This is a genomic window from Ruminococcus sp., assembly GCF_017549005.1.
Taxonomy (GTDB): Bacteria; Bacillota; Clostridia; order Oscillospirales; family Ruminococcaceae; genus Ruminococcus.
The window spans coordinates 1-115,343 of sequence record NZ_JAFYYT010000038.1; the positions used below are offsets into that span (position 1 = coordinate 1).

General features: G+C 46.3%; 97 protein-coding genes, 1 pseudogene and 1 riboswitch (1 of these 99 running past the window's edge). Of the genes and pseudogenes, 64 read left to right on the forward strand and 34 right to left on the reverse strand.

Features of this window, described 5'->3' with window-relative positions; translation table 11 throughout:
• Positions 1 to 915, reverse strand: a 915-nt coding sequence (locus IKW96_RS09385) for a glycoside hydrolase family 11 protein (RefSeq protein ID WP_296573652.1), incomplete at its 3' end; no start/stop codon positions are given.
• Between the two features lie 444 nt (positions 916 to 1,359).
• Here IKW96_RS09385 and IKW96_RS09390 point away from each other — a divergent pair.
• From IKW96_RS09390 to IKW96_RS09400, 3 genes are all read left to right on the forward strand, one after another.
• Positions 1,360 to 4,644 carry a carbohydrate-binding domain-containing protein gene (locus tag IKW96_RS09390; RefSeq protein WP_296573655.1) on the forward strand — a complete coding sequence of 1,095 codons (3,285 nt, stop codon included), beginning with the start codon at positions 1,360 to 1,362 and terminating at the stop codon, positions 4,642 to 4,644.
• A 390-nt stretch (positions 4,645 to 5,034) separates the two neighbouring features.
• Positions 5,035 to 6,633, forward strand: coding sequence for a hypothetical protein (locus tag IKW96_RS09395; RefSeq protein ID WP_296573657.1), 1,599 nt, complete (start codon positions 5,035 to 5,037; stop codon positions 6,631 to 6,633).
• Positions 6,634 to 6,809: 176 nt separating this feature from the next.
• The gene (locus IKW96_RS09400) at positions 6,810 to 7,451 is read left to right on the forward strand and encodes a sortase (protein WP_296573660.1); all 642 of its coding nucleotides are present in this window, start codon (positions 6,810 to 6,812) and stop codon (positions 7,449 to 7,451) included.
• Positions 7,452 to 7,489: 38 nt separating this feature from the next.
• On the opposite strand, the gene IKW96_RS09405 is transcribed toward IKW96_RS09400, so the two are convergent.
• The 3 genes from IKW96_RS09405 to lepB (IKW96_RS09415) are packed head-to-tail and all read right to left on the reverse strand — an operon-like array spanning position 7,490 to position 9,955.
• On the reverse strand, positions 7,490 to 8,557 hold the full coding sequence (locus tag IKW96_RS09405; RefSeq protein ID WP_296573663.1) for a Cna B-type domain-containing protein: 1,068 nt from the start codon (positions 8,555 to 8,557) through the stop codon (positions 7,490 to 7,492).
• Between the two features lie 4 nt (positions 8,558 to 8,561).
• The gene (locus IKW96_RS09410) at positions 8,562 to 9,395 is read right to left on the reverse strand and encodes a class C sortase (protein ID WP_296573668.1); all 834 of its coding nucleotides are present in this window, start codon (positions 9,393 to 9,395) and stop codon (positions 8,562 to 8,564) included.
• Complete coding sequence (gene lepB, locus IKW96_RS09415; RefSeq protein ID WP_296573671.1) at positions 9,392 to 9,955, reverse strand: signal peptidase I; 564 nt, start codon at positions 9,953 to 9,955, stop codon at positions 9,392 to 9,394. The genes IKW96_RS09410 and lepB (IKW96_RS09415) overlap by 4 nt, the downstream gene beginning before the upstream one ends.
• 503 nt (positions 9,956 to 10,458) lie before the next feature.
• On the opposite strand from lepB (IKW96_RS09415), the gene IKW96_RS09420 reads away from it, so the two are divergent.
• From IKW96_RS09420 to IKW96_RS09440, 5 genes are all read left to right on the forward strand, one after another.
• The gene (locus tag IKW96_RS09420) at positions 10,459 to 10,821 is read left to right on the forward strand and encodes a hypothetical protein (RefSeq protein WP_296573673.1); all 363 of its coding nucleotides are present in this window, start codon (positions 10,459 to 10,461) and stop codon (positions 10,819 to 10,821) included.
• Positions 10,822 to 10,827: 6 nt separating this feature from the next.
• The gene (gene lepB / locus IKW96_RS09425; RefSeq protein ID WP_296573675.1) at positions 10,828 to 11,400 is read left to right on the forward strand and encodes a signal peptidase I; all 573 of its coding nucleotides are present in this window, start codon (positions 10,828 to 10,830) and stop codon (positions 11,398 to 11,400) included.
• 26 nt (positions 11,401 to 11,426) lie between these two features.
• Positions 11,427 to 16,169, forward strand: coding sequence for a fibro-slime domain-containing protein (locus IKW96_RS09430; RefSeq protein ID WP_296573678.1), 4,743 nt, complete (start codon positions 11,427 to 11,429; stop codon positions 16,167 to 16,169).
• A gap of 69 nt (positions 16,170 to 16,238) precedes the next feature.
• Positions 16,239 to 18,026: an isopeptide-forming domain-containing fimbrial protein gene (locus IKW96_RS09435; protein ID WP_296573681.1), complete on the forward strand. Its 1,788-nt coding sequence runs from the start codon at positions 16,239 to 16,241 to the stop codon at positions 18,024 to 18,026.
• 92 nt (positions 18,027 to 18,118) lie between these two features.
• Positions 18,119 to 18,931 carry a class C sortase gene (locus IKW96_RS09440; protein ID WP_296573684.1) on the forward strand — a complete coding sequence of 271 codons (813 nt, stop codon included), beginning with the start codon at positions 18,119 to 18,121 and terminating at the stop codon, positions 18,929 to 18,931.
• A 320-nt stretch (positions 18,932 to 19,251) separates the two neighbouring features.
• Here IKW96_RS09440 and IKW96_RS09445 read toward each other — a convergent pair whose 3' ends face one another.
• Positions 19,252 to 22,518, reverse strand: coding sequence for a hypothetical protein (locus IKW96_RS09445; RefSeq protein ID WP_296573686.1), 3,267 nt, complete (start codon positions 22,516 to 22,518; stop codon positions 19,252 to 19,254).
• Between the two features lie 868 nt (positions 22,519 to 23,386).
• Here IKW96_RS09445 and IKW96_RS09450 point away from each other — a divergent pair.
• Positions 23,387 to 24,850 (forward strand): recombinase family protein, encoded by a 1,464-nt coding sequence (locus IKW96_RS09450; protein ID WP_296573689.1) that lies wholly within the window; start codon positions 23,387 to 23,389, stop codon positions 24,848 to 24,850.
• Between the two features lie 139 nt (positions 24,851 to 24,989).
• Here the strand turns inward: IKW96_RS09450 and IKW96_RS09455 are convergent, their stop codons facing one another.
• From IKW96_RS09455 to IKW96_RS14835, 3 genes are all read right to left on the reverse strand, one after another.
• Positions 24,990 to 26,426, reverse strand: a complete 1,437-nt coding sequence (locus IKW96_RS09455; RefSeq protein WP_296573692.1) for a recombinase family protein — start codon at positions 26,424 to 26,426, stop codon at positions 24,990 to 24,992.
• Positions 26,427 to 26,499: 73 nt separating this feature from the next.
• Positions 26,500 to 26,754, reverse strand: coding sequence for a hypothetical protein (locus IKW96_RS09460; protein ID WP_296573696.1), 255 nt, complete (start codon positions 26,752 to 26,754; stop codon positions 26,500 to 26,502).
• 14 nt (positions 26,755 to 26,768) lie between these two features.
• Positions 26,769 to 26,888: a helix-turn-helix domain-containing protein gene (locus tag IKW96_RS14835; RefSeq protein ID WP_367112955.1), complete on the reverse strand. Its 120-nt coding sequence runs from the start codon at positions 26,886 to 26,888 to the stop codon at positions 26,769 to 26,771.
• 180 nt (positions 26,889 to 27,068) lie between these two features.
• Between IKW96_RS14835 and IKW96_RS09465 the strand changes: the two genes are divergently transcribed.
• The 4 genes from IKW96_RS09465 (at position 27,069) to IKW96_RS09480 (ending at position 31,152) form a co-directional block, all read left to right on the forward strand.
• Positions 27,069 to 27,266, forward strand: coding sequence for a hypothetical protein (locus IKW96_RS09465; protein ID WP_296573699.1), 198 nt, complete (start codon positions 27,069 to 27,071; stop codon positions 27,264 to 27,266).
• 233 nt (positions 27,267 to 27,499) lie between these two features.
• Positions 27,500 to 29,572, forward strand: coding sequence for a hypothetical protein (locus tag IKW96_RS09470; protein WP_296573702.1), 2,073 nt, complete (start codon positions 27,500 to 27,502; stop codon positions 29,570 to 29,572).
• 18 nt (positions 29,573 to 29,590) lie between these two features.
• Positions 29,591 to 29,815, forward strand: coding sequence for a dockerin type I repeat-containing protein (locus IKW96_RS09475; RefSeq protein ID WP_367112956.1), 225 nt, complete (start codon positions 29,591 to 29,593; stop codon positions 29,813 to 29,815).
• A gap of 800 nt (positions 29,816 to 30,615) precedes the next feature.
• The gene (locus tag IKW96_RS09480) at positions 30,616 to 31,152 is read left to right on the forward strand and encodes a manganese catalase family protein (protein ID WP_296573705.1); all 537 of its coding nucleotides are present in this window, start codon (positions 30,616 to 30,618) and stop codon (positions 31,150 to 31,152) included.
• Between the two features lie 112 nt (positions 31,153 to 31,264).
• Here IKW96_RS09480 and IKW96_RS09485 read toward each other — a convergent pair whose 3' ends face one another.
• The 4 genes from IKW96_RS09485 to IKW96_RS09500 all read right to left on the reverse strand — a co-directional run bounded on the left by IKW96_RS09485 (position 31,265) and on the right by IKW96_RS09500 (position 34,406).
• Positions 31,265 to 31,771, reverse strand: coding sequence for a hypothetical protein (locus IKW96_RS09485; protein ID WP_296573708.1), 507 nt, complete (start codon positions 31,769 to 31,771; stop codon positions 31,265 to 31,267).
• Between the two features lie 19 nt (positions 31,772 to 31,790).
• Positions 31,791 to 32,900 (reverse strand): GTP-binding protein, encoded by a 1,110-nt coding sequence (locus tag IKW96_RS09490; RefSeq protein WP_296573714.1) that lies wholly within the window; start codon positions 32,898 to 32,900, stop codon positions 31,791 to 31,793.
• 8 nt (positions 32,901 to 32,908) lie between these two features.
• Complete coding sequence (locus IKW96_RS09495) at positions 32,909 to 33,955, reverse strand: metal ABC transporter substrate-binding protein (RefSeq protein ID WP_296573717.1); 1,047 nt, start codon at positions 33,953 to 33,955, stop codon at positions 32,909 to 32,911.
• Between the two features lie 148 nt (positions 33,956 to 34,103).
• Positions 34,104 to 34,406: a hypothetical protein gene (locus tag IKW96_RS09500; RefSeq protein ID WP_296573722.1), complete on the reverse strand. Its 303-nt coding sequence runs from the start codon at positions 34,404 to 34,406 to the stop codon at positions 34,104 to 34,106.
• Between the two features lie 216 nt (positions 34,407 to 34,622).
• Between IKW96_RS09500 and IKW96_RS09505 the strand changes: the two genes are divergently transcribed.
• The 40 genes and pseudogenes from IKW96_RS09505 (at position 34,623) to IKW96_RS09700 (ending at position 76,579) form a co-directional block, all read left to right on the forward strand.
• The gene (locus tag IKW96_RS09505; protein WP_296573725.1) at positions 34,623 to 36,005 is read left to right on the forward strand and encodes a TrkH family potassium uptake protein; all 1,383 of its coding nucleotides are present in this window, start codon (positions 34,623 to 34,625) and stop codon (positions 36,003 to 36,005) included.
• A gap of 24 nt (positions 36,006 to 36,029) precedes the next feature.
• On the forward strand, positions 36,030 to 36,668 hold the full coding sequence (locus IKW96_RS09510) for a TrkA family potassium uptake protein (protein ID WP_296573728.1): 639 nt from the start codon (positions 36,030 to 36,032) through the stop codon (positions 36,666 to 36,668).
• A gap of 56 nt (positions 36,669 to 36,724) precedes the next feature.
• Entirely contained in the window at positions 36,725 to 37,642 is a 918-nt protein-coding gene (locus IKW96_RS09515; RefSeq protein ID WP_296573731.1) for a CorA family divalent cation transporter, read from the forward strand.
• 234 nt (positions 37,643 to 37,876) lie between these two features.
• A complete protein-coding gene (locus IKW96_RS09520) occupies positions 37,877 to 38,884 on the forward strand; it encodes a hypothetical protein (protein ID WP_296573734.1) in 1,008 nt (335 codons plus the stop codon).
• Between the two features lie 128 nt (positions 38,885 to 39,012).
• Positions 39,013 to 39,477, forward strand: a complete 465-nt coding sequence (locus tag IKW96_RS09525) for a VanZ family protein (RefSeq protein ID WP_296573736.1) — start codon at positions 39,013 to 39,015, stop codon at positions 39,475 to 39,477.
• Between the two features lie 526 nt (positions 39,478 to 40,003).
• Positions 40,004 to 40,858, forward strand: coding sequence for a leucine-rich repeat domain-containing protein (locus tag IKW96_RS09530; RefSeq protein ID WP_296573738.1), 855 nt, complete (start codon positions 40,004 to 40,006; stop codon positions 40,856 to 40,858).
• A 220-nt stretch (positions 40,859 to 41,078) separates the two neighbouring features.
• On the forward strand, positions 41,079 to 43,100 hold the full coding sequence (locus IKW96_RS09535; protein ID WP_296573741.1) for a glycosyl hydrolase: 2,022 nt from the start codon (positions 41,079 to 41,081) through the stop codon (positions 43,098 to 43,100).
• 47 nt (positions 43,101 to 43,147) lie between these two features.
• Positions 43,148 to 45,898, forward strand: a complete 2,751-nt coding sequence (locus IKW96_RS09540; protein ID WP_296573743.1) for a glycoside hydrolase family 9 protein — start codon at positions 43,148 to 43,150, stop codon at positions 45,896 to 45,898.
• Between the two features lie 200 nt (positions 45,899 to 46,098).
• Positions 46,099 to 48,045, forward strand: a complete 1,947-nt coding sequence (locus IKW96_RS09545; RefSeq protein ID WP_296573746.1) for a BspA family leucine-rich repeat surface protein — start codon at positions 46,099 to 46,101, stop codon at positions 48,043 to 48,045.
• Positions 48,046 to 48,231: 186 nt separating this feature from the next.
• Positions 48,232 to 48,594 (forward strand): hypothetical protein, encoded by a 363-nt coding sequence (locus IKW96_RS09550; RefSeq protein ID WP_296573748.1) that lies wholly within the window; start codon positions 48,232 to 48,234, stop codon positions 48,592 to 48,594.
• Positions 48,595 to 48,650: 56 nt separating this feature from the next.
• Positions 48,651 to 49,313 (forward strand): stage II sporulation protein R, encoded by a 663-nt coding sequence (locus tag IKW96_RS09555; protein WP_296573751.1) that lies wholly within the window; start codon positions 48,651 to 48,653, stop codon positions 49,311 to 49,313.
• Positions 49,314 to 49,516: 203 nt separating this feature from the next.
• Positions 49,517 to 50,041 carry a translation initiation factor IF-3 gene (infC, locus tag IKW96_RS09560; RefSeq protein WP_295085117.1) on the forward strand — a complete coding sequence of 175 codons (525 nt, stop codon included), beginning with the start codon at positions 49,517 to 49,519 and terminating at the stop codon, positions 50,039 to 50,041.
• A 13-nt stretch (positions 50,042 to 50,054) separates the two neighbouring features.
• Positions 50,055 to 50,258, forward strand: a complete 204-nt coding sequence (gene rpmI / locus IKW96_RS09565) for a 50S ribosomal protein L35 (RefSeq protein ID WP_019678115.1) — start codon at positions 50,055 to 50,057, stop codon at positions 50,256 to 50,258.
• A gap of 70 nt (positions 50,259 to 50,328) precedes the next feature.
• A complete protein-coding gene (gene rplT, locus IKW96_RS09570; RefSeq protein ID WP_294753896.1) occupies positions 50,329 to 50,682 on the forward strand; it encodes a 50S ribosomal protein L20 in 354 nt (117 codons plus the stop codon).
• 126 nt (positions 50,683 to 50,808) lie between these two features.
• A complete protein-coding gene (locus tag IKW96_RS09575) occupies positions 50,809 to 51,597 on the forward strand; it encodes an RNA methyltransferase (RefSeq protein WP_296573754.1) in 789 nt (262 codons plus the stop codon).
• Between the two features lie 54 nt (positions 51,598 to 51,651).
• Positions 51,652 to 52,863, forward strand: a complete 1,212-nt coding sequence (gene dprA / locus IKW96_RS09580; protein WP_296573759.1) for a DNA-processing protein DprA — start codon at positions 51,652 to 51,654, stop codon at positions 52,861 to 52,863.
• Between the two features lie 12 nt (positions 52,864 to 52,875).
• Positions 52,876 to 54,957 carry a type I DNA topoisomerase gene (gene topA, locus IKW96_RS09585; RefSeq protein ID WP_296573761.1) on the forward strand — a complete coding sequence of 694 codons (2,082 nt, stop codon included), beginning with the start codon at positions 52,876 to 52,878 and terminating at the stop codon, positions 54,955 to 54,957.
• Complete coding sequence (gene trmFO, locus IKW96_RS09590; protein WP_296573763.1) at positions 54,954 to 56,282, forward strand: methylenetetrahydrofolate--tRNA-(uracil(54)-C(5))-methyltransferase (FADH(2)-oxidizing) TrmFO; 1,329 nt, start codon at positions 54,954 to 54,956, stop codon at positions 56,280 to 56,282. The genes topA and trmFO overlap by 4 nt, the downstream gene beginning before the upstream one ends.
• Complete coding sequence (plsX, locus tag IKW96_RS09595) at positions 56,260 to 57,267, forward strand: phosphate acyltransferase PlsX (protein ID WP_296573766.1); 1,008 nt, start codon at positions 56,260 to 56,262, stop codon at positions 57,265 to 57,267. Before trmFO ends, plsX begins: the two co-directional genes overlap by 23 nt.
• Positions 57,268 to 57,271: 4 nt before the next feature.
• Complete coding sequence (gene rnc, locus IKW96_RS09600) at positions 57,272 to 57,961, forward strand: ribonuclease III (protein WP_296573769.1); 690 nt, start codon at positions 57,272 to 57,274, stop codon at positions 57,959 to 57,961.
• Complete coding sequence (locus IKW96_RS09605) at positions 57,948 to 58,943, forward strand: elongator complex protein 3 (RefSeq protein WP_296573772.1); 996 nt, start codon at positions 57,948 to 57,950, stop codon at positions 58,941 to 58,943. The genes rnc and IKW96_RS09605 overlap by 14 nt, the downstream gene beginning before the upstream one ends.
• Before the next feature lie 4 nt (positions 58,944 to 58,947).
• Positions 58,948 to 62,520: a chromosome segregation protein SMC gene (gene smc, locus IKW96_RS09610; RefSeq protein ID WP_296573775.1), complete on the forward strand. Its 3,573-nt coding sequence runs from the start codon at positions 58,948 to 58,950 to the stop codon at positions 62,518 to 62,520.
• 64 nt (positions 62,521 to 62,584) lie between these two features.
• Positions 62,585 to 63,484, forward strand: a pseudogene (gene ftsY / locus IKW96_RS09615) (signal recognition particle-docking protein FtsY); the annotation flags it as partial.
• A gap of 439 nt (positions 63,485 to 63,923) precedes the next feature.
• Positions 63,924 to 64,505 carry an RdgB/HAM1 family non-canonical purine NTP pyrophosphatase gene (gene rdgB / locus IKW96_RS09620; RefSeq protein WP_296573778.1) on the forward strand — a complete coding sequence of 194 codons (582 nt, stop codon included), beginning with the start codon at positions 63,924 to 63,926 and terminating at the stop codon, positions 64,503 to 64,505.
• Position 64,506: 1 nt separating this feature from the next.
• Positions 64,507 to 64,809, forward strand: a complete 303-nt coding sequence (yhbY, locus tag IKW96_RS09625) for a ribosome assembly RNA-binding protein YhbY (RefSeq protein ID WP_296573781.1) — start codon at positions 64,507 to 64,509, stop codon at positions 64,807 to 64,809.
• Between the two features lie 23 nt (positions 64,810 to 64,832).
• Positions 64,833 to 65,528: an NAD(P)H-dependent oxidoreductase gene (locus IKW96_RS09630; protein WP_296573782.1), complete on the forward strand. Its 696-nt coding sequence runs from the start codon at positions 64,833 to 64,835 to the stop codon at positions 65,526 to 65,528.
• A 13-nt stretch (positions 65,529 to 65,541) separates the two neighbouring features.
• Positions 65,542 to 66,735, forward strand: a complete 1,194-nt coding sequence (locus tag IKW96_RS09635) for a nicotinate-nucleotide adenylyltransferase (RefSeq protein ID WP_296573784.1) — start codon at positions 65,542 to 65,544, stop codon at positions 66,733 to 66,735.
• A gap of 24 nt (positions 66,736 to 66,759) precedes the next feature.
• Positions 66,760 to 68,241, forward strand: coding sequence for an LCP family protein (locus IKW96_RS09640; protein ID WP_296573787.1), 1,482 nt, complete (start codon positions 66,760 to 66,762; stop codon positions 68,239 to 68,241).
• A gap of 3 nt (positions 68,242 to 68,244) precedes the next feature.
• Positions 68,245 to 68,604 (forward strand): ribosome silencing factor, encoded by a 360-nt coding sequence (gene rsfS / locus IKW96_RS09645; RefSeq protein ID WP_072298969.1) that lies wholly within the window; start codon positions 68,245 to 68,247, stop codon positions 68,602 to 68,604.
• 3 nt (positions 68,605 to 68,607) lie between these two features.
• Entirely contained in the window at positions 68,608 to 68,958 is a 351-nt protein-coding gene (locus tag IKW96_RS09650) for a hypothetical protein (RefSeq protein WP_296573790.1), read from the forward strand.
• Between the two features lie 18 nt (positions 68,959 to 68,976).
• Entirely contained in the window at positions 68,977 to 71,409 is a 2,433-nt protein-coding gene (gene leuS, locus IKW96_RS09655) for a leucine--tRNA ligase (RefSeq protein WP_296573793.1), read from the forward strand.
• A 192-nt stretch (positions 71,410 to 71,601) separates the two neighbouring features.
• The gene (rpsU, locus tag IKW96_RS09660) at positions 71,602 to 71,775 is read left to right on the forward strand and encodes a 30S ribosomal protein S21 (protein WP_009984057.1); all 174 of its coding nucleotides are present in this window, start codon (positions 71,602 to 71,604) and stop codon (positions 71,773 to 71,775) included.
• Between the two features lie 78 nt (positions 71,776 to 71,853).
• Positions 71,854 to 72,381: a YqeG family HAD IIIA-type phosphatase gene (locus IKW96_RS09665; protein ID WP_296573797.1), complete on the forward strand. Its 528-nt coding sequence runs from the start codon at positions 71,854 to 71,856 to the stop codon at positions 72,379 to 72,381.
• Positions 72,382 to 72,383: 2 nt separating this feature from the next.
• Positions 72,384 to 72,815 carry a type II 3-dehydroquinate dehydratase gene (gene aroQ, locus IKW96_RS09670; protein ID WP_296573799.1) on the forward strand — a complete coding sequence of 144 codons (432 nt, stop codon included), beginning with the start codon at positions 72,384 to 72,386 and terminating at the stop codon, positions 72,813 to 72,815.
• 10 nt (positions 72,816 to 72,825) lie between these two features.
• Positions 72,826 to 73,890: an aminopeptidase P family protein gene (locus tag IKW96_RS09675; protein WP_296573802.1), complete on the forward strand. Its 1,065-nt coding sequence runs from the start codon at positions 72,826 to 72,828 to the stop codon at positions 73,888 to 73,890.
• 86 nt (positions 73,891 to 73,976) lie between these two features.
• A complete protein-coding gene (gene efp, locus IKW96_RS09680; RefSeq protein ID WP_296573804.1) occupies positions 73,977 to 74,534 on the forward strand; it encodes an elongation factor P in 558 nt (185 codons plus the stop codon).
• Positions 74,535 to 74,573: 39 nt separating this feature from the next.
• A complete protein-coding gene (locus tag IKW96_RS09685) occupies positions 74,574 to 75,050 on the forward strand; it encodes a CD1247 N-terminal domain-containing protein (RefSeq protein WP_296573807.1) in 477 nt (158 codons plus the stop codon).
• Between the two features lie 110 nt (positions 75,051 to 75,160).
• Positions 75,161 to 75,649, forward strand: coding sequence for a sigma-70 family RNA polymerase sigma factor (locus IKW96_RS09690; RefSeq protein WP_296573809.1), 489 nt, complete (start codon positions 75,161 to 75,163; stop codon positions 75,647 to 75,649).
• Positions 75,646 to 76,305, forward strand: a complete 660-nt coding sequence (locus IKW96_RS09695) for a zf-HC2 domain-containing protein (RefSeq protein WP_296573812.1) — start codon at positions 75,646 to 75,648, stop codon at positions 76,303 to 76,305. Before IKW96_RS09690 ends, IKW96_RS09695 begins: the two co-directional genes overlap by 4 nt.
• On the forward strand, positions 76,298 to 76,579 hold the full coding sequence (locus IKW96_RS09700) for a hypothetical protein (RefSeq protein ID WP_296573815.1): 282 nt from the start codon (positions 76,298 to 76,300) through the stop codon (positions 76,577 to 76,579). Before IKW96_RS09695 ends, IKW96_RS09700 begins: the two co-directional genes overlap by 8 nt.
• A 34-nt stretch (positions 76,580 to 76,613) precedes the next feature.
• Here the strand turns inward: IKW96_RS09700 and IKW96_RS09705 are convergent, their stop codons facing one another.
• The 17 genes from IKW96_RS09705 to IKW96_RS09785 form a co-directional block, all read right to left on the reverse strand.
• Positions 76,614 to 77,183, reverse strand: coding sequence for an ANTAR domain-containing response regulator (locus tag IKW96_RS09705; RefSeq protein ID WP_296573817.1), 570 nt, complete (start codon positions 77,181 to 77,183; stop codon positions 76,614 to 76,616).
• A gap of 8 nt (positions 77,184 to 77,191) precedes the next feature.
• On the reverse strand, positions 77,192 to 78,487 hold the full coding sequence (locus IKW96_RS09710; protein ID WP_296573820.1) for a glutamine synthetase family protein: 1,296 nt from the start codon (positions 78,485 to 78,487) through the stop codon (positions 77,192 to 77,194).
• A gap of 176 nt (positions 78,488 to 78,663) precedes the next feature.
• Positions 78,664 to 79,200, reverse strand: a complete 537-nt coding sequence (gene dcd / locus IKW96_RS09715) for a dCTP deaminase (RefSeq protein WP_296573823.1) — start codon at positions 79,198 to 79,200, stop codon at positions 78,664 to 78,666.
• A gap of 45 nt (positions 79,201 to 79,245) precedes the next feature.
• On the reverse strand, positions 79,246 to 79,626 hold the full coding sequence (locus tag IKW96_RS09720) for a hypothetical protein (RefSeq protein WP_296573826.1): 381 nt from the start codon (positions 79,624 to 79,626) through the stop codon (positions 79,246 to 79,248).
• 76 nt (positions 79,627 to 79,702) lie between these two features.
• Positions 79,703 to 80,128, reverse strand: a complete 426-nt coding sequence (locus IKW96_RS09725; RefSeq protein ID WP_296573829.1) for an SMI1/KNR4 family protein — start codon at positions 80,126 to 80,128, stop codon at positions 79,703 to 79,705.
• 1 nt (position 80,129) lies between these two features.
• Complete coding sequence (gene ychF, locus IKW96_RS09730) at positions 80,130 to 81,224, reverse strand: redox-regulated ATPase YchF (protein WP_296573832.1); 1,095 nt, start codon at positions 81,222 to 81,224, stop codon at positions 80,130 to 80,132.
• Positions 81,225 to 81,380: 156 nt separating this feature from the next.
• Positions 81,381 to 84,119, reverse strand: coding sequence for a GGDEF domain-containing protein (locus tag IKW96_RS09735; protein ID WP_296573835.1), 2,739 nt, complete (start codon positions 84,117 to 84,119; stop codon positions 81,381 to 81,383).
• A gap of 269 nt (positions 84,120 to 84,388) precedes the next feature.
• Entirely contained in the window at positions 84,389 to 85,522 is a 1,134-nt protein-coding gene (gene rpoD, locus IKW96_RS09740) for an RNA polymerase sigma factor RpoD (RefSeq protein ID WP_296573838.1), read from the reverse strand.
• Complete coding sequence (dnaG, locus tag IKW96_RS09745; protein WP_296573843.1) at positions 85,482 to 87,218, reverse strand: DNA primase; 1,737 nt, start codon at positions 87,216 to 87,218, stop codon at positions 85,482 to 85,484. The genes rpoD and dnaG overlap by 41 nt, the downstream gene beginning before the upstream one ends.
• Positions 87,219 to 87,227: 9 nt before the next feature.
• On the reverse strand, positions 87,228 to 88,223 hold the full coding sequence (locus tag IKW96_RS09750) for a deoxyguanosinetriphosphate triphosphohydrolase (RefSeq protein WP_296573845.1): 996 nt from the start codon (positions 88,221 to 88,223) through the stop codon (positions 87,228 to 87,230).
• Between the two features lie 95 nt (positions 88,224 to 88,318).
• Entirely contained in the window at positions 88,319 to 88,960 is a 642-nt protein-coding gene (locus IKW96_RS09755) for a YigZ family protein (protein WP_296573848.1), read from the reverse strand.
• A gap of 51 nt (positions 88,961 to 89,011) precedes the next feature.
• The gene (gene rpmE / locus IKW96_RS09760) at positions 89,012 to 89,215 is read right to left on the reverse strand and encodes a 50S ribosomal protein L31 (RefSeq protein WP_019678077.1); all 204 of its coding nucleotides are present in this window, start codon (positions 89,213 to 89,215) and stop codon (positions 89,012 to 89,014) included.
• 135 nt (positions 89,216 to 89,350) lie between these two features.
• A complete protein-coding gene (locus tag IKW96_RS09765; RefSeq protein WP_296573851.1) occupies positions 89,351 to 91,048 on the reverse strand; it encodes a DUF6311 domain-containing protein in 1,698 nt (565 codons plus the stop codon).
• Positions 91,023 to 91,493 carry a pyridoxamine 5'-phosphate oxidase family protein gene (locus tag IKW96_RS09770; protein ID WP_296573854.1) on the reverse strand — a complete coding sequence of 157 codons (471 nt, stop codon included), beginning with the start codon at positions 91,491 to 91,493 and terminating at the stop codon, positions 91,023 to 91,025. The genes IKW96_RS09765 and IKW96_RS09770 overlap by 26 nt, the downstream gene beginning before the upstream one ends.
• A 54-nt stretch (positions 91,494 to 91,547) precedes the next feature.
• Positions 91,548 to 93,263, reverse strand: coding sequence for a phospho-sugar mutase (locus IKW96_RS09775; RefSeq protein WP_296573856.1), 1,716 nt, complete (start codon positions 93,261 to 93,263; stop codon positions 91,548 to 91,550).
• 318 nt (positions 93,264 to 93,581) lie between these two features.
• Positions 93,582 to 94,664 carry an ATP-dependent 6-phosphofructokinase gene (locus IKW96_RS09780; RefSeq protein ID WP_296573859.1) on the reverse strand — a complete coding sequence of 361 codons (1,083 nt, stop codon included), beginning with the start codon at positions 94,662 to 94,664 and terminating at the stop codon, positions 93,582 to 93,584.
• Positions 94,665 to 94,694: 30 nt separating this feature from the next.
• Positions 94,695 to 96,977 (reverse strand): bifunctional diguanylate cyclase/phosphodiesterase, encoded by a 2,283-nt coding sequence (locus IKW96_RS09785; protein ID WP_296573861.1) that lies wholly within the window; start codon positions 96,975 to 96,977, stop codon positions 94,695 to 94,697.
• 313 nt (positions 96,978 to 97,290) lie between these two features.
• Between IKW96_RS09785 and IKW96_RS09790 the strand changes: the two genes are divergently transcribed.
• The 4 genes from IKW96_RS09790 (at position 97,291) to IKW96_RS09805 (ending at position 101,613) form a co-directional block, all read left to right on the forward strand.
• On the forward strand, positions 97,291 to 97,968 hold the full coding sequence (locus tag IKW96_RS09790; RefSeq protein ID WP_296573865.1) for a response regulator transcription factor: 678 nt from the start codon (positions 97,291 to 97,293) through the stop codon (positions 97,966 to 97,968).
• On the forward strand, positions 97,955 to 99,400 hold the full coding sequence (locus IKW96_RS09795; protein WP_296573869.1) for a HAMP domain-containing sensor histidine kinase: 1,446 nt from the start codon (positions 97,955 to 97,957) through the stop codon (positions 99,398 to 99,400). The genes IKW96_RS09790 and IKW96_RS09795 overlap by 14 nt, the downstream gene beginning before the upstream one ends.
• Before the next feature lie 434 nt (positions 99,401 to 99,834).
• Positions 99,835 to 99,940, forward strand: a riboswitch (SAM riboswitch).
• Positions 99,941 to 100,002: 62 nt separating this feature from the next.
• Positions 100,003 to 101,187 (forward strand): methionine adenosyltransferase, encoded by a 1,185-nt coding sequence (gene metK / locus IKW96_RS09800; RefSeq protein ID WP_296573872.1) that lies wholly within the window; start codon positions 100,003 to 100,005, stop codon positions 101,185 to 101,187.
• A gap of 3 nt (positions 101,188 to 101,190) precedes the next feature.
• Positions 101,191 to 101,613, forward strand: coding sequence for a hypothetical protein (locus tag IKW96_RS09805; protein WP_296573875.1), 423 nt, complete (start codon positions 101,191 to 101,193; stop codon positions 101,611 to 101,613).
• A 42-nt stretch (positions 101,614 to 101,655) separates the two neighbouring features.
• Here the strand turns inward: IKW96_RS09805 and IKW96_RS09810 are convergent, their stop codons facing one another.
• The 3 genes from IKW96_RS09810 to IKW96_RS09820 are packed head-to-tail and all read right to left on the reverse strand — an operon-like array spanning position 101,656 to position 103,300.
• A complete protein-coding gene (locus IKW96_RS09810; protein ID WP_296573877.1) occupies positions 101,656 to 102,363 on the reverse strand; it encodes a JAB domain-containing protein in 708 nt (235 codons plus the stop codon).
• Between the two features lie 3 nt (positions 102,364 to 102,366).
• Positions 102,367 to 103,050 (reverse strand): JAB domain-containing protein, encoded by a 684-nt coding sequence (locus tag IKW96_RS09815; RefSeq protein ID WP_296573880.1) that lies wholly within the window; start codon positions 103,048 to 103,050, stop codon positions 102,367 to 102,369.
• 22 nt (positions 103,051 to 103,072) lie between these two features.
• Positions 103,073 to 103,300, reverse strand: coding sequence for a helix-turn-helix transcriptional regulator (locus IKW96_RS09820; RefSeq protein ID WP_296573885.1), 228 nt, complete (start codon positions 103,298 to 103,300; stop codon positions 103,073 to 103,075).
• A gap of 330 nt (positions 103,301 to 103,630) precedes the next feature.
• On the opposite strand from IKW96_RS09820, the gene IKW96_RS09825 reads away from it, so the two are divergent.
• Positions 103,631 to 106,765 carry a GDSL-type esterase/lipase family protein gene (locus tag IKW96_RS09825; protein WP_296573888.1) on the forward strand — a complete coding sequence of 1,045 codons (3,135 nt, stop codon included), beginning with the start codon at positions 103,631 to 103,633 and terminating at the stop codon, positions 106,763 to 106,765.
• A gap of 85 nt (positions 106,766 to 106,850) precedes the next feature.
• Here IKW96_RS09825 and IKW96_RS09830 read toward each other — a convergent pair whose 3' ends face one another.
• Both IKW96_RS09830 and IKW96_RS09835 read right to left on the reverse strand, forming a co-directional pair.
• Positions 106,851 to 107,321, reverse strand: a complete 471-nt coding sequence (locus IKW96_RS09830; protein WP_294750612.1) for a peptidylprolyl isomerase — start codon at positions 107,319 to 107,321, stop codon at positions 106,851 to 106,853.
• An 18-nt stretch (positions 107,322 to 107,339) separates the two neighbouring features.
• The gene (locus IKW96_RS09835; RefSeq protein ID WP_296573891.1) at positions 107,340 to 107,861 is read right to left on the reverse strand and encodes a hypothetical protein; all 522 of its coding nucleotides are present in this window, start codon (positions 107,859 to 107,861) and stop codon (positions 107,340 to 107,342) included.
• Positions 107,862 to 108,004: 143 nt separating this feature from the next.
• Here IKW96_RS09835 and IKW96_RS09840 point away from each other — a divergent pair, with 143 nt between their 5' ends.
• The 6 genes from IKW96_RS09840 to cysK all read left to right on the forward strand — a co-directional run.
• Positions 108,005 to 108,697 (forward strand): carboxypeptidase regulatory-like domain-containing protein, encoded by a 693-nt coding sequence (locus tag IKW96_RS09840; protein ID WP_296573894.1) that lies wholly within the window; start codon positions 108,005 to 108,007, stop codon positions 108,695 to 108,697.
• Between the two features lie 3 nt (positions 108,698 to 108,700).
• A complete protein-coding gene (locus IKW96_RS09845) occupies positions 108,701 to 110,092 on the forward strand; it encodes a peptidoglycan-binding protein (RefSeq protein WP_296573897.1) in 1,392 nt (463 codons plus the stop codon).
• A 64-nt stretch (positions 110,093 to 110,156) separates the two neighbouring features.
• Positions 110,157 to 110,663, forward strand: a complete 507-nt coding sequence (locus IKW96_RS09850) for a peptidoglycan-binding protein (protein ID WP_296573900.1) — start codon at positions 110,157 to 110,159, stop codon at positions 110,661 to 110,663.
• 331 nt (positions 110,664 to 110,994) lie between these two features.
• Positions 110,995 to 112,635: a glutamate--tRNA ligase family protein gene (locus IKW96_RS09855; protein ID WP_296573903.1), complete on the forward strand. Its 1,641-nt coding sequence runs from the start codon at positions 110,995 to 110,997 to the stop codon at positions 112,633 to 112,635.
• 95 nt (positions 112,636 to 112,730) lie between these two features.
• On the forward strand, positions 112,731 to 114,740 hold the full coding sequence (locus IKW96_RS09860) for a class I tRNA ligase family protein (protein ID WP_296573906.1): 2,010 nt from the start codon (positions 112,731 to 112,733) through the stop codon (positions 114,738 to 114,740).
• Between the two features lie 141 nt (positions 114,741 to 114,881).
• On the forward strand, positions 114,882 to 115,343 hold the 5' end (the start) of the coding sequence (cysK, locus tag IKW96_RS09865) for a cysteine synthase A (protein ID WP_296573908.1). 468 nt of this gene lie beyond the right edge of the window; only the first 462 of its 930 coding nucleotides appear in the window; it begins with the start codon at positions 114,882 to 114,884; its stop codon lies beyond the right edge, outside the window.

Genomic DNA, 115,343 nt, shown 5'->3' on the forward strand with positions numbered 1-115,343 from the left:
CATATCGAAGCCGCCTGCGCCGCCTTGACCGCCAAACTGACTCATATCGAAGCCGCCTGCGCCGCCCTGACCGCCAAACTGACTCATATCGAAGCCGCCTGCGCCGCCTTGACCGCCAAACTGACTCATATCGAAGCCGCCTGCGCCGCCCTGACCGCCGCCGGTCTGCTGACCCATCTGGTCGTCAGTTGCATTTGTGGTAACAGTAACACTCTTAACATTTGCTGAACCGTTTGATCTGTATCCCTCGATATTAAGGGATACTTCATAGAGAGTACCTGACATATCGAGTCCTGCCTGTGACCATGCGTCGAAGTGCTTGGATACGTCAATGGTGCCCTTCATGTAGTTGGTCTGATTGTTTGCCGAACCGCTTGTAGTTCTTATGCTCCAATACTGTGGAAAAGTAGATGTACCGTCGAGAGAGGGCTGATTGTAGCGCATTGTTTTGGCAATTTCATAGGTATTTCCGTTGAGGGTAACGTTACCTTTCCTCTCACCGTCGTTTCCGGGTGGTCTCCAGTCGCCCCAGCCTTCAACGATGTAATACTCCATGAGAGGGTTTCTTGTCCAGCCGTATACGCACATATAGGAGTTCCCGCGAGGGGTGTACTCTACGTCGTAAGTGAGGACGATGTTTCCGAAAGCCTTGTAGTTCTTTTTCTGACTGTCGAAATTCTTACCCATACGAGCCAGGAAGTTTTCAATATTGCTCCATGAACAGGTGAATGATCCTGCACCGGGGTTCATTGAAGCCTGCCCCTGACCGTTCTGGTTCCACATCTCATAGTCGTATCCGCCGACATTTCCGCGTGTCTGCTGATCGGCTGCAGAAGCGACAAACGGGATGCTTGATGCGACCATCAACGCTGAAACGGTGCCGCTGATGATCTTTTTGATTTTGGACGTTTTCACTAAAATCACTCCTTTGTTTTTGTCTGCAAAACTCATTGCAGCATTTTATTAAGAACGAATTTTAGTAGTCCCCCATAAATTAATAATATATCTGTCTATGCATATTCTATAGCATTTTACAGAACGATATCAAGTACATTCTTGCTATAAAAACATATGTGACTGGGCGTTTTTTGCTTTATATTATAATAATTAGCAGTTAAAGTGAAAAATCGAACATAATATTTGAAGGAGTATTTCTTTGCTCATGCTGTCAGTTTTTATTTTTATGGAGCCATAAAAAGCTTTCACTTATATTTCACAAGATGATAACGTTGTATTTATATCATTCACAATGTTTTTCAGCGCCAATTCAGTTTTGCAATGTATAATGAAAATGTAGAAAAAAAGCACATGAGGTGCATTATATTCAATTGGGGGATATAAAAAAGGAGAATGATAATTATGAAAAACCACGGCTTCAAAAAAATCTTTGCAGGACTTTCTGCTGTATGTCTTGCAGCTTCTTCACTTCCGGTCATCAGCTTTGCCGCGGAGAATGAAGTCTCTGCAATTGTCGGCGACGCAAACTGCGATGGCGGAGTTGATATGTCTGACGCAGTAATGATAATGCAGGCTCTTTCAAACCCTAACAAGTACGGCAGAGGCGGCACTGATAAGAACGCCATAACTGAGCAGGGTTGGAAAAATGCTGACTGCAACGGCGCAAACGACGGTGTTTCCAACAATGACGCACTTGCTATCCAGATGTACCTTCTTGGCAAGGGCGAACTCAGCAGCGGCAGGACCGATGATCCACAGCAGCCTGTTGCTGACGCAACAAAGATACACCTCAGGAACACATCTATCGAGGTTGAAGGTGAAAATGCAACAGTTTACGGTACGACCGTTACTATCACACATTCGGGCGAGTTCTACATCGACGGAACTCTTGACGACGGTCAGATAAACGTCAATATTCCCGACGAGACTGCCGATCCCGAAACTGTAAAGATTTTCCTTAACGGAGTAAATATCACAGGCAGGAGTGCTCCTGCTATTCTTGTCACAAATGCAGAGAATACCTCTGTCAATATAGTTGATGACACTGAGAACACTGTCACTGACGGTGATACAGCTTATGCAGGCGATTTTGCCAAGGCAGCCGTGATCGAAGCCAAGGATGACATGACCATAAAAGGCGGCGAAAAGGGTAACGGAATCCTCAATATCACAGCCAATACTCAGGACGCTGTTTCGTGTAACAACGACATCAAGATAAACGGCGGTACTATCAGTATCACAACAAGTAATTCCGAGACAAAGACCGACGGTATAAAGGCTAAGAAGTCTGTAACAATAAAGAGCGGTACTCTTGATATAGACGCTGCAGGCGACGGTATCAGGTCCACAAAGGACGCTGTTGCAGTTTCGGGCGGTATTACCCGAATAAAGGCAGGCAATGACGCTGTTCAGGCTGAGACATCTATCGACATCAGCGACGGCATACTCGTTGCAGGCGGCGACAGAGGTCTTACAGCAGTAACAGGCATCAATATCACAGGCGGTACTGTGATTGCTACTGCTACCGATAATCAGGCTGATGAAAAGCTTATGAGCGGTACTACACAGACCTCAGCTCTCCTCAACTGTATCGACGACGCTTCAAACGAGAAGGACGGCACATGGAAGAAGGACAACTCCATAGTCACAGGCAGTCTCGATGTGAAGTACACCAAGAAGTTCAAGTACGTTCTTATCAGCGACAAGTCCATAAACGGAGCAAAATCATGCAGCTTCAAGAACCTTTCCACAGGTGCGGCTGTAACTCATACCGACGGCAAGCAGACGCAGTTCCAGCTCAGTCTTGTAACGGTATTCGATAATGTTGATCCATCGGGCGCAGGCAGCGGAACGGCAGTTGAGCCTGTTACACCTTCCGACGGACTCACAATAATCCTTTCTGACTCGGGAATGATTACCAATGCGGCTTCGGAGGCGAAAGTCGAGAATAATGTCTGTACTATTTCCAAGCCCGGTATTTTCACAGTAACAGGTGAAATGACAGGCGGACAGATCGTTGTTGATGTTGACAAGACCGCATATCCGGACGGCGTCGTTGAGCTTGATCTCAGCGGAATGAGCCTTACGAATACCGAAACTTCGCCTATATACGTAGCTTCTATTGCGGACGAGGTCGTTATTGCTGCAAAGAACGGCACTGAAAATACGATCTCTGACGGTACGAACTACACGAATGCAGATAATGATACGGGAGCTATTTACTCTAAGGACGATATCAAGTTCAAGGGCAAGGGCAAGCTAACCGTAAACGGCAATGCTGCTGACGCTATCGTGGGCAAGGATGATATAAAAATATATAACGGCACACTGGTGGTAAACGCTGCTGACGACGGTATCCGCGGAAAGGACAGCGTTACCATTGGCAATACATCATCTGACGGCACAGAGACAGACTACTCATCGCTCTCTGTTACTGTAAAGACCAAAGCAGGCGACGGTATCAAGGCTACATCTACAGATGTTTCATCAACTGCAAAGCAGCTTGGACTTGTGACCATCAACGGCGGTACTGTTAATATTGATTCCTATGCAGACGGCATCTCCGCCGAGCAGTATTTCGTTATGAACGGCGGCGACCTGACTGTCAAGACCTATGAGGGCAGCTCCTTTACAGGAAGCGGTGCAGCTGCCGGCGGTCAGCAGGGAGGACAGCAGGGCGGCTTCGGCGGCAGACCGGGCGGCGGAGGCGGTTTCGGCGGCTTCGGTATGGACGGAAACTCCAACAAGACCGATATCTCGGCAAAGGGTATAAAGGCTGTAGGTCTTTATGACGAGGCAGGCACAACATGGCAGAGTGCAGGAGATATAGATATCAACGGCGGTAAAATTACTATTGATTCTTCCGATGATTGTATACACTGCGGCGGCAGCATGAATCTCACAGGCGGCGAGCTTAAACTTTCCTCTGCTGACGACGGCGCACACGCAGACCATGACCTTACTATCGGCACGAAGAACAGCGGAAAATACGACGATATCGTTGTATATGTTGAAAAGTGCTATGAGGGTATCGAAGCTCAGAAGATCTACCAGAACAGCGGTTCTGTCATCGTTAACTCAACTGACGACGGCTTCAATGCAGCAGGCGGCAGCGACGGTTCGGGCATGGGTAATCCGGGTATGCCCTGGGGACAAGGCGGCGGTGGTTTCGGAGGCGGCGGCTTCGGCGGCGGTAATTCCGCAAACTACCTTATGCAGTTCAACGGCGGTTTTGCTATAGTAAATGCTGCGAACGGCGACCATGACGGTTATGATTCCAACGGTAATATCGAGATAAACGGCGGATATATCGTATCAAACGGCAACGAGCCCTTTGACTGCGGCGACGGCGGCAGCACTATCACCGTAAAGGGCGGAACATGGGTATCCAACTGTCCTTCCGGCGGCATGAGCATGGGCGGCAGTGAGATGACAGCTTCCGTAACGGCTTCGTCCAGTGTCAGCGCTAATACAAGGCTTTCACTTGTTGGCAGCGACGGAAAGGTCATAGTTTCGTTTATAGTTGACAAGGCAGTCAGCCAGCTCAAGGCAGGAGGCACAAATACATCCGGAGCTTCCTTCTATACAGGCGGAACTCTCAGCGGTTCGACCTACTTCCAGCAGCTTGACCAGACGCAGCTTGCTGCATATGGCGGTACGCTGACAGGCGGAACTTCCGTTAAGTGATAATAATTGCGGTCAATGTAAATATAAAACAGCCATAGGGAAGCTTACGCTTCTCTATGGCTGTTTTTTGCTTGTTATTATCATTTTACTGTGCTGCAGTCATTTGTCACAAAGGAAATGACAAATGTCATTCTGATAGTGACAAATGACATCTTATAAAGTTCGCATGATTGTGATAATATATGATCATACCAAACATAACAGGTTCAGACCCGAAGGCGCCCGGGCAAGCCAATTAAGAATACCCTTATGATTTTTCTTATTTGTTTCATTTCCTTTATATGAAAAACACTGACAGAAGCATTCATGCTATAGCAAACACTATCAGGTGTACACAGAACAATACCAACCCAAAACTTATTTATTTCTTTTTAGAAAAGGAGGATCATTATGACAAACAATGAACAGGCTTATACAGTCGGCTGCCCGAATCCCTACAGTGTTGCGGAAACAGTTGCGGGCAAAAGCATTAACTGGACAACCAAGAAGGACGTAATCGATACAATGGCTGAATGCTTCGGAATAACAAAGGAAGGCTACATTAGCAGTGATTCGCCTCTGCAGTCACCATATGACGGCGTGGATGCGAATGGCAATGCCTGCTGTCTTTCCGAAGAAGAAGCAGAAAAGCGTCTGACAGCATTCCTTGAAAAGTACGCAAGACCCGAAAAGAGAAGAACTACAAAGCTGAACGCTCCGATGACAGCTGCCAGAACAGCAACTGCGAAGAAGCCCGATTCATCGACTTCACAGGAACTTACACAGGCTGAAAAGCGCAAGCGTGCAGTCAGCGTCCTGCTGATGAAAAAAGCGGCAGGAATACCAAAGGCAACATTAGCTAAAGCTGCAAAGTCACTAAACAAAGTTGATAAAAATGACGGTCCTCATACACCTTCGGGAATGCAATGGCGTGATAAGGGTTATTTTTTCAATGAGATAGCTATGTGGAGCGATGTTTGCCAGAACAGTATCGGCGACTGCTATTTTCTTGCGGCGCTCTGCTCGGTAGCATATGTCAATCCGTTCTATATACAGAATAAGACTGCAATGCGATATATAAGTTCAGGCAGGAACACAGGCTCCAAGCAACCTAACACACCATGGCATTCTATCGATTTCTACGTTCCGGGTTCAGGCGCTGAATCAACAGCGTCATGGAGCGATAAGAAAAAGAGTATCCAGCATATCGTTGTTTCGGAAGAAGTTCTCGTCAATACTTCAACAGGCTTTAATTACGGTGCCTGCGGTGCTAAGGAAAAAGATATCAGAACGTATGGAAAGCGTATCACAGGAACAAAGGAAAGCTGGGATTCCTGTTGGGCAGCCGTATACGAAAAGGCATATGCCAAGTTCCTTGAAAGGACTTCAACTGATCGCCCTAATATGTTCTCAGGTACAAAGACAGATGACAAAAATGGTATTGTTTCCGGACTTATCAGAAGCGGCAGTCCCGAAGATGCATTAAAGGAGATCATGCATACAGAACTTGTAACCACAAAAACGCTTTCCAAAATGACTATAAATGAAATATGGAATATCGCACTTGCCGCAAATAAGCATCCAACGTGCTGTTCCATCTATTCAAATACTGTGAAGGACAGCAAAGGCAAAGAGATCATACGAGCAAAAGCGGGAGACAAAAATTATTATGAAAATACATTGGGATTGTCTGTAAATCATGCGTATTCGATACTTGGCGTAATGGATTATGACAAAAAGAGATATATTGTTATTCGCAATCCTCATGGCATAAACCTGCCGGATCTCAAAAAAAATCCCAATGTTTACCATAAAAACTGGGGATACAGCTTTATCAATCATGAAGATAACGAGTTCCATAACGACTGGTTATCAGTTTACAGATGTGTCAGCGGAACCGATGATCCCCTGACATCGGGCGGACTTTTCCTGCTGGAGGTAAACGAATTCAAGCGCGTATTCGATAGTATTGTATATTATACAGGTTCATCTTTTGAAAACTATCTCTGATATCATAACCGGAGAGAGGTTTATACTTATATTAAATATTCAGATCCCTCCGATCAGAATTGGGGGGATCTAAATATTGGAAGACAAGATAAACAATACACTATATTATATTGACAACAGCACGCAATAGTGATATAATCTGCTTGTAAAACAATAAATGTGTCAGGAAAAACATAATGAAAGCAATAAAAAGGATATTTATACTGAGCGGCTCGGTTCTGCTTCTTGCGGCAATTTCGCTTTGCATATACAATATATTGCAGGACAGAACTGCAAACAAACGCTCTCAGGAGGTCTTATCGGAGCTTAAACAGCTTATTCCCGAGACCTCCGCCAACAGTAACATGAGCACAGGCAATCCTGCCGATGACATATATGCTCCTTATGAGCAGGAAGCTTCATCGGCAAATACAAAACCTGAACCTATAGCTCTGAACGGGCAGAAATACTGCGGAGTCATCTCGCTCCCTACACTTGATATCGAGCTCCCCGTATGTGACAGCTGCAACTATGATGACCTGAATATTTCCCCTTGTCGTTTCAGCGGAAGCGCTTCCGGAAACGATCTTATCATCGCAGCTCATAATTTCAGCAGCCATTTCGGACATATCGGTGATCTCAGCGCAGGAGACGATATAATATTCACCGATTCGGGCGGAAAAGTCTATAATTATCATGTGGAGGAGATAAGAGCTATCGACGGCTCTGATTCTGAGGGAATGATAAGCGGAAAAAGCACCGACTGGGATATCACTCTTTTCACCTGTAACCTCAGCGGACAGGCAAGGGTCGCAGTCAGAGGCTGCAAAACGCAATAAAACATCTTCAGTAACGTAATACTGAAGATGTTTTTTTGTTATTCCTTATCTTCTTTTTTGCTTTTTATGAGCGAGCCCAGCGAGATGAGCAGTATCCCTCCTGCGCCGAGGGGGAGTACAGGCCACCACAGCTGTCCCGTTTGTACCAGCGGCGGAAGTTTTACCGTAGTGACAGGCGGTTTTGTGACGGCTGTAATTGTTGTTGCAGTTGCAGTAGTAGATGTTTTCGTAGTCTGTCCGATATCAGTTGAAGTTGAAGTCACAGTTGTCGTGCCTGTTGAAACTGTGGTCGTTGCAGGCGTCGTATCTTTCTGCTTGTAGCTGTTTTTTATGAGATACTGAGTGCTGTTGAAGTCGATTATTACATCATAATCAACGGGGATATCACGCTCGACAACGTGCCAGTCGTTTATCGGTTCGAGGTCTTTCCACTGGTGGATCCAGTTGTTTTCCTCATTCAGTACAACCGTATCGTAAAGCTCCTCATTCCGGAAGAGGTCAACGGTAACGTATGTGGGGTGTGCTATGCTTTCGGGAGTATCATTTATCCAGACCTTTTTAACGGTGTACGAACCGACGCTGCCGCCAAGGGTTGCATATGAGAACTTGGGATATACGTCGTAGCTGAACGAAACGTCGGTATCATCAGCTTCAAGGAGCAGGGAGGAGGGAACATAGTAGGTATTTCCAACCCTGAGGATACGTCCCACAGCAAGGTAGATACCGCTGCTTAGTCCGCTGAACCTGAGTTTGCCGTTTTTGTCGGTCTCACCTTTTCCGATGGGAGCCAATCCGTCCGCAACCGCATAGCTTTCAAGAGTTTTTGACTTCTGAGCAACATTTTCCTCTGTAATTTCATTGAAATCAATGGGGTACGAAGCGAAATCCCCCGAAAGAGCAAAGCCGCTGTCAGTACGAACTCCTACCCTGTAAAGCTTCCATTTCATGCCTGTCAGGATAGTGCTGTCCTTTCGGCAGATAAGGGTTATGGAACGGTTGTTTTCAGTATCGCATATGCCCGAAAAAGGCATGAGCATAAGAATAACAAGAAATACTGAAAAAACACACGAAGAAAATCCAAGGAGCTTTTTACGCGTTTTTAGCATGACATCACCTCTTTTTGCGGTCTTTTATCCTGCCGGATATTATCCAGTAGAGTATCAGAAGTATGATAACAGGAATGACTATGAACGGGAGCACTTTTATTTCGTCCACAGGCACGGCGTCTGCCGTGACCTTTACTGTGTGGGGCTGCTCGCTCTCTATCCTGTGTGCTCTTACAAGGAGCCTGTGAGTATTTATCCCGTAAGGAGTGCAGGTCATCAGAGTAACGCAGTCCATATCGGGTATCGGTGCGAGTTTGTCCATTTCATGGGGAAGCACCGTATTTATTTCATCGACCTCATATTCCAGCACCTCGTCAAGGACAGTGATACTGAAAGTATCGTTTTCCGTGAGTTTGTCGATATCAGTAAACAGCTTTGCGGACGGAAGTCCCCGATGTGCGGATATTACCGAATGGCGTCCCTTTCCGCCGATCGGCAGAGCTGTTCCTTCGATGTGTCCCACAGCAATATTGAGCACCTCGGGGCTGGTTCCGTGATATATGGGAAGATACGCATTTATCTTGGGGATATCTATATATCCCATTATTCCCGTACCTGTAATATCAAGAGCCTGTTCGTAGCCCTTTATCTTTTTATAGTCGCTGAGAGGAGCGGAAAGTGCCGCAAGCTCGTTGTTGTACTTCTCAGCTCTTTCAAGGAGCATATCCTTGACCGAATTGTCCATATCGCTTACAGTCTGATCGTAAACAGCGATAGCTCTCGACTGCTTGCCCGAGTTCCACCAGTTGCTGAACGAGGGATAGAGCATTATGCACAGACCTATTGCAAAGACGGCAAAAAGTGCGATATTGATAAGCAAACTGCGCCTGTTCTTCATTTTATCTTACCCATTGAGCCAAAAGGCGTTACTGCGAAATATACTTTTCCGATGATGTTTTCTTCCGCCACACAGCCAACAGCTGTTGAACGGCTGTCCACGGAGATTTCTCTTTCATCGCCCATAACGAAGTATCTGCTGTCGGGAACTGTAAACGGAAACGAAATATCACATTCGCCCAGGGATTTTTTGCTTATATACGGTTCATCCAGCTTTTTCCCGTTAAGCTCAACACTTCCGTCGCCGCTAATATCTATAATGTCGTCTGAGACTGCGACAACTCGTTTTATAAGCACCTTTTTGTTGTGGTAGAAAGCGATAATGTCGCCTTTTTTTATGTCCGTAGACTTATTGCAGAGGACTGTCTGTCCCTTCGACAGTGTCGGCTCCATGCCGCTGCCCGTTACTCTGAAAACGGGAAAAATGAAGTTGCAGACAAGTACGATAACAGCTGCGGCAGTAACAATGGAACATATCGTGCTGAAAAGAGCTTTTGCAAAGGCGTTTCTGAGGCTTTTCGGCTCCGTATTCTGTTCGGTAGTATTTTTTTCATCCATCATCTGACACAGCCTTTCAATTTTACATTTGGTAATATTACTGCGAGTTAATACATTTTTTTATTTCTTGTTACATAAAGAGATCGGAATAATTTAAATCAATGCACAGTTCTATGTATATATTATACTTTCAAAGCTTTGGGCAAGTCAATCAAAAATTGTGAACAAACTTTGCAAAGTGCCTAATTTCGGCATTGATAACAATGCGAAAGATTTTATTTGGGCAAATCGCCAAATCGTTTCAAAATTAATAACAAAGGATTAACGAGATGTTAATGCCACTCCTGATAGTATAATATTGTAAAGTTGTTCATTCTGTATAAAAAGTGTGCCTGTTTCCTGTAGTTAAAGCACACAAAGGAGTTTGTGAATATTGGTGCTTTATGACAAAAAACGTTTATCACTTGTTAATAAAATATAAATTCTATTGACTATTTATTATAACGAATGGTATAATATAACTACATAGAATTCTTATATAACTTAGCTTTCAATGGAGTAAAAACATGACTGATAAAGAGTTTAAACACCTGAAAAGGAACGATCTGATATATATAATATATGAATATCAAAAAAAACAGGAGGAGCTCACTAAGGAGATCGAAGAGCTCCGACAAAAGCTCAGCGATAAGGAGCTGAAAATAAGCAATGCAGGCTCTCTTGCAGAGGTTGCTGCAAGACTCAGCGGGCTTTTTGAAGCAGCGCAGAAAACAGCAGACGATTATATGTCGCAGCTTGAGTTTGCAGCTTCCGCTGAAGCTGAGAAAAAAGCAGAGGAAATCATAAAAAAAGCGGAAAAACGGGCTGAAGAGATCATTTCTGAAGCCGAAAAGAAAGCTTCCGCTGTAAATACTATCGAAAAAGGATAATGGATTATGTCAGTAAGAAGAAAAGCTCCCGAAACTATGCCTTCGGTCGGACAGGTCGAAGCGGAGCTTAAAAATATCAATTACAGGAAAAAGTTCAGAAGCACCTTGTTCAGCACAGTTTCCGTGCTTATTGTTGTGGCTGCTGTGGCAGTACTGGTATCTACGCTGTTCTTCCCGGTCGTTCAGGTTGCAGGAAGCAGTATGGAGCCTACTTTAAAAGAAGGAGATATACTCGTACTTGTAAAGTCGGACAAGGTGACATACGGAGAGATGTGCTGCGTTTCATGGCAGAATAAGTCGCTGCTGAAGCGCGTTATCGGTCTTTCAGGGGACATAATAGATATGGACGCCGACGGAAACGTCTTTGTCAACGGAGAGCTCCTCAACGAGCCTTATGTCGAGGAAAAGGAGCTCGGAAGATGTGAAATAGAATTTCCTTACCAGGTGCCCGAAGATAAGATCTTTATACTCGGCGATCAGCGCGAAAGCTCTGTGGACAGCAGAAGTTCGGCGATAGGCTGCGTAGGGAAAGACCAGATAGTAGGAAGGGTGCTTTTTAAGGTCTGGTCAAAGAAATAATCGCGGAAAGGGGAACGGTGAAATAGATGAAAAACTATTTCGACAGTTTTTATGAGATAATTCATAAAAACAGTGTTAAGCGACGGCGTATGGTTTCGCTGCTGCTTGTATTGTCAGTATTTGTTTCATCGGGAGTCCTCTGGGAGCTCCGCGATACGGTAATCACTATGGTGAACGAACCGCTGTGCGGCTTAGAAGAGCATGAGCATACTGATGAATGCTACGAATACAGGCTTGTTTGCGGACTTGAGGAAAACGAGGAGCATACTCATACGGACGAGTGCTGGGAGAAAGTCCTTGTTTGCGGGGATGACGAGCATTTGCACACAATGCTTTGTTATGACGAAAATGAGGAGATGTTCGAGATCAGCAATGATCCGGAAAGCGAATTCGACGACGAATATTATGCAATCAGCAATGTTCCTTCGAGAAAAGTTTATGACCAAGCTGAGGAAGATATATTTACTGATTTACCTATGCTTGCACTTGACAACGAGATAAGGCCATTGGATAACGATACAGGTGAGAGGAGAATCGAGGATAGTGATAATCCGACGCCTATCCAGACCATAGACAACATTGCAGAAGGTATCAAATTTACGCTGTTTGATTATGGCAACAGCGAACTTGAAGGTCCTGCAAATAATTATAATCTAAGTACTAAGAATGACTCAAATGGAAATCCGGTATCCGACCATTACAACATAATATATAACGGAATCAATACAGACAGAAATTATAATGACGATATTCTGTTTTTTGCTTATGGTACTCCGCCTCCGCATGGTGAAGCAACGGGTAATTACCTAGATGATAATGGAAATCAGATACCTACTTATCGTCCTGGTACTCACGATAAGAACTATTACTCAGGCGATTACAATATTGATTCATATCAATCAGGCAACAGACCAATTCAGAAGATAGTAAAAAATAAGCTTGGAGATGACGGCTATCCTGTAATGAATAATAATGCTGCCCACAGTCTCGATTATCTTTTCAAGCCAAATTATCTTGATGCTGCCGACTACAAGACAACCTATACTGATGTCAATCACTTTCTGAAAGAAGTAACACAAAACGGTGTTAGACACCTTGTTTATGACAGTAACGAGAATTATGCATATTTTGACACAGATTCCCACAATTTTACCATATATAACGGAACATATCATATCATAAACGATGATCATCACAGAAAAAACGATGAAAACCTGATAAAAGATAATCCTGTAACATACCCTTCAGATAACGGATATGAAATGGGAATAGGTTTTTTCCCGTTCAATGAGTATGATACAAGAAAAAGAGATCCTAACTGGGACGGAAATCGTTTTTATCAGGCGAATGCAGAAACCTACGGTAGTGGATTCAATCACCATTTCGGAATGACAATGGAAACTAAATTCATTAATACACCTACTAATAATCAACCTATAGTTTTCAGATACAGCGGTGATGATGATATGTGGGTATTCGTTGACGGTGTTCTTGTTCTTGATATCGGCGGTATCCATGAACCTGCTGAAGGTCTTATCGATTTTACTAACGGTTATGTCTGGGTGCAGGATAATGCACCTGAAAACACAGAAAGTAAATCAAAGGCTGAGTTGATCGATACGTATAAGGTCTTTGCAAGCTTTGATTCTTCGATACTTCCTAAAGGCTGGAATGAAGCAGGAAATAAATGGATAGTGAAACCTATCAGTGATTTCTTTAATGCTGCTGGGGAAACATGGAACTCAGGAAATGGTGCGCTCCATGATATCAAAATGTTTTATCTTGAGCGAGGCGGATGTTACTCAAACCTTGCAATCGATATGAACCTTCCAACACTTAAATCTCTGACAGTTACCAAAGAGGTCGATTATCAGGATCACCTTGTAAAAGGACTTTACGAGGATTACAGATATCGCTTCCAGGTATGGGAAAAGGTTAGAATAGGTGATACCGACCAGTATGAATGGGTGCAGCCAAGTGATTTCGATAATCACGGAGAGTTTACTCTGAAAGAGGGCGAAAGAAAGACTTTTGAACACCTTGATCAGAACAGAGTATTCAAGGTAGTTGAAGTCGGAGTCGTTCCATCTGAAAATGCTTCGGCTATACCGCTTGACCCAAATACTTTCTCTGAGGTCACTATTAAAACTGTCAAAAATCCAAATCCTGCCGCCGGATCAACGCCTATCATCAACGGCAGTGTGTCAAGTACAGAAGAAGCGTTGAGCGAGGTCCAGAGTTATACATTCAACAATCAGATCAAACAAGAAACTACGGATATTTCCATAAAAAAGACATGGGATCCGCAATTGGCTGACAATGATCCATTAAATAACTTCACATTAAAGTATAAGATATTGCGTACAGATACTGTAAATGGTGAAGTTAAGCAAGTTGCACTTTGGGTTCCTGATCCGAATGATCCTACAAAAGAGATAAAAAGCCGTAACTTCTCACTTACTCCAGCTGAATGGAGCAACGGCAAAACAATAACGGGACTTCTTGAACAGTATGGTAATCATTATTATACTTACCGCATAGAAGAGATCAATGTACCTGCCGGTTATAAGGCTTCATACAGCGTTGATGATAACAATAATTTTGTAATAAAAAACACAAACTTAAGCAAAACAGATATTTATGTCGAGAAGAAGTGGGAAAACTGCACCGATGCAGGCATGAAAGTCAAGGTCAGGCTCACAAGATCAATGATTGGCTATACAGAAAGCACTAAAACAAGTCTTACAGTCAACATCCTTGATGAAGGCGGAAATCATATAAAAACATATGATACAAATGGAGTATATGCAGGCGGAAGCGCAGAATTAACATATACCCTTCCCGAAGGTGTGGAAATTTACCACGGTGACATTAAGTATCCACAAAAACAGATCGGAAGCGGTACACCAATTCCAATTTCAAATCAGAACGGTCTCGATGACCAACTTTTTGTAAAGTTTGAAGAAGATGAAGGAATACTTGTTGTTCAGAATCTTGCTGATGAAGCTAATACCGTAACATTTAAGGTCACATCTGATAATGCAAAGGACAGCTTGCTTCTTCTTCACCACTCTTTCACGAGAGGTACAAACGGTTGGGTAACCAATACGCTTTCTCCTACATATGAAGTTTTAGATAATGACGGTCATGTAGTTGAGGTTAAAACTAAAGTAACACCAAGCAGTAATTCTGATTATGCCAAAGGCGACGGATTGATCGTTCAGGGCAGAACAAATGCATGGAACGGCGCAAAATTAATGCTTGACCCTGCAAAGTTCAAAGCTAACAAGACCTATACATTCAGTGTATATATACTAAGTCCACAAGATGACGTTTATAAAATGACATTCAATAATGGTCTTGGTGATGATGAACCTCTAAAACTATTAGGCAGCACCGCACAGTCATTGCCTATTTCTTCAGAAGACGGATGGACTCAGCTTACGGGTACAATTAAATTGACGGATAAAATTGACCCATACAATATGTATCTATTGATTGAAACTTTGCCTCAAAATAATGATTATACAGCTTCTGTGCTCAGAGGTGGAACTTATTTCCGTATGGATGAATTTACTGCAATTGAAGGAGAGCGAACTGTTACTGTCTCACCGCAAACGACAAGCAGTCAGGGCGGTGTTGTTACAATAAGCGGAGCGACTACAGTAAGTACTTCAACAAACAATATACAGGTATATTATACTAATTTCAGTGAAGGCATGGATAATTGGTCATTGAATGATTATGATATGGAGCATAATCCAGCCAATGCAACGCGGCTTCAAGATAAAGATAATAATTTTTACTATATTAGAGTAGCAGAAAGAAATGCAACAAACGATGGCATAAAAATGAGCGTTCCTTTTCTTCAAAAAGGTCATACTTACAGATTTGAAGCCAAAGTACAGGGTGATGGTCAAAACAGTTCAGAAGATATTAAACTATCTATAGACTTGCAAGGCGGTAGTAATAATGATGAAAGATTTAGACCGATAGGTGCTACTAATATTGCTCATGATGGGGAGAATTACTGGGTTCAGAATACCTTTTCAAGTAATTTTACTATTCCTGATTATGCTGATACTTCAAAAATGTATATTTATTTTGAGACTCCATATGCGGAGCAAGGAGGGCAAAATGGAAACTTTAGAGTAAATGAGGTTCGGATTACAGATATTACAACTATTACAACTACGTCAATAACTCCTGTTTCAGGTAATAAAGACGGCTACAAAATAGAAAACGGTCAATACGTATCAAACTTCAGCAATTACGCCGTCAATCTTGAAAACAATTCCGTAACACAGCCAATAAACATTGCAGATACAGGATACGAACCTGATAACAGCTTTACTGCAAGAGAAGTAATTCTTAAAGCAGACAATTCATGGAAGTATCATTGGCAGAATTATGATTCAACTTTATCAAATTATATGCCTACAGAAGATGCCAATACCCTGTATAAATATCATATAGAAGAGATAAGTTTGATTGATTCCGAAAATCATGAGTATTTAATAAGCGAAAATTCTACGACTCATGATTTAATGAGCAGTGATGGGAATTATCTCGTGACCTACAGCGGAAATGATATTGCGAATAACACATCAAACACCCCGATACTTGTGACAAACAAGTACATATGGTACACGCTTCCCACGACGGGAGGACAAGGCACAACGAGTATATACATACTCGGAAGTATATTGACAGCAATTGGATTATTCAGCGGATCCGCCTTGTACAGGCGTAAAAGGAGGCGAGTGTGAAATGGCTTCCTGATAACTGAAAAGGCGGATATAAACGAAAACAAATTATGGAAAACGGAGGTAAATTATATGAAAACTAATAAAAGAACATTAGCTATACTGACAGCAGGTCTGTTAGCAGTAACACCCATGGCGATGACTGGAATGACGGCGTTTGCGGCGACTATAACCGTAAATAAAGTAACAGGCGATAGCGTTACACACGTATACAAGGCATATCCTATTATAACAGGAACGATATCTGGAGACAAGCTTACAGCGATGGTTTGGGCTACTGGATTGGACAAAAATGTGTTGGCAACTGCATTAACTGCTTTTGATACTGCTCATAGTACATCAAAGTTTACAAGTTTTAATGCTTCTACCACATCTCCTGAACAATTTGCAACGATGCTTGAAGGTTTGACGGATGCTCAAAAAGAGGATTTGGCTAAAGTGTTTAATACAGCCAATATATTTACTGGCGCAGGCACAGCATTAGATGGTTCCGGTTCAGCTTATACAGCTACAGGTCTTGATGACGGTTGGTATGTTATTAAGGATGAGACAGCATCTTTAACAGGCAGTGCAAGAAGTGCAAATATTCTTGAGGTAAGAGGAGATACGCCTGCGATCACACCTAAATTCTCTCTTCCAACGCTTGAAAAGAAGATAGTCGATTCAACTGGTGCTAATCCACAAGATGCCAATACAGCTGCTATCGGTGATGTTGTATATTATAAAATCAGTACTGAAGTGCCAGATATGACAGGCTATAACAAGTATTTCTTTATTGTAAGTGATACATTATCTTCAGGCTTGACATATAATATAAATTCATTGGTGGTAAAATATGGTACAGGAGCAGGTACAGCATTTAATGAAGATACTGATGGACCAATAGAAAATGCCGATACAGGTGATTATTATTTAGATATTTCCGGCGGAACTATTAGGGTAGTATTTGAGGATTTTCGTAATAATATGGCTTTAAAGAGTATTGCTGCAGGAACTCCTATAACTATTACATATAACGCCACACTTAATTCACAGGCAAATACTTCACCTACTGTTGGTAATCCAAATACAGCCAAACTGATATACTCCAATGACCCTAATGTTACATATACTGGAACACCCGGAACGACTCCCGATGAGCCCGCATCTGGTGAACCTAAGGGAGAAACGCCCGAGGATAAGGTAAATACATATACCACTGCTATCAAGATCAAAAAGGTAGATCAGGACGGTCAGCCATTAAAAGGGGCGACATTCAAGCTTACAGGTGCTAACCTAAAAAAGGTTGAAACCGTATCGGGAGCAACATTCACAGAAGATAATACCAACGGAACATACTGGAAATTAAGTAATGGCTCTTATACTACAACAGATCCTACAACATTAACTAATGAACAAAAGGCGCTGTATGATAGCTTGACAACTAAATATACGAAGACTCCAGTTGCAGCATTAGAGCAGACAGCTGCAATAGCCGGAACAGATACTGTTGTAAGTGTAAGCGCAACAGTTGATGATTCAGGTATCCTTACATTTACAGGTCTTAACGCAGGGGATTATACTCTTGAGGAAACAGGCGTTCCTACAGGTTACAACAAGGCTGATGAAATTTCATTTACTATCGGTACATCAGCAATAAATGAATATTCAGTAATATGGACAAATTCAAACTCTACAGCATTTTCTGCTATGGACGCTGATAATATGTTCCCAACAACCATAACTAACAGAAAAGGTTCTATTCTCCCCACAACAGGTGGCATAGGCACAAAGCTGTTCTACATCATAGGTGGAATGCTCGTAGCTGGTTCCGTAGTTCTTCTAGTTACAAAGAAGAGAATGGGCACTAAGGAAGACTGAGCAGTTCAATAAAAACAAAGCAAATATCTGAACTTATAGTGCAGCGGTGGTAGTTCCACCGCTGCACTGCAATTTAATTCAAGGAGCTTTTGATGAAGCGTATCATTATAAAGTCACTGCCTTTTGCAGCACTGTTTACAGGAATATTCCTTCTCTTGTATCCGACGGTGAGCGAGCATATTAACGCTATGCACCAGTCTAAAGCAATACAGGCTTACAACGAGATATCGGACTCGATCAGCAGTGAGGAACACGATAAAATACTGGAAGCGGCAAACGAGTACAACAGAAGGATAGCTTCCGCAGAGAATCCGATCATAGCTCCCGAAAAGGTAAGAGGGTATTATCAGACTCTTGATATTACTGGAACAGGCATAATGGGATATCTGACTATCGAAAAAATAAAGGTGGAGCTTCCGATATATCACAGTGTAGACGATAATGTCCTGCAGATCGCCGTGGGACATCTTCCGGGTTCGAGTCTGCCTGTAGGCGGAAAAGGTACTCATTCTGTTATGTCGGGACACCGCGGACTTCCCAGTGCAAGGCTTTTTACCGACCTTGACAAAATGGAACCGGGGGATATCTTTTACATTACGGTCATGTCAGATATTCTCACATATCAGGTAGATCAGGTAAAAACTGTAAAGCCTTATGAGATAGAGAATCTGACGGTCGATCCGGACAAGGATTACTGCACGCTTTTTACCTGTACACCTTATGGTATAAATTCTCACAGACTGCTTGTCAGGGGAGAAAGGATAGAGACAAAAGAAGAATACAAGGTTTATGTTGCAAACGATGTATTTATCGTATCTCCGCTTATTGTGGCTCCGATAATAGCTGCTCCAGTGCTTTTTGCGCTTTTGATACTGGTTATGATAAAAGGTAAAAAGGATAGCTAACGACATTGTTTGAATTTTTCATTATCGATCATCAAGATAAAAAAAGAGCTGCTATGATAAGCAGCTCTTTTAAAAGATATTTCTTCACAGAAAGTCATAAGGCTGCATGGAATAACCATGCAGCCTTAATTCACTTTTAAGCATTTTCCTCTTCATCAACTTTTGCGGGAGAAGTAGTGATAACATCCTCAGCGTCAAAACGGATTACTTCCATTTCTGCTTCAACATACTTTCTCATATTCATTGCACCTCCTTGATTAAACAGTTTTAACTGCATAATATTATATGTAATTCAACAAAAAATAATTTGTGAATTATTATCAGTTTAATTCACTAACCTTTGCTGACTTAGCGTCTGAATAGAATGTCATAGTCTGACCGTCCTTGGTAACTGTTACGTAAGCCATTGCCCAGATAGTCTGATCGTTAACGGGAGTAATATTAAGAGCCTTTGTATTTGTTGCTACAGTTGCAGGCTTCTTTGTTCCATCAGCGATGAGAATATCCTTTGCATTGTCAGCAGTGATACTTTCTGTGTTTTCCTTAATGAAAATGATACCCGATTCACTTGCTGTATATTCCTCAGGAACAACAGGGGTAGAGATAAATCTTGCCTTGCCGTTGTTTAAAACAGGATCTGATAATGTGATGCCAACGCCTGCGTCGCGCATTGCAAGTTCGCTTACAACTGCAGATTTCGGCTCTGAATACTTAACGACATCCTGACCGTTTACATCGATGATAACATAAGCGACAGCCCATATTGTATGGTCATTTACCGGAGAAATATTAAGTGCCTTGGTATTGGTTGCTACAGTTGCAGGTTTTTTGGTACCGCGTGCAATGAGCTCGTTCTTAGCATTTTCTGAGCTTATATTTTCTGTATTTTCCTTGATGAAGATTATACCTGATTCCTTAGCGGTACAACCTTCGGGAATAACGGGAGTTGAAATGAATCTTGCCTTGCCTGCGTTGAATACCGCGTCACTGAGATCAGCTCTTATGTTTTCGTCAGCTGCAACAAGCTCACTTACCTTAGCAGACTTCGGTTCGGTATAGAGTGTTGTCTGGACACCGTTGACATTAACAGTCACATAAGCCATAGCCCATATTGTCTGGTCGTTTACCGGAGAAATATTAAGAGCCTTGACATTGGTTGCTACAGTTGCCGCCTTCTTTGTACCGTGTACTATAAGCTCGCTCTTAGCATTTCCTGCGGTGATATTGTCTGTATTTTCTTTGAGGAAGATTATGCCTGATTCCTCAGCAGTACAACCTTCGGGGATAACAGGAGTAGAAATAAATCTTGCCTTTCCGTTGTAAAGAACAGGATCTGAAATAGTTATAGCATTATCGAGAACGAGGCTTGTTACTGTCCAGTCTGTGCTTGTATAGCCTGAATAATTGCCTGCACCTACTATTTCAATCTTATAAACGCCGGGGAGCTTTGTCCTTATGTTGTCTGCAACGTAGAAATCATACAGATAGTTGCCGTCTTCATCGCGTACATTTTTATCCTCAGTGCCGCAAACAAGCTCCTTGCCTGTAGTCTTATCGAAAACAGTTATTTCATCGGGAGATGTCCAGTCGTTACTGTCAGTGAGGACAGTCGGGTTATTATCGAGAGTGATCTCTATATCAGGTGAATTGAGTGATTTTGCATTAATGGTGAAATATGCATAATTGCATTTTTCTTCACCGTTGTTGCACCATAATTCAGCTTTGTATGAACCGACATCCGAAGGAGCTTCGGCTAATTCTGTGTCATTATCATCAAAATACTTTATAATGTACTTTTCGTTCTCTTCAAAACCGTCTGTATTGACCTCAAACATATTGGTGATAGGCTTTCCGTCGTAAACCTTGCTGCTCTCAAGTACATCAATATAGCCTTTTCCGTTGACGATCGACCAGTCCGCAGTCGTAAGACCTGTATAATTGTTCTGGCCATTTATTTGCAGTGTATAATTTCCTTTTGAGCGTCTCTTTACATCTCCGCCGAACTCATAATCATTGTTTGACAGACTGCGTTCTGTTGTATTGTCAAATATTTCATTTACAACAGGCGTATGGAACTCACCATCATATATGAACTGATTTTTGTCCATGCGTATCTCTACATCGGAGATATCTCTTGGCTTCACCACAAATAATGGGGAATCCTCGGCAATGTCAAAGTTGTAATTTGGGTCACTGTTATTCTCATATATGTAGTATGCATATTCGCCTGCATCAGAATCATGCTGACAGCTCGGTGTAAGATAGAACTGGAAATTATTATTGATATCTGCTGCAAGAACTCCAGTGTTGTCGTTTTCGGTTTCAATGGTATATTCGATTTCCTGAGGATTTTCCTCATAATATATCTTTGACTGATTTGGTTTTGGAGTTACAGCTACTTTACGCTTAGTGATCGTACAGGAAGTAACTATTTCTATTGGCGCTTCCAGTGTGGAATTTGTGATTTTAAGTTTTCCTGTTATATCATTGCCTGCATTGACATCAGCATTTTCATCATCAGGTATAAACTCTTTTGTGGTATCTGGAGAATTGAGTATACCGGAAATAAGTTCTTTTCTTTCATTGTCAATGTTTTCATCAATCGTGAATTTGAAATCATCTGCAGTTGGCAAATTACCGTCAAATGTGTGGAATCTTTCAAAAAAGCCGGAACCCATTAAAAGTTCACTAAAATTATTCTCATTAATGTTTTCGCCCGTGATATTTATAGCACGACCGATAGAAGAATCCTTGAGCTTTAAGGTGTATTTGAAAGCGTATGTTTTTCCGCTGTATTTAACGTTCTTGCCATCAACAATAAGTTCTGCCTTTTCACTGCACGGAACCTCATTGTATTTATCAAAAAACTTCAAACGGCAATTGGAATAAATAGTACACTCATTTTGCAATACTTCATTCTTTTTGAACCAATATGTAAACATAGGATTATCATTATCAGAAAGAGGTTTTGTTAATGTGGCTTCACCTCCGTTGGCCACAACAAAATCATCTTCTGCAATACCCTCAACGGTAAGCAATGACGGAAGTGCGTTCTTGCCCTTCTCAAAGAATTTTATATATGCCGTGTCAAGTCCGTATGAGAATTCTTCGTCCTTGCTATACTCAGCTTTAACACGATATGTACCTTCTGTCAGTTCAACTATTCCGTCAGAGCCGTCTCCTTGACTTGTGACATACAACTCATAGTCGTCATTTCCATCATCGGGAACATTGTCGATTCCTATGCTTAAAGTATCATAAGTCTGATCAGACGAAACAAAGTAATTAATGTACATTGTCTTGCCTTCCGGAACTGTTACATTCCACAGACCTACGGCTGTCTTGCCATTAAAATCATTTCCACGCATATTTGTCTTGTATGAGCCATTTATAACTGATGAAGATGAAAATTTGAAACTCGCGTTGGAATCATTAAATTCTACGGTACAGCTGCCTACATCAGGGTCATCTGCACCATGTGCAATAAGAATTCCTGCGTTTGCAGGCAGTGAATAAGCCGCTACTGTGAGAACTGAGAGCACACCCGCCGCAGCTCTTTTCAATGAATTGTTCCTCTTTGTTTCCATTTTCCTTATTCCTCCTGTTAAGAAAAAATTTAGTCTCCTGTCAGATGAGCGCTAAACTCCACATTATAGAACACCCAACGTCACAGATATAAAAAGCGTACCAATAGGCAGAACTCACCTGTCAGTACGCTTTACAACAATATTAACCTGTAAGGGGGCAGAATTATATAATGCATATTATCTGCTGATTCTTTACAAACAAACAAATTACACATTGCTTTCATTTGAAAGTAATCCCCCTTTTTGCAATTTCCTTTGCAAATAAAACTTGTTGTTATTATAACACAGAAATTACTCATTGTCATGTGAGATGTTTTGAAATTCACATTTTTTTAATAATTATTGTTGAACAAAACAAGTATCAACAAATTGTTTTGTGCATCTGTACAGTATTCGAATGTAAATCACAGCTTTATTATACAAAATATAATTTTTATGCAAGATATTACAAATGATAATGTAATATTATTAAACCTATTTATGCGCTCTGGCTGTAAATATTTGCATTGTTGCATCTCGCATTAACCTGTTATATATATCAAAGCTTGAATTTCCTGGAAATTATGTCATTATTTGAAGCAAATAAAGTGTAATATTCTTGCATCAGATTGCCAATGGCATATAATTCTAGAGCTTTCACGCTTTTTGTGTGTCGTTCTAATGGGATTATACCAATTAGTCGGTATCATTATGTTTTATGGGCTGTCTTCAGACATTTACTGTTGATTTCATGTTGGGACTACGAACGCATGGAACGAAATAATACAAAACTTCGAAAAATCACATTGATCGGAACAGTCCGCTACAACTCTATCCAAATGTACTATACTTGCATTATAGGCAGTATACTGACATGAGGAGGATAACTATGAAGGAATACTGTATGTACCTGAGAAAATCGAGAGCAGATGTTGAAGCTGAAGCTCGCGGGGAAGGGGAGACGCTTTCCCGTCATCAGAATATGCTCATAGAGCTTGCCCAAAAGCAGGAACTCAACATAGTTAAGATATACAAGGAGATAGTCAGCGGAGACAGTATAGCTGCCCGTCCGCAGATGCAGGCTTTGCTTGCTGATGTCAATGAGGGGAAATATGCAGGGGTTCTTGTTGTTGAGATAGAGCGTCTTGCACGCGGCGATACCATAGATCAGGGAATAGTTGCCCAGGCGTTTTGCGAGTCCTCAACGAAGATAGTAACTCCAACAAAGACATATGATCCTGACAATGAGTTTGACGAGGAATACTTTGAGTTCTCGCTGTTCATGAGCAGGCGTGAATACAAGACTATCAAGCGCCGCATGCAGGCAGGGAGACTTGCTTCTGTCAAGGAGGGAAACTACATAAGCACTGCCGCTCCTTACGGATACCGCAAGATCAATCCCGGGCCGAAAGTGCATACCCTTGAGATCGTTCCGGAGGAAGCCGTGATAATCAGACTGATATACAGGCTGTATCTCGACGGACATGGTGCAAAGTTCATTGCAAACGAACTGAACCGCATGGGTATCAGTCCGAAGAAAAGCATTTTCTGGGAGCCGCCGAGCATCAGGAAGATACTTGCGAATCCGCTGTATTGCGGAATGGTGGGCTGGAAAACGAAGTCAAACGGCGATACTCTCTATAGAGGGCTTCATGAACCGATAATCAGCGAGGAGGTTTTCAGCTCCGTTCAACAGAAAAAGCGTACCAATCCCGCTGCTCAGCTGCACCCGAATGACAAGCTGCTTAATTACTATCACAATATCCTGTATTGCAAAAACTGCGGACATCAGCTGAAACGCCGTTTTATTGCAAGCAGCGGTAATGAACATATGCTTTGCGTTTACAGGGAGTGCAGGGGTAAAGTAGTCAGCTCAGCGACTGAAGCTGTTGATGAAGTTGTTATTTCAGCTTTTCGTTATCGTATCAAGCAGTTTGAAAAGCTCAGATGCAGCGGCGTAACGGAGTCAAAGGGAGAACCTGACAAAAAAGCTCCGCTTGCAGCGGAGCTTGAAAAGGCAAAGCGTCAGCTTTTAAGGTTGTACGATCTGCTTGAACAGGAGGTCTACGATACGAATACGTTCCTTGAACGCTCCAGAATGGTCAATGACAGGATCATATTGCTTGAAGCGGCTATCAATGAAATAGACAGCGAGCAGAAGCTTCCGAAGCTGCTGCCAGATAAGGCTGTAAGAAAGCTGCAATATGTCATTGACAAATTCGCAGACTCGTCACCCGAAGAAAAAAACAGGCTGCTGCACACGGCCGTAAGAAAGATATACTATACTAAAACTGAGAGAATGTGCAAAAACAAGCCGGATTCAGACCTTGCTCTTAGTGTGGATTTCTTATAGGGTATATGTACAACATGGATACTGTAATAAATTACAGTATCCTGTAAATATAAAAAATCCCGATCCCAGGCTCGCAAAGATAATAATTTCACAGCTTGGAGGTCAAAGCAACAAAAAGATATAGTTTGAAGATAAAAAATTAAAGCGGCGGTAAATAGGCAATTCTGATATCCATATTCTTTCTGTCAAAGGTGATGTGCGATATTATTTCACGCAGCATTACATTCTTGTCGTTCTCTGACGTTGTGCCTGACGTGATCTTTTCCATAACACTGGTTGATTTTCTTTTGAAACTTTCAAATATCTCATCCTGACTCGGTTGCGGAACAGCAGTTTCAAGCTCGGAAATACGTTTTTGAATACGGGTTTTGTTCATCTTGTATTCCTCTAATGTATCAATACCTGCTTCAAATGCTTCTTTTACACGTTCAAGCTTTTTGTATTCCTTTTCAAGAAGAACAGCATTTATATTATCTGTTTGAGCAGGATTTTTTCGTGGAGCAACGAAAGAAATATCAAAATTATCAATATCAGCCTTTATTTTATTGATAACAGCTTCATTCATTTTAGCGATCGTAATACTGTGAGATACTTTACACTGACCTCTTGCGTATTTATGACATTGAAGGGAAGTTCCCCTTACTGCCTGCACAAGAGTTGAGCCGCATGATGAACATCGGCATAATCCTCTCAGCATAAAATCTGCAGGTTTCTGCTGTGCGTGGCGTACATATTTTTTCTTTTGTTCTTTCAGACGCTCATTTGCCATTTTAAACAGTTCTTCGCTGATAATAGGTTCATGTTGTCCGTCAACGATAACGGTGTCCTCGGATTGATGAAAACGGTCAGAACTGTCACGTCCGTTTGGATTTCGGCGGAGCTTTCCGAGGTATGTCGGATTAGTCAGAATATACTCTATTGTTCTGTTTTCAAAGAGATTTCCCTTTGTAGAGCGTATGCCCATATCATTGAGTTTCATTGCAATTTTACGTATCCCTGCACCGGAAACAAATTCCTCAAAAATCATTTTGACTATGGTCGCGTTTTTTTCATTCGGTACGAATATGCCATTTCCCATTTTGTACCCGAATGGCGGCTGCGAAACAACTCCTCCGCGGGAAAATTTTTCGTTCATTCCACGCTTAACTTCCTCTGCGAGGTTTATGGAATAGTATTCGTCCATTGCTTCAAGGAGCGCTTCTATGAGGATAGAGGTTTTATCTTCTCCGATCTGTTCGGAAATAGAAATTACATCTATTCCGCATTGCTTACGGAGCATGGATTTGTAAACGATACTGTCCTCACGGTTACGGGCAAAACGTGAGAATTTCCAGACAAGTATCATGTCAAATGGCTTTGGCTTTGTTTTGGCAAGTGCTATCATTTTCATGAATGCAGGACGCTTTTCAGCTTTACGGCCACTTATTCCCTCATCAATAAAAATGAATTCGTCACTGATATGTATGTTGTTATTTTGAGCGTATTCCTTGATTTTCTTTATCTGGCTGTCGGGTGAGTATTCGAGCTGATCATCTGTTGAAACCCGAATATATGCGGCAGCTGTTTTTATTGGCATAAAACTTCCTCCTATCTTTTAAAATCAGAATTTTATTTGAGAAACAGTAAATCATACGTGAAATTAAGATGAATTATTCTTCGCCTTTTCTGAGCTTTTTAGGAACGTATTTCCTGTTTTTTTCTTTGGACTCCCAGTAAGCATCCTGGATACACTTCATTATATTATCACGGTCTGCATCGGTGAGCTCGCCACCTGAGAAAAGAGCAGAAACTTCTCTTATAATTCTTTCTGCATTTTGGCGGCCTTTTGTACCGCCTTTTTCGTGAGCTTCATTTATAAAAATATCATCATCAGAAATAAGATAGTCGGGAGTTGTATCAAGCACCTTGCATAGTTTGTTTACAACGTCCTGATTTTTGGGAAAAGGTTCTTTCCCTCGTAATTCTGAACTGTACGGAGCGTAACTCCTACAGCTTCTGCAAGTTCGGTTTGCGTAAGACCTTTTTCATATTCTGTCAAGAGGAAAGGGGCGTGATTTTATTCATAAGGCTCAATCTTTTATCTGATTCTACGTTAATAAGAGATTGGGCGATATTGATATTAATGCTTGTTTATGGACATAACCGACAAAAGCAGAAAGGAGGTCAATAGCATATTGAACAAGCACTTCGACATAGATTTTTTATGCGAGGTGATTCCATGGCAAGAAAGTTAACGGCGCTGCCTTCTGTTGTTATTATGCCTGATGGGAGCGAAAAGGAACTGGATTCATTTTCTACGGAAGAACGTGAGAAATGGGGGATCAAAATGTGTCAGAGAATTGGCAGGGCAATAAGCGAGTATTATGCCGACGATATTGAAGGATGGAACAAATTTGCAAGGAATATGGCATCATAATTTAAAGAGGGGCTATACTGTTTGTGCGGTATAGCCATCTATTTTATAAGTGGATAAGTGTATGAATGGACAGATCACAGATTATTTTTAAGTTATTATAAGTGGTGAAATAGAAATATATTTAAACGAATATACAACTATTCTTGATAAATAATTGACAATTGATATGTTTTGCTATATAATTTTAATATAAGGATGAAAAATTCTTATACATGATATTAGGAGTATTATTTATGCTATTCAAAAAAATGCTTGCAGTATTATCTGCAATCGCTGTTATAGGAACCTGTTCCGTATATAACAGCAGTTCATTTACAGCGTCTGCCGAAAATGAAATTGTTTCAGATGCTGAGTCCGAGACCTGTTCGATAGTTGTTTCGATGTCATCTTTGTCAGATCCGATACCTGAAGACGCACATATAAAAGCACGGCTTGTAAGGGTAGGTGAAGAAGAAGTCGATATTGACGAATGGGAGATATCACAAGATGGGGTAAAGGAACTGAAAGGGCTTGAATACAGCGAGGAATTTAGCTATAAAATAATTATTGATGATTTGCCTGAGAATTATTCTTTGCCTGAATCAACAACGGTCATGCTGAATAAAAAAGGCGATACTGACAATATAATTTTCAGCGGCAGGGGGAAAGAGCGTGCTGATCATGAAGAATATGGTATGTATGATTGTATCGGAGTAGAAGTGCCTATTTTCTTCTATGGCGATAATATCGTGTTTATTAGCAGGTTTTTTGAAGGCGGTATTCAAGAGAAGTATATCATTGATGAAAATGGTGCAAGGTATTGTGGTATTGGCGGAATCGAGCTTCCTGACGGTCATTATACAGCTTATGTTACACTTCGCAGCGATTATAGATTTGTTCAGCCTTTTTCAGAAGCAGCCGCATCTATCATTGATTTTCATGGAGAACATGACAGGCGAATAAATATGGATTACTTTGACAGGGATTTTTCAAAGGGATTTGAGTTCGATGTTGTAAACGGAGAAACCGATACACTCCTGGATTTTTATGTTGAGCCAATACCTAATAAAGAAAATGCTTGCTCTGCTGATATATCTGTTGTAGACAGTGAAACAGGCGAAGCTATAGATGGTATCAAATTTCAGCTTACCAATGAAAGACTATTTAAAGAAGGTTATATAAACTGGAATAGTTCCGATTCTAATCCGAAGGAGTTCGATAAATTAGTATGTCTGAATAAACCATACGTGGTTTCCCCTATAAGTACTTCCGAATTTTATTATATTCCTACGGAAACTTTCTCGTTTTCATCTTTGGGCCAGCATAAGAACATCGTTATAAAAGCAAAACGCAAAAATAACACAAATGTGTCAAAGATTGTGCTTCCTGATGAATCTCCTGTACCGATAGATGATATGCATTGTGCTGTTACAGTTGGAGTAATGGACAATGACAGTAAACCTGCAGAAGGTGTAACAGCAACTATATACAAAAAGGTGGGGAACCAGAAGACAACCATTTTGATCTGGAATGCAGAAGAAGAACCCGTGAAAACTCTCAATGACATAGAATATGATGAGGATGCAAAATATTATGTTGCTATAAGCGGAGAATCGGATGATTATTACAGATATTCGGATATGCAGCTTGCCTTTAGTAAAGGTGGCAGTGTGGACAAGGTTGTACAGGTAATATTTCCAACATCTATGAAAAGCGTAAATTTACAGTTCTCATCTCACAATGCATGGAGCGGTGGAGTTACGTCAAAAAGCAATAGCGGATTGTCAGGCATCAAAGTTACTGATATGCAGGGATACAGATATCCTTGCACAATGAACTGCATCAGTCTACCAGACGGAGACTATGTCTTAAAGCCATATCTCAGCTCGAATTACAGGATAGTACAGCCGAATACTGAAATGGAGTGCGTACTTGTGTATTCAGATCCAAGCCTTAAAGGTTATTTTGAAAAAAATACTGAATACTATAACAAAGGAGTCAAATTTACAGTTAAGGACGGTGAATGCAATGATGTTCTGAAATTCTATGCTGAGGATGTTCCGAATTACAGAAATTCCTGTTCAGCAGATATCAGAGTCGTTGATGAAAAAACGGAAGAAAATGTTGAAGGCGTGACTGTTGTTATGAATTCATCATATAATCCCGGAAATATCAGATGGAATACTACTGATTCACCTGTGATGCATTTTGACTATCTGAGATTTCTTAATGAAGATTACAGTTTTGAATTAATAGGTATCCCGGAGGGCTATACATATAAATCTGAAGAGGCGAAGTTTTCTTTTGAAAAATATGGTGAACATTAGGACTTTGTAATAAAGCTCATTAAAACAACAGAAAAAGGCGATGCAAACTGTGATGGTAGTATAGACATGGCAGACGCTGTACTTATTATGCAGGCTCTTGCAAATCCTAATAAATACGGTATAGGCGGTACAGCTGAGCATCATCTTACTGAACAGGGCAAAGCTAACGCCGATATGGACGGCGACGGCCTCACAGTAGGCGACGCTCAGAAGATACAGATGAAACTTCTTGGAATTGAATGATATAAAATCCTCGCTGAAGCAGCCTGTAGAGATGCAGGCTGCTTTTTATGTAGCAATAAGAAAATGAATTGTATTCCACTCAGTGGGGAAATACATTTTGCCTCGCAGAGCGCACATACCATGTAAGTGGTATATAAGTGCGCTCTTGGTTCTCAAGAGAGGATAGAGATACTGGCGAGTTATAAAACAAGCAGTTCCTATGAAGAAAGAAATGTTTATTTGGGTTGTCGAAGAAGTACCGAGAAAAGTATAATTTCTATTGGTACTACAGAAAAATCTCAGATGAACTTGAAAAATGCTGTGTATGCTGTGTATGGTGTGTATTTGCCGATTCTGTGTTGGATATTTTACACACCAATACACAGAGCTTACACAGCAACGGAACAGCAGCCGTGTGAAAAAGCTACGCGATATATAGCCGTTTACACAGCATACACAGCAAACACACCGATTTTGAAATCCATTTAGAAATGATAAGCGGAGAAAGATATTTTTCAGATGAAAGTATCCACTGCGATATAGAGAAAAACTGAAAAAGTTTTCGGCTCATTTGGAGCGCTTGGGAGAATAGCAAGCATCGCCAGTGTCAGTATACTTTGGCATTTCCCTCAAAAGCTGTAGTTGCTTTTTCAGAGGGAGCAAGCATATCAAGTGTCGTTACACTTTCGATTTTCTGAAAAAATCGTAACTGAGATATTCCCAAACCTTTTTTGTTTGATAGAGTTGAAATCCAAGCGCAAATGTGATAAAATCATAGAAAAGATATAGTTTCTGCGTGATCGGCAAAAAACTATATCTTTTTGGTTTATAGAGGTCCGGACGGTGAGCTTGCTGCATCGCTGCGCTATCTTAATCAGCGTTATGCAATGCCGTATGGCGAAGTGAAAGGACTTCTCACTGACATCGGAACAGAGGAACTGGCGCACTTAGAGATGATATCGGCGATACTTTATCAGCTTACAAAGAACCTTTCGATAGAGGAAATAAAGAAAAGCGGCTTTGACACCTATTTTGTGGACCATACTACTGGAATTTATCCTGTAGCCGCTTCTGGTACGCCATTTACTGCAACGTATTTCCAGTCTAAGGGTGATATTATCACAGACCTCAGCGAGGATATGGCTGCCGAGCAGAAAGCCCGTACCACATATGATAATATCCTGAGACTTGCTGACGATCCCGACGTCAGAGACCCTATACGTTTTCTGCGCGAGCGTGAGATAGTTCACTATCAGCGTTTCGGAGAAGCTCTTCGTATCGCACAGGATAAACTTGACTCAAAGAATTTCTATGCCTGCAATCCGTCATTTGACAAAAACTGCGGCTTGAAGAAATAATAATTTAGGCTCCCCGAATGGGGAGCCGTTTTTGTGATAGAAGTTTAGTACATTATTATCGTAAACATTTTCGTATTGAGATTGATTGTTACAGCTTTATGTTCGGCATAAGTCAAAGGCCTTGATCAACCTGCATCTCAGCATTAAGCAGCTGACAATAAGTTATACCGTTTTCTACGTAAGAATTGAATTCGCCTGTAACCGTTATCTCTGTATTAAGAGCGGGATAATCGTCAGGATATTTATGCTCGCCTGTAAGAACGAATTCTATACCTTGTGAACAGCAGGCGGAAGCGTCACTTATCAGTACTGCAAAGAACTCTCTGCCGTCGTTCTCCTTGAAGTATGAAAACGCCCCTTTGACTTTGACTTTTTTGCCCAGGTAGTTATCACCGTAATTGATCATATCGTATACCTGTGCATATACCATATTTGAATTCATCTGAGTCATATCAATATCTATATTTTCGGAACTGTTTTCAGAAGCAGAATTTGTACCTGAAACAGCTGACGGTGACTGATTATCATAGTTGTCGTTACCTGCTGTTGAAGTGCTGCCGCAGCCTGAAAGGAGAAAGGCTGCTGCTGACAAAACTGAGACCAATCTGATTATTTTCATAATATACCTCCGATGATATTTACGCAGTTGCAAGGCAGGCATTGAGTTTAGCGAGAATATCTGCCTTTTTATATCCTTTTCCAATGAATACGAGCTGATTGATTCGGTCGCCGTATATATCGTCCCAGTCATCTTTCAGATCGGGATAATTCTCAAACATTGTGTCGAGCTCCTCCTGCGGACAGGCGGCGAGCCATTCGTTAAGCTCCGTGACGCTTGCGTTTCTGCCTGCCTGTTCAAAAAGCTGTATATGCACATCATCATCAGAAAACCACACATAGCCTTTTGTACGGATAAGCTCTGACGGGTACCCGTCCACAAAATCCATGAACTTTTCACGGTCAAACGGGCGTGTTCCCTCATAAACAAAGGAAGTTATGCCATATTCGTCCATGCAGGCTTCCTTGTCTGTAGGTTCGTTCGTATTGAGAGCTCGCTGAACCGAAGATGACGCAAGCACGGCATGATAATCGAAATCCTTGCCGTGAAGTATCTTTCCGGTATCAACTTCGCTGTTGATACATGGGATTATCTCAGCTTCGGACTGTATATCCCGTATAGCCTCGGTCACTTCCGTTATCTGTTCTCTGCTTAGAAGATCGGTTTTATTCAGGATAACAAGGTTGCAGAATTCGATCTGATCTATAATAAGATTGATGATATCTCCTTCCTCGGTATCATTCTCCATTGAAAGCTCACGGAGAAATTCACGGTATATACGGTCGGCGTCCACAACAGATACAACGGAGCTCAGATAAACGTTTGTGTCAGGATTATCCTCTGTATAGACAACGAATGAAGCGGCAATATTTGAGGGTTCACTTATTCCCGATGCTTCCACGAAAACTGCTTCGATACCGGGCAGCTTGGAAATACGTTCTATCTCAGCGATAAACTCATCACGGAGAGAGCAGCAGATACAGCCGTTCTGCAATTCTACCATTTCGACAGAAGCGATACGGTCACGGTTCTTGTTCAGGAGGGCGGCGTCTATGTTGACGCTGCCCATATCATTAACGATCAGAGCGATTTTTCGCTGTTCCTGTTTCAGAAGATTCTGCATAAGAGTAGTTTTGCCCGAACCAAGATAGCCTGTAATAAGTATTACGGGTATTTTTTTATCTGACATAGCGCACCTCACTTGAGAGTACTGCTGAGAACATCATAATTCTTCTGCATAAGCGAAATATAGCTTGCACCGTTCTTAATATCATTCTTTGATACTGACTGAAGCGAATTGAGTTCTGCTATTTTAACATTCTTTTTGCCGGAATTTGTGATGATCGAATTTGCGATATCCTTATTTGAATTTTCAAGTGTGAAAACAGTGTCGCAGTCAAGTTCCTTTATTTTGTCGGAAAGGAATTTTACAGTTTCAAAGCTTGCTTCCGATTCAGCGGAGCAGCCGATAAATGCAGCGTAATAATCAAGGCCGTAATCATCAACAAAGTAACGGAACGGGAATCTGTCGCCGAAAACAAGAGCCTTTACGGAAGAACTGCCGATCAGTGTTTCGAAGCTGTTGTCAAGGACGCTTAATTCGGAAATATAGCTGTCAAGGTTTGCCTTGTAATCAGCTGCGTTTTCAGCGTCGATAGATTCAATATTCTTTTCGATCTCAGTACAAAGGAGCTTTGCGTTTTTCAGCGAGAGCCATACGTGTTCGTCGTACTCGGCTTCCTCACCTTCATCTTCACTTTCTTCTTCCTCTTCACTCTGCATACCTTCCTTGAGTTCCTCGACCTTTGCAGCGTCACCAAGGATTTCCATAAGATTTATGACCTTCATATTTTGGCTGGAAGAACTTGAAACAGCGTTATCCGCCCACTTGTCGGACTCGCCGCCGACATATACAAAGAGATCGCAGTCCGATATCTTCATCATATCATTTACGGTAGGCTGATAGCTGTGGAGATCCACGCCGCTGTCAAGAAGATATGAGACCTCGATATGGTCAGTGTGTGTACCGAGTATCTCCTTGACCCAGTCATACTCCGGGAAGATGGTGCAGACAATGCTTAATGAATCCGTATCTGATCCGGTATTTGCCGGGACATTGTTTTCGCTTTCGTAAGCAGAAGGATTTACGCTCCCAGAAGAATTATCTTCTGAACCGCAGCCTGTCATACCTGTAAATGCCATTGCACATGCAAGAGCGCATATGCTTATTTTTTTCTTTATCATAAAAATGAACCTCCGAATAAATATATTGGCAGCATAACTGAACAGGTGTATTTCAGCTGAAATACACCCTGATTTTTCAAAAAGGCATAGTTATCCCCTTAAGATGTGTCTGAGGATAACTGTCCGTACAGAAAAATACTGTCAATATTTAATTCAGAAGCTCTACTTTAAGGGATATAAGGGTCGTATGATAAGATTTGCAGCTTGTGAGGAGGTTTAGAACTGCACAGACTGTGAACATTGTAAAGGAAAGATGAACACCGCCCATAACAGATGTTCCGAGTGTGTTAAGAATTTTATGACACTCGGCAAGTTCTGTACAAACAGAACATTCCTCGCTTGTGCAGACATGATTTGAATGCAGGATAATAAAACATGATGAACTGAAAATGACAAGACTGAATATTATAAGGACTATCCATGAAAAGAATTTTTTTCTGCTGGTTGTCATTTTTTTCACCTCAACTTATTGTTTTTGCGATCATCAGAAATGAAAATGATAATCATTATCAATTTATTATTATATTGAGATAAAGTACTTTTGTCAATATTCGGGTATAATATTCTACATCTTCAACAAAATGATTGTTGCAGCTGATTATGTTTTTGACTATGGCAGACTGCACCTTATAATATCGTATTGCAATATCATCGGAATAGTGCTATAATGAAGTGTATTTATTTGATTATTACTTGTTGGAGAATATGTATGAAAAAAGATAAAACACAGAACGGGATACATAACCGAAATTCATTCCGCGTTATAAGTCTTGGCTTTTTGATACTGGTACTGAGCGGAGCGCTTCTGCTCATGCTCCCCATATCATCACGGGACAGGAGCGTTACGCCGTTTAAGGACACATTGTTCACAGCTATATCGGCTTCATGCGTTACAGGCCTTGTAGTACGTGATACAGCTACACACTGGTCGCTTTTCGGGCAGGCTGTCATTCTTGCACTTATTCAGACAGGCGGTATGGGCGTCATTACAATAGGACTTATGATAACAAGATTGTCAGGCAAAAAAGTGGGACTATGGTTCCGCGGAATGATGCAGGATTCCATATCTGCCCCGAATGTGGGAGGAATACTTCAGCTTACAAAGTTCATTCTGAAAATGACCGCGGCTATAGAGCTTACGGGGGCTGCGCTCCTTTATCCCGTATTCTTCCGCGAATTCGGTGCAGTAAAGGGAATATGGTACTCGGTCTTTCACTCTGTTTCGGCATTCTGTAATGCAGGCTTCGACCTTATGGGCGTAAGGGAGAAATTCTCATCACTGACGACCTTGGGCAGCAACGTTTACGCCAATACTGTAATTATGCTGCTTATTATTATTGGCGGTATAGGTTTTCTCACTTGGGACGACATTGTGCAGTATAGGCTTCATTTCAGGAAATACCGCCTTCAGACAAAGATCGTACTTGTTACATCGGGGCTGCTTATAATCCTTCCAGCCATATTTTTCTTTTTCGCAGAATATGCAAATGAACCCATCAAGGAACGTATCCTTCATTCACTTTTCCAGTCGGTTACGGCAAGAACAGCAGGCTTCAACACATCTGATTTTTCTGAAATGAGCGAGCACGCCGCAATGGTAATGACTGTGCTCATGCTTATAGGAGGATGTTCGGGTTCTACGGCAGGCGGTATGAAAACATCGACGGTTGCAGTGCTTTTCCTTGCTGCACTGAGCGTGTTCCGCCGAAAGAATGATGTCGAGTGCTTTAAGCGGCGTATTCCAGAGGATACTATACGAACAGCAGGAGCGATATTGTTTATGTACTTAACGCTTTTCCTGTCAACGGGAATAGCAATTTCCATGATAGAGTCGCTGCCGCTGACAAGCTGTCTGTTTGAAACAGGCTCTGCACTTGGAACAGCTGGATTGACGCTTGGGATAACCACATCGCTTTCGTTGTCCTCTCATATCATACTCATGCTTCTGATGTTTGCAGGAAGAGTCGGAGGACTGACGCTGATATATGCTGCATTTTCCTCAAACAGCGAAGTTTCAAGACTTCCGCAGGAAAAAATAACAGTCGGATAATAAACGTTAAAAGGAGAAATAACTATGAAATCAGTTTTAATAATAGGCGCAGGTCAGTTCGGTATACATATAGCAAGACGCATGGCAGAGCTTCGATGTGAGACAATGGTGGTAGACAGCGAGGAAGAGCGTATCAACGCGATACTTCCGCTTGCAACCAACGCTCAGATAGGCGACAGTACAAATGCGGATTTCATGCGTTCGCTTGGTATACCCGACTATGACGTATGTATCGTTACTATAAGCGACAGCTTTCAGGACTCGCTTGAGACTACGGCTCTGCTCAAGGAACTCGGAGCACGCAAGGTTATATCCCGTGCCCAGAATGACGTTCAGGAGAAGTTCCTTCTCCGCAACGGAGCAGATGAAACAGTTTATCCCGAAAAACAAACGGCCATACGTCTTGCGACAAAAGCGGCTTCTGACGACATACTTGATGTGTTCCAGCTTGACCACGATATCAATATCTATGAGGTACGTGTGCCTAAGGCATGGAGCGGAAAAACCATAGCTGAACTTGATGTACGCAAAAAGCATCATTTAAATATCATAGCTGTCCGCAAATCCAATCAGCTTGTTGTGCCAATGCCGGATATGGAACTTTCGATCGATGACGCAATACTTCTTCTTGGAAATGTGAAGGATATACAAAAGGCATTCTGACGTAATATACAACAGAATAAAGCGATCGCAGATATTTCTGCAGCAGGAGCATAAATATGTATTACTATATAAAAAATACGCTTGAAAAAGCAAAAAAACTTGATCTCAAAGGAAAGAACGGAAAATTCGTTGCAGTTCTGACATCATTGGAATGGCTCGAAAACAGGGACAAATTCGATATGGGCATCGAAATGGACATCGATCTTTCTATTGTTCATTCCACAAAGGCAGAGGTGAATTACGACTCTCTGACGGGGACTTTTTCTATCCCTGACAGGAAGAACATCTCGGCTCCAAACATAAATTTTGCCTTTGCTCTTGATGAAAAAGGCATTGTTTTTATTGATGACAGCGGCTTTGTTAATGATACCATCAACAATATCATAAGCACCAAGCGCTGGGCAGTTCCAAGCCTTGAACGCTTTATTTTTGATTTTCTCGAGCAGATAGTGTCGCGTGATCAGCTGTTCCTTGAACGGGTCGATAAGGAACTCGATACCATAGAGTCAAATATCCTCGACGGCGAAATAAATGATCCGTCTCAGCTCGTCAGCCGGATTAGAAGCGATCTTCGTGACCTTCGCGTCCACTATGAGCAGCTCCTTGACCTTAGTCAGGAGCTTGAAGAAAATGAGAACAACTTTTTCAATAAAGAGAATACACGCTATTTCCGTTTGTTCAGTCAGCGTGTTTCCAGACTACATGATCTGACGACTTCACTTCGTGAATTCTCCATACAGATACGCGATCTTTACCAGTCTCAGCTTGACATCAAGCAGAATCGTATAATGGCTATGCTTACGGTCATAACTACTATTTTTATGCCGCTGACTCTGATCGCAGGCTGGTACGGTATGAACTTCAAGTATATGCCCGAACTGGAGTACAAAGCCGCATATCCCATTGTTATTGCGGTCAGCATAGTTATTGTTATTGTAAGTCTTATATTCTTCAAAAAGAAAAAATGGCTGTAAACTGGAAACAAATGGGAAGAGTACGACGCAAATAGAACATTTTTTGCAGCCTGCCAAGAGATCTGCTCCGGTAAAAATGATATTAACATGCAGCAGAGGATATTATATGCTCCGGAACGCTGAAAACCAGTTATATTGATGGAAAAAAGGCGTAAAATATGGTGAATTTACATATTGACAAGGGATTAATAATGATATATAATATTAAAAATCACTTTTATAGGGGGGATTTTTATGCCACATTCATCGGGGGGCGGTTCGCACGGCGGCGGATCTCACGGCGGCGGACATGGGGGTTCGCACGGAGGTTCCGGAAGCAGCGGACCGAGAATAAGCAGATCTCGCTTCAGCGGTTCAAGGAGATACGTTACGTACCATAACGGAGAGCCGCGCTACTTTTACGCGAGCAAGAATTTCAACCCGAAATTCGATCCAAAGCGACTGCTTATAGGTATATTCTATATACCGTTTCTGATATTTATTTTTCTGTCGTTCAAGAGCATTATTCCAATAGTTCCGAAGAATTACAACCACAATATCGTTATTACGGACGACGCTGATGTTATCGCGGACGAGTGGGAGCTTAGGGAAAGTCTTGACAGATTTATGGAAAAGACAGGAGTTACTCCGTCGGTCGTCACTGTCTACGACGATATGTGGGCAGGAAAAACTCTTGAAGAATATGCATACGACAGGTATCTGAGTGAATTTAACGACGAAATGCACTGGCTCATAGTGTACTCAAAGCCGAAGATCTATACATCAACGGGCTATGTGGACTGGAAGTGGGAAGGAATGCAGGGCGACGATACCGATCCTGTATTAAAAGAGCGTGAGACCCAGAAGTTCAACAGCTATCTTCAGAGGCTTCTTGAGGACGACACCAAGAACGTTGGAACTTCCATAGCTGAATCTTTTGATTATATAACGAATAGCTTTTCACGTTTCCCTAATCTTTCCGCACTGGTAATGCCGCTTTTTATGCTGGGATTCATACTTTTCCATGCGTATTTCATGCTGGGACTCAATGAGCTGAAATACAGAAAAGCCGTTCCTGCGCCTGAAGAGGGAATAGACGATCCCATTGACGGAGCTTACGGCGGATACGAGATCAAGGACAAGATAGCGGATATTGCTTCTTCAAAAAGTGAGAAAATGTGTCCTTACTGCGGAGGATATTTCTCGTCGAATCTTACAAGATGTCCTCACTGCAATGCGAGGTCGTCGGACGATTATCAATAATTAATAAGCGGATGAGCACTTTTTCGGGCTTATCCGCTTTTTATCTTTAATAAATTTATTTATCTCATATGCGGCTTGCATTTTGAGTAATTATGTGATATCATTACATTATGAAAGGAAATACGTTTATGAAGATAAATATTACCAGACAAAAGACAGGAAAAATAATAGTTGTTTTGTGCTGGCTGCTTATGCCAATATATCTTTTCTTTGTTATCAAGCTGACTTTAAAGGGAAGGCATTCCGCGTACAGGGTGATGGTTATACAGCCGTTTTGGGAATACAGAAAGCTGTATTCATCGACGAGAAAATATTACTGGGTCAAACAGATATTCAATAATATAATCATGCTTCTGCCCTGGGGCTTAATGCTGTCGTTTATTACTGAAAAGGTTCGCAGCGTAAAACGTATGATCATCGCAGGTCTGAGCTTATCGGTTTGCATAGAGATGACTCAGCTTGTAACAAGAAGAGGCATTTTTGAGCTTGACGATCTCTTTAATAATACGCTGGGAGCTCTTTTAGGCTTTGGTGTATATCTTTTGGTCGAAAAGTTCATATTGTCGCATATGCCGGTGGAAAAAAAGGAATAGGACTCATATCGCCGCAGCTCCTGTACAGGAGCTGCGGCTTTGTCTGATAGATAGATTTTCATAGCCCGTTGTATTAGTCTGAAACTGGTTTACAAACAGTATAATATGTGGCTCTGCAATATCATCAAAACGTATAATCGGAAGCTGCATTGCTTGTGTAAATATACGAAATTGCGTTGAAAGCACATATTTTGTATTGACATACAGATAGTAATATGCTATACTATAAACATAGAAGGGGAGGTTCATAAGACCTCAAAAAAAGAGAAATAAGTTATTGAGAATGAACATGGACCAAAGGGGGTTGGATGAGCAGCCGACACATTGCGTGTCGGCTGCTTCGTGTAATGTTATAGTGAGAAATATCCGCAAAAAGTATGGCTTTTCGCCTGCGTTTGCGGATATTTTTTGTATTACGCAGTACGATAAAGCTGAAACTGCATGGTACGGAACGGGAAATGCAGTAAAAAACAGCTGTATATTTGCCGTTTCAGCTGATATACTTGTAATGAAGGAGGCAGCTGAAATGGTAAATTTTTTTCTTATGAACGGGGCGGCTTTCAGCGGTGAAAGCAATGGGCTGCTGTTTTCGGTAGTAAATGGCGAGGCAACTGTTACAGGCTGTACGGGAGAGCCTGAGAGAGTTGTTATTCCCGATTTTTTCGGCTGTTACCCCGTTACTGAGCTTCGTGACAACGCATTCTGTAATTGTGACTCACTGACTGAGATAATTATCTCGCAGAACGTCCGAAAGATAGGGCATCACTGCTTTTATGCCTGTTCGGCTCTTGAAAGGGCTGAGCTTCCCGCGGAGCTCGGAGAAATAGGCGCAGGCTGCTTCTGCGGCTGTACTGACCTTGAAGCCATAGAACTCCCCGAAACGCTGAGATCCCTTCCCGAGTCATGCTTCCGCGCTTGTCTGAGCCTTGAGGAGCTTGATCTGCCGGGCGGACTGGAAAGCATCGGGGAACTGTGCTTTTCTGACTGCGAAAATATGAAAAGTATGGATGTCGGCGGAAATATCAGGAGCATAGGCAGCGGAGCCTTTTTTATGTGCCGCAATCTCAGCAGTATCCGTGTACCGTCTTCCTGTGAAGTGATAGGCACGCAGGCTCTTGGCTATGACTGCAATGGCAACGAACTGATCAAAAATGAGAAATTGGTGATAATCGGCGAGAAGGGCTCTGCTGCACAGAAGTATGCCCGTGAGAACGGTTTTGACTTTTCTGTGCAGGGTGAAGCTGCCGAGGCTTTTGCCGCCGTGACTTCCGAGAGGAAAAGCTTATCGTACGATCAGGGATTTCTGCTTTCGGGAGCTGTTGTGCTTGCGGCTTTTTCAGCTGTTGTCATTCGGTGTTTTATTTTACATAAGCGGAGATGAAATGATAAAATAATTGAGCAAACGAACCCTCTGAACTGACCGTATATTGCACTTTAAAAAAAATCTGCCATTTTGAGTAATGTTTTGAGAAAGCTCTTGCATTTTCAGGAAAAATGTGCTATGATATTTGTGTAGGTATGCGTTAAGTCCGATAATTAAGGTAGGCACTTAAATTATCGGGTTAATATAATTTAATATTATACGATCTGGAGGGATCATATTGAAGAAAGAGATGAAAAAGCGGTCTGCAAGCACTGTGGCGGCTGCTTTTATCGCTGCAACAGCGATGAGTATTCCCTCTGCGCCGAAAGCTCCCGAATCTGCTTCTGCAGCTGACAGCGTTCTCAGGTATGAGTTTGAGGACGGCAAGACAAGCGGCGGAAAGATTCACGCAAACGGAGCTTCTGACGTGAAGATGGAAGATTTTCCTGAGGATACCGACCTTAGCGGCTTCTCGGGAAAAGGTTTTGCGTACCTCGATCAGAAGGGCACTACTCTCAGCATCGAAGCGGACGTTCCCGAAGAAGGGCTCTATGAGATGACGATCTGCTACTGCGAGCCAAGTGATCCGCGCAAAAAGGTCCAGTATCTCAATGTAAACGGAGTTAACCAGGGAGAGCTGACCTGTCCCTACACAAACAAGTTTGCCGAGACCTCAGGCGGCGTGGTCAATCTTAAAAAAGGCAAAAATACCATTGAGCTCAAGGCTTACTGGGGCTACACCTTTTTCGATTACCTCACACTGAAGCCTGCCCCGGAGAAACTCAAAAATCTGTCGCCCACAAGGGAGCTTTCAAATCCAAAGGCTTCCGAAACGACCAGAAGACTCTACAGCTACCTCTGCGACGTGTACGGAAAGCACGTTATCTCAGGCCAGCAGGAGTATTGCGGCGACCATAACTATAACCTGTGGAACAGTCCCGACGTCTTTATCAAGGACAACGAGGCTGAGTTTGAATACATAAAGGAAAAGACAGGCAAGCAGCCTGCTATCAGAGGTATTGACTTCCTCGCCTACAATACCTCGTCTGAATGGCGCGACCATGCTCCCGAGCGTGTTATCGAATGGGTGAACAAATATCATGGCATCGCCACTGTTTCATGGCACTGGAACGTGCCCTGCGAGGAGGGAAGTTCCGAGATCGCATTCTATGTTGAGTCGGCAAATCCCAAGTTCACAACTTTCAGCATATCAAAGGCTCTCGAGGTGGGCACATGGGAAAACAAGGTCATAATGGCTGATATCGAGCTTATCGCAGGCGAGCTCAAAAAGCTCAGAGACGCTGATGTGCCTGTGCTGTGGAGACCTCTCCACGAAGCCGAGGGCGCATGGTTCTGGTGGGGAGCTGAGGGCGCAGAGCCCTGTAAGAAGCTCTACCGTCTGCTGTATGACCAGCTCACCAATGTGTACGGGCTCGATAACCTCATATGGATATGGACGGGCTCTGCTTCGCCCGAAGCTGCCGACTGGTATCCCGGCGACGATGTCGTTGATATCATAGGCTGCGACAAGTACAACTGCATGGACGGACTTCCGAATCTCAGCTCCATATCGTCCACTTTCTACAGTCTCGTGCAGAGCACGGACGGTCAGAAGATGGTAACGATGTCAGAGAACGATTCCATACCGTCCCTTGAGAACCTTGTCAACGACAAGGCAGCATGGCTCTACTTCTGCCCGTGGTATATGACTTACCTGACGAGCGAGCAGAACAATCCCGTGGACAACCTTATCGAGATATACAACAGCGATTACTGTATAACTCTCGACGAGCTGCCCGACATAAGGAGCTATCCCATAAACGGAGGCGGAGATGTCACCGTTACGGTAACGACTGCAAAGCCTGTAACGACGACTTCCACCACTGCCACCACCGCGAAGCCTTCAACTGCGGCTTCGACTTCGTCCGCAGCTACTGCGGCGACTTCCGCAACTACGGCAAAAACTGCTGTAACAACGACTACCACCGTTACAAAGCCCGCCGGAACGACTTCTGCCGCTTCGGAACACTACAGGAAGGGCGACGCCAATTGCGACGGAACTGTTGATATGTCCGACGCAGTACTGATAATGCAGGCACTGGCAAATCCTGACAAATACGGCGTCAATGGCTCTGATTCACACCATATCACAGAACAGGGCCAGTCAAACGGCGACGTTGATACGAGCAGTAAAGGTCTTACTTCAAATGACGCTCTCGAGATACAGAAGTATCTCCTCGGTCTCTTGAAGTGGGAATAATAAATCATTTGCATTCATTGAATCACATCATTAAAAGGGAGGAAAATATGATGGATCACAAAAAGTTTACCGCAGCAGTGATGAGTATCGTTACCGCTGCAAGTTCACTCAGCTTCTGCGCTACATCTGCGATCGCGGCTGACGACGAGGCTGAGCAGCAGTTCTGTGCGCCTATCAGCGAAGTAGTCAAGGACTCGGGTCTTGATATCGACTATGCCCGTGCTCTCCAGTATTCGCTCTACTTCTATGACGCAAATATGTGCGGCGATACTGCTGAAAGGGACAGCCGCCTTTCATGGCGCGGCGACTGCCATACCTATGACGCGCACGTTCCTATGATCCCATGGGACAAGCAGACAAACAAGACAAGCAAGGGCGGTACAAACCTTTCCGAGGCTTTCATGGAGAAGTACAAGGACGTCCTCGATCCTGACGGCGACGGTACCATCGACGTTGCAGGCGGCTTCCACGACGCAGGCGACCACGTTGAGTTCGGTATGCCCGAGAACTATTCGGCTGCTACTCTCGGCTGGGATTACTATGAATTCCGCGACGTATTCAAGAAGCTCGGTCAGGATGACCATATGGAGACTATTCTCCGCCACTTCAACGATTACCTTATGAAGTGTACTTTCCTTGATGACAGCGGCAAGGTAGTTGCTCACTGTTATCAGGTCGGCGACGGTAATATCGACCACGCTATCTGGAACAGCCCTGAGGTCGATACCATGCCCCGTCCTGCATTCTTCCTCACAGCTGACAAGCCGCAGATCGATTATGCTGTATCAGCTTGTGCAGCTCTGGCTATCAACTACCTCAACTTCAAGGACACCGATGCGGAGTATGCAGAAAAGTCACTGAAATATGCAAAGGCTCTCTGGGACTTCACGAATGACGCTATCGAAAACATAGGCGACTCACTCAAGCTCCTTTCTGATAACGCAGACGGTCCGGGTGCATTCTATGGCTCGACAAAGTGGGAAGACGACTACTGCTGGGCTACTGCATGGATGTACCTTGCAACAGGCGATGAGAAGGCGTTTGATTATGCTGTAAAGATATTCGATTACTATGCTCCTTCCGGCTGGTGCTACTGCTGGAACGATATGTGGAGCGGCGCAGGCGTTATGTGGGCTGCTATCAACCAGCAGAACCCCGACCTCGACCTCGTTCAGAAGATCAGAGACGCACAGGGCAAGAACCAGTACGTATTCGACGATTTCTGGGACGATGACTGCGTAGGCAAGTGCCTCAAGACATGGAAGCAGCTCGAGACAAAGGGCGGCTTTGCTTACCTCAACCAGTGGGGAAGCTGCCGTTACAACACCGCTATGCAGATGATCTGCCTCGTTTACGACAAGTACAAGAACAACGGCGAGCCGAGCGAGTGGAGCGAGTGGGCTAAGAAGCAGATGAACTACGTTCTCGGTCAGAACGATGTTACTTATAAGGAAAACTCAAAGCAGACCGTTCTCGCAGGCAGAAACGGCACACACGGTCCGAGAGCATTCATTGTTGGTTATAACGATACAGCTGTAAAGAATCCTCACCACCGTGCAGCTTCGGGACTTCTCATGGCAGAAGACGCTCGTGAGCAGAAGCACATACTCTGGGGCGCTCTCGCAGGCGGTCCTGACGGAAGCGACGGACACAGCGACAGCACAAACGACTGGGTAGAGAACGAGGTAACTATCGACTATAACGCTTGTCTCCCCGGCGCAGCAGCTGGTCTCTATGCACTTTACGGCACACCTGAAATGGCTGTAACTCCCGACTTCCCGCCTGAGGACGAGAAGAGAGTTTACGGCAGCGCTAACGGCGAAGGCGGCGGAAGCGGCTACTGGGTAGAAGCTGTCGGCGTTGATAAGCCTCTCAGCGACGGTGCAGGCACAACACAGATCTCCTTCAAGGTTCTCACAGGCGAAAGCAAGCCTTCAAAGAATATTTCTGTACGCTATTTCTTCAATATCAAGGAGCTCGCTAAGGGCATCGACGGACTCGGCGAAGTTCGTGAGCTCTACGACCAGGCATACACCGAAGACGGCGAGGGCGCAAACGGCGTTCTCACAGGTCCTTTCAAGTACGACAAGGCAGCTGATACATACTACGTTGAGATCACATGGGATGGCTACGTTATTGCCAACTCAGGCAAGAAGTACCAGTTCGACCTCGGTATGTACTACGGCGACGTATGGGATCCTACAAATGACTGGAGCTATGACGGCCTTAAAATAGGCAAGACAGAGGACTTCTTCGCTGTTGACGATCCGCCGGAGACTCGTACAGACCACATCTGTATCTACGACAACGGCGTTCTTGTCGGCGGTATCGAGCCTGACGGAACAGTTCCCGAGGAGAAGCCCAAGGAGACTACAACAACAAAGCCCAAGGCTACAACTACCACAACAACTACTTCAAAGACAACTACTACTTCAAAGGCAACAACAACTTCCACAACGACTAAGGAGAGCAAGACAACTACAACGACCGCAACAACAACTGCTCCCAAGGTTACAACAACTACTGCCAAGTCTGAAAATGAATCGGACAAGACACAGGGTGCAGTAACACTTGCAGGCGACGCAAACTGCGACAAGACAGTTGATATGGCTGACGCAGTACTTATCATGCAGGCTCTTGCTAACCCGAACAAGTACGGAGTTGGCGGTACAGACAGCCGCGCTCTCACAGAGCAGGGCAAGCTCAACGCTGATGTTGACGCAAGCTCAAAGGGACTTACCTCCAACGACGCGCTCAAGATACAGCAGTATCTCCTCGGAATCGTTAAGGCGTTATAATAAAATCGCATAATCTCACAGCTGCCGCTCAGAAAATGGGCGGCAGTTGCTTTTTGCGCGGTATGAATTAAAAAAAGCAATATTTGACTTGACTTTGTCCGCGGCTTATGTTAAAATTTATTCGTTTGCTGAATACTTGTTGTAAAAAGCGATTAGTATTATACGGCTAATAATTTCAATACGGAGTTGGAGATGTTAGAATGAAAAACAGAACGTTCAAAAAAATGGCAGCCGCTGTAATGGCTGTTGCCCTGATAGGCAGCGGAATATCAGCCCCCGCTGCGGATAAAGCATTATTCGGCAGTGTTTTGACTGCAAATGCGGACGAACTTGACGAAATCATAAAAGAAAAAATATTTTATGATGAGGAGAGTCATACGCTAACACTAATAGGTCTTTCAAGTTATGATGACTGGAGTGCGTATAAGAAAAAAGTTAAAAGTGTTCAATTTAGAAATAAAGTTTACCATATTGTAACTCAAAATGTATCTTTCCCTGTAGATAGTTGTGGATTGTTTTCTGGATACAATTGGTTATACACTTTAGATGTTAGTTCAGCTGATACAAGCAGAGTTAAAGATATGTCACTGCTTTTTAATGGGCTTTCATACCTTGATACTCTTGATGTAAGTAATTTTGATACAAGCAACGTTACCAATATGGATAGAATGTTTGCTGAGTGTAGGGGGCTTGAAAATCTTGATGTTAGTTCTTTTAACACAAGTAAGGTTACTAATATGAACCAAATGTTCAGTAATTGCCAAAAGCTCAAGTCACTTGATCTTTCTAATTTTGATACACTAAATGTTACAGATATGTTTGGAATGTTTGAGATGTTCTTTGGCTGTGAAAGTCTTGAAAAACTTGATATTAGTAATTTTGATACAAGCAATGTTACTAATATGTGTGGTATGTTTAACGGACTTTACAATCTTGAATCGCTTGATGTTAGCAAGTTCGATACAAGTAACGTTACAATAATGGCTCGTATGTTTCAGGGATGTAGAAAAATTAAAGAATTGGATGTAAGTAATTTCAATACAAGTAATGTTACGGATATGAATTCAATGTTTGCTGGATGCCAAAATCTCAAATCTCTTGATTTACGTAATTTCAATACAAGTAATGTTACAAAAATGGATGGAATGTTTTTTGGCGATTCAAGCCTTGAATCACTTGATGTAAGTAGTTTTGATACAAGCAACGTAGTATGGATGTCACAGCTGTTTAATCGTTGTTCTTCTCTTAAAGCACTTGATTTGAGCAACTTTGATACGACATCTGTATTATATATTGGGGATATGCTCAAAGATTGTCCAAAACTTGAACCTGATATCAGTACAATTGTCGGCAAAAGCGTTACTCTTGACGGAACAATCGGTGCTAATTTCTTCATTGAACCATGCAAAAATCTTGCAAAGGTTGTTCTCAGCGGTCCTAACGGCGATATAACATATACTGATTTTTCAAAAGTTGCACAGGAGAACGGAACATATAAATTCACATATCCAATTAATGCGACTCAGGCAAATGAAAAGGTCACATTAAAGACATATGACGAAGATGGGCGTCAGCTTATTGTGTGCAAAGCAAGGTATGAGCTTAGCAATCATTCACAGGGCGAAGGCAGCGTACAGGGCTATATTGATGATATCAAAAAGGAAAAGGTATATAAAGAAGACCCTGTAACCACTATTATGGTAAACACCCTCGAAAACTACTGCAAGGCTGCCGAAAACTACTTCAAGGGCACAAAAAACACAGTAAATAAGGTCTCGGAGCAGTTTGCCGTTATCCTTGACAACTATGCACCGACTATCGCAAGCGGCACCGATATCAAGCTTTCTCTTATCCTTGACTCTGAGACTGCTGTAAGGATCTATACAAACGGCTCGGGCGTAAAGATTGACGGACAGGCAGTTACACCATACATGAGCAAGTACGGAAAGTGCTATGAAATTGCAAATATCCCCGCACATCAGCTTATAAATACACACACTCTGACCGTTGACGGCATGGAGTATACATTCAGCCCCATGTCCTATGTTTACCGCGTTATGAACAGCGAAAGCACTGATAAGCTCAGGGAAGCTGCATGGGCAGTATTCCTGTACGCAACTGCTGCTGACGAATACAACAAAAAGTAAAAGTGAGGTAATAACATGAAAAAAGAGTATATTGCTCCCGAAATGGAGATAATCAAGTTCGATTCGGAGGACGTTATCACAGAGAGCCTCTTATCCAGCGATATCGAGCTTCAGCCCAAGTAACGATGTAATGGCAGCCTTCGGGCTGCCATTGTTCGGATATAATTATATTTTCGGAGTTTTATCATGAAAAGAATCATACCTGTTATTTTATTTGCAGCTCTTGCGCTTTGCGGCTGCAAAGACGAGAACGGAAGTACCACGGAGAGCGGTACTGCTCCGGCTGCGACTGCTGCTGCAACGACGGTGAGCACAACTGCTGCTTCTTCGGCGACAACTGCGGTTTCAACAGTTACCGCGACGACTACTTCGACTGTAAGTACTGAAACCACAGCTGCTATCAGTCCCGAGGAAAGCAAGCTCATAGAAGAAGGCATAATCCCACCTGAGGCTGAGGAGATCCATGCAGCGGAGGAGATAACGCAGGCAACTCTGCCTGTTTCCGATGATGACAAGCCCATAGAGCTGCCGATGATACCCATAAGATAAGGAACTGCTGTATAAAGCTGCCATAAGCTGTCAATGATAGCCCTGAGGTGATATTTATGAAAAAGCCCACGGGAGCTGTCATGGCGGCAGGGCTAATACTTGCCATACTTATTTCAAATATGGGGAGCTTTATCAGCGACGGTCGGAGTCTTGATGAGCTTCGGAGCAGCGTTCTGCGGCTGCATATCCTTGCTGACTCGGACAGTGCAAGAGACCAGCAGCTCAAGCTGAAAGTGAGGGACGAGCTTCTGAGGAGTGGCCTTTTCAACGGAGCTGCCGACCTTTCGGAGGCAGAGGCGATAGCCGCTGAGAGCCTCGGAGATATAGAGCGTACTGCGGAGCGTGTACTGCGTGAGAACGGCTGCGGAGACAAGGTAACGGCGGAGCTAGCGGACGTTGAATTTGACGAGCGGATTTACGGCGATATTACAATGCCTGCTGGACGTTACAGAGCTCTCCGCATAAAAATAGGCAGAGCCGGGGGACATAACTGGTGGTGCGTGATGTATCCGCCGCTTTGTCTGCCTGCCGCCTGTGAAGCTGAGGACGGCGGCATAGACGATGACAAGGACGAAGAGGAAAAGCATTTCGACGCTAAGGAACTCGATATACTTAAACATCCGAAAAAGTATAGGGTGAGATTTGCAATTTGGGATAAAATGTGCAGTTTCTTTAAAGACGATACTGTGCAAAATGACAAAAATAAAGAAGTGCCTTGACAATTATCGGAAATGAGTATATAATTATTGAGTAAACAAAGCAGAACTATGCGTTCTCACCGTCGGGCTATGCTGAAACGGTCAATATGTAATGAACTGTCAGTGCTGTTCTTGCGGCAGCTGTGATATATTCAATGTGTATTGGTGAGTGCGGATATTTTCTGCACTCATTTTTGTTTTTAAATTATTTTGCTTGGAGGTGCTTGACTATTAGCAAACAGGAACTGCAGATCAACGAAGAGATAAGAGACAAGGAAGTACTCGTAATTGACGCTGACGGTAAAAAGCTCGGCGTTTTATCCGCCAAAGAGGCTCAGCAGATAGCCTTCGACCAGGATCTGGATCTCGTTAAGATCGCTCCGCAGGCGACACCGCCCGTATGCCGCGTTATGGACTACGGAAAGTATTGCTTCGAGCAGGCTAAGCGTGAAAAGGAAGCAAGAAAAAATCAGAAGGTAGTTTCTATCAAGGAGATCAGAATGTTCTCCACAATAGACACTCATGACTTTGAAACGAAGGTAAATCAGGCTGTCAAATTTTTACAGGGCGGCGATAAGCTCAAGGTCTCGGTAAGATTCCGCAAAAGAGCTATTGCACATCCCGAACTTGGAAGCGAGCTGCTTGATCGCTTCAAGGAAGCAGTTTCTGAGGCAGGCACTGTGGATAAGCCGGCTAAAATGGAGGGACGCAGCATAGTAATGTTCGTTTCGCCAAAGGCCGCTAAGTAAGGAGGATCATATAATGGCAAAGGTAAAGGTTAAAACTCACTCGGGCGCTAAGAAGCGTTTTAAGATTACAGGAAGCGGTAAGGTAAAGTACCAGCACACCAACAAGAGACACAGACTTACTCAGAAGGATACAAAGCGCAAGAGAATTGCTCGTAATGCCGGTGTTGCTGACTGCACAAATGCACCTACTATCAAGAAGCTCGTTCCTTATATGTAATCTGAAGCGGAAATATAGTTCCGTACAGTAAGTGCGATTCCCGTAATTTTAATTTTGGAGGTAAAAGACTATGGCACGTATTAAAGGTGCAATGATGACCCGTAAGAGAAGAAACAAGACTTTAAAGCTTGCTAAGGGCTACTGGGGCGCTAAGAGCAAGCACTTCAAGATGGCTAAGCAGGCCGTAATGAAGTCAGGCAACTATGCATACATCGGAAGAAAGCAGAAGAAGAGACAGTTCAGACAGCTCTGGATCACAAGAATCTCAGCTGCTGCAAAGCTCAACGGCATGAACTACTCAACATTCATGAACGGCTGCAAGAAGGCTGGTATCTCTCTCAACAGAAAGATGCTCTCCGAGATCGCTATCACAGACGCAGCTGGTTTCACAGCAATTGCTGACAAGGCAAAGGCTGCTCTTTAATTCAGATAATAAACACGCTTCTTATTAATTTAAGAGCGTGTTTTTGTTAATTCGTTGGTTCATAATGCGTAATTTGCAGGATATCTGCGATTACGCATTACGAATAATACAGGCGGTGTTGTGCTATTGGAAAACATCATCACTTCAAAAGATAATCCCACAGTCAAGCTGTATCAGAGGCTTTCTTCATCGAAAAAAGAACGGCTTCAGTACGGCTTATTCGTGTTGGAGGGGCAGAGAATAGTAGAGGACGCTCTTCGCGAGGAAAGCGGCATAACTCAGCTCATACTCACGCAGAAAGCGCAGGAGCGCTTCGGCGAAGAGCTTTTACAGGCTGATTTGAGGAGTACAAAAACTATTGTCATTTCAAATGAGCTTGGTAACAGGATTGCTTCAACGGACACTACTCAGGGCGTATTTGCCATGTGCCGCATACCTGTGCAGCGCAGAGTGCGCGATATAGTCAAAAGCGGCGGCAAGTACCTTGTGCTGTTCGGTTTGCAGGACCCGGGAAATGTCGGCATGATGATAAGAACTGCCGACGCTCTTGGTATCGACGGAGTTGTTCTCTCGGGGAGCTGCGATCTGTACAGCCCGAAAGTGATACGTTCTACTATGGGCTCTGTATTCAGGATGAAGATAGCCATCGAAAACGACGCCGACGCGCTTTTTTCGGAGCTTGATGATGTCGGAGCCGTTACTTCGGCGGCAGTAATAGACAAGGACGCGGTACTCGTAACGGATTGCGGCTTTGAGGGGACTCAGGCTGTATTCATAGGCAATGAGGGCAACGGACTACCGCACGATATCGCACACCGCTGTACAAGGCGGATAATAATACCCATGCATGGGAATATCAACTCTCTCAACGCGGCAATGGCCGCAGGTATCCTCATGTGGGAGCTCAGTAAATAATTATGGCTTTTCTGCACTGTATGCGGAAAGAATGTGAAATAAGGGGGCTTGACTGTGGACGAGACAAAATACTGGCTGTGGCTGAATATGGTATTCGGCACCGGCAATCACCGTATATGGGAGGTCATGAGCTTTTACCGCAATGCTGAGAAAGCTTATGTCTCGCTTACCTCGGACAGTCCGGCGGTGAGCCTCAATGAAAATGAAAACAAGAACGTTTTCGGAGTTCCGCTGCATAATGCAGAGGCTTTTCTTGAAAACTGCAGAAAGCGCGGAATAGGCGTGATATGCTACAGCTCACAGGAGTACCCTGCACAGCTCAGACATATCTATAATCCTCCCTCCGTTTTGTATTACAAAGGCAATATCTCATGCCTTCAGACCGACATAACCGTTACCGCTGTGGGTACGCGGAAGGCTGATAACTACAGCCTCAGGGCTGCAAAGGAGGTATGCTCGGAGCTTTCTGCCAGGGGAGCCGTTATAGTCAGCGGCTTTGCAGTCGGCATAGACCTCGCGTGCAGTATGGCTGCCGCGGAGATAGGCAGACCGACAGCTTGTGTTATGGGCTGCGGAGTAGATGTGGACTATCCGAAGCAGAATTTTGCTTACAGGGATACGATACTGGCTGCAGGAGGAGTGTTTATATCGGAATTTCCGCCGGGTACCCAGCCGTATGCTCCGAATTTCCCTAAAAGGAACAGGATACTTGCGGCTCTTGGAAAAGCGGCGGTGGTATTTCAGGCAGGCGCAAAGAGCGGTTCGGTGATAACCGCAAATCTTGCCGCAGGACAGGGCAGAGACGTGCTTTGCCTGCCGCCTGCGGATATATTCAGCGGCGAGTATGCAGGCAATATAAAGCTGCTGCGTGACGGTGCGTTGCCTATGTATGACGCTTCCGACGTAATGGAATGTATTACGGAAAGAAAGGAGCAGTTATCGGTAAGGTATACCGCAAAGGCTGCTTCTTCGGCAGGTAATGACGATGATCTGTCTGCCGCTGACTATATGACGTATGAATCGGATAATATACCTGTGAGACAGGAGCGGACTGCTACGGAGCAGAAACGCACCGAGCTTCCCGACGACCTGTCAGAACAGCAGAAGCGTATAGCCGAAGCTCTTGGAAACGGGGCGCTCCACGCAGACGAGCTGGCTCAGGGCCTCGGGCTCGACCCGTCGGAGCTTATGACCGAGCTCACAGAACTCGAAATATTCGGCGTTGTCCGTTCGCTTCCGGGCAAAATGTTTGAACTTATAAAGTAAGGGGAAAATCCAATGTCAGATTTAGTTATAGTAGAGTCGCCTGCAAAGGCAAAAACTATTCAGAAATATCTTGGTGCAGGCTACGAGGTCATTGCTTCAATGGGGCATGTCCGCGACCTGCCCAAGTCAAAAATGGGCGTTGACAAGGATAACGATTTCAAGCCGCAGTACACCGATATGAAGGGCAAGGAGGACGTTATCAAGGAGCTCAAAAAGCGCGCAAAGAAGTGCGACAAGGTTTACCTCGCAACCGACCCTGATCGTGAGGGAGAGGCTATATCATGGCATATAGCGCAGATGCTGAAGCTCGACATGAACGACAACAACCGCGTTGCTTTCAACGAGATCACCAAAACAGGCGTTAAAAACGGTATGAGCAATCCCCACAAGATAGATGTTGACCTTGTAAATGCTCAGCAGGCAAGGCGTATCCTTGACAGGCTTGTGGGCTATGAGCTCAGTCCGTTCCTGTGGAAAAAGGTTAAAAGAGGTCTCTCGGCAGGACGAGTACAGTCTGTAGCTGTCCGCCTTGTAGTTGACCGTGAAAACGAGATAAGAGCTTTCGTTCCCAAGGAGTACTGGTCTATCGACGCAAAGTTCACGGCACCTTCGTCGAGAAAGGTATTTGACGCCGCTCTCGTAGCGGTTGACGGCGAGAAGCTTGAAATAGCAAATCAGGCAGAATCTGACGATCTGCTCAGAAGACTTGAAAACGCTGAGTATACAGTAACCTCGGTAAAGAAGCGCGTTACCAAGAAGCAGCCTGCGCCTCCGTTCATAACTTCGACTCTCCAGCAGGAAGCCTCCCGTAAACTCAGCTTCAGTGCAAAGCGCACCATGAAGGCTGCACAGGAGCTTTACGAAGGTGTCGATGTACAGGGAGTAGGCGCTGTGGGTCTTATCACATACATGAGAACCGACAGCCTGCGTATATCCGACGAGGCAAAGAAGGCTGCCGCTGATTATATCGGAACTGTTTACGGCAGAGATTATCTGCCTCCCGAGCCGAGAAGCTTCAAGACAAAGAGCAACGCTCAGGACGCTCACGAAGCTATCCGTCCCTCTACTCCCGAGCTTACTCCCGAAAGAGTAAAGTCCAGTCTCAGCGCCGATCAGTATAAGCTTTACAAGCTCATATGGGAGCGCTTCATCGCAAGTCAGATGGCGAACGCCCTCCTCGACACAGTTTCCGCAGATATAGAAGCGAACGGCTGTACATTCAGAGCTTCGGGCTATTCCGTAAAGTTTGACGGCTTCATGGCGCTGTATGTCGAGTCCACAGACTCTGAGGACGGTACGAAGAAAATGCTGCCCGAGCTCAAGGCTGACGACAAGCTCAAGCTCAAGTCGATTTCGGGCAACCAGCACTTTACACAGCCACCTCCGCGATATACGGAAGCTTCGCTCATAAAGGCGCTGGAAGAAAACGGCATAGGCAGACCAAGTACCTACGCTCCAACAATTACAACTATCACGGCACGACGCTATGTCGAGCACGAGGGAAAGGCTCTCAAGCCCACAAATCTCGGCGAGGTCATCACGGAGCTGATGAAGGATCACTTCAAGAAGATAGTCGACGCCAAGTTCACAGCCGAAATGGAAAACAACCTCGATGAGGTCGAGCACGGCGAAAAGAACTGGGTAAGCACTCTCCGCGAGTTCTACGACGACTTCTCAAAGACCCTGAAACAGGCGGAAGAAGCTATGGACGGCAAGCGCGTGAAGGTACCCGACGAGGAGACCGACGTGGTATGCGAGCTCTGCGGAAGGAATATGGTCATAAAGTACAGCAAGTACGGAAAATTCCTTGCCTGTCCCGGATTCCCCGAGTGCAAGAACACCAAGAAGATAGTTACCGAGGCGGACGGAAGCTGTCCGCGCTGCGGAAAGAAAATGCTGCTGAAAAAGTCAAAGAAGGGCAGGAGCTTCTACGGCTGTGAGGGATTCCCCGATTGCAGCTTCATGACATGGAACGTTCCGACTCCCGAGCTGTGTCCTCAGTGCGGCAAGACCCTCTTTATGAAGGGCGGAAAATCAGGAAAGCTCGTCTGTGAGACAGAGGGCTGCGGCTATGAAAGAGAGCTGAAGAAATGAGCGTATGCGTAAACGTTATCGGCGCAGGACTTGCAGGCTGCGAAGCTGCATGGGCAGTCGCCGGGGCAGGGATAAACGTAAGGCTTTACGAAATGAAGCCCGAAAAGTTCTCTCCTGCACATAAATACGGTGGTTTTGCAGAGCTTGTCTGCTCGAATTCTCTGAAAGCGGCAAGATTAGAGTCAGCCGCAGGGCTTCTCAAATACGAAATGGAGCTTCTCGGTTCTCTTACAGTTCCCTGTGCAAAGGCGAATGCCGTTGAGGCAGGCGGAGCGCTTGCAGTTGACCGCGAGAAGTTCTCCGACGCAGTTACGGAAAAGATAAAAAGCCACCCTCTTATTGAAGTCATAGGCGGCGAAGTGACGTCGCTCCCCGAGGGACCTGTCATTATCGCCACAGGACCGCTCACGCAGGGGGCTATGGCTGATATAATAAAGGAGCTCTGCGGCGAGGGGCTCAGTTTTTATGACGCTGCCGCTCCTATTGTTACTGCCGAGAGCATAGATATGGAAAGAGCGTTTTTTGCTTCGCGCTATGACAGAGGCGACGCCGACTACGTGAACTGCCCCATGAACAAGGAGGAGTATCTTGCCTTTTACAATGCGCTTATCGGAGCCGAAAAGGTGCAGCTCAAGGATTTTGAGACCCACCCATTCAGCGTTTATGAGGGCTGTATGCCTATCGAGGAGCTTGCTTCACGAGGAGTGGACACCATGCGTTTTGGTCCCATGAAGCCTGTGGGCATAGACGATCCCCGCACGGGCAGAAGGCCTTATGCGGTGGTTCAGTTAAGAAAGGAGAACCGCGAGGGAACTCTTTTCAATCTTGTGGGCTTTCAGACAAATCTTAAATTCGGCGAGCAGAAGCGCGTATTCTCAATGATACCCGGGCTTGAAAACGCTGAGTTCATGCGCTACGGCGTTATGCACAGGAACACTTTTATCAACAGTCCCGAACTTCTCAACAGTGACTTCTCCATGAGGAGCCGCCCGGAGATATACTTTGCGGGACAGATAACAGGCGTTGAGGGCTATATGGAAAGTGCGGCAAGCGGACTTATTGCCGGTATAGCCGCATCAAGGAAAATAAAGGGACTTGAGCCCGTTCAGCTCCCTGCCGATACCATGACGGGAGCGCTGTCACGCTATGTGAGCGATCCGTTCAACAGCGGCAGTTTCCAGCCAATGGGTGCAAATATGGGAATACTTCCCGATATCGGCGTAAGGATAAAGGATAAAAAGGAACGCTACGGCGCATATGCCGAACGTGCGGTAAAGTCGCTGAGAGGAGAGCTTGAGAGAATTGGCTTTAAAGGTAATAGTTGACGCTTTCGGAGGAGACAATGCTCCTCTGGAAGTGATAAAGGGCTGCGAAAGGGCAGTCCGTGAGCTTGATGTTGATATCATACTCACAGGCAGGGAAAAGGAGATAAGGGACTGCGCCGCAGAAAACGGCATAAGTCTCGACGGTATAGAGATAGTCCATACCGATGATGTTTTTGATATACATGAGGAGCCGAAGGAGATAATCAAGTCGGGGAAGAATTCCTCGATGGCAGTAGGACTCGGACTTCTTGCGGAGGGCAGGGGCGACGCCTTTGTTTCGGCAGGAAGCACGGGAGCTCTCGTTATGGGAGCTACCTTCATCGTCAAGCGTATCAAAGGCATTAAACGGATAGCGCCGTCGCCTGTCATGCCTGCGGACAAGGGCAGCTTCGTGCTTGTGGACGCAGGTGCGAATACGGAGTGCCGCCCCGAGATGCTTGTACAGTTCGCAATAATGGGAAGCGCCTACATGGAAAAGGTAATGGGCGTCAGGGAACCTAAGGTGGCATTGCTGAACATAGGCACCGAAGAGACAAAGGGCAGAGAGCTTGAGATAGAAGCCTACAAGCTCCTTGAAAAGTCGGGGCTGAACTTCGTGGGCAATATCGAGGCAAGAGATATGCCGAAGGGCGAGGTTCAGGTAGTCGTTACGGACGGCTTCACAGGAAATATCGCACTTAAACTCTACGAGGGCATGGGAAGCTTTTTCTCAAAAAAGGTGAAATGGCTGTATTCGGGGGCAGGAAAGATCGGTGCTCTGCTCTCGCTGAAAAAGATAAAGACATTCCGCAAACAGATGGACTACAAGGAAGTGGGCGGTTCGGCGCTTTTAGGCGTAAAAAAGCCTGTTATCAAGGCGCACGGAAGCTCGGACGGTACGGCGTTCTTCAATGCTGTAAGGCAGGCGAAGCGCTGTGTTGAGGGTAATGTCGCAGGAGTGATAGAGAATTACGTATCTCGTATCGAAGCTGCGGACGAGGAGTGATACTATGGAAGATCTTGAAAGATTTGAAGAACTGATCGGCTATAAATTCAAGGATATACAGCTGCTGAAACAGGCGCTGTCACATTCGTCATACGCAAACGAGAAGAAACGTCCAAACGGCAGCAACGAAAGGCTGGAATTTCTCGGTGACAGTGTGCTTTCGATAGTTGTTTCCGACTTTTTATACAAGAATCTCAATGTTGCAGAGGGCGAGCTCACAAAAATGAGGGCTTCTCTTGTATGTGAGAAATCCCTGCACATATTTGCAAAGGAGATAGAACTCGGAAAGTTCCTGCGACTCGGCAAGGGCGAGGAGAATACAGGCGGCAGGGAGCGTCCCTCAATACTTGCGGACGCCTTTGAGGCAGTCATTGCCGCGATTTATCTTGACGGCGGAATGGAGCCTGTATCGAAGCATATCCTGCGCTTCATGCCGAAGGATATACGCCATGCGAAAAAGCCTGTATTCAACGACTTCAAAACCGTTCTGCAGGAAGTGGTGCAGAAAAATCCCGAGGAAAAGGTGGAATACGTCCTTATCGGCGAAGAGGGCCCCGACCACAACAAGCGTTTCGTGGTGGAGGTATGCCTTAACGATCAGGTCATAGGCAAAGGCACAGGCAAGAGCAAAAAGGAAGCCGAGCAGCTTGCCGCAAAGGAAGCTCTCGAGCTCATGGGCTATGAAGCACAGTAACATATCCATATTCGTGCCCCACATCGGCTGTCCTCATCTGTGCAGTTTCTGCGACCAGCGTACCATAAGCGGAGCACAGCACGCTCCCACGGGCGAGGAAGTCCGTGAGATATGTGAAAGGGCGCTTGCTGAGGTAAAAGAGCCCGAAAATACGGAAATAGCCTTTTTCGGAGGCAGTTTTACCGCGATATCACGCGATTATATGACAGAGCTACTTGAAGCTGCTCATGATTTTGTGGGCGACGGGAAGTTCCGCGGCATACGCTGCTCCACACGCCCCGACTGCATCGACTTCGAGGTATTGCAGCTCCTGAAAGGCTATGGAGTCACCGCAATAGAGCTGGGAGCTCAGTCAATGGACGACGAGGTGCTTGAGCTCAACGAGCGCGGACACACTGCGGCAGACGTTGAGAACGCCTGCGAGCTCATACGGGCATTCGGCTTTGAACTGGGCTTGCAGATGATGATAGGGCTTTACGGCAGTACTCCGCAGAAGGAGTGGGCTACCGTTGAAAAAATAGCAGCGCTTCGTCCCGATACTGTAAGGATATATCCTGTAGTGGTGCTGAAAAACACCCGTCTCGGCGAGCTGCTCCTGTCCGGGGAATACAGGCCTTTCAGCTTTGACAAGGCTGTGGATATAGCCGCTTCGGCAATGACAATGTTCGAGGGGAGCGGCATAAGAGTGATAAAATGCGGACTTCACGCCAGCGAATTTGTGGAGCATGATATGGTGGGCGGTTTCTATCACCCTGCTTTCCGCGAGCTGTGCGAAGCACTTATATACCGCCATAATATGGAGTTTGCACTACGCTCCGCTGATAACGGCGGGAGCGCAGTTATAGCCGTCAACGACAGATGTCTGAGCAAGGCGGCAGGACAGAAGAGATCGAACATCGCCTATTTTGCAGAGCGCGGTGTGGACATAAAATTAGTGGGGGATAAGGATATCCCCAAGTATGAATGCGAACTGAGGAGGTGAGCGCGTGTACCTGAGATCACTGGAAATACAGGGCTTCAAGTCCTTTCCCGACAAGATAAGTCTTACATTCGACAAAGGACTTACCGCAGTCGTCGGACCTAACGGAAGCGGAAAGAGCAATATCGGCGATTCCGTCCGCTGGGTACTGGGAGAGCAGTCCACGAAGACCCTCCGCGGAAACAAGATGGAGGATGTTATATTTTCGGGTACAGTTGCGAGAAAGCCGATGGGCTTTGCCGCAGTTACGCTGAATATCGACAATCATGACAATACGATCCCCGATATAGGTGACGAGATAGCCGTTACGCGAAAGCTCTACCGAAGCGGCGAGAGCGAATACCAGATAAACGGCAAGCCATGCAGGCTGAAAGACATAAACGAGCTTTTCATGGATACAGGTCTCGGACGCGACGGCTACTCCATTATCGGACAGGGTCGTATCGCTGAGATAGTGGGCGCAAAGAGCTCCGAACGACGCGATATCTTCGAGGAAGCGGCAGGAATCTCCAAATTCAGGTACAAGAAGCTTGAAGCTGAGCGAAAGCTCACCGCCGCACAGGAAAATCTGCTTCGTCTTACGGATATACTTTCCGAGCTGGAGGGCAGAGTCGAGCCCCTGCGTATACAGTCGCAGAAGGCTGAGAAGTTCATAAAGCTTGCGGAAGAACGCAAAAAGCTGGAAATATCCGTATGGGTGACACGTCTTGACGAGATGAAGCTCAAGCTTGATGAGCTGGACGGAAAGATACTTGTCAGCAAGAACGAATATGAGAACATAGAGAACGACATACAGCGCGAGGAACAGAAAATAGCCGACGGCATAAGAAAAATGCAGGAGAGCACCATGCGTGCCGACGAGCTCCGCAGAAAAATGCTGGAGGAGGAGCAGACCGCTTCTGATATGAAGTCGGGCATAGCCGTTCTCGAAAACGATATAAAGCACTGCAATGAAGCGGTGGAGACCGCTCAGAGAAATATCGACAATGCCGAGGAGGCAAAAAAAGCTCTTGAAGAGGAGCGGAAAGCCGCGCTCAGGGGACTTGAGGAGCTTGAAGCGAAGAAAAAAGCCCTCGAAGCCGAAATAAAAGAGGCTGAGGCGAGCTTTGAAAAGGCTGAGAGCGAGAGCTCAAAGCTCGGCGATTCAGTGGATAAGGCAGGCAGCGAGATAAGCGGTATGTACATCAGGCAGAGCGAGTTCCGCTTTACCATAGAATCCTCAAAATCCATGATAAAGGAACAGACCGAGCGTCTTGCCGCTCTCCGCGAGAGCAGCGGAAACCTCGTTAAAAAGCTGGAGGATTATGACATACAGACCGCTTCCGTAAAGGAACAGGCTGAGAAGAATACTTCAAGGGCTGAGGAGATACGGAACAAGCTCAGCGGACTGGAAAGGCTTTACAAGTCGCGCCGCGAGGGCTTTGAACAGGCGAAAAACGACTTCGAGCGCGCACTGTACGAGCTCAAAGACAAGCAGCAGCGCAGAAAGATACTCACCGACCTTGAAAACAACATGGAAGGCTTCGCAGGCAGCGTAAAGCAGGTCCTGAAAGCCTCAAAGCAGGGACGCATCGGCGGAGTAATGGGAACTGTTGCACAGAATATCGGCGTTGAGCCCGAGTACGCAGTTGCCATAGAGACTGCGCTCGGCGGCGCTATGCAGAACATCATAGTCGAGAACGAGGATATCGCAAAGCGCTGTATCCGCTTCCTCAAGGAGCAGAAGGGCGGCCGTGCGACATTCCTGCCCATAACCTCGGTGAAGGGCTACGAACTCCGCGAGCAGGGACTTGAAAACTGCGAGGGCTTTGTTGCCAATGCAAACAGAATAGTTACCTATGACCCGAAGTTCAGTGGCATAATCGCGTCGCTCCTCGGACGTATAGTCATAGCGGAGGATATCGACACTGCAACACTTATCGCCAAGAAATACGGCTACAAGTTCAAGATAGTCACACTTGACGGTCAGGTCATCAACGCAGGCGGTTCCTTTACGGGAGGCTCGGCGCAGAGGTCGGGCGGTATCATCACCCGTAAGAACGAGATAGAAACGCTTGACGGCGAGATAGCAAAGCTTGAAACAGAGCGTGATACTCTCCGTGAAAGAGCTGAGAAGCTCCGTGCTGAGGCTGAGAAGCTCAGGTTTGACACAGAAGCTGCAAAGGACGAGCAGACGCAGTGCGAGGCAGAGAAAGTCCGCATAGAAGCGGAACTCACAAGTCTTGCTTCAATGGCGGAACAGCTCCGCATACAGTCGGAGGACTCGGAAAGGCTTATTTCCGAGACAGAGCAGCGTATAGCAGCTGCCCGTCAGAATATAACCGATTCCGAAAAGGCTCTTGCCGAGACCGACGCAGAGATAAAGGCTGCCGAGGAGAAGCTCGCAGAGGGACAGGATATCCGCGAAAAGCTGCGTATACAGCGTGAGGAGCTGTCCGACAGGCTGTCAGAGCTGAAGATAAAGGGCATGGAGCTTGCAAAGGATGTTCAGGCTCAGGAGCTTGAACTCTCACGCATAGACGACAGGGAAGCCGAGCTGAAAAGCGGCGCCAAGCAGTTTGAGGACGAGATATCCCGTCAGAAGGACATAATAGCGCAGAAAGAGTCTGAAATTGACGGGTTGAAGCAGAAGCTTGCCGATTTCAAGGACAATACCGCGGTATACAATGCTGAGATACAGCGTTGTCACGATACGCATACGGAGCAGAACCGTCTCGTAAACGAGATGCAGAACGGTCTCAAGGCAATAAACGAGACCAAGGAGAAGCTCTCCGCCGAGGTCACCCGCCTTGAGGAGCGCAGGGAGACCGTATGCCGTGATACGGACAATATCATCAGGCAGCTCATGGAGGTCTATGAGCTCACGCGCTCTGAGGCAGTTGCCATTGCGGAGAAGATAGAGGACATGAACGCCGCTCAGGCGGAGCTGACCACTATCAAGAACAAGATCCGTGTTCTCGGAAGTGTAAACGTGGACGCTATCGAGGAATACAAGGAAGTTTCCGAGCGTTACCGCTTCATGTCCGAGCAGATAGCGGACGTTCAGAAGTCAAAGACAGAGCTGGAAAAGATAATCACAGACCTCACATCGGAGATGTGCAGGATATTCTCTGAGAGCTTTGCAATAATTAATTCAAACTTCAAGAGCATATTCGTCGAGCTTTTCGGCGGCGGAAAGGCGGAGCTGATACTCACGGACCCCGAGAACGTACTGGAATCGGGCATAGAGATAAGCGTAGCGCCTCCCGGAAAAGTCATAAAGAACCTTATCTCGCTGTCAGGCGGCGAGCAGTCTTTCGTAGCTATAGCAATATATTTTGCTATACTGAAGCTGAGACCTGCGCCGTTCTGCATACTCGACGAGATAGACGCGGCGCTTGATGAAGTAAACGTAAGGAAGTACGCTCAGTATCTGAAAAAATTCACTGACACGACGCAGTTCGTGCTTGTAACTCATAGAAGAAGCGCTATGGAGGAGGCAAATGTGCTCTACGGCGTAACCATGCAGGAGGACGGTATATCCAAGCTCCTGAAAATGGAACAGGTGGATTTCCAGGAGGACGTTGCTGACGTACAGTAAAAAAATTGTCACACTTTCGCAGGTGACTGCGATATTATAATTGGAACTGATTTGGAGGGCATACATGGGAATTTTTTCTAAGATATCCAGCGGTCTTAAAAAGACAAAAGAATTTCTTTTCGGCGGAATACAGCGGGTTCTCAACAAATTCACCGTAATTGACGAGGACCTTTTTGACGAGCTCGAGGAACAGATGATAATGAGCGATATCGGAGTTGAGACCTCCGAGGAGATATGCGACAGGCTCCGCAAGAAGATAAAGGAGCGCGGTATCACCGACCCTAAGGAGATAATGGGACTTATCCATGAGGTCATCGCCGAGATAATGGGCGACGATACGGGACTTGATCTTTCCGTATCACCTGCAGTTATCATGGTCATCGGCGTAAACGGCGCAGGAAAGACCACAACTATCGGAAAGCTCTGCCACCAGTTCAGGCAGGAGGGCAAGAAGGTACTTGTTGCGGCAGCCGATACCTTCCGTGCAGCTGCCATAGACCAGCTTGAAGTATGGACACAGCGCGCAGGCGTTGATATCGTAAAACACGCCGAGGGCTCAGACCCGGGAGCTGTAGTTTACGACGCTCTCGAAGCGGCAAAGGCAAGGGGCTGCGATGTAGTTGTCATTGACACCGCAGGCCGTCTCCACAACAAGAAGAACCTCATGGAGGAGCTCAAAAAGATAAACCGTATAATCGACACCAAGGCAGGGGAGTGCTCCAGAGAGATACTTCTCGTCCTTGACGCTACAACGGGACAGAACGCCGTGAATCAGGCAAAGCTTTTCAGTGAGACAGCGCCTATCACGGGTATAGTCCTCACAAAGCTTGACGGAACCGCAAAGGGCGGCATCGTTATCTCTATCAAGAACGAGCTGGGTATTCCTGTAAAGCTGATAGGCGTGGGTGAAAAGATAGATGATCTCCAGCCGTTTGACAGCAATATGTTCGTTGACGCTCTCTTTACTTTCTCCGAGCAGCCTGAGGAGGACGAAGAGGAAGAAGCGACTGAGACAGAGGAATACACTGAGGATACCGTGGAAGATGACGATACAGTTGAAGTTGACGGCGTAAAGGGCAGCTACAACGAGTACGGCGCGTTCATTCCGTATGAGGAAGAAGACGAAGAGGACTACGAAGAAGAGTCAGTGGACGAGGCTGAGGAGGAAGCTCACGAAGAGGAAGAAGAGCCCGTATACGAAGAAGTTCAGCCCTCTGACGATGAAGTATCCGAGGACGTTGAAGCTGATGAGAGCCCTGTGATCGATGAAGAAGAGAATGAGGAAGAAACAGGCGAAGATGAAGGCGGCGAGGAAGAAGCAGAGGAAGATAACGAAGCTGCTCCAGAGCCTGAAAAGAAGAAAAAGCGCGGATTCTTCAGTAGACTTTTCGGAGGTAAGGACGATGATTAAGCAGCTTGTAATGGCTACGAACAACGCGAATAAGCTCCGCGAAGCAAGGGAGATACTCGCACCTCTCGGCATTGAGGTATTATCGCAGCGCGAAGCGGGAGCAAACTGCGACCCCGAAGAAAACGGCGCGACCTTTGCCGAGAACGCGCTCATAAAGGCAAAGGCGGTATACGAAGCTGTAAATCTCCCCACCATAGCCGACGACAGCGGTCTCTGCGTAGACGCAATGGACGGCAGACCCGGGGTATATTCCGCAAGATACGCTCCCGAGGGACAGCACTGTGCGAAGCTCCTGGAGGAGATGAAGGACGTTCCCGAGGATAAGCGCGGAGCAGCTTTCAGATGTACGATAGCATACATAGATGAAAACGGTCAGCATACCATGTCAGGGGACTGCAAGGGCGCTATCGGTTATGAACAGCGCGGCACCAACGGCTTCGGCTACGACCCCGTGTTCATGGTGGGCGAGCGCACAATGGCTGAGCTCACCGCTGACGAGAAGAACAGGATAAGTCACAGAGGTGCGGCTCTCCGCGAGCTGTACCGCTTCCTTAAAGAAAGATACGGTGAATAATATGCTTACAAGCAAGCAGAGAGCGTACCTGCGCGGTATAGCTTCAACATACGAGACCATATATCAGGTGGGCAAGGGCGGCGTTACCGAGGCTATGTGCAAGGATATCGCCGAAGCTCTCCGTAAGAGAGAGCTCATAAAGCTGAAAGTCCTTGACAATTCGGGCTGGACGGCAAGGGAGGCCGCAGAGGCTGTAGCTGAGCAGACAGAGTCCGAAGTAGTGCAGGTCATAGGCAACAAATTCGTGCTTTTCAAGCGTAACGAGAAGGAACCTGTAATAGAGAATATTCCAAAGGCTAAGTAAAAATATCCTGCAGGAGGTACAGTATGAAAGTCCTTATAATCAGTGGTACGAACCATAAGGGCTCGACCTACAGTATCGGGCGTATCATGGCAGAAAAGCTCACAGGTGCGGAGAATATCGGCGAGGTGTTCCTGCCCCGCGACTTTGACGAGTTCTGCTGCGGCTGCACAAACTGTTTCGTCAAGGGAGCCGGGAACTGTCCTCATGCTGCGAAGCTGAAGCCCATTACGGAGCTTATTGACGCGGCAGATGTACTTATCCTGACATCTCCCGTGTATGTTTACCATTGTACCGGACAGATGAAAGCCTTGCTCGACCATTACGGCTGGCGCTGGATGGCGCACCGTCCCGACGAGAGAATGTTCCGCAAACAGGCGGTAGTCGTTGCAACAGCTGCGGGAGCAGGAGTGAAGTCCACCATGAAGGATATGGCGGACAGCTGCTTCTTCTGGGGCATACCTCAGACCTACAGGCTGGGCAGAGCCGTTGCAGCCACCGACTGGCAGAGCGTAAAGCCCAAGATAAAGGACGGTATCAATAAAAAAGCCGACAGTATCGCCAGAAAGATAATGAAAAGACAGGGAAAAGTTCCCGTTGGCATAAGAACGAAGGCATTTTTCAAGATAATGAGCCTTTTGCAGCGCAACGGCTGGAACAAGACGGACGTGGATTACTGGAAGGAAAAGGGCTGGACAGGCAGCAAACGCCCGTGGAAATGAATGGAGTGAGACTATGCGGATAGGAATATACGGCGGCAGCTTCAACCCCGTACACAACGGTCATATACATCTTGCGGTGACTGCTGTAAAGGAGTTCGGTCTTGACAGGCTCTATTTCGTGCCGTCAAAGAAGTCTCCACACCGTTCCACAGCCGAGTATGCCCCCGACGGAGACAGGCTCGAAATGCTGCGGCTGGCCGCAAAGGCGGACGACAGGCTTTTCGTCAGCGATTACGAGATTAAAAGCGACAGAGTGAGTTATACTATATACACAGTCGAGCATTTCCGCAGGGAATTTCCTGAGGACGAGCTGTTTCTGCTGGTAGGCAGCGATATGCTGCTCAGCTTTGACACATGGCATCGTTTTGAAGAAATTCTCGGCAATGTTACTCTCTGTGTTGTCTCCCGTGAGAGCGGCGACCTGCCTGAACTCAGAAAAAAGGCTCAGGAGCTCGGAAAATACGGGAAAATCATAGTTTCCGAAGCCCCTCCCACAGAGGTCTCCAGCACTGAAGTCAGAAAAAAAATTGCAAAAAATGAGGATTTCACTTGCTATCTTGACAAAAATGTAGTACAATATATAAGGTCTTTAGGATTATATTCAGTCAGAGGTGAAGATGTTTTGCAGTATAACCCGGAGGATAAAAAGAAGATACTTAAAGCGCGGCTTACCGCAAAGCGCTATACCCATTCGCTGAATGTTGCGGAGGAGTGCAGAAAGCTTGCGGAAAAGTACGGTGAAGACCCCGACAAGGCATATTTTGCCGGACTTCTCCATGATATTTGCAAGGAGCTTCCCGAAGAAGAGCAGAAAGCTCTCGTACTTGCAAGCGGATATACCGTATGCAGGGAGGAAATGGAGACACGTTCGCTCCTTCACGGTATCGCAGGCGCTTATTATGTTAAGAAAGAGTTCGGAGTGGAGGATATAGATATCCTCAATTCCATAAGATTTCATACAGTTGGCAGGGCAGGTATGTCCCGCCTTGAGGAAATTGTTTATATTGGCGACCTTGTTTCCGCCGAAAGGGACTACAAGGACGTTGAAAAAATGCGTAAGCTCGCATATACCGACCTTAACGCCGCAATGCTGGAGGCATTTGCGTTTTCGATGAAGTCAGTGATAAAAAAGGGCGGAGTTATCCCGATATGTACCGTTGAGGGCTACAATTTTTACACAAGGCTTCTTAAAGAAGAGAAAAAATAATGTGAATTTGAAAAGAGGAGTCAAATGAACCGAGAAGAACTTAACAAGGAGTTAAATACAAACAAAACCAATGCCCCGAGGCAGCCAAAGCCGCTTCGCAGGCTTAAAAGAGTAGACGAGAGACCAAGGACCACAGTGGTACTGAACGAATACCGCGGACTTCACGAGTCTCCTTCCATAGATATCAGCATAGGCGACGAGGACGAACGTCCTAAACGTGCTCCCGAGCAGCAGACCTACCACGGACTCCACGAAAAGAGCGGTGCCAAGCGTCCTGCAGGTGAGAATAAGAGCGGCTCAAAGAGAAAAAAGAGCAGGAAGGACATTCTTGTAAAGATAACCTCCGTAGTTCTGAGTATAGCCGCAATAATCACGCTTTGCCTGAATATGCCCATACTTTGGTATAAAAAGAGCGGACAGCCCGACGAGAGAGTATCCATACTCACGTATTTCAAGCGCTGGCAGCCTACAGTTGAGATCGAGGGCGAGCTTGAAGTCCCCACAATGGAGCTCAATGTTGATACAGAGATAGTAAATGAGGAATTTACCGACGGTCTTGACCTTCCGCAGCTTGTTGAGGGACAGTACACAGTGCTCTTCCTCGGATTTGACGAGGACGTTGAGAATACCGACGTTATATGGATATGCCAGTTCGATATCGCAGCTGCAAAGCTCCATATCCTGCAGATCCCACGTGACAGCTCTATGCTGTACTACACAAGCAATCCTACCACAAAGATGAACAGCGTTTACGCATGGGGCGATCCTGAGGTAAGCAATATACAGCGCGTGGTAAACTGCGTTCAGGAGTGCTTCGGCATACCGATAGACGCATACATCACCACAGCCTGCTTTGATATCAGGAACATCGTTGACCTTATCGGCGGAATACCCATGCACCTCGACAACGAGATCATCTATGAGGCAGACAAGATAATCCCCGCAGGCGATGTTACGCTTAAAGGCGAAGAGGCTGAGTGGTTCGTCCGTTTCCGTCACGAGTGGCTACAGGGCGATATCGGACGTGTACAGAACCAGCGCCGCTTCATGCAGGCAGCTATGAAGAAGCTCCTTGCTATAGTAAAGGACGAGGGAAGACTGAAGCTTTACAGCTACCTCAACACTATCTACAAGAATAAGTGGATAGCTACAAATATGAGCGTTGACGATCTCAGCAAGCTTGCGGATTTCGGCTCAACACTGGAAATGGATAATGTAAGCGTGGACATGGTACCGGGTGAGGACGCGGAGTACATCGCAGCCGACGGAGTGACCTACAGCATTTACTCTATCCACAAGAGAGCTACAATTGACAAGCTCAACGAGAATTTCAGACCATATCAGTACCCGATGCTTCTCTCGGACAGCAACATAGTCGAGTTTGTTGACGAAGCAAACTACAGCTATGATCTTTATGACGATATGGAAACAAACTTTGAGGAACTCGAACACGCTACCGAGCCACTCAGAAACCCGGATATGAAACCATGGTGGAAGGAAGATTAACAGATGACCGAGCAGGAAAAACTCGAGCTAATAATAAAAACACTTGACAGTAAAAGAGGAGAGGATATCCAGGCGATAAAGATATCCGACCTTACAATACTTGCTGATTACTTCGTTATAGTAAACGGTACAAGCAACACCCACGCAAGAACACTTGCAGACGAGGTTGAGTTCGTGCTGTCACAGAAGGGCATAGAGCCCCAGCGCCGTGAGGCTGATACGGGAAACACATGGATAATCCTGGATTACGCGGATATAATCGTCCATGTTTTCTACAAGGACACAAGAAACTTCTACAAGCTGGAGGGCTTGTGGGCAGACGGCGAGCAGATAGACATCAGCAGCCTTATAACCAAGGAGTAAGGAATGCAGACGAATGATCCGAAGGGACGCGCTCTGTGTGTCGTTATCGGCGTGTATCTCATAGCAAAGGCTGTGCTGAATATGGTCATCGGCGGCGGTTTCAGCTTTAGTGAAATGTTCATAGCAGCGGGGCTCGCGGTAATGATATTCACAGGTCTGAAGTACTTCAATTACCTTGCCGCAGCAGTGCTTGCGGTGACAGCTTTGATATATCTGCCGCAGAATATATCAAATATAGGTTCAAACTGGCTGTACCTCATAGAGGGCGTACTCGATATCGGCTGTGCGGTGCTTCTGTGCGTACAGAAGAATATCAGACAGCATTTTACGAAAACAATAACCATCAATAATTAAATAAAGGAATGATATTAAATGAGCAGATATGATTTCACATCTGTTGAAGCCAAATGGCAGAAATACTGGGAAGAACATGAGACCTTCAAGACTGATGTATGGGATTTCAGCAAGCCTAAGTTCTATGCGCTTGATATGTTCCCCTATCCGTCGGGAGTAGGTCTTCATGCAGGACACCCTGAGGGCTATACCGCTACAGACATCGTTTCACGTATGAAGCGTATGCAGGGCTATAACGTACTTCACCCGATGGGATATGACTCATTCGGACTTCCTGCCGAGCAGTATGCCGTAAATACGGGAAATCACCCCAACGGCTTTACTCAGGAAAATATCAAGACCTTTTCAAAGCAGCTCAAGGAGCTTGGCTTTGACTACGACTGGTCAAAAATGGTTGCAACATCAGACCCCGAGTTCTACAAGTGGACTCAGTGGATATTCAAGCAGCTCTACAAGGACGGCTACGCCAAGTACATAGATATGCCCGTAAACTGGTGCGAAGAGCTGGGAACAGTTCTTTCCAACGACGAGGTCATCGACGGCAAATCAGAGCGCGGCGGCTTCCCTGTAGTAAGAAAGAACATGAAGCAGTGGGTAATAGACCAGCCTGCATTCGCCGAGAAGCTCCTGGAGGGACTTGACGAGATAGACTGGCCGGAGTCCACAAAGGCTATACAGCGCAACTGGATAGGAAAATCCACAGGCGTTGAGGTAGAGTTTGACATTGTCGGCGGCGGCAAGTTCTCTATCTTCACCACCTGTATCGAAACTATATACGGTATCACATTCATGGTACTCGCTCCCGACGGAGCAGTTACCGAGAGCCTCCTAGACCGCGTACAGAACAGGGAAGAGGTACAGGCTTATATTGATGAGACCAAGAAAAAGAACGACATGGACCGTACAGAGCTCAACAAGACCAAGTCGGGCTGCGAGCTCAAGGGCGTTACCTGTATCAACCCCGTAAACGGCAAGGAAGTCCGTATGTTCATCGGCGACTTCGTACTTGCAAGCTACGGTACAGGTGCAGTTATGGCAGTTCCGAGCCACGACCAGCGTGACTTTGAGTATGCCATAGCTCATAACATCGACATGATACAGGTAATCGACGGCAAGGACGGACACATCGACGTTTCCGAAGCCGCAATGGAAAAGACGGAGTACCTCGGCAAGGGCTACAAGCTCATTAATTCCGAGGAGTTCACAGGTCTCACCGTTGAAGAAGCCAAGGAAGCGATCACACAGAAGCTTGAAAAAATGGGCAGAGCAAAGCGGACAGTGAACTACCACTTCCGCGAGTGGATATTCGCCCGTCAGCGCTACTGGGGCGAACCTGTTCCCGTAGTACACTGCGAGGACGGAACTATCCATGCACTTGACGATGAAGAGCTCCCGCTCATTCTTCCCGAGCTTGACGACTACAAGGGCAAGAACGGCAAGGCTCCCCTTGAAAATGCAACAGAATGGAAAAAGTACGACCGCAACGGCGTAAAGGGCACACGTGAAACATCTACCATGCCCGGAAGCGCAGGCTCAAGCTGGTACTACTTCAGATATATCGATCCGCACAACGACAAGGAGTTCGCAAACCAGGAGCTCCTGAAGCACTGGATGCCTGTAGACCTCTACATCGGCGGTCCAGAGCACGCAGTAGGACATCTTATCTACTCGCGTATCTGGAACAGATACCTCTATGACAAGGGCCTTGCGCCTACAAAGGAGCCGTTTAAGAAGCTCATACATCAGGGCATGATACTCGGCGAGAACGGTATCAAAATGGGTAAGCGTTTCCCTGAGTTCGTTGTAAATCCGTCCGATATCGTAAGAGACTACGGCGCAGACACTCTTCGTCTCTATGAGATGTTCATGGGACCTCTCGAGGTAAGCAAGCCCTGGAGCAAGAACGGAGTTGAGGGCGCAAAGAGATTTATCCAGAGAGTATGGAGCTTCTTCACAGAGTCCGATAAGCTCACAGACAGCAATGACGGTGCGCTCACAAAGGTATATCATCAGACAGTAAAGAAGGTCACGGACGACTTTGAGAAGCTTGCTTTCAATACAGCTATCAGCCAGATGATGATATTTGTCAATGCAGTATACAAGAACGATTCATGCCCGAAGGAATATGCCGAGGGACTTATCAAGATGCTTTCGTGTATCACTCCCCACATGGGCGAGGAAATATGGAGCATAATGGGACACAGCGACACTATCGCATATGAGAGCTGGCCTGTTTACGATGAAGAGCTCTGCAAGGAAGACACCATCGAGATAGTGGTACAGATAAACGGCAAGGTCAAGACAAAGCTGAATATCGCAGCCGATACAGACAAGGATACCGTTATGGAAATGGCTATGAATGACGAAAAGGTCAAGGAGACTATTGACGGCAAGACCATAGTCAAGCAGATATATGTACCAAATAAGCTTGTTAATATTGTTGCAAAGTAACGAAAATTTTAATTAACAAAAAAATGCTTGACAACAACCGCAAAATGTGGTAAACTTATAGTATATTATATATGACTATATGTGTATCTGCTATGTATTGGGGTATGCGCTGACTGACGCCCGCAAGGGTGATTAGTATAGATGCCATAGAGCTTAGCTCTGTGCAACCTCTGAACAAGGGAGGGAAATTTAGTGGCAGAAGTTCGTGTTGGCAAAAACGAGTCTTTAGACACAGCTCTTAAGAGATTTAAGAGATCATGTGCAAAGGATGGCGTAATTGCTGAGGTTCGTAAGAGAGAGCACTACGAAAAGCCTTCGGTAAAGCGTAAGAAGAAGTCTGAGGCAGCTCGTAAGCGTAAGTATTGATCTTGCGAAAATGATTAATGTTGATAAAAGCGGGCTGCGGCTCGCTTTTTCATTTATTGAACGGAGTTGACAAACAGATTGGGATTAAAGCATAAAATTACAAGGACCGACGTGGATTTCGCATTCAGGAGGACAGTCAGTATAAGTCCTGGATTCCTGAAAAAGCATGGGATAAAAGGGCTTATCCTCGATGTGGACAACACGCTCACTACCCATGACGCTCCGGTTCCTGCCGAGGGTATACCCGAATGGCTGGAAAGCATGAAAGAAAGTGGGATAAAGCTGATAATAGTCTCAAACAACCACGATGAGCGCGTAAAGCGCTTTGCAGCACCACTCGGGCTGGATTATGTCTGTGACAGCGGAAAACCGCTGAAAAGGGGATATACGGCAGCAATGAAGAAAATGGGTCTTACCGCTGCCGAGACCGCAGCAGTCGGAGACCAGCTTTTTACCGATGTATGGGGAGCAAATCATTCACGTATCAGAATGATATTTGTGCAGCCTATGGCTCCCGAGCCGAAGAGCAAGCGCTTTATACGCTTCAAAAGAGTGCTTGAGAAGCCGTTTCTGCCCGAAAAATTTGTCGACGATGAAAAGGAGTAAATATGATAAAGAAGATACTTGTTATACATGGTCCCAACCTTAATCTGCTTGGCGAGCGCGAGCCGGGTATCTACGGAAATACAGGCATTGACGCCCTCAACAGCAATATTATCGACCGCGCAAAGGAACAGGGACTGGAGTGCGAGATATTTCAATCCAACCATGAAGGAGCTATCATTGACAAGCTCCACGCCGCAAGGACAACGTTCGACGGCGTAATAATCAACGCAGGAGCGTACACACATTACAGCTATGCAATACGCGACGCAATAGCAGCTATAAAGATACCTGTCATAGAAGTACATATCAGCAACGTTTTCGCACGTGATGAATTCCGCTCAAAGTCAGTTATAGCACCTGTCTGCAAGGGCAGCATAAGCGGCTTCGGCTTCGGAAGCTATTATCTTGCAGTCCAGGCTCTTGCGGAACTCTGAGAGGTGCGGAATGACAAGACTTGAAAGGCTGTTTGATACATATGACTGCGCGGACTGCGTACTCATCACCTCTGACATAAACCGCAGGTACTTCACGGGCATGAAGTCCTCGGCAGGAGTAGTCGCCGCGTTTCGTGACAAGGCATATCTGCTCATAGACTTCCGTTACATCGAAAAGGCGAGAGCCACAGTTACCGACGCAGAGGTCATCGAGGCGAAGAAGCTCTATCCGCAGCTCATGGAGCTGCTCAAAAAGCACGGAGCACATTCCATAGCCATAGAATCCGAGACCATGACCGTAAAGGAACTTAATGCCTATGAGCATTTTTTCAGCGAGATACACTTCATACACGACGATTCCCTGAGTACAGCCATTTCTGCACTCAGGTCTGTAAAGGACGACGAGGAACTCGAATGCATAAAGAAGGCTCAGTCCATTGCGGAAGCTGCCTTTGACGAGATACTTAAATTCATAAAAGTGGGAGTTACCGAGCGGGAGATAGCTCTTGAGCTCAACCGCCTCATGTTTGAATACGGCGCGGAGGACCTTTCCTTCGATACCATAGTCCTTTCGGGAGCTAATACATCCATGCCTCACGGCGTGCCGTCGGAAAAGAAGGTGCAGAGTGGCGAGTTCGTACTTATGGACTACGGCGCGGTATATAACGGCTATCACAGCGACATGACACGTACAGTCTGCGTCGGCGAGCCAGACGAGGAGATGCGTAAGGTATACGAAATCGTACTGAGCGCCCAGAAAGCCGCTATCGAAGCCGCAAAGGCAGGCATTATCGGCAGCGAACTCGACAGGACTGCCCGTGATATAATCGACCGTGCAGGCTACGGAAACTGTTTCGGACATTCACTCGGTCACGGCGTCGGACTTGAGATACATGAAAAGCCGAACGCTTCGCCGAATTATAAGCTGCCGCTGAATGAGGGAGCTGTTGTGACAGTTGAGCCGGGAATCTATATCGCAGGCAGGTTCGGCGTGAGAATAGAGGATTTTGTCATTTTGACTGAAAACGGCTGCAAAAACTTGACAAAAAGCGCGAAAAGTCTAATTACATTATAATAATTCATTTTAGGTATTGCAAAAAAGTCTGAAATATGGTATAATTTAGTATCATATTAATTTGAAAAAATACGGAGGTATTTATAATGATTTCAGCAGGAGATTTCAGAAACGGCGTTACCTTTGAGCTTGACGGACAGGTAGTTCAGGTTATCGAGTTCCAGCACGTTAAGCCCGGTAAGGGAGCCGCTTTTGTAAGAACTAAATACAAGAACGTTATCACAGGTTCAGTTGTTGAAACTTCTTTCAACCCTACAGCTAAGTTCCCTACAGCTTTCGTTGAGAGAAAGGATATGCAGTACAGCTACAACGACGGAGATCTTTACTACTTCATGGATCTCGAGACTTATGAGCAGGTTCCGATCAGCGCTTCTATCCTCGGCGACAGCTTCAAGTTCGTCAAGGAAGAGATGATCTGTAAGATCCTTTCATACAAGGGCAACGTATTCGGCGTTGAGCCGCCTAACTTTGTAGAGCTCAAGGTCACACAGACAGATCCCGGCTTCAAGGGCGATACAGCTACAAATGCTACAAAGCCTGCAACACTTGAGACAGGTGCTGAGATCAAGGTTCCGCTCTTCATCGACGAAGGCGAGATCATTCAGGTAGACACAAGAACAGGCGAGTATATGTCAAGAGCATAAGCTCACGCCTTTACTATAATCTGAGAGGAGGAGCTTGTTATGAAGCTTACCGAGAAAATGTCATATTTAAAGGGACTTATCGACGGTCTTGAGATCGACACTTCCACAAAGGAAGGAAAGGTTCTTGTACAGATGTCGGAAGTAATGTCCGAGCTTGTACTTTACGTAGACGATCTTCAGTCACAGGTCGATGAGCTCACAGAACTCTGCGATATCCTTGACGAGGATCTCGGACAGGTAGAGGACGACTTCTACGACTGCGACGAGTGCGACGGAGACTGTGATGAGTGCGATGATGACGACTGGGACGACGACGATTTTGATTTCGATGAGGACGACGATGAGCTTTACGAGATCACATGTCCCACCTGCGGAGACACTATTCTCCTTGACGAGGGTATGATCGAAGAGGGCTCAATGAACTGTCCTAACTGCAATGAGCTCCTTGAATTTGATTATGACGATCTTACGATCGAGGACTTCGAGGACAAGGACGAGGCTCCCGAGAAGAAGTAATTGTCACAATAAAGCCAATATACTGCGGAACGTAAAAATTCCGCAGTTTTTTATTTTTTCTGTAACGAAAGTGATATATCATAGTCTTATAGTTGAAGGCGGTGAGAAGTTTGGATAAAGTCGAAGAGCTCTACAAAGATTATTTCCATGATGTATACCTCTATATCAAATCACTGTCCGCGGACGAACATCTCGCCGAGGATATAACCCAGGAGACCTTTTTCAGGGCGCTGAAGTCCGTAAACAGTTTCCGCGGAGACTGTGATATAAGGGTATGGCTGTGTCAGATAGCGAAGAATCTGCTGTTCACACACAACAAAAAAAGCAGTCGGTTCACGGGGGAGGAAGTTCCGGAGACCGTTCCCGACTCACAGCCGATAATTGAGGATATTGTAGCCGACGGAGAGCAGAGCATGGCGATACACCGCGTGCTCCACACCCTCAGTGAGCCATACAAGGAGGTATTCACCCTGCGTATTTTCGGGGAGCTGAGCTTCCGGCAGATAGGTGAGATATTCGGTAAGACAGAAAGCTGGGCGCGAGTGTCCTTCCACCGTGCAAAGCTGAAGATAATAGAAGAACTGGAGGTACAGAAATGAAAAACTGCGATATAGTAAAGGACTTGCTGCCCCTGTATGCCGACGACGTGTGCAGCGAGGAGAGCAGAAAGGCAGTGGAGGAGCATATAAGCGGCTGCTCCGACTGTAAAGCCGAGCTTGAAAAGCTCCGAAAAAACGTCCCTGTGAGTCCGCAAAAGGACGGAGAGGTACTCAAACGTATAAAGAGACGCCTGCGAATAGAAAAGCTTGTAGTAGGTGGTATCAGTGCTGTAGTGTTTGTGTTCTTACTGTTGGGAACGCTATTCTTTCTTATTAATACGGATAAGTCTATGGACGTGGAAAAGTATAATATACCTGATAATCTTCATGTAACAATGCACGGCACTGAGCTTTATCTTGTTGTCAACGGCGAAGCAGCAGGCTTTTGGTACGTATTTCCCACTATAAGTGACACGGACGGCGATCATATGGGATACGGAACGGGCTTTGACAGTGAAAAGAAGAACGGTTACGGGATAACACTCAAACAGCGAAAAATAGACAGCTTTTCCATTACAAGAATGAGCAATCAGAAAACGGGCTGTGAGATAATGCTGTTTGATATCGAAAAGAGTGCAAAAATGGACAAATTCTTCTACTACGATGATGTAAATGATAAAGAATATATCTTATGGGAGCGTGATAAAAATGACTGAGAGAAAGTTCAATATACCGCTGATACTGCTTGCGGCAGCTTCATTTGCAATAGTCTTTTTCGGATTACCTGTTGAAGGAATGGTACTCGCGCTTATAACAATAATTATATCGGTGAAACTGCGTAAAAAGTATCTTATAAAAATACCAATAGCTGTCTGTATCGTTACTATTGCGGTCGCAGGTGCACTTATTGCATTTATGATATACACAGGCACAAAGGGCAGCTATAACAGTTACTGGTTAATGCAGCTGATATTCGGCAGAATAGAATAAAAACAGCGCGGGAGTTCAAATCTCCCGCGCTTTTCTATTCATACTGAGCAAGAATTTTCAGAGCCGTTTCGAGACGGGTCTGACGGTTGTTCATTGCCTGTTTTTCAATATATTTATGAGCCTGAGGCTCTGTGAACTTCAGGTACTTCATGAGAGTGGTCTTTGCGCGGTTGATAGTTCTCATTTCCTCGATACGACCGAGAATATCGGAGCTCTCCTTCTTTACTCCCGACATACGCACTCGTGCAGCGAGGATAAGTCGGATAGTACGCTGCAGAAGTTCTCTTGTGACAGGCTTTGTGATGACATTGACGCCGCTGTCCGAGACCCTGTCCGCGATATCGTCTGCCACATCGCTCCCGCAAATGAGAATGATACCGGCGGAGGTAGACTCCGCAATCATTTCCGCAAGCTCCTGACCGAATTCATCGGGCAAGGGCGTATTTATTATGACCAGCTCGGGCTCGGTCTCGTTTTTCACAAGCCGACGGGCCTCGCTTCCGCTTGCCGCAGAAGCTATCCTGCCGCAGCTCTCTATACGCAGCAGAAGCTCAGCGAGCTCTGCAACTTCATTATTTGATGAAACAATAAGCGCTCTTTCCATTTACGACCTCATACGAACTTGAAATAAGACGCTTCCTCGAATTTATCCTTGTCGTCTGCGAGTTCATAGTCGTGTATCTGTTTGTCGAGCTGAGCGAATATATTGCTGAGAATTTCGGGAGAAAGGGTCTGTTTTACGAAATCGCTTGTCTTTGCGGCAGCTGCAGCTTCCTCGAGAGTAGACGGAAGCGGCTGAAAGACCGAATCAGCCGTAGCGCTGTGCATAGCGCTCTCGAAGAGGGAAGAATCATTCCGCTGTATGCCTCCGATACCTGCCGCGAGAATGAGCTTGAAGGTGATATATGGGTTACAGCAGGCGTCTGCGGAGCGTATCTCCATTCGCGGAGTGATACCCACAGGCTTGGGAACTCTGATAAGCTGAGCGCAGTTCTCGGCTGACCAATTAACATATTTCGGCGCATAACCGATACCGAAGCGCTTATATGAGTTTGTGGTGCAGTTGAGAAAAGCTGTAATCTCGCGTATCTTGCTGAGAACGCCGGATATGAAGCATTTCCCCTCATGAGGCATGGCGTTGATATCTGTGCCGAAGATGTTCTCGCCACCCTTTTTGAGACTTATGGATATACTCAGAGCGCTTCCGTGTTCATTGGGGAGGGGCTTCGGCATAAAAGATGCGAAAAGACCGTTCTGAGCGGCGATAGACTTAACGACAGTTTTATAGTGTACCATATTGTCGGCAGCTGTAATGGGTTCACTTTCGCGGAACTCTATCTCGTTCTGTGCAGGTCCGTGCTTATGACATGAGCTTTTGGGACTCATGCCCATTTCCTCAAGAGAGAGGCATATCTCACGTCTTGCGTTCTCGCATTTGTCAAGAGGAGCAACATCGAGGTATCCGCCGTGGTCGTGGGGGATTTTTGTAGGCTCGCCGCGCTCGTCGAGCTCAAAGAGATAGAACTCGCATTTCGTGCCCATTTCGCAGGAATACCCGTCAAGTCGGAGCTGATTTATGTAATTTGTCAGCTCTGAACGCATATCGCCTATGTAGTCACTTCCGTCCGTGTTTTTCAGCGAGCAGAAGAAGCGGACAACTCTTCCCGACTTAGGTCTCCAGGGGAGAACGGACAGGGTAGAGATATCGGGTACGAGAAGAAGATCGGAGCAGCCCTCGGCGATACATGAAGCGTCGAAAGGTATGCCGAATTCAAATGCTCTCGGCAGCTCGTTAGGCATTATAGCCACATTTTTTAGATTGCCGAACATATCGCAGAAAGTAAGTCTTATAAATTTTACGTCGTTCTCTTCAACGAATTTCAGTATCTCTTTAGGAGAAAAGCTCATTGAAAGACCTCCAATTAAAATTTGTAGGGAGCGCCGTATTCGGCGTTCCGCCAGTCATTGCCCTTAGCCGTCAGTTGTCAGGACTAAGAGCTAAAAACTATGCAGGGGCGGTATTCAGCCGCCCGGATTTACGATGAAAACAAAAATGATAAATTGTTTGGTACGGCGTCCGTGTATTATTTACTATCCTTATCCATAAATACTCTCGAACCCGTAGCGCCCTTCTGTCCCTGATACTTTCCGCGGTAGGGATTGAGCGCACAGTCGTCCATCTGAGCGAACACCAGCTGTCCGACTCTGCGTCCGCACTGAAGCTCTATAGCGCAGCGGTTGGCATTGAACAGCTCCAGAGTGATCTCGCCTCTGAAGCCGGGATCTACCCAGCCTGCGTTCTGAATAAACAAGCCCAGCCGACCGAGGGAGCTTCTGCCCTCAACGAAAGCTGTAAGGTCATCGGGAAGCTCAAAATATTCCATAGTAGTGGCAAGAACGAACTGCCCCGGGAGTATGAGATACTTGTCCGCGGTAATGGTCTTGTACTTTATTTCGCTGTTAAGCGTTATAATGCCTGTGGGAGTATCCTCCACAACGCTGAAAGTATTGCCGAGTCTTACGTCAACGCTTGCAGGCTGTATCTGATCGTCGGTTATCGGCTCGATAACGAGGGACTTTTCCCTGAGCATTCGGGAGATAGTTTTATCGGATAATATCATAATTGAAACCTTTCAATAATTTGTATGGGACGGCGTCTGCAATTCTCAGTTTAACAGTTCGACCTTTATCTTTTCGCAGTATACCGAGAAATCAATATCCTGTTCAAATGAGTACATACGAAATCTGCAGTGCTTTTCAACGCCTGTGCCGGATAAGTCCTCTATGTCTAAACCGCCCCAGAATCCATTGAGCATATCAAAGCTTAATTCTCCGATAACGTTATACATGAAAAGCTTTATAGAATGCCGGTAATGTATATCGGTAAGTATCATTTCGACACAGCAGATGAAATCGCTGCATTCGTCGTTTAAGGAGTGCGTGTAATGCAGCTCCTCGATACGCCCGAATTGGTACCAATATTGTAATTCTTCGGGTATTCTTTCCCTGAGTATTTCAATTCCCTCAATATTGTCGGAGCTGAACATGATAATCACCTCTTATTAAACGTAACGATAATCCATATCAGGGACGGATATTATCCGCCCGTTGAATAATTATTATTCAGTTTTCAGCAATATCAATAATATAATCTAATACTTCGTAGAAGTCTGAAAACATAAGACATTCTTCGCTTATATTATTATAATCTTCATACTCATAGAAGATAAAGGACTCAAATCTTGCATCAAAGCATATATGTTGTGAATTATAGAAGCCGAGGATAAGCAATTCCTCAGGAACATTCCCGTCTGAATAGTCATAGTTTATCCTGAACTCGTCATCTACATTAACGCTGTACAAATGGCAGTCTCCGCCGAATAACTCAGCACCATTTGATAATCTCAGAAAATCTTTATAAGACTCGGGGATAATTACATTGGCAGTTTTCTCAAAAGTTTCTATCTGAGACACAGTTGCCGGAGAAGCAAATTCGGACTGCATCCAGTCGTCTTGTATAGCTTTTATGTGTTCAATACGTTCTTCCATATCACACATTAAAGCGGAACAGAACTATATCTCCGTCCTGCATAACGTACTCCTTGCCCTCAAGGCGTACAAGCCCCTTTTCCTTGGCGGCAGCCATACTTCCGCAAGCCATAAGGTCGTCGTAGGAGATTACCTCTGCACGGATAAAGCCCTTCTCGAAGTCGGTGTGTATCTTACCTGCCGCCTGAGGAGCCTTAGTGCCCTTTGTGATAGTCCATGCGCGGACCTCCTGCTTGCCTGCGGTGAGGTAGGAGATAAGTCCCAGGAGAGAATAGCCCTCCTTGATGATACGGTTGAGACCCGAAACCTCCAGACCCAGCTCGCTGAGGAACATAGCCTTGTCCTCCTCGCCCATGTCCGATATCTCAGCTTCTATCTGAGCGCATATAGGCAGTACAGCGGAGTGCTCCTCCTCTGCAAGCTTGCATACAGCCTTGTAGTTCTCGTTTGTTTCGATATTGTTGGTGAAGTCCTCCTCGCTGAGGTTAGCTGCATAGATAACGGGCTTAGCAGAAAGCAGGGGAGTAGACTTTATAAGCTCTCTCTCCTCGTCAGTGAAATCGAAGGCTCTTGCAGACTTTCCGTTTTCGAGGTGAGCCTTTAATCTCTCGAGGAACTCAGCCTCCGCAAGGTACTTCTTATCGCCCTTTGCAGCCTTTTTAGCGCGGTCGATACGTCTTTCCACCATTTCTATATCGGAGAAGATGAGTTCAAGATTGATAGTTTCGATATCGCGGAGCGGATTTATGCTTCCGTCAACGTGTATGATATTGGGGTCCTCAAAGCATCTTACAACGTGAACGATAGCGTCCACCTCGCGGATATCCGCAAGGAACTTGTTTCCGAGACCCTCGCCCTTTGAAGCTCCCTTTACGAGACCTGCAATGTCCACAAATTCGAGAGTTGCTGGAGTGAACTTATCGGGTTCATACATTTCTGCAAGCTTATCCAGCCTTTCATCGGGAACAGAAACGATACCTACGTTCTTCTCGATAGTGCAGAAGGGGTAGTTCGCGGATTCGGCACCTGCGTTCGTAAGTGCGTTGAAAAGAGTGCTTTTGCCCACATTGGGCAGACCAACCATGCCAAGCTTCATATTTATTTCTTACCTTTCTCATATGTTTCCCCACCTTTGCATTGTTCTGTACAGGGGATATACGTGTTATTGAGGGGAAACCTTTTGAAAAAGGGTTTCCCCGATAAATACGCATATTTACCCATGCAGGAACAATACAGGGCGGGGATGATTTACTTAATTATTAGCGTAGGTTGTACGCTTATTGTTGACAAGTGAAGTAACGTTGGAGTTCTGTATCTGCACGTCCCCTGTAGCAGTGCCGATATCCTTTGGATTGCCTGCATTCAGGGTCAGTGAGACCTCAGAATCGATGATAGTAACGTTTCCTGTGCCGAGGGTATCGCCGATACCTGTTACCTCGTCGCCCTCGGAGTCTATATTGATATTTGCGTTCTTGATCTTGGTATTGATATTTCCCTTTATGGCGCCTATGCAGGAGTGCTTAGCGCAGCGCATTTTCATGCTTATCCTACCCTGCTTTATGTAGATGCTGCCTTCGCCGTCTTCGAGAACGCCGATTCCGACAGCTTGAGCACCCGTACAGGACATGGTGATATCAGCGTCAGAGCTGATAGTTGAAATACCTCTGCAGCTTCCGATACCTGTTACCTTGATACCCGATATGGTGATATCAAGAGAGCAGTTTTCGCCGATGTCGATATTTGCGTCGCCGTTGAAGCTTCCGATAGCAAGACCGTTATGCGAGTACATATATATCTTTATCTTGCCCGAGCGGAGTATGATATCCGAATCGTCGTCGTTCTGACCGCCGCCGATACACAGGGCTTCAACGCTGTTTGAGATTATTTCGAGAGTACCGCCGAAGTCGATAGTGATATCGCCGTAGCCGTGGTCGTAGTCGTTTCCGATACCGATTCCTTCGGAGGCGTAGCAGTCGATAGTCAGGTTGCCCTTGCCGCCAAGCTCGAACTGTGAGCCCATAGGCACATAGATACCCGAGTAGCTGAGCTTGTTGTTCTTGACAACGTTGAGGACAAGTCTTGCATATTCGCCAACTGTGATAGTAGGTTTGCTGTTGCCGCTTATCATGTTGACATTTTTCAGCGTCAGCTCACAGCTGTGGTTATCCATAATGGAAATATTCATTTTTACCTGTTTATCGGGATCGCCCACGATAGTGAGCTTGCTCTGGTAAACGTGGATATCGGTATACTTTTCAAGTGCGAGCTTGAGAAGATCCAGCTCTGTATCGTTCTGAGCCGCATATATCTTCTTTACGCCGTCGGGACGGGTCTCGAGATTGGTCTTGATGATCTCGTCCTTGATATCAGCGGAAATGCTGTTGAGGAAGAGGGGCTTGGGCTTTGAAGTATAATAGCCCTGTACCAGATCAACGCCGAGGCGTATCACCGTTTTCAGCTCCTGAACTGTCTCAACACCCTCTGCAAGGGATTGCAGCTGATTTTCGTGGCAGAAATCGATTATGGAAGTAACGAGCTGCTGTTTTTTGAGGTCGTTGTGTATATCGCTTATGAGCGAGCGGTCTATCTTGATGAAATCAGGTGAATAGTGGAGCAGATTTGACGTATTTGAATAGCCTGCGCCGTAATCGTCGATAGCCAGCGTACAATGTGCAAAGCCGCAGCGCTTTTTCAGTGTCTCGATATTCTCGTCCGAAGCCGCAGACTGCTCTACTATCTCAATGACCGTCTTTTCAAGGAGCTCACCGTATGTGAGGTAGAGCTCGTTGAAGTCCTCGTCGGTGAGGAGATCGCTGGGCAGGCAGTTTATGAAGAGCTTGCGTTTGTCAAAAATCTGCTGATTGTCGCTGAGAAGCTTCATGGTATTGAAGAACGTGAGCTTCTCCACAGAGTACAGGTCGTTCTGAGCGGCAGCAATCTTCAGTATCTGCGTAGGAGCCATTTTTATGTCGCCCACAGTACGCATAAGAGCTTCATAACCGACTATCTCACCTGTCTGTGTCTCAACTATAGGCTGGAGATGATAGGTGAGGAGGTTTTCCTGGACTATGCGCGAGAAAGTCTGGGCATTGCGGTATGAATCCTTTTCGCGGATATAGTTCTCCTCGGAGTACCAGTTTATTACCGAGCGCTTGTCCGTTCTTGCTTCAAAGAGGGCGAACTCGGAATAGTTCACCAGCATATTGAAGTCCGAGGCTTCCTCGGGATAGGAGGCACAGCCTATGGAAAGGCTTATGCGGCTCTTGTCGGAAATGTCTATTATCTCGCCGAAGTCATCGGTGAGAGTGCAGTTCTGAACAGCCTCGCCCATACTGTTGAGGATATTGTATATGCTCATCTTGTCGCAGTCGCAGAAGAAAACGCATATCTCATAATTGGACTTTGAGCCGATTATGATAGTATCGCTGCCGAAGCTTTTCAGAGCTTCCGCAACAGATGTGATACAGCTGTTTGTATTGTCAACTGTAAGATACGAGCCGAGCTTGTCTATGCCGTTGATGAATATAGTTGCAAGGCAAGCCTGCTGAACGTCGGGGAGTATCTTTTTTATCTTCTGCGAGAATGAAGGAAACGAGGGCAGGCGTGTGATAGGGTCGTACTCCACGAATGCCTGACGGTCGCTGATATCCGAGATCTGACGTGTAAAGTCCTGGATAAATCCAAGCCATACGTCGCTGCTCTCATAAACGTTCATTTTCACGAAGCGCGATGTATTGCCGTCCGTGAACTTGTAAATATGCTTCTGTCCCTCTACAGGGTTTTTCGATATCTTTTCAAGGAGATCGAAAAACTCAAATTCGTTGATCTTTTCGCTCGGGCAGCCAAGAATGTGACAGGCGACCGTGTCAAGGTAAGCGGACTTTTCCTTTGCGATATAGGTAAAAGCACCTATATTTCCGACAAACTGCTGAAATACCTGCCAGTCGTGACTTAGCGCGGGAGGAGTTGTGCTGAAATCGAATATACTCATAATTCTCCTTATACCGAGGAAACTGCCGTGAACAGAGAAAAAGCAGTTCCGTTTCGTACCTGCGTTTAACGGTCAGCAGGAGACCGTAATAACGTGCATTTATACAATTTAATTATACTACATGAGGGCATAAATGTCAATAAAAAATAGCCTGTATGGGCGGATATTATCCGCCCGCGGCCTTAGTTTTCAGCCTGTGGGGGGCGATGCCGGAACGGACAGTAAAAAAGCCGCCAGAAATGGCGGCTTCGGAAATACTTATGTAGGTATTAGTCAAGGAAGTCCTTGACCTTTTTGCTTCTGCTCGGGTGACGGAGCTTTCTGAGGGCTTTTGCCTCTATCTGACGGATACGCTCACGGGTAACGTCAAAGCGCTGACCGACTTCCTCAAGAGTACGGGATTTGCCGTCCTCAAGGCCGAAACGGAGCTTCAACACCTTTGCTTCACGGTCTGTGAGAGTTGCAAGTACTTCGTTTAGCTGCTCCTTGAGGAGAGTATGTGAAGCTGCCTCGGCAGGTGCGGGAGCATCGTCATCAGGGATAAAGTCGCCGAGGTGGCTGTCCTCCTCCTCGCCGATAGGAGTTTCAAGGGAAACAGGGTCCTGAGCCACACGCATGATCTCACGTACCTTGTCAACGGGCATATTGAGCTTTTCAGCGATCTCCTCTGGGCTCGGGTCATGACCATTCTCGTGGAGAAGCTGGCTTGATACCTTCTTGACCTTTGTGATAGTCTCCACCATATGAACAGGTATACGGATAGTTCTTGCTTGGTCTGCGATAGCACGGGTTATAGCCTGTCTTATCCACCATGTTGCGTATGTGGAGAATTTGAAGCCCTTGGTGTAATCGAACTTTTCAACAGCCTTTATAAGACCGAGGTTGCCCTCCTGGATAAGGTCGAGGAACTGCATACCTCTGCCCACGTATTTCTTGGCTATGGAAACGACAAGACGGAGATTGGCTTCTGAAAGTCTCTTTTTAGCGTAGGGATCGCCCTTTGCCATTCTCTGTGCGAGCTCGATCTCCTCCTCGGTCGTAAGGAGCGGAACACGTCCGATCTCCTTGAGGTAGATCTTTACAGGGTCGTCGATAGCGATACCCTCAGTGGAAAGAGCCATTTCGAGGTCGTCTGTGAGGTTTGAATCGAGACCTATTTTCAGGTCTGCGTCGAGGTTCATGTCCTCAACGATCTCGATATTGAGGTTCTCGCAGTTTTCATAGAAGGAGTCGATCTGATCGACGTTGAAATCAAGCTCCTCCAGAGCGTCGGTGATCTCCTTTGTGGTGAGCCTGCCGTTAGCCTTGCCCTGTTCCATAAGGGCTTCGATGGTATTTTTCTTTTCCATTTTATTTATCCTCCTATTTGTTTTTGGAGCGGAAGAGCTCCAGCAGCTCGTCATTGCTGAGTTCCCCGTCCGATCTTGGCGTACTTTTTTTCAGTACCTCCGCACAGTCTGCCACTACGTCGAGAGTAACGGCGACTTCGCGTTTTTTTGCGGCTATTCCGCTTATTCTTCCCGTTTCTTCCGTGGAAAATTCATCGGAGAGCAGGGATATCGAAAATTTTTCTGAATTTTTCATTCTGTCCAGCAGCGCTTTGTAGACTTTTTTATTGAAAGCGGTAACAAAGCACTCCGGGGGAGCTATCTTGGCTATATCCTCGCATTCCTGAGGACGTTTCAGCAGATAGCTTATTATGGTCTCCTCGGCGCGGGCTTCCTTTTTGTTTGAAACTGCGTCGGGATTGATATCATCGCGTATGTATGAGGTTTTAGCCTTTATTGTGCGCCATTCGTTCTTTTTGGCGCTGCGGCTGTTCTTTTCGAGCATACTGTCGATATGCGTTTTCAGCACCTGCACGGGGATATCGCACTTCTTGGAGGTTCGGGAGATGTAGACCTCTCTCTCCAGCGGCGATTCTATGCCTGCAAGTATCTTTGAGGTGCGCTTCAGCAGCTCAACACGTCCTATTTCTGTGGAAAGATCAAGTCCCTCCTCGCATTTGTCCAGCATGAAGTCGTTTGCGTCGTTTGAGTCGTCGATCAGCATACGGAAGCGGTCACGCCCGAACTTTTTGATGAACTCGTCGGGGTCTTTGGCGCCCTCCATATGGAGTATCTTCGTGCGGAGCCCCACGTCTGCAAAGTGGTTTATAGCTTTCTGTGTAGCTTTCTGTCCTGCGCCGTCGCTGTCGTAGGCTACTACGACTTCCTCGGCGTAATGGCTTATGAGCCGCGCCTGATCGGGAGTTATAGCGGTTCCGAGCGTGGCGACCACGTTTTCGAAGCCTGCCTGATTTACGGCGATAACGTCCATATATCCCTCGCAGAGTATCAGCCTTTTGGCGTTTGAGTTCTTTGCGAAGTTCATGGAGAAAAGGTTTGAACCCTTGTCAAATACGGGAGTTTTTCCCGTATTCAGGTATTTCGGCTGGGAATCGTCAAGGACTCTTCCGCCGAAGCCGATTATATTGCCGCGCAGATCAATGATAGGGAACATCACTCTCTTTCGGAACATATCGAAGGTGCGTCCGTTTTTCTGACCGCCAAGCCAGGCGTCGGCTATCTCGTCATCGGTATAGCCCTTTGACCGCAGGAGGTCAGTGAGGTCATTCCAGGAGTCGGGAGCATACCCGAGCCCGTACTTTTTTATGGTCTGCGGTGTGAGTTTACGGTTTACAAGATACTGGAGCCCTGTTTTGTCGGCTCCCTTGAAAAGGTTCGTGTAGAAGTGGTTCGCGGCGATGCGGTTCATTTCGTAAATACGCGTCTTTCGCTTTGCGTAGCCGCTGTCCTTGTTTCCGTACTCGGGGACTTCCATGCCCGAGCGCTGGGCGAGAAGCTTGACAGCTTCCGAAAAATCAAGATTTTCCGCTTTCATGACGAAGGTAATCACATCTCCGCCTGCGCCGCAGCCAAAGCAGTAAAAGCTCTGAGTATCGGTGAAGATCGTACACGAGGGGGTCTTTTCCGAATGGAAAGGACAGGAGCAGACGTAATTCCGCCCTCGCCTTATGAGGTTCACATAGCCGCCCATGACTGTTTCAATGGGGTTGGCATTGCGAAGATTATACAGAAATTCGTCGTTCTGAGGCATTTTATCTCCTCACTTCCAGAATTTCGGCACGAAAAGATCAGTATAGAGACCGACTGCATATTCGTCGCTCATTCCCGAAATGTAGTCGCAGACAGCTCTGTCAGCGTCCGAATCCTTCATGATGATACGGTATTCGTCGGGGAGCTTTTTGCTGTTCTCGATGAAATATGCGTAAAGCTTTCGGATAAGGCGTTCTGCCTTGCCCTCCTCCTGCTTGGCGGTGGGGTTTGTGTAGACCTTCTCGAACATGAAGGCTTTGAGGTCGTCATGAGCCTTGCGTATATCGGGAGCGAAGTCTATATCGACTGCTCCGTGTTCGATAACGGAGGCTATGAGGGTCGTTATCCTTCTGGTCTTGGTATTACCGAGGGTAACAACGCAGTCACGGGGAAGCTCATTGGGATCGAGTATCCCTGCACGGATAGAGTCCTCTATATCGTGGTTTATGTAGGCGATAGTGTCCGCAAGACGGACGATATTGCCCTCCTTTGTGTCCGCAATCATATTGGTATGGCAGAGTATGCCGTTGCGGACCGCATATGTGAGGTTAAGTCCCTTGCCCTTTTTCTCAAGGACGTCCACGACTCTCAGGCTCTGTTCGTAGTGCTTGAAGCCGTGGGGACATATCTCGTCGAGAGTTCTTTCGCCGCAGTGTCCGAAAGGGGAGTGTCCCAGGTCGTGACCGAGGGCGATAGCTTCTGTGAGATCCTCGTTAAGACGCATACCCCTTGCGATAGTTCTTGCTATCTGCGATACCTCGAGGGTATGGGTGAGCCTTGTCCTGTAGTGGTCGCCCACAGGGGAAAGAAAAACCTGCGTCTTACGCTTCAGTCTGCGGAAGGAATTGCAGTGGAGTATGCGGTCGCGGTCGCGCTGGAATTCCGTTCTGTAAGGGCACTTGTCCTCATAGCGCTCGCGCTCCGTGCCTTTTGTATCAATGCTGGCGCAGGCGAATTTGCTGAGGATGCCTGCCTCGCTTATCTCTATCTGTTCGCGTACTGTCATACAATACTCCCCCTGACATGAAAAAATGTTTCAGGATATGCTCCTGAAAAATGCGTCTATATACTTATACTATCACGGGACAAAAAACCCTTTTTTTATTCGGAAATTTTTTTTACGGAGGAAAAATCCTCAAAAAGCTCTCCGCAGTCAGTGATATCGACAGAGCCGTTTGTGGCTTCCGTAAGCTCGTTTTTCAGCGACTCCAGCTTTTCGGAGAGCACCAGTATCTCAAGTGTCACGTCGCTGCCAAAGTCGGAATTGACCGCGATAGTGTCGAAATTCGGCAGAAGATAGGATATTTTTCCGTACATACCGTAGTCGACGGTTATCTTCAGCCGGTGACACAGGCACATATTCATGATATGGGCAGCGTCGCAGGCAAGGGAAGCCGCGTGTGAATAGGCGCGGACAAGTCCGCCGCCACCGAGGAGTATTCCCCCGAAATATCGCGTAACTACAACGCATACATCGGTGAGTCCGCGCTTTTGCAGCACGTCAAGGACGGGGACGCCGGCAGTTCCCTGAGGCTCACCGTCGTCGGAATACCTGGAAATATTGTCCCTGCGGAGTATATATGCATAAACGTTGTGCTTTGCCTTGCGGTGCTCGGCTTTTATGGAATTGATAAAGGCTACCGCTTCATCGCCTGTCTTTACGGGAGCGATATGACCTATGAACTCCGAGCGCTTTTCTATGAATGAAGCCTTTGTATTTGCGGAAATAGTGAAATAGTTCATAATAAATTAACCTTATTGACGAAAAGCCCCGTCAATGACGGGGCTTGTGACTTACTTGTCCATATTGAAACGCTTCTTGAATCTGTCAACGCGTCCGCCTGTATCAACAAGCTTCTGCTTACCAGTATAGAACGGATGGCACTTTGAGCAGATTTCAACCTTGATGTTTTCCTTTGTAGACATAGTCTCGATCACGTTACCGCAGTGGCAGGTAATTGTGGTCTTCTTGAACTCAGGATGGATTCCCTCTTTCACGATTGTCACCTCTTTCGATTTATTTTGCAAATCGAGCAGCCCATCAGTTCCTTTAGACAGTAGTGCCGAATATACATTACAATAATATATTATATCACACAGTCCCGTGTGTGTCAAGCTGTTTGTGATATTATTTTATTTTTTAACTCTTGCCACAGTGTAGTTACCCAGTCTGAATACAGTCATATTGTCAACGTCTTTCGGAACGTCCTCGTCCTTGAAGAAGACATACAGCGCGTCCTCACGACCGTTTCCGCAGGAAAGCTGTCTGTACTGCTCATCGGCGTACTCCCACAGTGAGCCGTAGTCTGAACGGGCAAGGTAGAAGCTGCTCAGGCTTATCCTGTCCCTTGCGGCAAGGCGGGAGATGTCGAAGTAAAGCTGTATGTTTGCTCTGTAATCGGGTGGGAGCGGCAGAAATACAACTTCGTCAACGCCTCTGACGGCTTCCTGCCATTCGCTTTCGGTTATGTTGGGTTCAAGGGCAGGTCTTGTGTACTGGGCGTGGAGACTTCCGCGCCATACGCTGAAGTCAATGCAGTTTACAAGTACGCATACCGTTAAAAGAGCAGCGGAAACCTTGAATTTAAGCTTTGAAATAAGCCATACTGCGAATGTCATTATCATTATGCAGGGGAGCCATATGAAACGTCCCGATGAACGGAATACAGCCAGTCTGCTCATGATAGCGAAGGGAAGATGAATATCCAGCAGCACCTTTTCGTTAAATGCGACAGTGGTGCTGACTGCCCAGAAAAAGCTTATGCAGAATGCGCTGACATAGGCGAATATCTCTATCCCGTGTTTTTTTGCGTATGAAAGTACGTTCCTGAAGAATGAGCCTTCCTGCTTTGCAAAGTATATCACTGCCGAGATAAGTCCGAGGAGACAGCAGAGAAGCATTCCGACACCGAGATAGCCAAGTCCCTCGTACTGTCCGTCCCTTACAGGGAGAGAGGGGATAAATCTTGAAGTCCCGAGGCCGTTGTAGAAGGTGTTGAGGTTTGCGGAGAACTGTCCGAAGCCGCCGTCGGAATAGCTTCCCGAGCCCTTGAATGCGCCTATTATCCACAGACTGAGCACGGAGAAAAGCGTTGGCACAACAGCTGTGCACACAGCGCGGAGACGCTTCTTGTCCCTGAAAAAGAGCATTATCACGTATGCGAACATCGCCGAGTATATCATGGGTATGAAGTAAAGATGTATCAGCGTGGCTGCAACGCAGGTGGCTGCCCACGCTGCAACAGGTGTGAAGCTGTGTTTATATTCGCGCTTGTGGTCGATAGTCAGCATGAGCGCCAGCATTACGAGCCATGAAGCTCCGAGGGAGTTGTGCTGGTGTATACGGTTCAGCGACGGGGCGAATACCGAGAAAAACAGTGAGCCTATCGTGGTAAAGCAGAGGTTCGGTTCTATACGCTTCAGCAGAGAAGCTCCGAAGCCGCCGTTTAGTGCGAAGCAGATGATTCCCCAGAGTCCGATGTACTGGAAATTTTCGGGAAGAACAGGGGAGAGGAGCTTGAAGATTATGGCGAAAAGCGGTATGGAATCCGTGTACATACAGGATATCATGCCGTCGGAGGATATCCCGTCTGTCATGCATATCGGAAACGTCCAGGGAGTATGTCTGTAGTATACCCAGCCTAAATGGTGCTGAGCTACGTCGCCGAGATTGGTGAATATCCAGTCGGTGTTTGTCGGATTTATCAGCTGTATGCCGAAAAAAGCGATGAAGACCAGCGCTCCGATGACTGCTCCGGGAAGAAATGTTGCCGCAGCACCCGGATTTTTCAGTATATTGTTTTTGTCAGCTGTGGGTGTTGGAATAGCCATTCTCAAGCTTGCACTCCTTGTCGTATTCTGTTATCGCGCCGGCAGAAAGGTCAGCCTTTCCGTCGGCTCTGTAGTATCTTCCGCTCTCTGCGGTGAAAACTATCACGCAGTAGTCTTCGTCGTCTATGCCCCCGGGGTAGTATTTCTCGTCCCCCTCGTTCCAGAGGAGCTCCTTGTAGTGCCTGTCAGTGCATATTTCTGCCTTTCCGTAGAGACAGACAGCTTCAAAGGAGGTATCGTCGGAAAAGTACAGGCAGGCATTGCTGTTTTTCAGCAGGCTCTTTACGTGTGAGGAGCTTGTATTGGTGGATATAATGTGAGTTCCGAGACCCTTGTGCCATACGCAGAACACCCTGCGTATGTTCTGTCTGCCGCTTTCGTCGGTATATCCGAGAGAAGCGAACAGTGAGCGGTCTATCAGTCCTTTTATTTCGTTTATGGTCATAAATTGCTCCTTATTACCGTATAAAGGGCGAACCGAAGTTCGCCCTTTGAAATTTTATTTCATGCTCTGAGTGAAGTCTGCATAGATCTTCTGCTCGATAGCTTCTGCTTCCTCACGTGTTGGAGCTTTTGCAGTGAGATAGGTTTTTATCTTTGGCTCTGTACCCGAAGGACGTACTATAGCCTTGCAGTTGTTCTCTAAGTAGAATGCGAGTACGTTCGACTTTGGAAGTGTGAGCTCGCTTACCTTGCCTGTAGCGATGTCCTTTGAGGTGCCTGCCTTGTAGTCCTCGAAGCGCTCAACCTTGAGACCGCCGATAACTGTGGGAGGATTCTTGCGGAGCTCTGCCATTATCTCTTCCATGTGCTTCATGCCGCTTTCGCCGTCAAACTCGAAGCTGTAGAGAGTCTGGAGGAACATTCCGTACTTCTTGTACATATTCTCGCGGGCCTGCATGAGAGTAATGCCCTTTGTGCGGTAGTATGCAGCCATTTCGCAGATGAGCATGGAAGCGTCTACTGCGTCCTTGTCCCTTACGTAGCCGCCCGAGAGGTAGCCGTAGCTCTCCTCAAAGCCGAATATATAGCGGTTCTCTTCGCCCTTGGCTTCAAGGAAGCCTATCTGCTCGCCGATGAACTTGAAGCCTGTGAGAACGTCGATTATCTTTACTCCGTACTCCTTGCCGATGAGGTTTACGATGTCCGTAGTAACTATAGTCTTTACGGCAATAGGATCCTTGGGCATTGTACCCTTTCTGATGCGCTGCTCGCAGATGTACTCGAGAAGCATAGCTCCGACTTCGTTGCCCGAGAAGAGTGCATAGCCGCCCTTTCCGTCGGGAACTGCTATACCTACACGGTCACAGTCAGGGTCAGTAGCAAGAAGAAGATCGGGCTTCACCTTGTCGCAGTAGCTGAGACCTACCTGCAATGCCTCGCGTATCTCCGGATTCGGATAGGGGCAGGTAGTGAAGTTGCCGTCGGGGTTCTCCTGTTCCTTGACTACTGTAACGTCTGTGATACCGATACGCCTGAGGATCTCGCGTACAGGCTTGTTTCCTGTACCGTTGAGAGGTGTGTATACCACCTTGAGTCCGCTTGAAGCGCAGAGGTCTGTATTTATGCCCTCAGCGAGGACTCTCTTGTAGAATTCCTCTATAACGCTGTTATCTATATAGGATATGTTGCCCTTGGCTAACTCTGAATCAAAATCAGAGTGCTTTACGCCGCTGAACATATCGAGGGAATTGATTTTTTCGAGGATTATCTCAGCACCTCTGAGAGTTATCTGGCAGCCGTCCTCGCCGTATACCTTGTAACCGTTGTACTTGGCAGGATTGTGGCTTGCAGTGACCATGATACCGCCCTGGCACCTGAGGGCTCTTACTGCCCATGAAAGGCAGGGAGTAGGCATAAGCTCCTTGTAGATGTGGACTTTTATGCCGTTAGCTGCAAGAACCTCCGCAGCAGCCTTTGAGAAAACATCGCTCTTGATACGGCTGTCATAGGAAATTGCCACGCTGGGGTTCTTGTACTCCTGGTTGAGGTAGTCTGCAAAGCCCTGTGTAGCGCGTCTTACAGTGTAGATATTCATGCGGTTGGTACCTGCGCCGATGACTCCTCTGAGTCCGCCTGTACCAAATTCGAGATCGCGGTAAAATCTGTCGCTTATAGCATTGCTGTCGCCCTTAATCCCCGAGAGCTCAGTCTGCAGATCAGCGTCCTCTTTGGCGTTTTCACACCAAAGGCTGTAAAGTTCCATTTCTTTCATTTGTAATACCTCCTGAACAGATATATAATAATTATATCACATTACAAGACTTTTGGGAATAGTTTTTTTGAAAAAAGAGCATTTTTTAATGTTTTAATCATCAAAGCAAGCAGTAATCGGCTGTTTATAGGGGCTTTGGCTTATCATATCAATTTATAATATAAGTATTTTATATTATATATAATACGAGCAGTATACCTTTTCGGGATAGTCTGAAACGGGCGGTACCTTCGCATTTCTGAAAACCAATGCTGTTATAAAGCTGAAAAATCCCCGGACAGCTTCAAAAAAGCTGTCCGGGGGTAACTGCGTATATTGTCAGTCTCCGAATGAAACTCCGATATCACGGGCTGCGATAACGAGATGGTTCTCTGTATCGACGAATTTGGTCTTGCCTGCGATATCCTCAAGCTTGTTGGAGGTTATCTTGTTGCCTATCTTGGCGACTGTTCTGCCGTAGCGCTCCTTTGCTATGAGGTAAGCCGCATGAACTCCGAACTGTGTGGAAAGTACGCGGTCGTAGGCGCTTGGAGCTCCGCCTCTGAGCATATGTCCGGGAACGCATACACGTGCTTCAAGACCCGTATTGTTCTGTATCTGAGCGGCGATGCGGCTGGTAGCGGTAAGTATACCTGCCTCTGCGCGCTTCTTTGCACGTTCCTTTTTCTTCATCTGAGCCTCATTGACGTCGAAAGCTCCCTCTGCAACTGCAACTATGGAGAATGTCTTGCCGTTGGCGCTTCTTGCCATTACTGCGTCGCATATCTTGTCGATATCGTAGGGTATCTCGGGGATTATGATAACATCAGCTCCGCCTGCGATACCTGCATTGAGAGTGAGCCAGCCTGCCTTGTTTCCCATTATCTCGCAGAGGAGCACTCTGGAGTGGCTGGCGGCTGTGGTATGAAGCCTGTCAAGCACGTCCGTTGCGATGTCGACTGCCGTATGGAAGCCGAATGTAACGTCTGTGCCGTATATATCGTTGTCGATGGTCTTGGGAAGTCCGATAACGTTGAGACCCTCGTCAGCAAGGAGCTTTGAGGTCTTGTGAGTGCCGTTTCCGCCGAGGGTGAGGAGACAGTCCAGCTTCTGCTTCTTGTAGGTCTCCTTCATGTTCTTGACCTTGTCGATGTTGTCCTCTCCGATGACCTGCATCATCTTGAAGGGCTGACGTTTGGTGCCGAAAATAGTTCCGCCCTGGGTGAGTATTCCCGAAAATGAAGAGGGTGACATATCCTTGCAGAGATTGTTGATAAGTCCGTAGTATCCGTTGGAAATGCCGACTATATCAACATTTTCCTCGCCGAAGCGCTCATAGCAGGCTTTGGCAACGCCTCTGATAGTCGCGTTGAGTCCGGGGCAGTCGCCGCCGCTTGTAAGGATGCCTATTCTTCTTTTCATAATTATGACCTCCCTGTATAGTATTGTGTTTTATCGCTTCATATCGCGTTTTTCGTTCTGTTCAAAGAATTCCAGGATTTTTTCCGGCGGCATCGGCTGTCCGTAGAGGTAGCCCTGACCGTAGTCACAGCCTGCCATACGCAGTATGGACTCCTGTACGTTGTTTTCGATGCCTTCTGCGATAGTTTCTATCTTCTTGGATTTCGCGATACGTATTACCGCAGAAACTATCTCGTATGCGATATTGTCGTGCTCGATATCGGTAATGAACGAGCGGTCAAGCTTGAGGAGCGTGATGGGAAGGACCTGAAGATAGCTGAGTGAAGAATAGCCCTTTCCGAAGTCGTCCATTGCAAGCTTTACGCCGAGATCGCGTATCTTGTTCATCTGGTCTACAGCGAAGTCGATATCGCTGAGCGCGAGGCTCTCCGTGAGCTCGACCTCCAGCCACTGTGGATCGAGTGCCGAACGCGCAAGAGCTTCAAATACCTTTTCCTTGAGGTCTGTCTGATAGAAGTCGGAAGAAGCAAAGTTGATGGACATAACTATTGGAGAATAGCCCATTTTCTGCCACAGCTTGTTCTGACGGCAGCCCTCGTTGAGTACGAATTCGCTGATCTTGCCGATAAGATGCGAGCTTTCCGCGATAGGTACGAATGAATCGGGAGTTATTACCGTGCCGTCAGGCTTTATCCAGCGTATGAGGGCTTCGACGCCCATGATCTTGCCTGATGAAAGGTCGATCTTCGGCTGGTAGTAAAGCTGCAGCTCGTTATTGTCAATGGCAAGTGCAAGAGCCTTTTCAAGTTCGGTATTGCCGATGATAGAATCGTGCATACTCGGTTCATAGCCGCAAATACTGCCCTGAATGCCTGCATTGGATTTGAGGGCGAATTCGGCGTGCTCCATTACCTCGAGGAAGGAACCGCCGTCCTCGGGCATTTTCGAGTAGCCTGCCGAGCAGGTAAGGCTTATGGACGCGAAATCGTCCACAGCGAGCCTTGTGAAGTCCTCCTGTATTTCCTTTACGGTCCTCATCGGCATTTCCTCGTCGCCGTAGTCTCTCAGCAGGAGGGCGAAATTATCGCCGCTGATACGGGCTGCAAGACCTCCCGGGGTCACGTATTTATACAGGATATGTGCGAAGTTTTTCAGTACAAAATTTCCGTTATTGTAGCCGCAGGTGTCGTTTATTATGTGGAAGCGGTCGATATCGAGGACGATTATCCAAAAGGAATAGTCCAGTACCTTACAGGAATCGTATATCTCCTGACCTGTTACCACAAGCTTGTTGCGGTTGGCAATCTCGGTAACGTCGTCCATATACGCGAGGCGTTCGATGAGCATATCCTTTTCGTGCTTCTGGGTAACGTCGATAACAGCTCCGCCGAAGAGGGGAGCGCTGTTGCCTGTTCCGATTATGGACTTCAAGCGGAATGAGTACCAGCGGTAAGCTCCGTCTGCGCTCTTGAGCCTCATTTCGAGGTTCTTTGAAGCCGTTATGTCCTGGCTCTTGATGGATCTGTCAAACTGGAGCCTGTCGTTTGGATGTATTATTGAGCGAAGCTCGTTGACATTTATAGAGCTGTTTTTCAGTCCCAGCATATGGGAAAGCTCGGGAGAAGCACGGAATACCCGTCTGTCAGTGCTCATAATGAGACCGATCTCCGCAAGCTCCATTGAGGAGTGGAAGAAATCGTTTGCATTTGCAAGGTTGAGCCTCATTTTTTTGAGCTCTGTGAGGTTGAAGCCTGCACTGAGGTAGATGTCGTGCTTTTTGAATCTCTTTACCTTTGAGGTGCTCCATGCGATGGATACGAGGGCGCCGCTGGGATTGCGGAAAGTGGACTCGTAGGAATTGCTTCCGACAATACGCTCAAGGGCGGTGGAATCGGGAGTATTTATGCCGAAAGCAGCCCAGACTCCCTCTTTTTTGTCTGAATAGTCCGATGTTATGCCGAGAAGCTCGCGGAGCTTCTTGTTTATATATACGAATGAAAAGTCCTCGGACCATATTATCATTTCCGTGTTGAGGTTTTCGGTTATCTTTATGACTTCGCTTATGTCCAGCGAGGTCTTTTTATTCTGATATATCCAGCCTGAAATGGCAAGGATTATAGTTGCACAAACCATTGTGCAGACATATATTATAAGAGTCGATCTTGCGTAGGCAGGATTAAATATGCAGTAACCTATTACAAGTGCGCTGGCAATAACGATTATAACGGCTGCTGCAAGTGGGTTAAAGTTGTTTGATACGCTTTTTACCTTATTGTTCTTTTGTTTTTTGTCCTTGTCAGATCCTTTGTTCATCAGGCACTGCCTCCCTTCAAACATAATTACCCATATTTATTATAGCAATAATAAACGAAAAAGTCAATTATAAATTTAACTCCTCTAACAAATTTGATAAAATTGACGGAAATTTACAAGAAAATATCACGTAATATACACTTTTGTCAAATATAATGTTATAATAGAAATGAAGAACAGCCAAAGGCTGCATATTGTATGTTTATGATATAAGAGACTTAAAATCAAATGGGTAAGCGGCTCGTTCAGGCGAATTTACAGGCTTTCGGCCGCAGGATCAGAAATGTACCCGGATAATGCACGGAGGTAATTTATGGCACATATCCTTATTGTGGACGATGAGATCAATATCAGAAAGGTAGTGCGCGAATATGCCGAATTTGAGGGCTATGAGGTAACAGAAGCCGAAAACGGCATGGAAGCGATCAATCTCTGCCATGAAAACGACTACGACCTTATCATTATGGACGTAATGATGCCCAGACTTGACGGATATTCCGCCTGCAAGGAGATACATAAGACCAAGAATATCCCTGTCATCATGCTTTCTGCAAGAGGCGAGGAGTACGACAAGCTGTTCGGCTTTGAGATAGGCATCGACGATTACGTTGTAAAGCCTTTTTCTCCCAAGGAGCTCATGGCGAGAGTCAAGGTCGTCCTGAAGAGAAATACCCGTCAGGAGGAAGCTTCTGTCCCCGATAAATTCACATTTGAGGGACTTGACGTCGATATCGCGGGACGCGAGGTCTATGTCAACGGCACAAAGGCTTCAATGACGCCTAAGGAGTACGATCTACTGTTCTATCTCGTGAAAAACAAGAATATCGCCCTTTCCAGAGACAAGCTGCTTGAAGAGGTATGGGGCTATGACTTCTTCGGCGACGACAGAACTGTTGATACGCACATAAAAATGCTCAGGAACAGCCTCGGCGAGTACAGAAAGTTCATCGTTACACTGAGAGGAATGGGATATAAGTTTGAAGCCGATTAAACATTTCAGACACGCGAAGAGCAAAATTTCCCTGAAATTCAAGATTTGGCTGTATTTTGTCATATTTACGGTCATAGTTCTTGCTCTTCTGTGGATATTCCAGATATTTTTCCTCGAGCGCTTCTACAAGGGCATCAAGGCGCGTACTGCCGTGGAAAGCATGGACATAATCGCGGAATCCTTCATGAGCGACAACAAGGACGAGTTCTACCGCACGGTAGACGAGGTCGCCCTTGAAAACGAGCTCTGTGTGGAGGTCACGGACAGATACGGCAGACATATCTATAAAAAGCATGTTCTTGCGGACTGTATCATACACAATCTTAACAATGAGAACAACCGCATCATTGACGAGATAGACGATTCTGAAAACGGTATTATAAAGAAAATGCCGCAAAACAAGAGGACAGGCGCTCCTACGCTCATATGCGGAATGAGGCTCGGATCGGCGAAGGCTCCCCAGGGATACCTGATAATCAATTCGGCGCTGGCTCCTGTTGAGGCTACAGTTGCCATTATCAAGCGGCAGCTCATGTTCATAACTACGCTGCTCATCATTATCGCGTTTATCATATCACTGTACCTTGCAAAGCGTATTTCCGCGCCTATAGACAGGATAACAAAGTCGGCGGAACGGCTCGCAAAGGGCGATTTTACCACAAAATTCGACGGAAGAGGCTATCTTGAAGCAAAAAAGCTTGCGGATACCCTTACTTATGCGGAAAAAGAGCTCTCAAAGGTGGATATGATGCAGAGAGACCTCATTGCAAATGTTTCCCACGACCTGAGGACTCCTCTCACAATGCTGAAAGCCTATGCGGAAATGATACGCGATCTTTCAGGCGATAATCCCGTAAAGCGCAACGAGCATCTGGAAATAATCATCAGCGAAACCGACCGTCTTGCACTTCTTGTAAACGATATGCTCGACCTCTCAAAGCTCGAGAGCGGCAGGCAGAAGCTTACTCCTTCGGAATTCGGCATAAGCGGCAAGCTCAGCGAGATAATCGACCGTTTCAAGGGACTTTCCGAGAAGAACGGCTATACTATCAATTTTACTCCCGACGAGGAGAGGATAGTCTGCTGCGATACGGTCAAGATAGAGCAGGTCATATACAACCTTATCAATAACGCCATAAACTACACAGGCGACGATAAACAGGTCTTTGTACGGCAGATCAATACAGATGACGGTGTTATTGTGGAAGTCGAGGACACCGGCGACGGTATAGAGGAGGACAAGATAAAGCTTATTTTTGATAAGTATTACCGCTCCGAGAACCATAAGCGTGAGGTCGTCGGCACGGGACTTGGTCTTTCTATCGTTAAGGCTGTGCTGAAAATGCATAATTACGATTACGGAGTTCGCAGCACCCTCGGAAAGGGCTCGACATTCTGGTTCAAGATAAGCGATGTGAGAAAGCAGGATTGACCGATTTACAGGCGTTCCCGTGAACTTGTAAGAAGTTACGGCAAAGGGCAGAATTGTAAAATACAGGTGCTAATTCGATTACAAAAAAATACTACAAGTTTAAAACAGGTGGAAAAAGCGGAGATGCATTGTGGATTATTGATAGTTTGCCTAACAAAATGTTGATTTTTTTCTCTGCTGCCCGTTCAACTTTTTCACACAAAATACATAAAACTATGATATAATATAAATGCTGAGGGAGAATATCCCGAGGCTGATTTTCATGGTAGTTTAATGTTTACCCCAACATTAAATTATTAAATCCCCAATAATCCCTATATCATGGCAGATGAGCTTCCTGAAAAGGAGGCTCATTTGTTTTGTGCCAAAAAAGTGTTGCACATGGGAAATATCCTATTGACAAATTTCCGACAATGGTGTATAATACTCTCATAACCTTATCAAGAGCGGCGGAGGTAACAGGACCGATGAAGCCGCAGCAACCCGGCACGGAATGTGCCGAAGGTGCTAATTCCTGCGGTTTTATCCGGAAGATGAGGACGTTATGCATTCATGACCTCTCATACCGGGAGGTCTTTTTTATTTACCAGGAGGTCATATTAATGAGTAAATGCTTTTTTACATCCGAATCAGTTACCGAGGGTCATCCCGACAAGATCTGCGACCAGATCTCGGACGCCGTTCTTGACGCTATATTGGAGCAGGACAAGCTCGGAAGAGTTGCCTGCGAGACCTGCGTTACCACAGGTATGGTGCTCTGTATGGGCGAGATAACCACCTCGGCTGAGATCGATATCCCCAAGATCGCACGTCAGGTAGTCATTGATATCGGCTACGACAGGGCCAAGTACGGCTTTGACGGCCATACCTGCGCTGTTCTTACATCTATCGACGAGCAGTCGCCCGATATCGCAATGGGTGTTAACGAGGCTTTTGAATACAGAGAAGAAAACAGCGAGTCCGACGGACTTTCAAACGGCGCAGGTGACCAGGGAATCATGTTCGGCTATGCCTGCAATGAGACTCCCGAGCTTATGCCGCTGCCTATCTCGCTTGCACACAAGCTCTCAATGAAGCTCACAGAAGTCCGCAAGGACGGTACTCTCCGTTACCTCCGTCCCGACGGAAAGTCACAGGTAACTGTTGAGTACGACAACGGCAAGCCCGTAAGAGTTGACGCTGTTGTTGTTTCCTCACAGCATTCGGCTGACGTTTCTCTCGATCAGGTACGCAAGGACATCGAGGAGTTCGTTATAAAGGCTGTTATCCCTGCAGAGCTCATGGACAGCAATACAAAGCTTTTCATCAATCCTACTGGACGTTTCGTTGTGGGCGGTCCTCAGGGCGACAGCGGTCTTACGGGACGTAAGATAATCGTTGATACCTACGGCGGATATTCACGTCACGGCGGCGGAGCCTTCAGCGGAAAGGACCCGACGAAGGTCGACAGAAGCGCTGCTTACGCTGCCCGTTATATCGCCAAGAATGTAGTAGCAGCAGGTCTTGCGGAAAAGTGTGAGGTGCAGCTCTCATACGCTATCGGCGTAGCTAAGCCTATTTCCATACTTGTTGATACATTCGGCACAGGCAAGGTCGACGAGGAGAAGCTCTCGGAGGCTGTTGCAAAGGTATTCGATCTCCGTCCGACTGCTATCATTGAAATGCTCGACCTCAGAAAGCCGCAGTACAGACAGCTTGCAGCTTACGGTCATATGGGACGCGAGGACCTCGGTGTAGCATGGGAAAAGACTGACAGGGCAGATGCTCTCAGGGCTGCTCTTTCATAAAATATGGACGAGTTCAGTAATTATCTCGTTTTTAAGTTCACCAATGCCGTATTTATCGAGATCTTCGGCAGATATGCAGCCAATTCGGAAATGGCGGAGTTCATTGCCGAGGACGGCTCGGTGACAATGAAGTTCAGGATGATAAACGGCGTTCTCGATACGCCGAAGACTACGGAACAGTTCCTAAGCCTGATGTATATTCTCTTTGAGGCCAATCCGAAGTCGCCTGCGGGACGGATATTCACGGCTCATCAGCACGAGATACTCCGCGAGACGGTTTTCAGGCTTCAGCAGGTGATAGACGGGTTCAGCGATATACATATGACGATACATTCGGAGCGCCCGAATAAGGACGATCCCGAAAAATCGGACGTAACGCATACTGAGTACAGCCTGTCAAGAACGAAAGACGTGAAAAGATCATAATAACTAAAAAGCCATAAGGTTACCCCTTATGGCTTTTATGTATTATACATGATATCCCTCAATGGATTTTGCCGACATTTCGGGAAGTATCCCAAGCTCGCGGAAGGACGTTTCGTCGGATGCTCCCACGATTATGTGGTCTGCAAGGACAGCTCCCAGCATTGACATGGACGAAATGATGTTTTTCGTGAAGAGAATATCGCTTTCCGAGGGAGCAGATGGGCTGTTAGGGTGATTATGCGCAATGAAAAACAGGGAGCAGTCCGTTTTTATGACAAAATCCGCGATATCCTTGTATGAAGCCGTGACCCTTGTGCTCGTTCCGCAGGCGAGCACCTTTGAGCTTATCACACGCATTTTCCTGCTTACCGCGGTTATTATGAACTTTTCGCCGACAGCTCCGATAAAGTGACTGGAAAAGTATCTTTTGGCGGACTCTGCGTCCTTTATGGTCTTGACCGCAAAGCGCTCCATGTACAGCGAGCGGCTTATGCAGGGGATAAGTTTCAGCAACACAGCCGTGCTGCTGTTAACTCGTCCGTCTTTCATGAGCAGCGTAGGATCGGCGTTTGCAAGGGCGTTTATGCTACCGTATTCACCGAGGAGCTCCGCAGCAAGGGCTGCAGGCTCTTCACAGCGGCTGTACGTGAAAAGCAGCTCGAGCCGTTCATGCTTGGTAAGCCCGTCAAAGCCGTCCTTTTCGTATTTTCTCAGGAGCTGTTCGCGGCGGAGCTTCGTATCTTCTGCCATAGCTCAGAACGCAAAGGAGCCCTTTGAACGCATGGAAAAGCTCTTGCCGCCGCCGAAAATGATACTGTCCCTGAAAGAAACGCCAATAGCGGAAAGGAGCTCACCGAAGCTGTGAGTAACGGTGAAGTCACTGTTATCGGGGATAGGCAGTCCGTCGCCGTGGCTGAGACCGATACATACGGAAGCCGCATTGCTCCTGAGTATCAGTGCGGCTATCTCCTTTGGCGAAATACTGCGGTTGATGAGGTCGGATACCGGTATTGTCACCGTTCTTAGCAGCTCTCCCTGAGAGGTCATGCAGAGTATCGAGCAAACCTTTGCGGCAGTGTCGCGGAACTGCTCCTCAAAGCAGGCGCAGAGCTGTTCAAGAGTGGTAAGAGTTTCGGCGTTGTGGGAGCTTCGGAGGTAGTTCGTGCCGAAGTCATGCATGAGCCTGAGAAAGGCAGCTCCGCCTGCGCCAACGCCCTTTACAGCCTGCAGATCGCTTTTGTCGGCGGAAATGACTCTGCCGAGGCTTCCGAACTCGTCGTTCAGAGCGTGGGCGATACCGTTCGTATTTACGACGGGACGAGCGTAAAACAGCAGGAGCTCAAGCAGCTCATGCTCGAAAAGGCCGTCCTGACCGGAATCGAGAAAACGCTGTCTTATGCGCTCTCTGTGTCCGGCGTGAGCGTTTTTGACTGCCATAATATGTTCCCCCTCATGATAGTTATTTTTTTATTTGTCTGCTTACTTCCTTGATATTGGTCCTGCCGAGGATATAATCCACGGAAACTCCGTAAAAATCGGCAAGTATCAGGAGATGCTCGACGGGAATGGTCTGAAATCCGCGTTCATACCGGGAATAAACTGTCTGACTTGTGTGCAGAAGCTCTGCGACTTTTGTCTGCGTCAGATCCATGTCCTCCCGCAGGTCTTTCAGTCTCTGAAAATGCATTGTATCATCTCCTGCGTTTTTTTGTATTAGAACCTATCGGTACTAATGACTTTACCACATTTAATGAAGATGATGTGCGGCTGAGTACTTATTGGTACTAAAAATAATGGGTGTACCTGTATAACTGATTTCAAAAAAATAAAAGAATCCGCTTTTGCAGGCGTTCCTGACAGGCGGTCAACTTTTATGTATTCTCATTGTTAAAATGATACAAAAATACGTAAAAATAATTCAAAAGTGCATACAGCGATTATTGACTTGACTTATTAACAATGATATAATTATTGTAGATAATTACGCGTACTTCAGTACGGAATTGGAGGAGTTTACATGAAATTCAGAAAAATGCTGAGCGGTCTTACATCGCTGGCGCTTTCCCTTTCCACTTTTGCGGGGATCGGCGCTGCGGATTTTTCAAGACCGCAAAAGGCTCAGGCGGCTTCCGCTAACTGGAAGTTCGACTTCGGCGGAAGCGGCGCGGCAAACGGCTTCACGGGAGTATCGGCTTCGGACGGCTATAATTCGGGAAGAGGCTACGGCTTCGCACAGACCTGGAACGTGGCTAACGTAAACGCAGGAGGCAGCGGAGTTACTGCGGACGCGGTACAGTTCAAGGATTACGGCACAGGCAATACCTTCAACGTTGACCTGCCAAAGGGTCTTTATGAGGTAAAGGTAACTATCGGAAACGCTCCGCGTACTACCATAAAGCTCGAGGGCATGGTACAGATGATGAACCTCACGGGCAGGGGAGCGGTCGAGACCGTAAAGCTGCCTGTTACAGACGGACAGCTCAATATACAGGCTGTTGAGGGCATGAGCAACCGTGAGCAGTCCATTGCGGCAGTTGAGATAACACAGCTCAATGATACGGGAACAATGCCTCCTACGGTATGGATATGCGGCGACTCTACCGTTGCCAATTACTACAACTGCGCCGACACTTCACAGCACGGCTGGGGACAGTTCTTCAGCGGAAAGCTCCCGAACGGGAACTATGACGTCCGCAACATGGCTACCAGCGGTCAGTATGCAAAGGGCTTCGTGGACGCAGGACAGTTTGCTCCTATCGAGACCTACGGAAAATCAGGGGATTACTACATAATCTCCATTGGTATCAACGATTCAAACTACTCCAACGAAACGGAGTATTACAATACGGTCACTGATATGGTAAAGCGCGCCAAGGCCAAGGGCATGACAGTAGTTCTTGTCAAGCAGCAGGGCAGGCGAGGCGACCTCCAGCGCAATCCCAAGCTCTCGGGACGCTGGTACGGCGGCTCTCTTGACAAGATAGGCAGCGAGCAGAACGTACAGGTGGTCGACCTGTTCACAAAGTGGCAGAATTTCGGACTTTCCGTGGGATATGACGGAATGGCTTCTTACTATGCGATAAAGAACGACGGTACTGCCGACGATCTCCACCAGAGCAAAATGGGCGCTCAGAAAATAGCCGAGATCATGCTTGAGGAGCTCAAATCGGGAGCATCGGCGGCTGAGCCTGTACACCCCAAGGAAAACGTCTGCTATATGTTCAGGAATGTGAACAGCGGACTCTATATGGAAGTTGGGGACAACTACAACGTTCAGCAGGGCGCTTCGGGCGGTGTTTCTCAGCTCCACAATACATGGAAGTGCGTACAGGCCACCGGTGATTACTACTACATCAGACCTGTGGAGTCCGACCTTTGCCTCTATGTTGACAACGGAAGCCGCGACAACGGCGCGAATATAGTTGTTGCGGAGAAGAACGGCTACAGCGACCAGTTCTTCAAGTTCATGGACAACGGCGACGGCACAGTTACCATCCTCACAAGAGCTTCACGTGACGCTTCCGCAGTGGAAGTCGGAAGTGCGGCGACTTCAGGCGGCGCAAATATCCAGCAGTGGGAGGTAAACGGTCACGCCTGCCAGAAGTGGGAAATGAGCGAGGCGGACGATATAGTTGTTACAGTTCCTGCAACAACGACAACTTCAACGACAACAACAACAGTCACAACGACTGTTACAACAACGCTCCCGTTTGATATTACATTTGTTCCCGGCGACGCAAACTGCGACAGCGGAGTTGACCTTTCCGACGCTGTGCTCATCATGCAGGCTCTTGCAAACCCGAATAAATACGGTAACGGCGGCTCTGACAGCCGTGCAATAACAAGCGTGGGAATAGGCAATGCCGATGTTACAGGTGACGGCGACGGTATGACAGTCAATGACGCTCAGTTCATACAGATGTACCTGCTGGGACTTGTAAAGCTTCCCGATCCTATAACAGTAGTTGTCGCACCTCCCGAGACAACACAGCAGACTACAACAGTTACTGCTACTCCCGTTCCTGTGAAGTACTATGCGGCTGACCAGACATGGAATGACGGTATCATCGAAACTACAAACACCGGTTATACCTGCGACAGGGGATATGTGAACCTGGGCAACAACTCTGACAGCAACATCACTTTCAGCGTTAATGTTCCCGCAGACGGCAATTACATGACGCATATCCGCTTCGCCAACGGCTCGGCAAACGACCGAAAGATGAAGCTTTTTGTAAACAATGATTTCGACTATTGCTGGATGCAGTCATTCCCCGGTACAGGTTCATGGACTGACTGGGCGGAGTTCGGAATAGTTCTTCCGCTGAAGGCAGGCAGCAACAATATCGTTATGCAGTCGGCAATGTCTGAGGGAGCTCCCAATCTTGACTATATCGAGCTCATACAGACCGACGAGCCGTATGCCGAGATATACGATCCCTCAATGGAGCAGCAGAATACAGGCAGCGGTCAGCATACCCTCTATATCGCCGGCGACTCCACGGTACAGAGCTACAGTGCGAGATATGCTCCTCAGCAGGGCTGGGGCTACTATATGCAGGACTACTTCAACGGTGATATAACCGTTGCGAACCACTCCATAGCAGGAAGAAGCTCCAAGAAGTTCTACGACGAGGGCAGGTGGCAGACCATTGCGGACAGCCTTAAAGAGGGCGACTTCGTAATGATACAGTTTGCTATCAACGACGCAGGCTCTTCAAATGCGGACAGGTATGCTCCGACCTGCGGAAATGTTGACAATCCGTCGTCAGGCTCGTATGAGTGGTATATGACACAGTTCATCAAGTCCGCAAAGGACAAGGGAGCAACTCCCATACTTGTCACTACTACAATCGGCATGAAGGCTTACTCAAACGGCAGATTTGTGAACAGCTATACAAACTATAATGACGCTTGCTACGGTCTTGCAAGAAAGTACAGTGTACCGTGCATAGACCTTAATTCCCTTATGGTGAGCCATTACAACTCCGTAGGCTATGATACTGCCAAAAGCTATCACCTTATGGGAGCTGTTGCTGACTCTACCGACGGAACTCACTTCTGCGAAAAGGGTGCGAATATCGTTGCAGGACTTGTTGCAGGAGAGATCAGAAAGCAGAATATAAGCGGACTTGCTTCATATCTCAGGTGAGAATCTGAGTCGGCGTTCTGAAAAAACAAAATACACAACAAAGCCCGAAAGCGTTGCTTTCGGGCTTTTGATATCTTATCACTTATCACTCAATGGTGACTTTCTTCATGATCTGAGGAGTTGTAGGCTTGTCCTGATAGTCTGTAGCGCACTCTGCTATCTCGTCAACTACCTCCATGCCCTCGACTACCTTGCCGAATGCGGCATAGTTTCCGTCAAGGTGAGGAGCGTCCTCGTGCATGATGAAGAACTGGGAGCCTGCGGAATCGGGCATCATTGAGCGGGCCATTGAGAGAACTCCTCTTGTATGCTTGAGGTCGTTCTTAACGCCGTTTGCAGCAAATTCGCCCTTGATGTGCCAGCCGGGACCGCCTGTGCCGGTACCGTTGGGGCAGCCGCCCTGTATCATAAATCCCGGGATAACTCTGTGGAATGTGAGACCGTCATAAAAGCCCTGTTTTACGAGCTTCTCGAAGTTCTCGCATGAGATAGGAGCGATATCGGGATAAAGCTCTATCTTTATTTTCTTTCCGTTTTCCATTTCGATAATAACCATGATGATTTCTCCTTTATATTAATAATAATCTACAAATGGTATCTCAATTGTTCTGTCGGGGTCAAATTCCGTGGTGTCAGCCTCGCGCCTTTCCTGATCGGCAGCGTCCCTTGAAGCCTGTTCAGCCTGATACTGCTCAAGGAAATCAAGAGTAGTCGGAGTATCGGCATCGTCAGAGCCTGTAACAGGTATCATCTGTGATATCTGTCCGTTTGCGTCGGTGACTATCATGTACATCTGTCCTGATTCCGTGGGAGCAGTTGTCTCTATCATCATACCGAACTCGTCTGTGAGTATCTCGCTGAAGAAACCTGTAGTTTCCTCGGTTTCGCCGGTTTCTGACTCTTCACTTGCAGATGTGGGCTTATAGTTGGGCGGAGTAAGATCCGCAGTATTGAACGGCGTAGTAGGGTCAGTTATAAGGTGAGGGTGCTTTTTATTGGCCTTAGCGATGTCCTCGGCACAGGACTTTCCTGCGAGGATCATGAACGCTGCGGCGACTATCGCGATACAAAGCGCTATTAATGATCTTGTCTGCATACTGAACGCTCCTTAAAAGGTTTGATATAAACTATTATAATCTAATCTCTGTGCGTTGTCAAGTGCCGGGAAATGCCATTGATCTGTTTCGATGTGTAATATTCGGCATTGAACGTGAATATGATGTACAGGGAGGAGATAGTATGAAAAACGGTAATTTCGATACTGAAAAATATAAACAGGAGCTTATGAAGCTATACAGCAGAAGCTCTTCACATGGCGAGGAACTGCCGAAAACCGAGAATGAGAAAACGGAGGAGCTTCCTGACGATACTGCCTATGCCGAATTCAGCGGAAGTGACGGCAGCGGCGAGGCAGAGGACTACAACAGCCGCTATCCCGAGCCCGATCTTTCAGGGCTGGATACGGATCTCGGTACGGAGAACACCGAGGACGACGCGCCGCAGGAATACAGCTCCGAAGAGCTGCTCGGCAGCGAAAGGGGCTATATACTTGTAAATGTGCGGACAGGTGACGATTCCTCTGCTGTTGAGGGGGCTTTTGTAAAGGTAACGGCTGTGGTGGACGGGAAAAGGCTCGTTCTTGCTTCGGGAGCTACCGATGAGAGCGGCGTATCGCCGAAATTCTCGGTACCTGTGCCTGACCTTGAGCACTCTCAGACGCCCGACCCCGACGAGAGACCCTATAACCTTTTCGACGTAAGCGTTTACGCAGAGGGCTTCTTCCGCGCAAGAAGCGTTGATGTTCCTGTATTTTCGGGGATAACCTCGGTCCAGAACTTCAACCTCATACCTGTTCCGCTTATGATGAGCAGCGACGATGAAACTGTGACCTACTACAATGCAGAGCCGGGCTTCGGCGGCGGAAAGGAGTGAACCATGCTTACAGGCACGCCCTTTATCCCCGAAACTATCACCGTTCACTTAGGCTTTCCCGATTCCGACGCCCCGAATGTTGAGGTGGACTTCGCCTCTTATGTCAAGAACGTGGCTTCAAGCGAGATATATCCCACATGGAATATAAGTGCTCTCCGAGCCAATATTTACGCTATAGTCTCCTTTGCGCTGAACCGTATCTATACGGAATGGTACCGCTCACGGGGGTACGACTTCGATATCACGGCGACTACTCAGTTCGACCAGAAATTCATAAACGGTCGGGAGTATTTCGAGAATATAAGCTATCTTGTTGACGAGCTGTTCAACGACTACGTAAGGCGGAAGGGTAGCGTGGAACCGCTTTTTACAGCCTTCTGCAACGGTACGACGACTACCTGCAGCGGACTTTCACAGTGGGGGACTCAGTATCTTGCGGAAAGGGGCTACAATTCGCTGGAGATACTGAAATATTACTACGGCGAGGACATAGAGATAGTACAGGACGCTCCCGTGCGGACGGCTCTGCCGTCGTATCCGGGTACAGAGCTGAGAAACGGCTCTTTCGGCAACGATGTGAAGTTCGTACAGGTGTGGCTTAACCGTATATCGGGAAACTTCCCGGCAATACCAAAAATTCCTGCCGCAGACGGCATATTTGATACGCCTACGGAGAATGCCGTGAGGAAGTTCCAGCAGGTATTCGGACTTGAGCAGACCGGCGCTGTGGACGCGGCTACATGGTACAGGATATCCTATATCTACACAAGCGTCAAGAAGCTTGCGGAGCTGGATTCCGAGGGAGTACGATTCGAGGAGATAGCTCCGAGATTCACGGAAGACCTCAGTATCGGTATGCAGTCCATAGAGGTGAGTATGCTGCAATACTATCTTGCGGTGATAGGAGCTTACTATGAAGCAGTCATACCCGTGGAGATAACAGGCTATTTCGGGGAGCAGACCGAGCGTTCGCTCAAGTCGTTCCAGCGTGTTTTCGGACTGCCTCAGACAGGAGTTGCGGACAGAGCCACGCGGAACGACCTTTACCGCGCATATCAGGGCATAGTGGAGAGCGTTCCGCCGCAGTATACCTATGTTGCACTGTATCCGGGAACTGTTCTGAGAGAGGGAGCGAACGGAGAGTCGGTGAGGACGATACAGCAGTACCTCACATACATAAACAGGAGCTATCCCGATATCCCTGCGGTCAGCGATACAGGCTATTTCGGTCCTCTTACGAAGCAGTCCGTAACGGCTTTTCAGCGTCAGTTCGGTATTGATACTACAGGTATAGTGGGAGCCGTCACATGGGACAGGATAGCAGGCGTATATTCCGACCTGCGATACGGATTCGACAAGCGCCCCTATCAGAACCCGGGCTACACTATCAGGTAGGGAAAGGAGTCCATATAAGGCTTAGTTCTGAGTTCATTATAAATCTATGATTGGAGTTGGTATCGTGCCATATACAGAGCAGCAGAAAAAAGAACACATCAGGGAGCTACAGAGCTATCTTTACGGGATATCACTGTTTGACAGGCGTATTCCGCAGGTGCTCCCAGACGGAACATATGACGAGTCAACAATGCAGGCTGTAAAAGCATTTCAGCGTGCATACGGACTTCCCGACACAGGTGAGACCGATACCGCCACATGGGACAGGATAGCAGCAGTTTACCGCGATTACATTGAAGAAGCTCCTGCGGCTTACCATGTTTTTCCGTCGAGGAGCTTCAAGGTATGCCGCGGCGACAGCGGAGAGCTGGTCTATATCATACAGGCCATGCTTATGAAAGCTGCTGCGTGGTACGATAATATGCCGAAAATATCAGTGAGCGGCGAGTTCGACGAGGCTTCCTTCAGGGCGGTAAGGGCATTTCAGAGCTGCTGCGGGATTGCCGAGAGCGGAACGGTGGACTGCATTACATGGAATATGCTTGTGCGGTTCCTTGAGGATAAGGCATGATATTTTTTCTCATGTCCTTTGAAACAATAAATAAGAAAGAATAAAAATTGTATCGCTGAAAGGCAGTATTATTGGAATTAGTCCGCGAAGAGGCAATATAATTCTTATTTCTTCGCTGTTCTTTATTATTTTAGAAAAAGCTGTAAAGAAGCTAAAGCTTCTTTACAGCTTTTTTGCTTTCACGGGGAGTTTTCTTATGTCCTTTTCACGGGCTGACAGCTGTGGGGGGAACGGCTAAAGGCTTGCATTTGACTTTATAATAAGAATGTGATATAATAAATTAAATGTGTCTGTCAGCAGACAGACGGAGAACATACAAAGGATTGATAATATGGATTATAAAGCACTTGCAGACTACCTTTTCCCCGATGTCAAGGATACTCCCGAGGATATCGAGGCGCGTTTCCCCGAAAGACAGCTCCCCGCTGGAGCCAATGTTACACGTATCGGACCAAGTCCCACGGGCTTCGTTCACCTCGGAAACCTTTACAACGCCATCATCGGCGAGCGTATAGCTCACCAGTCACAGGGCGTTTTCTACCTGAGAATAGAGGATACGGACAATAAGCGCGAGGTGGAGGGCGCTGTTGAGACTGTCATCAACGCTATGGACTATTTCGGAGTACACTTCGACGAGGGTGCCACAGCAGTGGGCGACAACGGAAAATACGGTCCTTACCGTCAGAGACAGCGTAAGGAGATATATCACGTTTTTGCGAAGCTCCTTACCGAAAGGGGACTTGCTTACCCTTGCTTCATGACTGCCGAGGAGATAGAAGCTGTCCGCGAGCAGCAGACCGCCAATAAGGAAAATCCCGGAATTTACGGTAAGTACGCAAAGTGCCGCGACCTTACTCTCGACGAGATAAAGGCAAATATCGAGGCAGGCAAGGAATGGGTGCTCCGTTTCAGAGGTGAGGAGACAGGCGAGAACATCGCAGTTGAGGACGCTATCCGCGGAAAGCTGGAAATGCCGAGAAACAATATGGATTTCGTACTCCTCAAGAGCGATGGTATACCAACATATCACTTCGCTCACGTTATTGACGACCACTTTATGCGCTCGACCCACGTTATACGCGGCGAGGAGTGGATATCTTCACTGCCCATGCACGTTGAGCTCTTCAATACTCTCGGCTGGAAGCAGCCTGTATACTGCCATACTGCAACTCTTATGAAGATAGACGAGGAGTCGGGCGGAAAGAGAAAGCTCTCCAAGAGAAAGGACCCAGAGCTTGCACTTGCCTACTATCAGCAGGAGGGTATCAGCAAGGACGCTGTATGGGAGTTCCTTCTTACTCTGCTGAATTCCAACTATGAGGAGTGGCGTATCGCCAACCCTGAGGCTGATTACCATGAGTTCCCGTATACTCTTGAAAAGATGTCTGTTTCGGGAGCTCTCGTAGACCTGGACAAGATGAGGGATATTTCCAAGAACGTTATCTGCCGCATGAGCGCTGAGCAGGTCCGCGACGGCTGGCTGGAATGGTGCAATGAGTACAATAAGGACTTTGCAGCTCTCATAAACAAGTATCCGGAAAGAACTCTCGGAGCTCTGAATATAGGCAGAGGCGGCGCAAAGCCAAGACGTGATATCGAGACCTGGAAGCAGGCCTGCGATTTCATGAGCTTCTACTATGACGAGACTTTCAGGGTGACAGACGATATGCCCGTGGAGTGCGACGAGGCAACAGTAAAGGAATTCTTCGGCAAGTATCTTGCAAGCTACGACCATAATGACGATTCTGCTGTTTGGTTCGACAAGGTAAAGGCTATAACCGAGGAAATGGGCTTTGCTGTAAAGCCCAAGGACTACAAGAAAAATCCCGAGCAGTTCAGGGGAAGCATAGTCCATATCACGAATATGCTGAGAATAGCTCTCACAGGACACGCAAACGCTCCCGATATATGGGAAGTGAGCCACGTTCTGGGCGAGGAGATCACACGCAAAAGGCTGCAAGCCTTTGCTTAATGCATAATTAATGGGTACCTTGAATTATTCAGATCCGTCCGCATATGCGGACACCACGATTATGAATTATGAATTGAAATAAAGAGGTAATAAAGATGTCAGACAATAAAGAAAAGAAAAATTTTGAGATGCCCCGTCCTGTGTTCCCGAAAAGATGTATAGTCACAGGCGGTATGCCTTACGGCAACAAGGAGCTCCACTTCGGTCATGTCGGCGGAATGTTCGTGTTCGCGGACACTTTTGCACGTTTCATGCGCGACAGGATAGGCAAGGAAAACGTTATTTTTGTAGGCGGTACGGACTGCTACGGTTCGCCTATCGCAGAGGGCTGGAGAGTCAAGGTCAAGAACGGCGAGTTCAGCGGCTCTCTTGAGGACTTCGTACAGAAAAACCACGACAAGCAGCAGGAAACCCTCGACGCTTACGGTATTTCACTCAATATCTTTGCAGCTTCGGGTCTCGGACGCTCAAAGGAGATACACGCCTCCGTCACAGACCGTTTTATAAGCTCCCTCCACAAGAAGGGACAGCTCGAGCAGAGGACTACCATGCAGTTCTTTGACGAGAAAGCAGGAGTTTTCATCAACGGCAGACAGGTCATCGGTAAATGTCCTGTAGACGGCTGTACTTCCGAAAAGGGCTATGCAGACGAGTGTGACATGGGTCATCAGTATATGCCCGAGAACCTCATCAACCCCATAAGCACCCTTACAGGCGAAACTCCTACAATGAAGCCTGTTACAAACTGGTATTTCAAGCTCCGCGACTATGAGCAGCTCATGAAGGAATGGGTCGAGGAACTGAAAAAGCGCAAGGATATCCGTCCCGTTGTATGGAAGACCATCGACGAGTTCCTCAAGAACCCCGTTATATACATAAAGCGCGAGTTCGAGGAAAAGTACATGGAGCTGAAAGCCTCCATGCCCGAGCATAATTATATAGAAGAGCCCAAAAAGCCTTCATTTACAATAGAGTTCAGCAAGCTTTCCGACTGCGACGAAGCCTGCCGCATACTCACAGAAAACGGCATACGCTACAGAACGGGAAAGACACTTGTCCCTTTCCGTCTGACGGGAAATATCGAGTGGGGAGTTCCTGCGCCTGTTATGGAGGGCGTTGACGGTCTTACCGTATGGGTATGGCCTGAGTCACTGTGGGCTCCTATCTCCTTTACCGAGACTTATCTTGAATCTATCGGTCATGATACCGAGGAGTGGAGAGATTACTGGTGCAGCAAGGATTCCACTGTATATCAGTTCATCGGTCAGGACAATATCTACTTCTACGGTATTGCCGAGCCTGCAATGTGGATGGCTCAGCAGGAGAGCGGTACAAAGACTGCTTCACCTGCGGACGGAGAGCTGCAGCTCCCTGTTATCGTGGCTAACCACCATATCCTGTTCCTTGACAAGAAGGCTTCAAGCTCAGGCGCAGTAAAGCCGCCTATGGCTGATGATCTGCTCAACCACTACACCCCTGAGCAGCTCCGTATGCACTGGCTCGGTCTCGGTCTGGGACAGCGTTCCGTAAGCTTCATGCCGAAGCCCTATAATCCCGACGCAAAGCCCGATGACGCCGATCCTGTTGTAAAGGACGGTCTGCTCCTTTCAAACGTTTTCAACCGTATGATAAGAACTGCTTTCTATACCGCTCAGAAAGAGCTTGACGGCGTTATGCCCGACAATGCTCCCGAGGAGAAGTTCCTTGAGGAGGCGAAAAAGGCAGTTCTCGAGTATGAGAGACATATGTCAAAGTTCGCTTTCCACCAGTGTACCTACGTTCTTGACAGCTATATCCGCAACGGCAGCAAGTACATGGCAAAGGCCCTTACAGGTGAATATCCCGACAAGGAGGCGCTCAGACAGGCTCTTGCGAACCTGTTCTACATGATAAGGATAACAGGCGTACTGCTCCACCCGATGGCACCGTTCGGCACTGAAAAGCTCCGCGAGTACCTTGATGTTGATGAGCGTATATGGTCATGGGATACTATCCTCGAGCCTCTTACATATTTCACAGGAAACGGCCACAAGCTGAAGTTCCTGCCTCCGAGAACGGACTTCTTCACACGTCATGAAAGCCAGTTTGCTTCTGCCGGGGAGTAATTAGTAAGCAGAAAGCAGTGATCGGCAAGTAGTTTGCAGGGGCGGATATTGTCTGTCCTCAGGCAGCATACCAAAGCAAAATAATCTCAGTTCTCGGTTCTTTGTCCTTTGACCTGAGTTCTGACAAGGAGTAATAAACCAATGATATATAACAACGTTCTGGAGGCTATCGGACACACTCCGATGATAAAGCTCAACCGAATGAACAAAAAAGGAAACGCTGACGTCCTCGTGAAGTTCGAGGGTCTCAACGTTGGCGGTTCCATAAAGACACGCACAGCATACAACATGATCCGCCATGCCGAAATGGAAGGCAAAATACACGAGGGAACTGTGATCGTTGAGCCTACAAGCGGCAATCAGGGCATAGGCCTCGCCCTTGTGGGAGCTGTAAAGGGCTACAGAACTATCATAATAATGCCCGATTCCGTCAGCGAGGAGCGCCGTAAGCTTGTCAACCATTACGGTGCGGAGGTAATGCTTATCCATGATGACGGCGATATCGGAAAGTGCATACAGGAGTGCCTTGATACTGCCCTCAGAATGGCAGAAGAGGACGAGAACGTGTTCGTTCCGCAGCAGTTCGCAAATGTGAACAATATC

Excerpts from the sequence above, each read along its gene's own strand:
- IKW96_RS09390 (WP_296573655.1), top strand. The coding sequence starts at position 1,360 with ATGAAAAACCACGGCTTCAAAAAAATCTTTGCAGGACTTTCTGCTGTA.
- IKW96_RS09395 (WP_296573657.1), top strand. The coding sequence starts at position 5,035 with ATGACAAACAATGAACAGGCTTATACAGTCGGCTGCCCGAATCCCTAC.
- IKW96_RS09400 (WP_296573660.1), top strand. The coding sequence starts at position 6,810 with ATGAAAGCAATAAAAAGGATATTTATACTGAGCGGCTCGGTTCTGCTT.
- IKW96_RS09405 (WP_296573663.1), bottom strand. The coding sequence starts at position 8,557 with ATGCTAAAAACGCGTAAAAAGCTCCTTGGATTTTCTTCGTGTGTTTTT.
- IKW96_RS09410 (WP_296573668.1), bottom strand. The coding sequence starts at position 9,395 with ATGAAGAACAGGCGCAGTTTGCTTATCAATATCGCACTTTTTGCCGTC.
- lepB (WP_296573671.1), bottom strand. The coding sequence starts at position 9,955 with ATGATGGATGAAAAAAATACTACCGAACAGAATACGGAGCCGAAAAGC.
- IKW96_RS09420 (WP_296573673.1), top strand. The coding sequence starts at position 10,459 with ATGACTGATAAAGAGTTTAAACACCTGAAAAGGAACGATCTGATATAT.
- lepB (WP_296573675.1), top strand. The coding sequence starts at position 10,828 with ATGTCAGTAAGAAGAAAAGCTCCCGAAACTATGCCTTCGGTCGGACAG.
- IKW96_RS09430 (WP_296573678.1), top strand. The coding sequence starts at position 11,427 with ATGAAAAACTATTTCGACAGTTTTTATGAGATAATTCATAAAAACAGT.
- IKW96_RS09435 (WP_296573681.1), top strand. The coding sequence starts at position 16,239 with ATGAAAACTAATAAAAGAACATTAGCTATACTGACAGCAGGTCTGTTA.
- IKW96_RS09440 (WP_296573684.1), top strand. The coding sequence starts at position 18,119 with ATGAAGCGTATCATTATAAAGTCACTGCCTTTTGCAGCACTGTTTACA.
- IKW96_RS09445 (WP_296573686.1), bottom strand. The coding sequence starts at position 22,518 with ATGGAAACAAAGAGGAACAATTCATTGAAAAGAGCTGCGGCGGGTGTG.
- IKW96_RS09450 (WP_296573689.1), top strand. The coding sequence starts at position 23,387 with ATGAAGGAATACTGTATGTACCTGAGAAAATCGAGAGCAGATGTTGAA.
- IKW96_RS09455 (WP_296573692.1), bottom strand. The coding sequence starts at position 26,426 with ATGCCAATAAAAACAGCTGCCGCATATATTCGGGTTTCAACAGATGAT.
- IKW96_RS09465 (WP_296573699.1), top strand. The coding sequence starts at position 27,069 with ATGGCAAGAAAGTTAACGGCGCTGCCTTCTGTTGTTATTATGCCTGAT.
- IKW96_RS09470 (WP_296573702.1), top strand. The coding sequence starts at position 27,500 with ATGCTATTCAAAAAAATGCTTGCAGTATTATCTGCAATCGCTGTTATA.
- IKW96_RS09485 (WP_296573708.1), bottom strand. The coding sequence starts at position 31,771 with ATGAAAATAATCAGATTGGTCTCAGTTTTGTCAGCAGCAGCCTTTCTC.
- IKW96_RS09490 (WP_296573714.1), bottom strand. The coding sequence starts at position 32,900 with ATGTCAGATAAAAAAATACCCGTAATACTTATTACAGGCTATCTTGGT.
- IKW96_RS09495 (WP_296573717.1), bottom strand. The coding sequence starts at position 33,955 with ATGATAAAGAAAAAAATAAGCATATGCGCTCTTGCATGTGCAATGGCA.
- IKW96_RS09500 (WP_296573722.1), bottom strand. The coding sequence starts at position 34,406 with ATGACAACCAGCAGAAAAAAATTCTTTTCATGGATAGTCCTTATAATA.
- IKW96_RS09505 (WP_296573725.1), top strand. The coding sequence starts at position 34,623 with ATGAAGTGTATTTATTTGATTATTACTTGTTGGAGAATATGTATGAAA.
- IKW96_RS09510 (WP_296573728.1), top strand. The coding sequence starts at position 36,030 with ATGAAATCAGTTTTAATAATAGGCGCAGGTCAGTTCGGTATACATATA.
- IKW96_RS09515 (WP_296573731.1), top strand. The coding sequence starts at position 36,725 with ATGTATTACTATATAAAAAATACGCTTGAAAAAGCAAAAAAACTTGAT.
- IKW96_RS09520 (WP_296573734.1), top strand. The coding sequence starts at position 37,877 with ATGCCACATTCATCGGGGGGCGGTTCGCACGGCGGCGGATCTCACGGC.
- IKW96_RS09525 (WP_296573736.1), top strand. The coding sequence starts at position 39,013 with ATGAAGATAAATATTACCAGACAAAAGACAGGAAAAATAATAGTTGTT.
- IKW96_RS09530 (WP_296573738.1), top strand. The coding sequence starts at position 40,004 with ATGGTAAATTTTTTTCTTATGAACGGGGCGGCTTTCAGCGGTGAAAGC.
- IKW96_RS09540 (WP_296573743.1), top strand. The coding sequence starts at position 43,148 with ATGATGGATCACAAAAAGTTTACCGCAGCAGTGATGAGTATCGTTACC.
- IKW96_RS09545 (WP_296573746.1), top strand. The coding sequence starts at position 46,099 with ATGAAAAACAGAACGTTCAAAAAAATGGCAGCCGCTGTAATGGCTGTT.
- IKW96_RS09550 (WP_296573748.1), top strand. The coding sequence starts at position 48,232 with ATGAAAAGAATCATACCTGTTATTTTATTTGCAGCTCTTGCGCTTTGC.
- IKW96_RS09555 (WP_296573751.1), top strand. The coding sequence starts at position 48,651 with ATGAAAAAGCCCACGGGAGCTGTCATGGCGGCAGGGCTAATACTTGCC.
- rpmI (WP_019678115.1), top strand. The coding sequence starts at position 50,055 with ATGGCAAAGGTAAAGGTTAAAACTCACTCGGGCGCTAAGAAGCGTTTT.
- rplT (WP_294753896.1), top strand. The coding sequence starts at position 50,329 with ATGGCACGTATTAAAGGTGCAATGATGACCCGTAAGAGAAGAAACAAG.
- topA (WP_296573761.1), top strand. The coding sequence starts at position 52,876 with ATGTCAGATTTAGTTATAGTAGAGTCGCCTGCAAAGGCAAAAACTATT.
- trmFO (WP_296573763.1), top strand. The coding sequence starts at position 54,954 with ATGAGCGTATGCGTAAACGTTATCGGCGCAGGACTTGCAGGCTGCGAA.
- rnc (WP_296573769.1), top strand. The coding sequence starts at position 57,272 with ATGGAAGATCTTGAAAGATTTGAAGAACTGATCGGCTATAAATTCAAG.
- IKW96_RS09605 (WP_296573772.1), top strand. The coding sequence starts at position 57,948 with ATGAAGCACAGTAACATATCCATATTCGTGCCCCACATCGGCTGTCCT.
- rdgB (WP_296573778.1), top strand. The coding sequence starts at position 63,924 with ATGATTAAGCAGCTTGTAATGGCTACGAACAACGCGAATAAGCTCCGC.
- yhbY (WP_296573781.1), top strand. The coding sequence starts at position 64,507 with ATGCTTACAAGCAAGCAGAGAGCGTACCTGCGCGGTATAGCTTCAACA.
- IKW96_RS09630 (WP_296573782.1), top strand. The coding sequence starts at position 64,833 with ATGAAAGTCCTTATAATCAGTGGTACGAACCATAAGGGCTCGACCTAC.
- IKW96_RS09635 (WP_296573784.1), top strand. The coding sequence starts at position 65,542 with ATGCGGATAGGAATATACGGCGGCAGCTTCAACCCCGTACACAACGGT.
- IKW96_RS09640 (WP_296573787.1), top strand. The coding sequence starts at position 66,760 with ATGAACCGAGAAGAACTTAACAAGGAGTTAAATACAAACAAAACCAAT.
- rsfS (WP_072298969.1), top strand. The coding sequence starts at position 68,245 with ATGACCGAGCAGGAAAAACTCGAGCTAATAATAAAAACACTTGACAGT.
- IKW96_RS09650 (WP_296573790.1), top strand. The coding sequence starts at position 68,608 with ATGCAGACGAATGATCCGAAGGGACGCGCTCTGTGTGTCGTTATCGGC.
- leuS (WP_296573793.1), top strand. The coding sequence starts at position 68,977 with ATGAGCAGATATGATTTCACATCTGTTGAAGCCAAATGGCAGAAATAC.
- aroQ (WP_296573799.1), top strand. The coding sequence starts at position 72,384 with ATGATAAAGAAGATACTTGTTATACATGGTCCCAACCTTAATCTGCTT.
- IKW96_RS09675 (WP_296573802.1), top strand. The coding sequence starts at position 72,826 with ATGACAAGACTTGAAAGGCTGTTTGATACATATGACTGCGCGGACTGC.
- efp (WP_296573804.1), top strand. The coding sequence starts at position 73,977 with ATGATTTCAGCAGGAGATTTCAGAAACGGCGTTACCTTTGAGCTTGAC.
- IKW96_RS09685 (WP_296573807.1), top strand. The coding sequence starts at position 74,574 with ATGAAGCTTACCGAGAAAATGTCATATTTAAAGGGACTTATCGACGGT.
- IKW96_RS09695 (WP_296573812.1), top strand. The coding sequence starts at position 75,646 with ATGAAAAACTGCGATATAGTAAAGGACTTGCTGCCCCTGTATGCCGAC.
- IKW96_RS09700 (WP_296573815.1), top strand. The coding sequence starts at position 76,298 with ATGACTGAGAGAAAGTTCAATATACCGCTGATACTGCTTGCGGCAGCT.
- IKW96_RS09705 (WP_296573817.1), bottom strand. The coding sequence starts at position 77,183 with ATGGAAAGAGCGCTTATTGTTTCATCAAATAATGAAGTTGCAGAGCTC.
- IKW96_RS09710 (WP_296573820.1), bottom strand. The coding sequence starts at position 78,487 with ATGAGCTTTTCTCCTAAAGAGATACTGAAATTCGTTGAAGAGAACGAC.
- dcd (WP_296573823.1), bottom strand. The coding sequence starts at position 79,200 with ATGATATTATCCGATAAAACTATCTCCCGAATGCTCAGGGAAAAGTCC.
- IKW96_RS09720 (WP_296573826.1), bottom strand. The coding sequence starts at position 79,626 with ATGTTCAGCTCCGACAATATTGAGGGAATTGAAATACTCAGGGAAAGA.
- IKW96_RS09725 (WP_296573829.1), bottom strand. The coding sequence starts at position 80,128 with ATGGAAGAACGTATTGAACACATAAAAGCTATACAAGACGACTGGATG.
- ychF (WP_296573832.1), bottom strand. The coding sequence starts at position 81,224 with ATGAAGCTTGGCATGGTTGGTCTGCCCAATGTGGGCAAAAGCACTCTT.
- IKW96_RS09735 (WP_296573835.1), bottom strand. The coding sequence starts at position 84,119 with ATGAGTATATTCGATTTCAGCACAACTCCTCCCGCGCTAAGTCACGAC.
- rpoD (WP_296573838.1), bottom strand. The coding sequence starts at position 85,522 with ATGACGAGCTGCTGGAGCTCTTCCGCTCCAAAAACAAATAGGAGGATA.
- dnaG (WP_296573843.1), bottom strand. The coding sequence starts at position 87,218 with ATGCCTCAGAACGACGAATTTCTGTATAATCTTCGCAATGCCAACCCC.
- IKW96_RS09750 (WP_296573845.1), bottom strand. The coding sequence starts at position 88,223 with ATGACAGTACGCGAACAGATAGAGATAAGCGAGGCAGGCATCCTCAGC.
- IKW96_RS09755 (WP_296573848.1), bottom strand. The coding sequence starts at position 88,960 with ATGAACTATTTCACTATTTCCGCAAATACAAAGGCTTCATTCATAGAA.
- IKW96_RS09765 (WP_296573851.1), bottom strand. The coding sequence starts at position 91,048 with ATGGCTATTCCAACACCCACAGCTGACAAAAACAATATACTGAAAAAT.
- IKW96_RS09770 (WP_296573854.1), bottom strand. The coding sequence starts at position 91,493 with ATGACCATAAACGAAATAAAAGGACTGATAGACCGCTCACTGTTCGCT.
- IKW96_RS09775 (WP_296573856.1), bottom strand. The coding sequence starts at position 93,263 with ATGAAAGAAATGGAACTTTACAGCCTTTGGTGTGAAAACGCCAAAGAG.
- IKW96_RS09780 (WP_296573859.1), bottom strand. The coding sequence starts at position 94,664 with ATGAAAAGAAGAATAGGCATCCTTACAAGCGGCGGCGACTGCCCCGGA.
- IKW96_RS09785 (WP_296573861.1), bottom strand. The coding sequence starts at position 96,977 with ATGAACAAAGGATCTGACAAGGACAAAAAACAAAAGAACAATAAGGTA.
- IKW96_RS09790 (WP_296573865.1), top strand. The coding sequence starts at position 97,291 with ATGGCACATATCCTTATTGTGGACGATGAGATCAATATCAGAAAGGTA.
- metK (WP_296573872.1), top strand. The coding sequence starts at position 100,003 with ATGAGTAAATGCTTTTTTACATCCGAATCAGTTACCGAGGGTCATCCC.
- IKW96_RS09805 (WP_296573875.1), top strand. The coding sequence starts at position 101,191 with ATGGACGAGTTCAGTAATTATCTCGTTTTTAAGTTCACCAATGCCGTA.
- IKW96_RS09810 (WP_296573877.1), bottom strand. The coding sequence starts at position 102,363 with ATGGCAGAAGATACGAAGCTCCGCCGCGAACAGCTCCTGAGAAAATAC.
- IKW96_RS09815 (WP_296573880.1), bottom strand. The coding sequence starts at position 103,050 with ATGGCAGTCAAAAACGCTCACGCCGGACACAGAGAGCGCATAAGACAG.
- IKW96_RS09820 (WP_296573885.1), bottom strand. The coding sequence starts at position 103,300 with ATGCATTTTCAGAGACTGAAAGACCTGCGGGAGGACATGGATCTGACG.
- IKW96_RS09825 (WP_296573888.1), top strand. The coding sequence starts at position 103,631 with ATGAAATTCAGAAAAATGCTGAGCGGTCTTACATCGCTGGCGCTTTCC.
- IKW96_RS09830 (WP_294750612.1), bottom strand. The coding sequence starts at position 107,321 with ATGGTTATTATCGAAATGGAAAACGGAAAGAAAATAAAGATAGAGCTT.
- IKW96_RS09835 (WP_296573891.1), bottom strand. The coding sequence starts at position 107,861 with ATGCAGACAAGATCATTAATAGCGCTTTGTATCGCGATAGTCGCCGCA.
- IKW96_RS09840 (WP_296573894.1), top strand. The coding sequence starts at position 108,005 with ATGAAAAACGGTAATTTCGATACTGAAAAATATAAACAGGAGCTTATG.
- IKW96_RS09845 (WP_296573897.1), top strand. The coding sequence starts at position 108,701 with ATGCTTACAGGCACGCCCTTTATCCCCGAAACTATCACCGTTCACTTA.
- IKW96_RS09855 (WP_296573903.1), top strand. The coding sequence starts at position 110,995 with ATGGATTATAAAGCACTTGCAGACTACCTTTTCCCCGATGTCAAGGAT.
- IKW96_RS09860 (WP_296573906.1), top strand. The coding sequence starts at position 112,731 with ATGTCAGACAATAAAGAAAAGAAAAATTTTGAGATGCCCCGTCCTGTG.